Genomic DNA, 115,343 nt, shown 5'->3' with positions numbered 1-115,343 from the left:
GAACGCGAGGATGTCGCCCGTATAGCGGATCATCGCGCCCTTCCGGAAGCACTTGACGAAGACCTCGTACGCGCGCGCGCCGGGCTGGCCGTCGCGCGGCTTCAGCTCGACGCCGCCGACGAGGCCGAGATTGCGCACGTCGATCACGTGGCGCGCGTCCTTCAGCTTGTGGATCTCGCGCTCGAAGATCGGCCCGATCCGCGCGGCGCGCGTGAGGAGCCCTTCGCGCTCGTAGAGATCGATCGTCGCGACGGCCGCCGCGGCCGCGAGCGGGTGCCCCGAATACGTGTAACCGTGGAACAGCTCGATGCCGGCCGGCGCACCGTTCACGATCGCGTCGTGGATCGCGCCGCTCGCGGCCACCGCCCCCATCGGCACGGCCGCGTTGTTCGTGCCCTTCGCCATCGTCAGCAGGTCGGGCGTCACGCCGAAGAACTGCGACGCGAACGCCGCGCCGAGCCGCCCCCAGCCGGTGATCACTTCGTCGAAGATCAACAGGATGCCGTGCTTGTCGCACAACTCGCGCAGCCGTTCGAGATAGCCTTGCGGCGGAATCAGCACGCCCGTCGAGCCCGCGACCGGCTCGACGATCACCGCGGCGACCGTCGATGCGTCGTGCAGCGCGACGAGCCGCTCCAATTCGTCGGCCAGATGCGCGCCCCACGCGGGCTGCCCCTTCGAGAACGCCGCTTCCTTCAGGTTGAGCGTATGCGGCAGGTGATCGACGGACGGCAGCAGCGCGCCCGAATACGCCTTGCGGTTCGGCGCGATGCCGCCCACCGAAATGCCGCCGAAGCCGACGCCGTGGTAGCCGCGCTCGCGTCCGATGAAGCGCGTGCGCTGCCCTTCGCCGCGCGCGCGGTGATACGCGAGCGCGATCTTGAGCGCGGTATCGACCGCCTCCGATCCGGAGTTCGTGAAGAAGACGTGCTTCAGATCGCCGGGCGTATGGCGCGCGATGCGCGTCGCCGCCTCGAACGCCTTCGGGTGGCCCATCTGGAACGTCGGCGCGAAATCCATCTCCTCGGCCTGCGCCTTCACCGCCGCGACGATCTCGTCGCGCCCGTGTCCCGCGTTCACGCACCAGAGGCCCGCCGTGCCGTCGAGGATGCGGCGGCCATCGTGCGACGTGTAGTACATCCCCTTCGCCGCAACCAGGAGACGCGGCGCCTCCTTGAATTGCCGGTTCGCGGTGAACGGCATCCAGAACGCGGAAAGGTCGGGGGTCTGCGAAACGTGCTCGGCCATGGAGAACTCCTCGGAGATCGATCGAATGATGTTTGGAATACGTCGCGACGCGCGCTGACGAGCGCGCCGCTCGGGCGCCGCATCGAAGGGGAATCGCATTGAGAGTGTAAGCACGCGACTCGCGATGCACAACCATGCAGCATGCGCGTGCGCGGTGCTGCACCGCGACGGACCACGCGATGCGCGATCGCGAGCGTCGCAGGCACCGCGTCGCATCGTCGAAAGCCCCGCCGATGGGCGCGCGAACCCGAAAGGCGCAGCATCTGGCACATGCCTTGCGTATTCGGGTTCGCCGCGTGTCCGCTCCGGTGCGCGCCCACACTCCAACAGACAAGGGGAACTCGATGAAACGTCGCAGTCTTTTGAAGTTCGGATCGATGGCAGGCGTCATGGCGCTCGCGGGGCAAAGCCCCCTCTCGCGCGCGGCGGATTCGGGCAAAGGCCCGATCAAGGTCGGCATCCTGCATTCGCTGTCGGGCACGATGGCGATCTCCGAAACTTCGCTCAAGGACACCGCGCTGATGACGATCGCCGACATCAACAAGAGCGGCGGCGTGCTCGGGCGGCAGATCCAGCCCGTCGTCGTCGACCCCGCATCGAACTGGCCGCTCTTCGCCGAGAAGGCGCGCCAGTTGCTCACGCAGGACAAGGTCGCGTGCGTGTTCGGCTGCTGGACGTCGGTGTCGCGCAAATCGGTGCTGCCCGTGTTCGAGGAGCTGAACGGCCTGCTCTACTACCCGGTGCAGTACGAAGGCGAAGAGATGTCGCGCAACGTGTTCTACACGGGCGCCGCGCCAAACCAGCAGGCGATTCCGGCCGTCGAATACATGATGAGCGCGGAAGGCGGCGGCGCGAAGCGCTTCTTCCTGCTCGGCACCGATTACGTCTATCCGCGCACGACGAACAAGATCCTGCGCGCGTTCCTGAAATCGAAGGGCGTGAAGGACTCCGATATTCAGGAAGTCTACACACCGTTCGGACACAGCGATTATCAAACGATCGTCGCGAACATCAAGACCTTTGCGCAGGGCGGCAAGACGGCGGTGATCTCGACGATCAACGGCGATTCGAACGTGCCGTTCTACAAGGAGCTCGGCAACCAGGGGCTCAAGGCGACCGACGTGCCCGTCGTCGCGTTCTCGGTCGGCGAGGAAGAGCTGCGCGGGATCGACACGAAACCGCTCGTCGGGCATCTGGCCGCGTGGAATTACTTCATGTCGGTGAAGGGGCCGGCGAACACGAAGTTCAAGGAGCAGTTCGCCGCGTGGGTGAAGTCGCAGAACCTGCCGGGCGGCGCGAAGCGCGTGACCAACGATCCGATGGAAGCGACCTTCGTCGGCATCCATATGTGGAAGCAGGCAGTCGAGAAGGCGAAGAGCACCGACGTCGACAAGGTGCGCGTCGCGATGATCGGCCAGAGCGTCGCGGCGCCGTCGGGCTTCACGCTGACGATGGACGGCAACCACCACCTGCACAAGCCGGTGATGATCGGCGAGATCCGCGGCGACGGTCAGTTCAACGTCGTCTGGAAGACGAAGACGGCGATCCGCGCGCAACCGTGGAGTCCGTTCATCGCAGGCAACCAGGGCAAGCCCGATGTGGTCGGCTCGATTCCCGAGTTCCTGCGCCGCCGTCGCGCGGCGCTCGCCTGACGCCTCCGCAAGCGCCGCGCAAACGCGCGGCGCCGCCATCGCGCGCGGCCGCGCCGCGCGTTTTCTCTCCATTCGCGAGGACATACCGATGCCCACGCCTTTGAGCCGCACCGCCCGTGCGTTCGCGGCGCTCGCCGTCTGCGCGGCATTCGCGCTCGGCGCGCCCCGCGCGGCGTTCGCGGTCACGGCCGCCGACGTCGCCGCGCTCGCCGGCGACGATTTCGACGCGAAGACCGCCGCGATCGACCGTCTCGCCGCCGAGCGCGACACCGCCGCCGTCGCGCTCTTGAACGCGCTCGCGAACGGCGACGCGCTCGCGACCGACGCGGGACGCATCCTGATCCAGAGCGGCGACACCGCGCACGACGCGCTGACGAACGCGCCGGCGCAGGCGGGCGACGCGCAGCCCGTGATGCTCAACAACCTGCTGCGCACGAAGATCGCGAACGCGCTGTCCGGGCTCGACCTCGCGTCGTCCGATCTCGCGACGCGGCGCAACGCGATCGACGCGCTGCTGAAGCGCACCGATGCATCGCTGAAGCCGATGATCGACGCGGCGCGCGCGAAGGAAACCGACCCGACGCTCAAGCGCCGCCTCGATGCGCTGTGGGCGATCGCCGCGCTGCACGACGCCGATCCGGCGAAGCGCCTCGAAGCGGTGCAGCTCGTCGCCGCGCGCAACGATCTCGACATGATCGAGCAGTTGCGTCCGCTCGTCGCGAAAAACGCCGACGGCAGCTACGCGGAGCCCGATGCGCGCGTGCGCGACGCCGCGCGGCAAGGGCTCGACGCGCTGCACGCGATCCAGCGCCGCGGCGAGATCGCGGGCACGCTGTTCGCGGGGCTGTCGCTCGGCAGCGTGCTGTTGCTCGCCGCGCTCGGCCTCGCGATCACCTACGGTCTCATCGGCGTCATCAACATGGCGCACGGCGAATTCCTGATGATCGGCGCGTACGCGACCTACGTCGTGCAGACGCTCGTGCAGCGCTACGCGCCGGGCGCGTTCGACTGGTATCCGCTCGCCGCGGTTCCCGCGTCGTTTCTCGTGGCGGCCGCAGTCGGCATCGTGCTCGAGCGCACGGTGCTCAAGCACTTGTACGGCCGTCCGCTCGAGACGCTGCTCGCAACCTTCGGCGTGAGTCTCATCCTGATCCAGGCGACGCGGATGATCTTCGGCGCGCAGAACGTGCAGGTCGTGAATCCTTCGTGGATGAGCGGCGGCGTGACCGTGATGCAGAACCTGATCCTGCCGTACAACCGCCTCGCGATCCTCGCGTTCGCGCTCGCCGTGGTCGGCGTCGCGTGGGCGGTGCTGACGAAGACGCGCCTCGGCCTGTTCGTGCGCGCGGTCACGCAGAACCGCCGGATGGCCGCGTGCGTCGGCGTGAAGACGGCGCGCGTCGATTCGTATGCGTTCGCGTTCGGCGCGGGCATCGCAGGGCTCGGCGGCTGCGCGCTGTCGCAGATCGGCAATGTCGGCCCGGATCTCGGCCAGAACTACATCATCGATTCGTTCATGGCGGTCGTGCTCGGCGGCGTCGGGCAGATCGCGGGCACGGTGCTCGGCGGCTTCGGCCTCGGGCTCGTCAGCAAGGCGATCGAGCCGTTCTGGGGCGCCGTGCTCGCGAAGATCGCGGTGCTCGTGATGATCGTGCTGTTCATCCAGAAACGCCCGCAAGGGATGTTCGCCCTGAAGGGCCGCAGCGCGGAGGCGTGACATGACTTCGACGATCCACTCTCTTCCCGTCGCACAGGTCGCCGCCTCGGCCGTGCCGGCAACGCCCGCCGCGTCGCGCGTCGCGCTCGGCCTGCCGCCGCGCCCCACGCTGCTGTCGCGGCGCGCGTGGCTCGCGCTCGTCGCGCTGTGCATCGCGGTCGGCATCGGCGTGCCGCTCGCCGCGCTCGTCGCCCCCGAATCGAGCGCATTTCATCTGTCATCCTATGCAATGACGCTTGCGGGCAAGCTGATGTGCTACGCGATCGCGGCGCTCGCGCTCGATCTCGTCTGGGGCTACTGCGGCATTCTGAGCCTCGGGCACGGCCTCTTCTTCGCGCTCGGCGGCTATGCGATCGGCATGTACCTGATGCGCGCGATCGGCCGCGACGGCAAGTACGGCAGCGACCTGCCCGACTTCATGGTGTTCCTCGACTGGCACCAGCTGCCGTGGTACTGGAGCGGCACCGGGCATCTCGCATACGCGCTCGCGCTCGTCGTGCTCGTGCCCGCTGTCGTCGCGTGGGTGTTCGGCTTCTTCACGTTCCGCTCGCGCGTGAAAGGCGTGTATCTGTCGATCATCACGCAGGCGGCGACGTTCGCCGCGATGCTGCTCTTCTATCGCAACGAGACGGGCTTCGGCGGCAACAACGGCTTCACCGACTTCAAGCGCATCGCCGGCTTCGCGATCACGTCGCCCGGCACGCGCACGGTGCTGTTCCTGATGACCTTCGCGACGCTCGTCGCGTCGTTCGTCGCCGCGCGCGCGATCGTCACGAGCAAGCTCGGCCGCGTCGTCACCGCGATCCGCGACGGCGAGACGCGCATCATGTTCCTCGGCTACAGCCCGCTCGCGTACAAGCTGTTCGTGTGGGTCGTGTCGGCCGTGCTGTGCGGGATCGCGGGCGCGCTGTACGTGCCGCAGGTCGGCATCATCAACCCGAGCGAGATGTCGCCCGGCAACTCGATCGAGATGGCGATCTGGGTTGCGGTGGGCGGCCGCGGCACGCTGATCGGCCCGATCGTCGGCGCATTCGCCGTCAACGGCGCGAAGAGCGTGTTCACCGCGTACTTCGCCGAATACTGGCTGTTCTTCCTCGGCCTCATCTTCGTGCTCGTGCCGCTCGTGCTGCCGCGCGGCATCATGGGCCTCGTCGAAACCGTCATACGCAAGGGAACGCCACGATGAACGAGAACGCGATGATTCCCGATCTCGCGCAGCCGGACGGCGTCGATCTGCGCGCGGTCAGCGGCACGGCTCAGATGTCGCACGTCGTCGCGCCCGGCGCGATCGATACCTCGCACGGCACGATCCTCTATCTCGAGGATGTCGAAGTAAGCTTCGACGGCTTTCGTGCGCTGAAGAAGCTGTCGCTCGCGATCGACGCAGGCGAGCTGCGCTGCGTGATCGGTCCGAACGGCGCCGGCAAGACGACGATGATGGACGTGATCACCGGCAAGACGCGTCCCGACTCGGGCAAGGTGTTCCTCGGGCAAACGCTCGACCTTTCGCGAATGAGCGAGCCCGAGATCGCACGCACGGGCATCGGCCGCAAGTTCCAGAAGCCGACCGTGTTCGAGCAGCATCCGGTATGGGAGAACCTCGAGCTCGCGATGGCGACCGACAAGCGCTGGTTCGCGTCGCTGCGCGCGCGGCTCGATCGCGCGGCGCAAGCGCGGATCGAAGAGACGCTCGCGCTGATCCGGCTCGAAGACAGCGCGTACCGGCTCGCGGGCGAGCTGTCGCACGGACAGAAGCAGCGGCTCGAGATCGGCATGCTGCTGATGCAGCGCCCCGCGCTCCTGCTGCTCGACGAGCCCGCGGCCGGCATGACCGACCACGAGACGATGGCGCTCGCGGCGCTGCTGAACACGCTGCGCGGCACGTGCTCGATGATGGTCGTCGAGCACGACATGGAGTTCGTCGCGGCGCTCGCGGGCGACACGGGCCGCGTGACCGTGATGGCGGAAGGCGCGGTGCTCGCGCAAGGCACGCTCGATCACGTGAAGCGCGACGAAGCGGTGATCGAGTCTTATCTCGGACGATGATGCGATGCTGACGATCGAATCGCTGAACCAGTACTACGGCGGCAGCCACATCCTGCGCGACGTGAGCCTCGCCGCCGACGACGGCGAGCTGACCGTGCTGCTCGGACGCAACGGCGTCGGCAAGACAACGCTGTTGCGCTGCCTGATGGGCGTCGTGCCCACGAAGAGCGGCAACGTCGCTTGGCGCGGCAAGCCGCTCGGCGCGCTGCCGCCCTACGCGCGCGTCGCCGCGGGCCTCGCGTACGTGCCGCAGGGCCGCGACGTCTTTCCGCGACTCACGGTCGAAGAGAACCTGCTCGTCGGGGCGGCGAGCCGCAAGGCGCCGTCGAAAGTGCCCGACCGGATCTACGAGCTCTTCCCGGTGCTCAAGGACATGCGCGCGCGACGCGGCGGCGACTTGTCGGGCGGCCAGCAACAGCAGCTCGCGATCGGCCGCGCGCTGATGAGCGAGCCGCAGCTTCTGATCCTCGACGAGCCGACGGAAGGCATCCAGCCGTCGATCATCCAGGACATCGGCCGCACGCTGCGGCAGCTCGTCGACGAAACGAGAATGACGGTGCTGCTCGTCGAACAGTATTACGATTTCGCGCGCTCGATCGCCGATCGCTACTGGGTGATGAGCCGCGGCGAGATCGTCGCGGGCGGCGCGGGCAGCGAGATGGACGCGCATGGCGTGCGTGAGCTGATTGCGGTCTGAGCGGGGCGATTCGTATCGGACGACGTACTAAACGTACTAAACGTACTGAACGTTCCGCACGCGCCGGACGATATCCGCGAGCGGCCGGCGCGCGTCGAAGCCGCCCGCTCGCGCGCCGTCCCCCGCTCGCAGAAGCGAGCCGGTATCCTGTAGCATTAGCGCGCCCGCTTTTCCGATTCGACCGATGTCCGCCCACGAACCCCACGCTTCGCTCGTCCGCCCCGCCGCCAAGGCGTGGCACGCCCGGCTCGAACTCGGCTTCGAGCGGCAGCGGACGGGACGCACCGCGCTCGTCCATCGCCGGCACGTCGGGCCGCTGCGCGTGCAGCGCGCGCTCTATCCGGAAGGCGACGCGATCTGCCATGCGGTGATCGTCCATCCGCCGGGCGGCGTCGCGGGCGGCGACCGGCTCGAGATCGACGTGAAGCTCGCCGCCGATACGCACGCGGTGCTGACGACGCCCGGCGCGACGAAGTGGTACAAGTCGAACGGGCTCGACGCGCGGCAGCGAATCGACATCGACGTCGGCGCGCACGCGAAGCTCGATTGGCTGCCGCAGAACAATCTGTTCTTCGACGCCGCGCAGGCATCGCTCGAATTCGTGCTGAGGCTCGGCGACGGCGCGAGCGTGCTTGGCTGGGACGCGACGCAGCTCGGCCGCCAGGCGGCGGGCGAAGCGTGGTCGACGGGCGGCATCGCGTCGTTCTCGAAGATCGTCGGTCCGTCGGGGCGGCCGCTGTGGGTCGAGCGCGCGCGCCTCGATGCGGCCGATCCGCTGCGCGCCGCGCCGCAAGGGCTCGGCGGCTTTCCCGTCTACGGCACGCTCTGGGCGCTCGGCGCCGCATGCACCGACGCGCTCGCCGAATCGATCGCGCCCGCCCTGCCGTTCGACGATGCGCTGCGCGCTGGCGTCACCTGCGTCGCGCCCGGCGTGATGCTGATTCGCGCGCTCGCACATTCGATGGAGGCGCTGCAGCGGCTCTTCATCGCGCAATGGCTCGTGCTGCGCCCGATCGTCCACGGCGTCGATGCGATGCCGCTGCGCCTCTGGCAAACCTGAACGCCGCACGTTCCTGACGCACGCCTTTCAGAAAACGCGCCATTGCGGTGCGTGTCGCACCGCCGCGCAGCACGAACGCGCGCGGAAAACGCATGGCACGTGCCTTGCTCGCTCATTCCCGAAGGCTTCACCGCATGCGCACGTTCGCGGTGCTACAGTAACTTCGCGATCGCCGCGACGCGCGCCGCCCGAATATTACGTTTTCCAAAATGTTTCTTTCATGAAACTGACTCCCCGAGAAAAAGACAAGCTGTTGATCTTCACGGCGGCGCTCCTCGCCGAACGCCGCCGAGCCCGCGGGCTCAAGCTCAACTATCCGGAAACGGTCGCGTTCATCACGGCCGCGCTGATGGAAGCGGCGCGCGACGGCAAGACGGTCGCCGAAGTGATGCACTACGGCACGACGCTTCTGACGCGCGACGACGTGATGGAAGGCGTGCCCGAGATGATTCCCGACATCCAGATCGAAGCGACGTTTCCCGACGGCACGAAGCTCGTCACCGTCCACCACCCGATTCCGTGAAGGCGCGCCATGATTCACCGCCTGGTTCATTCCCTCCCGCATTCCGCCAACGGAAGCCGCGCCCTTCGCACGCTTTGCCGGGAGGGCGCATGATCCCCGGCGAATTCCTGACCGACGACGGCGAGCACGAGCTGAACGTCGGCCGCAAGACGATCGAGCTCGTCGTCGCGAACACGGGCGATCGCCCGGTGCAGGTCGGCTCGCACTATCACTTCCACGAAGTCAACGACGCGCTGTCGTTCGATCGCGCAGCCGCGCGCGGCTTTCGGCTAAACATCGCGGCCGGCACCGCGGTGCGCTTCGAGCCGGGCCAGGCGCGCACGGTCGAACTCGTCGAGCTCGCGGGCGCGCGCGTCGTCTACGGCTTCCAGGGCAAGGTGATGGGGCCGCTCTGAGCGCCCCGCCCCGACGCGACTCGCAGATACGCCCGCACGGGCATCCGAAGGATTCGACGACATGACATTACGTTTGAGCCGCCGCGCGTACGCGGAAATGTACGGGCCGACGACGGGCGACCGCATTCGCCTCGCGGACACCGAGCTGCTGATCGAAATCGAGCGCGACTATACGGTCTACGGAGAAGAAGTGAAGTTCGGCGGCGGCAAGGTGATCCGCGACGGCATGGGCCAGTCGCAGCTGCCCGCAGCCGACGTCGCGGATACCGTGATCACGAACGCGGTGATCCTCGATCACTGGGGGATCGTGAAGGCGGACATCGCGATCAAGCACGGCCGCATCGCGGCGATCGGCAAGGCGGGCAATCCGGACATCCAGCCGGGCGTCACGATCGCGATCGGTGCGGCGACCGAGATCATCGCCGGCGAAGGCTTGATCGTGACGGCAGGCGGCATCGACACGCACATCCATTTCATCAGCCCGCAGCAGATCGACGAGGCGCTCGCGTCCGGCGTGACGACGATGCTCGGCGGCGGCACGGGCCCCGCGACCGGCACCAACGCGACGACCTGCACGCCGGGGCCGTGGCACATGGAGCGGATGCTGCAGGCGGCCGATGGATGGCCGATCAATCTCGGCTTTCTCGGCAAGGGCAACGCGAGCCGGCCGCAGCCGCTCGTCGAGCAGATCGAGGCCGGCGCGATCGGCCTCAAGCTGCACGAAGACTGGGGCACGACACCCGCCGCGATCGACAACTGTCTCGCGGTCGCCGACGACACCGACACGCAGGTCGCGATCCACACCGATACGCTGAACGAAGGCGGCTTCGTCGAAGCGACGGTGGCCGCGTTCAAGGGCCGCACGATCCATACGTACCACACCGAAGGCGCGGGCGGCGGCCACGCACCCGACATCCTGAAGGTGTGCGGCGAGCCGAACGTGCTGCCATCGTCGACGAATCCGACGCGCCCTTACACGATCAACACGCTCGACGAACACCTCGACATGCTGATGGTGTGCCATCACCTCGATCCGTCGATCGCCGAGGATCTCGCATTCGCCGAATCGCGCATCCGCCGCGAGACGATCGCGGCCGAGGACATCCTGCACGATCTCGGCGCGCTGTCGATGCTGTCGTCCGATTCGCAGGCGATGGGCCGCGTCGGCGAAGTGATCATCCGCACGTGGCAGACCGCGCACAAGATGAAGGTGCAGCGCGGCGCGCTCGCCGAGGACAGCGCGCGCCACGACAACTTCCGTGCGAAGCGCTACGTCGCGAAATACACGATCAACCCGGCGCTCACGCACGGCATCGCACACGAAGTCGGGTCGGTCGAGCCGGGCAAGTGGGCGGACCTCGTGCTGTGGGAGCCCGCGTTCTTCGGGATCAAGCCCGCGATGATCATCAAGGGCGGCATGATCGCGGTCGCGCAGATGGGCGATCCGAACGCGTCGATTCCGACGCCGCAGCCCGTCCATTACCGTGAGATGTTCGCGACGCGCGGCGGCGCGCTCGCGCGCACGTCGCTCACGTTCGTATCGCAGCTCGCGCTCGACGCGGGCATCGGCGAACGCTACAGGCTCGCAAAGCGGCTCGTGCCGGTGCGCGGCTGCCGCACGGTGACGAAGCACGACATGGTTCACAACGCATGGCGTCCCGCGATCAGCGTCGATCCCGAGACCTACGACGTCGTCGCCGACGGCGCGCTGCTCACCTGCGAGCCCGCGGCCGTGCTGCCGATGGCGCAACGTTATTTCCTGTTCTGAAGTCCTGAAGAATCATCATGCGCACGATCGATAAACGCATCGCCCCGAACGTGAAGCTCGCCGCGCCGCTCATCGCGCGCGCGCCGACGCTCACGCTCGCCTACGACGCACGCTGCAAAAGCCGGCTCGCCGCGACGCTCGACACGGGCGAGGAAGTCGCGCTCGTGCTGCCGCGCGGCACGGTGCTCGCCGACGGCGACATGCTCGTCGCAGACGACGGCGCGCTCGTTCGCGTCGCCGCGGCTGCCGAAGCCGTGCTGCTCGTGCGCGCGCCCGACGCGCTCACGCTCACGCGCGCCGCGTATCACCTCGGCAACCGGCATACGCCGGTCGAGGTCGGCATGAACTACCTGAAGCTCGAATACGATCCCGTGCTCGCCGACATGCTGACACGGCTCGGCGCGGCGATCGAGCGCGCGAACGCGCCGTTCCATCCGGAGGCCGGCGCGTACGGCGGCGGACATCGGCACGGCCACGACGCGACGTTCGCCGAGGATTACGCGCTTGCGCAGCAAGTGTTCGACGAGCACCACGGCCACTCGCACTCGCACTCGCACTCGCACGATCACGATCACGATCACGATCACGATCACGATCACGATCACGATCACGATCATCAGCATGGTCCGTCCTGCTCGCACGGTCATGGCCATGGACACCGCTGAGCTCGTCGCGCTGCTGCATCTCGCGTCGCCGGCGCTGCCGATCGGCGCGTTCAGCTATTCGCAGGGACTCGAAGCCGCGCTCGACGCGCCGCTGATCCGCGACGCCGACGGCGCCCGCGACTGGATCGCGAGCGGCCTGACCGACGTGCTCGCACACGGCGAGCTGCCGTTCCTCGCGCATCAGCTCGCGCGCTGGCATGCGCACGACGCGACCGCGCTCGCCGACGCGAACGAAGAGTTCGTCGCGAGCCGCGAGTCGTCCGAGCTGCGCCGCGAAACCGAGCAGATGGGCTGGTCGCTCGCGCAGTTGTGCGCGTCGCTCGAATGGGGCGACGCCGCGCGCCGCGCGACGCTCGCATCGATCTCGCCGATCGCGCTGCCGACCGCGTTCGCGTTCGCCGCCGCCGCGCACGGCGCGACGCCCAATGCGACGCTCGCCGCGTACGCATTCGGCTGGGTCGAAAACCAGACGGCCGCCGCGATCAAGGCGGTGCCGCTCGGTCAGCTGGCCGGCCAGAAGATCATCGTCGCGCTGCGCGAGCCGATCCGCGCCGCGGTGCGCCGCGCGCTCGCGACGCCGCCCGACGCGATCAACACGTTCGCGCCGCAGCTCGGCATTCTGTCCGCGCGGCACGAGTCGCAGTATTCGCGTCTGTTCCGCTCGTAAGCATCCCCAAGCATTCCCGGACCTCGCAATGAACGCACCTCTCACCGCGGCGGCCCGCCGCACGAAGAAACTCCCGCCGCTGCGCGTCGGCATCGGCGGCCCCGTCGGCTCCGGCAAGACGACGCTCCTCGAAATGCTCTGCAAGGGCATGCGCGACCGCTACGACCTCGTCGCGATCACGAACGACATCTATACGAAGGAAGATCAGCGCCTCCTGACGATCGCGGGCGCGCTACCCGAGGAACGGATCATGGGCGTCGAGACGGGCGGCTGCCCGCACACGGCGATCCGCGAAGATGCGTCGATCAATCTCGAGGCGGTCGACCGGATGCTCTCGCGCTTCCCGGATGCGGACATCGTCTTCATCGAATCGGGCGGTGACAATCTCGCCGCGACGTTCAGCCCCGAGCTGTCGGACCTGACGATCTACGTGATCGACGTCGCGGGCGGCGAGAAGATTCCGCGCAAGGGCGGCCCGGGGATCACGAAATCGGACCTGCTCGTGATCAACAAGACGGATCTCGCGCCGCTCGTCGGCGCGAACCTCGACGTGATGGCGTCCGACACGAAGAAGATGCGCGGCGAGCGCCCGTACGTGATGTGCAACCTGAAAGCGCTCGACGGCGTCGCCGACGTGATCGCGTTCATCGAGAAGAAAGGATTGCTGACGGTTTGAGCGTTCCGCGTCGCGCGATCGCAAGGCGGCGAAACGCCGCTGTCGCGCGATGCGATGCGATGGCCGCGACAGCGGCAACGCCGCCATCGCACGGCATCGCACGGCGCTCAGTCGATCGACGTGCCCGCGTCGAGCCCACCTTCTTCGTCGCCGCCGTCGCTCGCCGCCGACACGACGCGCGGCGGCGGCAGCAGCGCATTCAGCACGTCGACCGTGCGCGCGGTCGCACCGCGATGCCGCGCGGCGAACGCGGCGCCCGCCGCGCCCATCGCGATGCGGCGCGCGTGATCGGCAAACAGCTCGTCGAGCGTGCGCGCGAGATCGGCCGGATCCTGCACCTGCGCGCACGCGCCCGCCGCGACCGCGTCGGCCGTGGCCTGCGTGAAGTTGAACACGTGCGGCCCGATCAGCACCGGCACGCCGACCGCGCACGCCTCGATCAGGTTCTGTCCGCCGAGCGGCAGCAGGCTGCCGCCGATGAACGCGACGTCGGCGGCCGCGTAGTACGCGCCCAGTTCGCCCATCGAATCGCCGAGCAGCACCGCGACGTCCGCCGGCAGCGCCGAAGCGGCCGGCCGGCCGGCCGCGGCCGCTGCCGCGTCGGCCGCCCATTCGGTGCGGCGCACGTGGCGCAGCCCGCGCCGCTCGACGAGCGCCGCGACTTCCGCAAAGCGCTGCGGATGGCGCGGCACGAGAACCAGCAGCGCGTCCGGCGTCTTCAGCGCGGCGAACGCATCGAGCACGAGCGCCTCTTCACCGTCGCGCGTGCTCGCCGCGACCCACACCGGCCGCTCGCCGATCGCCGCGCGCCACGCGCGTGCTCGCGCGGCGAGCTCGGGCGGCGTCGACATGTCGAACTTCAGATTGCCGAGCACCGCGACGTTGCGTGCGCCGAGCGACGTCAACCGCTCCGCGTCGGCCGGACTTTGCGCGAGCACCCGCGAAAGAGCGCCGAACACTTCGCGCGCGGCCGAGCCGAACTTCGCCGCGCGCCTGAACGAGCGCGCCGACATCCGCGCGTTCGTCAGCACGAGCGGCACGTCGGCTCGACGGCATTCGTCGATGAGCGTCGGCCATACTTCGGTCTCCATCACGAGTCCGAGCGACGGCCGCCATGCACGCAGGAAGCGTCGCACGACGTGCGGCAGATCGTACGGCAGATAGCAGCGCGACACGCGCTCGCCGAAGATCTGCTCGCCCGTCGCGCGGCCGCTCGGCGTCATGTGCGTGAGCAGGATGTGCACGTCGGGGCGCGCGCGCATCAATGCGTCGATGAGCGGCTGCGCGGCGCGCGTCTCGCCGACCGACACCGCGTGCACCCAGACGATCGGCGTCGGTTCGTCGACACCCCGCGCGCCCGCGCGGCCCGGTCCGAAGCCGAAGCGCTCGCCGATGTGCTCGCGATAGCCGCGCTCCTTGCGCGAGCGCCACAGGAGACGCAGCACCGCGAGCGGCGCGATCAGCCACCACAGCGCACGATAGATCGCTCTCAGCATCGCTCGGCGGCTCCGGCGATGAAAACGTCGCGCGCGCTCAAACGAGGGCCCTGCCCTGCAGGCGTTCGAGAATGCCGAGCGGCGCGCGCTCCGGTTGGACCATCGCGCCAACCGGCAGGAAAAAGGTCTGCTCAAGCATGAACTGGCCGGACATCACCGCGTGCGACGCCTGATCGGAGAAGCAGACCCACACGCTGCCGGACGGGAACGGCATCGTCTGCTGCGGGCTGTTCTTCTGATAGTCGAGATCGGCCTTCATGCCGTCGTGCAGGTTCAGCATCAGGTGATCGTATGCACTGCGACGCGTCTTCGTCACGTGCAGCAATTCGAGCAGCCAAGCGGCGCCCGGCAACTGCGGCTTGATGTGCGGCAGGAAGCGCTTCGCGACGTCCTCGAACGGCTCGCCGACGCGCCACACGCGCGGCACGCCCGCCGGATTCACGTTCGTGAACACGCGCAGGATCCGCTCGCCGTAGTTCGGCCGCGACGGAAACGCATCGACGTGCAGGCGGCTGTCGTCCTTGCGCCACGACGTCTGGCGCGTCTCGACCTGCATCAGGCGCAGGCTCGTCGGCGCGACGCGCAGCTTGCCGCGATACTCGGGAAAGAGCCCGTCGACGAGCGTGCCCGCCTGCTTCTGGAAGCGCGCGATCAGCGCGCGCACCGCCGATTGCGTGACGGCGTCGCCGACCACGCCGGCGGGCGCGCCGCCGTTCGGCGCGAGACTGATGTTCTTGCGTTTCGGATCGGCGAGCGCGGGATCGAGGAGCGCTTCCTCGCCGCCTTCGATCGCGAAGCGCAGATGCGGAAAGAACAGCACCTTGCCGTCCTCGAGGCCGCCGAGCAGTTGCTCGCGCGGCACGGACAGTTGTTGCCCGCTCCAGTCGGCGGACGCAATTTCGATGATCTGGGATTCGCTCATGATCGCCTGTCGGGATTACAAGAGGCCGAACGACGCGAGTGCGTCCTTCACCTGCGAAAGGGATGGCGGCGCGCCGGCAGTGCCGAGATTGACGACGTCGGGCGACCAGTAGCCGCCCGTGCGCCAGGCCGTCGCGAAATTGTACAGTTCGACCGTTGGACGCTTCAGCGCCGCCGCGATGTGGACGAGGCCCGTGTCGACGCCGACCGTCGCCGCCGCGCCGTCGATGAGGCCGACGATCGCGGGCAGCGGCAGCTTCGGCGGCACGATCGCCGCCGCGCCGAACGCCTTCGCGAGGCGCTCGCTCGTCGCGCGCTCGGCGTCGCTGCCCCATGGCAGCACGAGCGACGCGCCGCGCCGCACGAGCGCTTCGCCGAGGGCGATCCAGGCTTCGTCGGGCCATTGCTTGTCGGCGCGCGACGTCGCATGGACAAACACGACGTACGGCACCGGCAGGTTCAGTTCGAGCGACGCGAGCGCGCGCGACGCGCCGCGCGTGTCGAGGCCGAAGTCGATCGAATCGCCGGGCGTCGGCGCGGGATCGCCGAACGCGGCCGCGACGAGCTGCCGCGAACGCTCGACGACGTGCGTGCGCGGCGCGATCGGCACGCGCTTGTCATAGAAGAAGCGCACTGGCCATTCGTAGCCGGCGCCGTCGGTGCGGTTGCCGAGGCCGACGAGCGGCCCGCGCGCCCAGCTCGCGACCCACGCGGTCTTGATGAGCCCCTGGCAGTCGATCACGAGGTCGTAGCGCTCTTGCGCGAGGCGCCGCCGGAACGCGCGGATCTCGCGCCACGTCGCGGACGAGCCGGGCTGCCTGCGCCAGCGCCGCAGCGAGAACGGCAGCACGTTGCGCACGCCGTCGACGAGCCGCACGAGGTCGGCGAAGCCTTCCTCGACGAGCCAGTCGATCTGCGCATCGGGATGGCGCCGGTGAATGTCGGCGATCACCGGCATGTTATGCACGACGTCGCCGAGCGACGACACGCGCACGATCAGAATTTTTTGCACGCTGAAAGAGATGGCCGGCAGCCGCCGGCACTGGCCGAAAGGACGGATTTTATCGCGCCGGGCGGCCGGCACAGACAAAAAGCGGCGAACGCACGAATGCGTCGCCGCTTTTTCGACAGGGCTTGCGTCAGCGCAAGGCCGGCCATGCCGCCCGCGCGGCGCAACGCGCTGAAGTCAAGCTCAGAACGGCAGGTTCGCGTCCGGCTTCGCCGCCTTCAGCGCGCGCCGGAAATCGTCCTGGATCCGCGCGAGCGCCGCCTCGGTCGTCGCCTCGAAGCGCAGCACGACGACGGGTGTCGTATTCGACGAGCGCGCGAGGCCGAAGCCGTCCGGATATTCGACGCGCAGGCCGTCGATCGTCACGACCTCGTCGGCGCCGTCGAACTTCGCGTCGGCGCGCAGCTTGTCGATCAGCTTCACGTTCTCGCCTTCCTCGAGCTTCAGTTGCAGCTCGGGCGTCGACACCGCGTTCGGCAGGCCGTTCAGGAGCGCGCTCGGATCCGCGACGCGCGCGAGGATCTCGAGCAGGCGCGCGCCGGTGTAGAGACCGTCGTCGAAGCCGTACCAGCGATCCTTGAAGAACACGTGGCCGCTCATCTCGCCCGCGAGCGGCGCGCCCGTTTCGCGCAGCTTCGCCTTCACGAGCGAATGGCCCGTCTTCCACATCAGCGGCTCGCCGCCCTTCTCGCGCACCCAGTGCGCGAGATTGCGCGTGCACTTCACGTCGTAGATGATCTGCGCGCCCGGGTTGCGCGACAGCACTTCCTCGGCGAACAGCATCAGTTGGCGATCCGGATAGATGATCTGGCCGTCCTTCGTGACGACGCCGAGACGATCGCCGTCGCCGTCGAACGCGAAACCGATCTCGGCATCGGTTTCCTTCAGCTTCGCGATCACGTCCTGCAGGTTCTCCGGGTGCGCCGGGTCCGGATGGTGGTTCGGGAAGTTGCCGTCGATGTCGGTGAAGAGCTCGACGAGCTCGCAGCCGAGCGCCTTGAACAGGCGCGCGGCGAGCGGGCCCGCGACGCCGTTGCCCGCGTCGACGACGAGCTTCAGCGGCCGCGCGGGCTCGATGTCGCCGACGATGCGATCGACGTATTGATCGGCGACGTCGTATTGCTCATACGAACCGCTGCCGGTTTCGAAACGCGCGTCGACGATGCGCTGGTAGAGGGCCTGGATCTGGTCGCCGTAGATCGCGGCGCCGCGCAGCACCATCTTGAAGCCGTTGTAATCCGGCGGATTGTGGCTGCCCGTGACGACGATGCACGAATCGATCCGGCGCTCGCCGTTCGCGAGCGCGAGCGGCACGCTTGCCGCGAAATAGCCGACGGGCGTCGGCACCATGCCGACGTCGACGACGTCGACGCCCGACGCGCGCAGCCCTTCTGCGAGCGCGCCGACGAGCTCGGGGCCCGACAGCCGACCGTCGCGCGCGACGACGACCGCATCGCCGCCCTGCGCGCGCACTTCGCTGCCGAACGCGCGGCCGATCGCACGCGCGACGTCGGCGTCGAGCGTCTTGCCAATCACGCCCCGAATATCGTATGCCTTGAAGATGGATTGGGAGATCATCGATTCACTCTCTGTGTCGTCCATAAAAATTTTGGCCGCCTCAACGCGAATGCGTAAAAAATTGTCGCCCGAACCGACCGACGCGGGGCAATGCACGGCATTGCCGATGCCGGAAGCGAATCCGATCCAACTTATAATCGCTGGTTTCAGCTACGCCGATCGCGCCCATTTTAATGCCTGATTGCTTCATTGCAGCAAAACCGCTCCCGCGGACGGCCGGCCCGGTCATCTCGCGCACGTTTTCCTGCTGCGCGCCATGCTGAAATCCAGGCTTTCGAATCCCGACGTCGCCAAGGCCGTCGCGAACCTCGCGTGGCTCGGCGTCGAACGCGTCACGCAGATCGGCGTCGCGATCGTCGTGAGCGGCCTCCTCGCCCGCTACTTCGGCCCTGAAGCGTTCGGCAAATGGCAATACGCGAACACGCTCCTCCTCGTCCTCGCGCCGCTCACATGGGTCTGCGGCGCGGAGATCCTCGTGCCGACGATCGTCCAGCGCGCGGGCGCGCAACTGGGCGCCGTGCTCGGCAGCGCGTTCGCGCTGCGCTTCGCCGTGTCGGTCGCGGCGCTCGCGCTCACATGGGCGGCGATCGCCGCGGGCGCGTTCGATCCGCTCGTCGGCGCGATGCTGGCGGGGCTCGCCGTCACGCTCGTGCTGCGCGAGCCGTTCGTCGGCATCGTCAATGCGTGGCTGCAGAGCATGACGTACAGCAAGCCGCAATTGCTCGCGAGCCTCGCCGCCGCGCTCGCGAAGATGGCGCTCGTGTGGCTCCTCGTGCGCGCGGGCACCGCGCCCGCGCGCTTCGGCTGGCTGTGGGCGCTCGAAGCCGCGGCGATCGCGGCCGCGCTGATCTGGTATTACCGCAGCCGCAACGGCGGTGCGCTCGGCTGGCGCGTCGAGCGGCCGCTCGTGCGCGAATTCGCGACGACGGGCACCGTATTCTGGCTCGGCCTCGTCTGCATGTACCTGTTCCTGAAGCTCGACCGGCTGATGCTCGAGCGCTACGTGTCGTTCGCCGAGCTCGGCCGCTACGCGGCCGCGCAGCAGTTGAACGAGAACTGGATCACGCTCGCGCTGATGCTCGCGCAGACGATCGCGCCCGCGTTCGTCTACCGCGTGCAGGACGCGCTGCAGTTGCGCCGCAACGTGTGGCGCCTCATCGGCATGACGGCCGCGCTGATGATCGCGGGCGCGCTCGTGCTCGACCTGCTCGCGGGCTTCATCATCCGCCAGGTGTTCGGCCCCGGCTTCGAGACGTCGGTCGACGTGTTCCGCTGGGCGGTATGGCTGTCGGTGCCGGCCGGCATCGAGGCGATCGGCAATCTCGTCGTGCTCAAGTATCAGGCGAAGTTCGTCCTGCTCGCGAAATGGTCGATGGCGCTCGCGCTCGCCGCACTCGTCAACCTGATCGCGATTCCCGCGCTCGGCCTCTACGGTGCGCTCGCGGGCCTCGCCACCGGCTATCTCGCCGCCGCGTCGGTCAATTTCTATTACATCCGCCTGAAGCTGCGCCCATGACGCCCTCTTTCGCCACGCCCGGCGCCGCCCGCTCGCTCGACGATGTCGCGGTGCTGATTCCCGCGTACAACGCGCACGACGATCTGCTGCGCACGCTGATGTCGTTTCGCGAAGACGCGCCCGTGCGCGTGCTCGTCGTCGACGACGGCAGCACGCCGCCGATCGCCGCGCCCGAACTGCCGGGCCTCGCGATCGACGTGCTGCGGTTGCCGCGAAACGGCGGAATCGAGCGCGCGCTCGCGGCCGGCATCGACGCGCTCGCCGCGCGCGGCTTCCGCTTTGCTGCGCGCATCGACGCGGGCGACCTCGCCGCGCCCGGCCGGCTCGCGAAGCAGCGCGCGTATTTCGATGCGCATCCGGACGTCGCGGGCCTCGGCACGTGGACGCAGGTCGTGTCGCGCGACGGCCGCCCGCTCTTCATGCTGACGCCCGCCGCCGATCCGGCGACGCTGCGCCGCACGCGCTTCTTGCGCTCGCCGTTCGTGCATCCGTCGATGATGCTCGACGTCGCGGCGGTCAAGGCGGTCGGCAATTACCGGATCAAATATCGCGCGGCGGAAGACCTCGATCTTTTTTTACGGTTAATGGAACGCTACGATTGCGCGAATTTGCCGGAGCTCGGTTTGTATTACGAATTGAACGAGGGCGGCATCAGCGCGACGAAGCGGCGCCGGCAGATCGCGTCGACGCTCGCGCTGGCGCTGCATTACTTCAATCCGCTCAATCCTTACGATTGGCTCGGCGTCGCGAAGAATCTGCTTCATTTTGTAACGCCCTACTCGACGCTGCAGCGCGCGAAGCGCTTGCTGTTCGCGCCGCGCGGCGCGGCGTGACGCACCGCTTCCCGCCATTTTTGCCCGAGCGTCCGATTATTTTTTCCAGCCCGACATGAGTTCCGCTTCTGCCCCGCGCATCGTTCTCGTCTGCAATACTGCGTGGGCGATCTATACGTACCGGCAAGGCCTGATCCGCATGCTGATCGCGCGCGGCGCGCAGGTGACGGTGCTCGCGCCGCGCGACCGCACGGTCGAGCCGCTCGTGCGGATGGGCTGCCGCTACGCGGCGCTGCCCGTCGCATCGAAGGGCACGAGCCCGCGCGAAGACCTGCGCACGCTCGCCGCGCTCTATCGGCACTATCGGGAGATCAAGCCCGATCTCGTGTTCCATTACACGATCAAGCCGAACATCTACGGCTCGATCGCCGCGTGGCTCGCGCGCGCGCCGTCGATCGCGGTGACGACGGGCCTCGGCTACGTGTTCATCCGGAAGAGCCGCGCCGCGCAGGTCGCGAAGACGTTGTACCGCTTCGCGTTCCGCTTCCCGCGCGAAATCTGGTTCCTGAACCGCGACGACCTCGACACGTTCACGCACGAGCAGCTCCTCGCGCATCCGGAGCGCGCGCGCCTGCTGCACGGCGAAGGCGTCGACCTCGAGCAGTTCGCGCTCGCGCCGCTGCCCGAGCGCGATACGTTCACGTTCGTGCTGATCGGCCGCCTGCTGTGGGACAAGGGCGTGCGCGAGTACGTCGACGCGGCGCGCGCGCTGCGCACGCGCTACCCGCACGCGCGCTTCGCGCTGCTCGGCCCCGTCGGCGTCGACAACCCGAGCGCGATCCCGCCGGCCGACGTCGACGCGTGGGTGCGCGAAGGCGTGATCGACTATCTCGGCGAAGCGCACGACGTGCGGCCGCACATCGCCGATGCCGATTGCGTCGTGCTGCCGTCGTATCGCGAAGGCGTGCCGCGCACGCTGATGGAGGCGTCCGCGATGGGCCGCCCGATCGTCGCGACCGACGTGCCGGGCTGCCGCGACGTCGTCGCCGACGGCGTCACGGGCCTCCTGTGCGCGGCGCGCGACAGCGCGAGCCTCGCCGCGCGGCTCGCGCGGATGCTCGACATGAGCGCGGCCGAGCGCCGCGCGATGGGCGAGCGCGGCAGGCAGAAGGTCGCCGAGGAATTCGACGAAGCGAAGGTCGTCGAACGGTATCATCAGACCATTTCCGCCCTGACGGGCGTCACACTTTGACGGAGCAATCAGCAATGAGCACGAAGGGCACGATCCTCGTCACCGGCGGCGCAGGGTATATCGGTTCGCACACCGCCGTCGAGCTGCTCGAGCACGGCTACGACGTCGTGATCGCCGACAACCTCGTCAACAGCAAGCGCGAGGCGATCGCGCGGATCGAGAAAATCACCGGCAAGGCGCCGGCGTTCCATGAAGTCGACGTCTGCGACGCGCGCGCGCTCGCGCCGATCTTCGACGCCCATCCGATCACGGCCGCGATCCACTTCGCGGCGCTGAAGGCGGTCGGCGAATCGGTCGCGAAGCCCGTCGAGTATTACCACAACAACCTCGACAGCCTGCTGTCGCTGCTGCGCGTGATGCGCGACCGAAACGTGAAGCGGATCGTGTTCAGCTCGTCGGCGACCGTGTACGGCGTGCCCGAGCGCTCGCCGATCGACGAGACGTTCCCGCTGTCGGCGACCAACCCGTACGGCCAGACGAAGCTGATGGCCGAGCAGATCCTGCGCGACGTCGAGCTCGCCGATCCGGCCTGGCGCGTCGCGACGCTGCGCTACTTCAACCCGGTCGGCGCGCACGAGAGCGGCCTCATCGGCGAAGACCCGGCTGGCATCCCGAACAACCTGATGCCGTACGTCGCGCAGGTCGCGGTCGGCAAGCTCGAGAAGCTGCGCGTGTTCGGCAACGACTACCCGACGCCCGACGGCACCGGCGTGCGCGACTACATTCACGTCGTCGACCTCGCGCGCGGCCACATCGCGGCCCTCGACGCGCTTGAGCAGCGCGACGCGAGCCTCACCGTCAACCTCGGCACGGGCCGCGGCTACAGCGTCCTCGAAGTCGTGCGCGCATTCGAGAAGGCGTCCGGGCGGCCGGTGCCGTACGAGCTCGTCGCGCGGCGCCCGGGCGACGTCGCCGAGTGCTACGCGAACCCCGCCGCCGCAGCCGAGACCATCGGCTGGCAGGCCGAATACGACCTCGACCGGATGTGCGCGGACCACTGGCGCTGGCAGGAAAACAACCCGCGCGGTTTTGTATAATCCGCTGTCCAATTTCCGGGCACGTCCATGCTCAGCTTCGCCGTCGGCTTCATCGTCTCGCTTCTCGTCACGCTGCTCATCGTCCGCTATGCGCACCTGCACGAGAAATTCTCGATCGACAACGATCTTGCCGGCGTGCAGAAATTCCATGCGCGGCCGGTGCCCCGTGTGGGCGGCATCGGCATCCTGATCGGGCTCGTGGTCGCGACGGCGCTGCTGTCGCGCAGGTATCCGGCCATCGCGGGCAGCATCCTCGGGCTCGCCGCGTGCGGGCTGCCCGCATTCGCATCCGGCCTGATCGAAGATGTGACGAAGAAGGTCACGCCCGCCGTGCGGCTCGTCTGCACGATGGCGGCCGCGGCGCTCGCGTTCGTGCTGATGGGCATCGCGATCACGCGCATCAGCGTGCCGCCCCTCGATTTCCTGCTCGGCTACGCGGCGATCTCGGCCGCGGTCACGGTGCTCGCCGTCGCCGCGCTCGCGAACGCGGTCAACATCATCGACGGCTTCAACGGCCTCGCGTCGATGGTCGCGTTCATGATGTTCGCGTCGCTCGCGTATGTCGCGTTCCAGGTGGGCGATCCCGTCGTGATGTCCGGCTCGATCGTGATGATGGGCGCGATCATGGGCTTCTTCATCTGGAACTTCCCGGCGGGCCTCATCTTCCTCGGCGACGGCGGCGCGTACTTCATCGGCTTCATGCTCGCCGAGCTCGCGATTTCGCTCGTGATGCGGCATCGCGAAGTGTCCGCGTGGTATCCGGTGCTGCTCTTCATGTATCCGATCTTCGAGACCTGCTTCTCGATCTACCGGAAGAAGTTCGTGCGCGGCATGTCGCCCGGCATCCCGGACGGCGTGCACCTGCACATGCTCGTCTACAAGCGGCTGATGCGCTGGGCGGTCGGCACGCGCACAGCGCACGAGCTGACCCGCCGCAACTCGCTGACGTCGCCGTATCTGTGGCTGCTCTGCCTCGTCGCGGTGGTTCCCGCGACGCTCTTCTGGCAGCACACGATCCACCTGTTCGCATTCGTGATCGTGTTCGCGCTCACTTACGTGTGGCTCTATGTGAGCATCGTCAGGTTCAAGTCGCCGCGGTGGATGGTGATCCGCAAGCAGCAGCCGAAGCGGTGATGCGGGGCGGACAAAGCGGCAGGCTATCAGAAAGCGCGAGTCGAAATCGACTCGCGCTTTTTTTCGAGCAGCCCGTTTCGGGCGAGCGCGACGCTTTTCGACGAAGCGACGCCGGGAAGCCAATGGCTCCGGTCCGCATGCGCCGACAAACTCTGCAAGAGCCGTGGCTCGGCTTCCTTTCGCGAATCGCTTCAGCCGGCCCGATTGATGCCCGTGCGGCCGTATCGGACCGGCTATCGGGCCCGCCGTCGAACTTGCGACTGGACTTGCAATCGGACTTGCCGAACGAGCAGCGTCGCATGGCCAGCGGATTCGATCCGGCGAATCCGGGCCGGGCGCGTCTTCGCCTGACTCGCGCACGCTCGCATGGGCGGGCTTCGCGCGCCGCCCAGCGCTTCAGCGTCCGGCCTCGCGCCCGATGCCCGCGACAACCCCGTTGCCGGTCGGCACGCTCTGCAGCGTCGGGCCGACGGCCGGCTGATACTCAGGCACCCAGCGCCGCAGATCGCGCCGCACTTCGTCGTCGCTCAACACGCGGTGCTGCATCAGCCACGGCAGCAGTTCGTCGAGCAGATGATCCGGCACCTCGCGCGCCTTCGCGGTGCGCAGCTTCGGATGAGGCGTGCGGGTGGTCGTCTCGTCGTCGGCGAGCAGTTCCTCGTAGAGCTTCTCGCCCGGACGCAACCCGCTGAACTCGATGCGGATCTGGTCCTCGGTGAAGCCGTACAGGCGAATCAAGTCGCGCGCAAGATCGACGATCTTCACCGGCTCGCCCATGTCGAGGATGAAGATCTCGCCGCCCTGCCCCATGCTCGACGCCTGCAGCACGAGCTGCGACGCCTCGGGGATCGTCATGAAGAAACGCGTGATCTCCGGGTGCGTGACCGTCACCGGGCCGCCCTTCGCGATCTGCTGCTGGAACTTCGGAATCACGCTTCCCGCGCTGCCGAGCACGTTGCCGAAGCGCACCGTCTCGAACTGCGTGCGCGCGCTCGTCTGCTGCAGCGCCTGACAGGCCATCTCGGCGAGGCGCTTGCTCGCGCCCATCACGTTCGTCGGATTCACGGCCTTGTCGGTCGAGATCAGCACGAAATGCTTGACGTCGTGGCGAATCGCCGCGCACGCGACGCGATAGGTGCCGAGCACGTTGTTGCGCAGCGCCTGCCACGCATTGAGCTCCTCCATCAGGGGCACGTGCTTGTATGCCGCTGCATGGAACACGATGTGCGGCGCGTAGCGCGACATCACCTGATCGAGCAGCAGCGAATCCTTCGCATCGCCGATGATCGGCACGACGGGCAGATCTGGGAAGCGCTCGCGCAGCTCTTCCGTCAAGCGATACATCGCGTATTCGGACAGATCGAACGCGATCAGCTGCGCGGGCTCGAACTTCAGGATCTGACGGCACAGCTCCGAGCCGATCGAGCCGCCCGCGCCCGTCACCATCACGACGCGGCCGCGCAGCAGCGCTTCGACGTGCGGCGTGTCGATCGTGACGGCCTCGCGGCCGAGCAGATCTTCGAGGTCGATCTGACGGATCTGCGACAGGAAGCCCTGGCCCGGCATCAGCGCGGTCAGTGACGGCAGCACCATCGCCTTGACGCCGGCGCGCACGCAGAGCGTGGCGACGCGGCGCTGCGCTTCGACCGAAGCGGACGGGATCGCGATGATCGCGTATTCGGCCTTCGCGGTCTCGGCCCAGTGCGCGACTTCGCTAATGGGGCCGAGCACCTTGTAGCCGTAGACTTCGCGCCCGTGCTTCGCGGGATCGTCGTCGAGCAGGCCGGCGAGACGCCATTCGCCGGAGCGCGACAGCTCGCGCGCGAGGCTCGCGCCCGCAGAACCCGCACCGAGCACGAGGACCGGCTTACCCTGGCCCACGAGTCCGCCGTACAGGTAAAACTCCTTCGTCGTGCGATAAAGCGCACGGGCACCACCCATTGCCAGGAACAACAGCATCGGCGTCAGCACGAGCACCGAACGCGGGATGATCGGCGCAGGTTGCAACATGACGGCACCGATCATCACAATCAAGCTGCCGAATATGACCGCTTTGGAAATCCGTACCAAGTCGGGCAAACTCGCGAACACCCAAAGGCCACGATAGAGCCCAAACACATGAAACATCACCCCATACACAGGGATGATCCAGGCGAGCGCGATTAGTCCACCGGACAGGAACTCTCCCGGAACGGAACCATTGAATCTGACAAGATAAGCAATCAGCCATGCGCCGCAAACTGCCGTCAAGTCGAACAAGAATGCGCTTAGCGACAGCCACGATGCTTTTGGTCTAATCATAAGTGGCAAACCTCGTATAGCTATTTTGTTTTCGCTGCGGATACGTGATGCCATCGGAGATCAATCGCGGCACCGACAATCGCCAGTACGCCGTACCACAGGCAGAATACGGCCCATTGCTTGCATGTCGATCGGCCCAACGCCCACAGTGCCGCGGCGATACCGGCGCACATGATGACGTATGCACACTCCGCCATACGCGCGTGTCCGACGCCCGAACGAATCACCCGCTGATAGTAATGCTCGCGATGCGCTTGCCAAAACTTCTCACCTCGTAACAAACGTCTCAGTAATGTTACGGATGCGTCACATATAAAGGGAGCAAACACCATGGCCGGAAACCAGATCGGCCATGCACCCGTGCGCCACCCCCAGTAGCCGAACGCGCCCGCGAGGAAACCGACGGAAATAGATCCGGCATCGCCGAGAAAGAGTTTCGCCGGGTGAAAGTTCAACCACAGGAACCCCCCTGCCGCTCCCGCGATCGCTGCGGATGCGAGCGCAAGTCCCGGTGACGAATTCGGCGCCAGAAACGCCGCGGCTGAATAAGCGCCGAAACCGAACAGAGTCATGCCACCCGCCAGTCCGTCCGCGCCATCCATGAAATTATAGAGATTGATGAGCCATAACATCAGAAAAGCAACGAGCGTCAGCCACCACCACGGCGCCAAAGCCGGATACGCGAGCATCAATGTCGCCACAGCCAAGAGATGTCCAGCGAATCGCACGCGCGCCGACAAGCCTCGGCGATCGTCGACTTGAGACATGGTTGCGAGTCCCAATGTGAGCAAGGCGATCACCCAAAGTTCGGGGGTGAAGAGCATCATGGCCGCAACCGACACCGGCACGACCCCCCATCCGCCGACGCGCGGCGTCGGACGAACATGAAGCGAACGGTCATTGGGGACGTCGGTCGCCAAGCGCCACGCAAGACCGGTCGCCAGCAAACCACGCAAGATCGCAGCGCACACCGCCGCTGCGCACAGGAAAATTCCGATGGCGCCCAGCCACGGAGAAACCAAACCATTCAGCATGACGGAATTCTACTCGGGAGAACAAGTGGTTCGATACCATCGAGCGGTCGCACACAAACCTTCACGTGTAGAAAATGGGGGGCGCCAGTCGAGCGTGCGACGTATCAGCGATGCATCTACGCGAAGACTGCCGGTCAGCCGCTCGATTTGCGGCGTGCGTCCCATCACGCGCCCCAACAGGTACAGCGCTCGCGTTGGCACTGGAAAGAGTCGTGCTGGCTTGTTCAACTGCTCGCCAATAACTTTCAGCAGATCCGTTACCGTCGGTGCGTCGTCGTCGGCCACATGAAAGGTGCAATTGGCTGCTCTCGGATCGTCCACGCAGCATGTCAGCACATCGGCGAGATTACCAACGTACAAGAGGCTGCGCCGCGCGCTGATCATTCCAAGCGGCAGTGGAACGCCACGCGCAACTACACGCATGAGACTCAAGAAATTCGCCCGCACGCCCGGCCCATAGACGAGTGGTGGACGGATGATCACAATCTCCATTCCGGACGCTCGCCCGAGCTGTCGCAGCGCCTCTTCCGCTTTCCACTTCGAACGCCCATAGGCATCTTCGGGGCGCGGCTCGGCGTCTTCGGTCAACGGCACGCCGCCGTCGCGTTCCGCCACCGCCTTGATGCTACTCACGAACACGAAGCGGCGCGCGCCCAGCTGACGAGCAGCACGTGCGATCCGCAATGTTCCAGTCACGTTGGTCGCGTCGAAAGCTGCCTGTGGATCGCGCACGCCATTTCGCATGACATGTACACGGGCAGCTAGGTGGACGACGCAGTCGATCACCTCGCCCGACCGAAATGCATTGTCATCGAGACCGACGAAATCGGCGCGATCGTCAACCCATTCCACTACGCCATGAACGCAACCGCCCGCCCGTCTGACGAGTCCTGTCACGTGATGTCCGCGATTCAGAAGGGACTCACACGCCGCACGCCCCACAAAACCGTTCGCGCCAGTCACGAGAATTCGACTCACCACCATCTCCAGCCGAAACGATTAAAGAACTTAAATGCCGACGCGACAAACAAGCGGACGTGCAACCATCCCTTACGAGCCGCCCCTCCGCCGTAATGCACGATGCGCACGTCGGGAACATAGGCGACGCGCGTCACGTCGTGCGCGCGCAAGCTGAGATCATAGTCCTCGAAATAAAGGAAGTAGCGCGCATCGAAGCCAGCAAGCGATTTGAGCACGTCCGTTCGAAACAACATGAAACAACCGCTGACGATCGGCGGTTCCCAAACGACGTCCCGCTCGTTGATCCGATCACGCATCTCATACCGCGCAAGACGCGCGCCGAATGGCTTTCGCAAACGAACCGGCAGGAAACCGCGCACAAAAAGATCGAGGACAGTCGGAACACGTCGACAAAGATATTGAATGTGCCCGTCCTCGCCTGCAATGAAAGGGGACAACAAGCCGAGAGCGGGATGACGGTCGAAGAAGTCAAGCGAACACGCCAGCGCATCGTTATCGAGATCGATATCCGGATTCAGGATGAGGTGATACCCGCTGTCGATCTGATCGATTGCAAGATTGTGCCCGCATCCATAGCCGACATTGCCGTGTCCTGACAGGACTGCGCTGCCGATGCCGTAATCGCGCAGCAAATCTGACGCCGGAGAGAGATCATGTGCGCCGTCGTTGTTCACGAGGTAGACGAAGATCGGCAATGCTGGCCACCGGCTGCGAAGTCTGACGACGGCAACGCACAGACTGTACGCGGTCCGCATCAACACTGTCATGTCCGGCCGGTACACGACGATCGATATGGTCAATCCCCGCCCAAATCCGGGCTGCAACGTGGAGACAGTCATTTCAGAATCAGGAAAACTCGCCCCTTGCCAATTGGCAGGCGAGTCATGCATCGAAAATGCAAGTTTGATGAAAAGTCGCGAAACGAGCAAGCCGGCTCACGCTCGACAAGCGCCCTCTACGCACCCAGTCCAGTGGCAAGAAATCTCGTAAGCGCTCGTCAGAACATCGCACGAGCCCGCTCACGATTGATTACACGCCATACGCCCGCACCGGATGCCGACACAAATTCCAAAACCGTTACAGTTGTTACAATCCGAAAATTTCATTATGAAAAATTACAAAACGCCATCATCTCTCCAACCGCGCTACACTACGAAAACGATTAGCTTCAACACCATCGGGCGCCGCCCGCCGTAAGGACTGGACGCTATGGTCGCCATGTCTCGGCGGCGCAGTTAAGTGGATTAGGCTTGCACGTCACTCGTTCAGCATGCCCAACTCCGGAACGTCATGTCGCTCGACAGGGCCGCGTCGAGCGGCGCGCTTCCGAGCGGACATGTCTGCGGTGTCGGTTGGAATTTGCGCCATCCCGACTTTTACGAAGCAAGCTGCCTCCGGCTGCGCCGTTCGCCCAAAGCGCTCCCTGCGCCGGAGATCGAATCCCATCCCCATATCCCTCTAGATAGTCAGCAACATAATGTTCATCCTGTTCGGCTCGCCGAGATCGGGCACCACCCTCTTCAAAGAATCCCTCAATCTCCACAGTGCGATATTCATTCCGAATCAAACCACGTTCATCGGCCCGGTCGCTCACGTCATCGGCTGCATCAGCGATTGGCCGGCCGCGCGCAAAATCATCGCCGAGATCATTATCTCGACCGATGACTACCGCGAAGTGCTTGAACCGTACATCTCGGTTCAGGAAGTCGAAGCCGTGCTTGCGCAAGCCGAACCGACGCTCGCGGGCGTCCTGTCAGCGATCTACGGCCGCATCGCAAGCAACACGGGCAAACACGTCTGCGGCGACAAGACCCCGGACGACCTGCTGTCCATCCGTAAGCTCGAACAGGTCGGCCTGCTCAACTCAAATCTCAAGTTCATCCACATCGTCCGCGACGTTCGCGGCGCGATGGCATCGCTGAGAAATGTGACGTGGGCCCCTCAGGGGATCGACGAGTACTTCCCCCGCCTCTGGAACTACACCAACCTGCATCTTTTCAAAGCGATGCAGGGGCGAACGAACTATCTGCTCGTTCGCTACGAAGACCTCGTGTCCGATCCGCGCATCGCACTGTCTTGCACTACGTTTTTCCTCGGCCTGCCGTTCGAGGAAAACATGCTCGACAATACGCAACGAGCGCCTGTGTTGCGCAACGATCAGAGCCATTTGAACCTGTCGCAGCCCTTCCTCAAGGAACGGGCGCAGTCCTGGCAAAACGAACTCCCGCCAGAGATCAACCGCCATTGCGTCACCACGGCGGCCGAGGCAATGGCAGCATTCGGCTACCTCTGAGCGTGCGCGTTGGCAAGGCCACGGCACCAACGCGCCCTCGCCTTGCTGCGCCACCAATGACACCGTTTACGCTCACGAGCCGACGGCATCGATCACGCTCCAATCGTCAACCAATCACCGTCGATCCAAAGGCTTCCGCGTGACGCGGGTCGATGGCGTATTCGTAGAATGCCGCCCGTGTCGGAAAGGCGGGCAGCGTCGTCTGAAAGAAGCACAGCAGTTCCGTCATGCCCTTGTTGTCGAGAAAACGCTTGAACGCGGCCAAATCCGCCGCGCCCAACTCGGTGGAAAAGAGCCTCGGACCGGACATTGCCAATGCTTGGGCAATCACGGCCGCAATTTCGATCCGTACTTTGCTCAGATCTTCCTTGATCGTATTGCGCTCGTGCACTCGGTAGACAATATGCTCATGATCGCCATCGACACACACTGAACTGTGTGCAAACGCAAACATCAGGAAATCGAGATCATGGCAGTACCGCAACGGCTGGAAACCACCCGCAGCTTGCCACAGCGCACGGTCGAACACCATGTTCGACGTCGTCGCGACAAAATTCTCGTTCAGGAGCGCCAGTTGAACAAGCTTAGTGTCGTCGAGGAACTGCTGCGCCCGCCTCAGCCAATCGATCGCGGCGCCGCTATGCTGCCTAACGCCGTTGTCATCCATGATGCTGACTCGCCCCGCAATGAGACCGACGCCGGGTTGCTCGCGCACGATCGCTCTGCAACGCGCGAGTTTGGTAGGTACAAAAACGTCGTCGGAGTTGAGAACGGCGACAAAGTCACCGCGGCTCAAGCCAATCGCGCGATTGATCGTGTTATGCGCTCCAGCGTTGTCTTGTCGATACGCCTTCGCCTTTGGAATCTTCGACAGCACGCGCTGCGCGATGTCAAAGCCGTTGTCGGACGAACCGTCGTCGATCAGAATGATCTCGTCGGCCTGCGACGTCTGCGACAGCACGCTATCCAGCGCGCTTTCGATGTAACGGGCATGATTGTAGAGAGGGATCACGACCGAGATGGTGGCGGCCTCTACTGCTCCCGCAGAGGTCGCACGACAGAATCGGAAAATCGACATATTCGTCAATCAGTATATGCTGACCGGTCGCAAGCGGCCGGTGCTTCGTTCATTGAATATCGGTATCGAAGAACGGGAAGTAGCGCGATCGGTAGTGCAAATCTCTCGTTCGTTCCTTGATGAAGCGCGCGGGATTTCCGCCGACGATCGTATAAGGCGCCACGTCACGCGTCACGACCGCCCCCGCACCGACAACCGCCCCTTCGCCGATGTGTACGCCGGGACAAATGATCGCGCGCGCGCCGATCCACGCGTGATCCTCGATCACCACCGGTTTGCATAGACACACGAAATCCGGATTCTGCGGATCGTGCGTCAAGGTCTGGATCAACGTGTAGTGTGAAATGTTGACGTTGTTCCCGATCGTCAGCGGCACGCGGCCGTCGAGATACGTGTAGCGGTTGACGACGGTGTTGTCGCCGATCGAGATGTGATAGCCGGTAACGAAGCATCCCATCGCAATGCTCGAATCCCGGCCGATCCGCACCTGGCAGAATCGCCGCAAAAACCAATGCCGGATGCGATACGGCATGTAGTTCATGAAGAGGTGATTGCCGAGATAAAAACACACTGCCGGCTTGAAACGCCAGCGGACGAAACGGCAGAACGACTTCAACGAATGGATCATGTGCCCCCTCTCACGCCGCTCAGCGATTCGCGGCCTTCACTGCGCCCTCGATGATTTCCTCGTACCGCTTGACGATATTCGCGAAATCGAATCGCTCATAGATCTTGCAACGACCAAGCATGCCGCGCTTTTGCCACACGTCGGCATTCGATGCCATCTCGTCCATCGCATCGGCAAGGCGCGGAGCGATCGCATACTGCCGAGGCACATAGGCAAGTTCATCCAGCAGTTTCGAGTTCAGGTTCGGCGTATCGCCGTATTCGTTTGGAATCAGTATGCCAACATCGCCGTTCTCGATCACTTCCGCCGACGCGCCGGTGTCGGTCAGGATCATCGGCTTTTGATAGAACATCGCCTCGTTCATTGCGATGCTCCACCCTTCGATGAACGACGGCAGAAGAAAAGCATCCGCCATTCGATGCACGTCCTCGACATCGGGGAAATAACCCGGCATCAGAATATGCTGCTCGAGTCCATGTTCGACAAGATACTGGCGCAGCGCGTCAACGTGCGGCGGGAAGATAACATTGCCAACGCACAGTATCTTTACGTCCTGTCGGCGCGTCAGCAAATGGCGCATCGCGTCCGCCATCACGTAGTGTCCCTTGTGCAAATTATAGGACGCAACGTTCGCGAAGACGTAATCCGTGTCGGCGAGACCTAGCTGCGCGCGTGTCAGCTTTGCCGGTTTCCTCTCCCTCGATTCGTGCTCCGAAAGGATCAACCCGTTCGGCACGGTCACGACCTTGCTCTCCGATACGCCGAGCTTCTGCACCGCGTAACGCGTCGCATTTTTCGAGACCGACACGTAGCGATCCACGTACCGGTCGTTGCTCGCGAACGACTGCGCCTGCGCGTCCGAAAAGAACGCGTAAACATTGTGGATGAACGTGATGTTCGGAATGCCGAGCCGCGCGAACAGCGGATAACCGGTATCCGAGAAGTGCGACATCGAGACATCTGCGGTCAATTCACGGAGCACGCGCTCGTACGCCGCAAGCGTGTTCGAAGACGGCAGACCGACCACCGTCAAACCCGCGTCGCGCGCAACAGCGCCGAGATGCCCAACCTTGCCCGGCGTGACGATCGTTACGTCGAATCGGTTTCTATCGAATGCGATCGCCGAGTCGAGCACCACTTTCTCAAGACCGCCTTTATCGAACGACGCCAATTCGATCACGACGCCGAGTCGGCCGTCCGAACGCGGGCGACGCTGCGGCGGCTTACGAAACATTGAAAGCAAGGAGCGCAACATGAATTTGAATGAAGTCCAGTGATTTCGTCAGTGAATATCGAACGCGTTCGACCGGAGTTTGCGGGAGCCCGCCTTGACTCCGATGGAGTCGAGCAAACCCGACAACAGGTTCGCGACGCTCTCCACGGAATACTCGGCGGCAGCCGCCACAAAGCCGGCATCGGCGACATGCTGCCAAAGCTGGCGATCTTCGTGCAGTTTCACGATCGCATCGGCGATCTCCTCCGCGCCGTCGCCCTCGAGCACCTGCTCGCCAGCGACGAGCCCCATCCCCTCGCTCGCCACCTTGCTCAGTACGCACGGTAGCCCGTGCAATAGACTGGACACAACCTTGCCTTTGATTCCTGCACCGAAACGCAGCGGCGCGACTGAAACTCGCGCGGCGTCCATCACTTCTCCAAGGTTCTCCACGAAACCGACGATCGTCACGCCGGCGACAGGGTTATCGAGCGTGCGCACTTCATCTGTCGTACCGCTACCCACGATGCGCAATTCCGCATCCGGCAAACGCCGGCGCACGAGCGGCCAAATGTCCTTTACCAGGAACTTCACGGCATCGACGTTGGGACGGTGAGCAAAACCGCCGACAAACAGCACGCCCGAGCGCTCGTCGAACGAACGGGTCGACCGAGTAGGCAAGCGCGGAATCGGAATTCGATGTACGTTCGCGTCCGGCACGATGTCTCTGAGGATGTCGCCCTCGAGGCGGCTGACGACGATTGTCGCGTCGGCCTCGGACACCGCCTGAATCTCCGCTCGCCGCAACAGCAGCGCCTCTTCGAGAGCCTCCGGCGAACGCTCGAGAATCGCCGCTCGCTCTTCCCGCAGATAATGCAAGTCGACTGTGCCGAACACGATCTTGATACCCGGCACATCATGGCGAAGCGGCTCGATCACGTGTCGCGCGACAATGATGCGCTGTGCGATCACAACCGCGGCGCCCTTCGCTTCTTCTGTCACGAGACGATTGAGCGACGGAAGATCGGTAGCATATTGCACGCGCACGCCCCAGCGCCGAAGCGCGTCCGCATAGCTTTCGACTGGCGTCTGCTCGAAGGCGGCGATGAAACTTACGTCGAATCCGAACTCGCGGAAGATGCGCATGTACCAGTACGCGTCGACCGATCCGGAGTCTTGATCGGGCTTCGGCACGAACGCATCGACGATCACGATCTTCGGGCGATGCGACAGCGGCAGCACGTCACCGAACGCCCGATCAGCGCGGAACAATTTTTCGTAACGCTGCCGAAGCGACCAGCGTTGATGCGCATCATCCCATGTAGAACTGACGGGAACGTCGGCGCACTCGTCCGGACCATGTGCGGTAAACCGCGCGAACGGCTGCAGATACGTATTCGCACCGCGCTTGGCGAGTTCGAGCGCAATCAACACAAGACCAGTTGAAACCGGCGGCACGTGATCGAACGCGCTTGCGATATCGTCCCAGATGCGCTTGCGGATTGCGATGATCCCGGGGCTCGCCGCCTTCACCGGAACGACGGTGCGAATCAACGGGTTGTCCGCCGCCAAGCCGACGCCGAACGGCTTCATCCGAGCGCTCGCATCGACAACGGCGCCTGCCGCCCGCACCTGCCCGTGCCTGTTGAGCACGAGCCCAGTCACGGCCGCCGCATCGGGAAAGCGCGCGAAGACCTCGTCAATCGCCTCAAGCCAACCGGGATGTGCAGCAAGATCTTCCGAAATCAACACGACAAATGCCTCGTCCGGCGACGCGATGAACTCGGCCAGCGTGGCGAGCGACATCCCCGCCTCCACGATCGCAAGTGCGCGGACCCCACTGTCGGCCACGAGCCGCGCGTCTGCCGGACCGGCCAGCAATACCTGGAACGGAACCGACGTCGTATGCTGACTCAACGCAGCGAGACAGTGGTCGAGCGCCTTGCCGCGACCGGTCGATTGAACGACCACGATCGCGCGCGGTACGGCAGATTGCTCGAATCGACGCAGCGTGCTCGCCGATACGGCGGTGGATATGACGGCCTCGGCGACACGGCCTCCCGGAACAGCATCCGAACGTGCCGAAGCTTGCCGCTGGCGAGCCGTGCGCAGACGCCGCGCAGCAAAACGCAACGGTTTCGTGACGCGCCAAGAGGCCGAGCGGAAAATCATGTCGGCTTGTTGGCGCAGATCTTCGTTCTCACGCAGCAGCGCCGCTATCGAAGGCTCGATCGCGGGTTCAGCCGCCGGCCCTGCAGCAAACGCGTGCAGCGAACCAACCCCACCCGCGTTCGCGCGCTTCACATACCCCGCCATTTCGTCGACTTGCGACAGCAGCTGCCTCGACACTTCTTTCTGCTCAGCGAGCGCATTCAGCACTTCCCGAACGGGCATTGCGTCGGCAGGCTGCGCGGCGATAACCGCCCGAGGCACATTCCCCCCCCCCCTCAGGCGGCCCAGTTCGCTCGTGAGCTTCGCGATCTGCGCGTTGCACTCGATGATGACTTCATTAAGTCTCACGGTTTCGACCGTTAGACGACCGATTTCCGCATCGCGCTTTAGCACCTCTTCGGTCAGTCTGACAGTGTCGGCCACCAGACGGCCGATTTCGTCAGCACGGCTCATCGTCTCGGTCGTCAAGCGCACGATCTCGGCGCCTTGAGCGCCGATCTGATCGTTGCGGGCGTTGTCGTAACGGCCGAATGACACGCCGCCGTCCAGGAGATCGTCGTCCGGCTCCGGAATCGGGCCGTCGGATGCGATCGCGATGAAATAGACCGGATCCACGACGCCGAGCGTCGAACGGTATTCGCCGATCGAAGTTTCCGACCAGCAATGGATCTCGCGTGCGCCCACCCTCCCTTCTCGCTGCAGCACGGAACCCGCGATCGGCTTCTGCTCGAAGAGAACGAAATGCATGAATCCACTCTTCAACCATTCGACGAACTCGTCGCGATCGAGTTCGCGTACGTGATATTCGTTCGGCGGCGCACCCGACGGCGAATAGATCGGTCGATTGGGTGTCGAAATTATCATCAGACCATTGGGTTTCAGCACGCGACGGGCCTCGCGCATGAAAGCCTCGTGCTCACGGAAATGCTCTAGCGTCTCGAACGAATTGAGTATGTCGACCGAAGCATCCGGCAGCGGGATGCTTGTCGCGCTACCGTATTCGAATCGCAAATTGGCCTGGTCGCCATACCTGACGCGTGCGTTCTGTACGGCTCGCGCGTCGATATCGACGCCGATCACGGACTTCGCAGCTTGCGCGAGCAGTGCCGACCCATAGCCCTCCCCGGACGCGATGTCGAGCACATCCTTGCCCGCGCAGAGCCCCGTCGAGAAGAGATAGCGATGATAGTGCTCGTATTGAATCGGGCCGCCCACCCCAGGCAGATAACGCTCACCGGTAAACTCGTGGCCGTTTTCTGCACCTTTGAATCGAAACCTTCGGGCTTGCATTGTCATGTTGAAAAATCCTGCTCTACTAACTGGCGTAGCCTGGATGAACTGATCTCATTATTTGCTCCGCCGTCCTCCGCTGGTAGCGGCGACAATCACGCGACGCGATCGGATCCGCCCGTCACTACGATGCCGGCGAAACTTCGACGTGCACCATCGGCACACCGACGAGCGCGTGCCTGACCCTCGACGTATGCACGTCGAGCGGCAGCGCATCATGAATCCAATGGAGTTGGATGTGATCGTATTGCGTGCCTTCCGCCACGGCCACATTGATCGAGAAACGCCCTACGGGCAAGACGGGCATCAAGAACGAAAACTCCGCGCAAAGCGTAGTGTCCCCGTCACAGCGAACCGGCCTGTCTGCGTAACTCGCGTAGGTATTATCTCCGATCAGTTCCTGCCCCCGCTCATTCTTCAGAAAGAAGCCAACGATGGGCGACACGAGTGCATCGTCCACCTTGATGGCGACGCGCAACGTCACGGCCTCGCCACCGACGATCCACTCGAGCCGCCGCTTCTCGCCATCGACGAACGAGACGTCGACAATCTGCGCGCCGCCGGAGCCGAACGCCCGTGCATGGTGATCGAATGGCAGCACCTGAATGTCATTGCGCAGCGGCGATGCATTAATGATGTCTCGACGCTGGTCGTGCGCAGCGGGCACCTGCTTCGGCTCGACACGCTGCGCACCGCTGGCAGTCCGCGCACTCGACGCCCCATGTCGCGCCTCCAAGTACGCAGTACAGACTTCAGCAGGGTCGCCCTCGGCAACGATTCGTCCGCTATCGATCCAGATTACCTTCGAGCACAGTTTCTTGATCGTCGACGTATCATGGCTGACGAACAGAATGGTTCCGTGCTTCTTGAAGACATGAAGAAACCGGTAACACTTCTGATTGAAGAAGGCGTCGCCCACGGCAAGCGCCTCGTCGATGATCAGGATGTCCGCATCGACGTGTGCAATCACTGCGAACGCCAGGCGCACGAACATGCCACTCGAATAGGTCTTGACCGGTTGATCGATGAAGTCGCCAATGTCGGCGAACGCCACGATCGAATCGTAGCGCTCGTCAATCTGCTGACGCGACAGCCCGTACAACTGCGCGTTCAGATAGATGTTCTCGCGGCCCGTGTATTCGACGTCGAAGCCGGAGCCGAGTTCGAGGAGCGCAGCCACCTTTCCGCGAACCACGATGTCTCCTGCCGTCGGTGCCAGCGTCCCGCACACGATCTGCAAAAGCGTGCTCTTGCCCGAGCCATTGCGACCGATGATGCCGACCGTCTCGCCTGCGGCCACGGAAAAGCTCACGTCGCGCAGTGCCCAAAACATGTTTGAAAGCGTGTCCGCACGGCGATGTGCCGCACTGCGCGCGGCCGCATTCGGCGCGAACCTGGCTGCGGCTCCAAGCACACTTCTTTTCAGCCGATCGGCAGGCCGTTCGTATGACGCGAACCCCTTGCTGATCTGGATAGCTTCGATTGCTATGTTTTCAGGCATGTAAACTGTTGGTCCCGAGGCGGCTTCGCGCGTCGCAATGCGAACCGAGTGCGACATGCTCGCCCGCGAAAGGTGACGCTTCGGCCGTGGGAAACGACGCCGATGGCAAATAGGCCGTGATTCTACCTCGTTTCTCCATTTCACAATATGGGAAATTCTGCGTAGGCCTCGTTCGCTGCTCGCGGCTACGCGCCGGGCATCCAAATCCCACGGGCTACTGCGACTGTGACATTGCCACGTCGGTGCACGATCCGGCCCCTCCGGCATGCGCAACCGATTTCAGCATTTACACTTCGACACAAACAGTGTCGAAGCCCCGCCCGATCAACTGCAAATCCAGTGTGAGATAATTGCGCGTGCCGAGTGAGCCCTCGCCCCGCAACGCCGCCTCGAGATAGTCAACACAGATGCCGGCGCCCTTGCTCCATGCCCGCGAAGTTGCGACCAGCCGTCGCGCCGATCGCTTAAATGCCCGATATCCTTTGTCATTTCCGCTGAGATAGCCAATCGAATCTATGCAAAGCTTTAGCGTTTCGCCGCGATACCTCGCCGCATCGCTGGTGAAGAACCGGCGTCTGATGTTCGATCTTGCACGGCGCGACGCCGTCGGACGCTACAAAGGATCGTTCCTCGGCATACTCTGGTCGTTGCTCACGCCGATCATGATGCTAAGCGTCTATACATTCGTGTTCAGCGAGGTCTTCAAGTCGCGCTGGAGCGATTCCGCGCACAGCGCGTCGAAAGGCGAGTTCGCAGTCGTACTATTCGCCGGCATGATCATGTTCAACCTGTTCTCGGAATGCATCAACCGTGCGCCATCGCAGATCCTGTCGAATACGAACTTCGTCAAGAAAATCGTGTTTCCGCTCGAAGTCCTGCCATGTGTGACTCTACTGTCAGCTTTGTTCCACCTCTGCGTCAGCGTGCTCATTCTCCTCGTTGCCGAATGGTTCATCGTTGGCACCGTACCCACAACCGCCTTGCTGTTTCCAATCGTCCTCGCCCCCCTTTGCGTCTTCATCATGGGCGTGAGCTGGATGCTTGCCGCGACGGGGGTCTATTTGCGCGACATCGGCCAAACGGTCGGCATCGCCATCACGGCGCTGATGTTCCTGTCACCGGTTTTCTTTCCGGTTTCCTCTCTGCCGGAGCGGTTTCGAGGATTCGTCTATTTAAATCCCATGACGTTCCCGATCGAGCAAAGTCGCGATGTGCTCGTCTGGGGTCGCATGATCGACTGGAATCACTGGATTTCCTATTCGGTGATGGCGGCAATCATCGCCTGGATCGGATTCGCCTGGTTCCAAAAAACCCGCAGGGGCTTTGCAGATGTCATCTGAAGTCGTCATCCGCGCTACTTCGCTGAGCAAGGGTTTCGAGTCGTACAACAAGCCGGCCGATCGCCTGAAGCGAAGCGTCTACGGATTGCTGGGCGGCATCGCGCCGCTAGCCACGCTAAGGCGCAGGCTGCTCACGCACGCACGATCTTGCGTTCGCATGTTCTGGGCACTCAAGGACGTCGACTTCGAGATCGCCCGTGGCGAAACGGTTGGGATCATCGGACGCAACGGCTCCGGCAAGAGTACTCTGCTACAGATCGTGTGCGGAACGCTCGCGCCAACGACAGGCGACGTGCGCACGAATGGTCGCATTGCCGCGTTGCTGGAACTCGGCTCCGGCTTCGACGCCGAATATACTGGCCGCGAGAATATCTACATCAACGGCCAGCTTCACGGGTTGACGCGTGAGCAGATCGACGCCCGCGTCGAAGACATCATCGCGTTCGCCGACATCGGACACTTCATCGATCAACCGGTCAAGATTTATTCGAGCGGCATGTTCGTGCGCCTCGCGTTCGCGGTGATCGCGCACGTCGACGCCGACATTCTCGTCGTCGACGAAGCGTTGGCGGTCGGCGATGCCTTCTTCACCCAGAAGTGCATGCGCTTTCTGCGGCGTTTCCAGCAAACCGGAACGGTACTCTTCGTAAGTCACGACGCGTCCGCGATCCGCGGGTTGTGCGACCGCGTCATTTGGCTCGATCGCGGTCAGATACTTGAATCGGGTAGCGCCAAGGCAGTATGCACTCACTACTTCGAGGCGTTCTACAAGCAGCAGCAAGGCGAAGGCGTCACATGGCAGCATGACGAGAAAGTGAGCGCGAAGGCGTCGGTTGATCAGGCCGAGCGCGACTCGGACATCGCGACGGCGGATCAACGGCTGCTTTTTCCGTTGCGCAAAACAGTCCCTGTCCCGCAAAACACAGGGATATGCATCGATCCGCATACGCTTCCCATCCACCGCACTCGCGAGCTTATCGAATCGGCACACCTGACCAACGAAAACGGCGCGCCTATCGCGTGGGTAATCGGCAGCGAGCACGTCGTGCTTCGTATCCTCGTACGACGCCCCAACTGCGGCTCAACGCCCACCATTGCGTTTTTTGTCAAAGATAGGCTCGGCGAACCGCTTTTCGGCGACGACACTTCGTTCGCACAGGTTGCGGACGAGGCTGACGCACACGCGAGCCCCGCGATCATGGCCGAGTTTCGGTTCGACATGCCGATTCTGCCTCCTGGCGAATACGCATTCTCCGTTTTCTGCACGACCTGCAAAAACGGGCCAATCGAAGTCGCCGATTGCATTCACGACGCTTTGATCGTGAAGTCCGAAGCGTCCCGCGTGGCGACCGGCCTCATCGGCGTACCGATGAGCCGCATCGATCTCTACGTTCGCGAGTCCGCTGGGGAAATTTGAGCGGCGCGGCCGCGAAGCGCTCCGTCCAACTCGACTTGCGTATGCAGCCCAACATACATGACATCCGGCCAACCTTCCAATCTCCAGGCCACCGCGCCAACTCATAGCGATACGCTTGCGGGCGCTGAGCACGAGCCAGAACGAAGCAATGCAATTCAACGCATCGCCGAACTCGAGCACGAACTCGTCACCCTTCGCGCGGACCTCGTGCGCCACCTGTCGGCGGAAAGCAAACGCGAGCAATTGGAACGCGAATTGGCTACGCTGCGCCAATCCGTATCCTGGCGCATCACCGCACCATTGAGGCAGATCGCGGCCGTCGCGCGAATCGTGCGCATCGTCAGCGAGACAATTCAGCGGCAAGCAAACGTTCAGGGCAATTATGCGGGCGCGTTCATGTACTACGGCAAAGCGCTTCGCCGCGAAGGCCTTGGTGGCTTTTTCGCTCGCCTTCGACGTTTGCGCGGCGGCATGGGATTTGCTGACGCCCCGCCGTCCGACGCTGTCTATCACGCATGGATCGACAAATACGACACGCTCGGTGATGCGCAGCGCCTGAAAGCACAGATGCTGATGCAGGCCTTCAAGCGCAAACCGGTGATTTCGATCGTCGTGCCGACATACAACAGCGACCCGTCGCTGCTGGACGCGATGATCCGGTCGGTGCGCACACAAATCTATCCGCACTGGGAACTTTGCCTTGCCGACGACGCGTCGACAAGTGACGCGCCTGGTCGGATCATCCGCCAGCACCAAGCCGAAGATGTGCGAATCAAGGCCGTGTTCCGCGAAACGAACGGCCATATCTCTGAAGCCAGCAACAGTGCGCTGACGCTTGCGACAGGCGAGTACATTGCGCTGCTCGATCACGATGACATCCTGCCCGCCCATGCGCTGTTCGTCGTCGCCCAATACATGAATCGCCACCCCGACGCACGCATGTTCTATAGCGACGAGGATAAGCTCACCGAGGACGGCAAGCGGACGATGCCGTATTTCAAGAGCGATTGGAATCCGGCGATGTTCGCGACGCAGAACATGTTCTCACACCTCGGCGTCATTGAGACGGCGCTGGTCAAAGCCGCAGGCGGCTTTCGCCCGGGCTTCGAGGGCAGCCAGGATTACGACCTGGCGTGGCGATGTGTCGAAATCGCCGGGCACGCCACGGTGGTCCATATTCCGCATGTGCTCTATCACTGGCGGATCACGCCGAGCAGTACCGCCGGGACCCGTGACGCAAAACCCTACGCAGCGCAAGCGGCGCTTCGCGCCGTCGACGAGCATCTGAAGCGGACCAGCATTGCGGCCACGGTCGAACAGCCATTCGATTCGCTCGGCATCCTGCGTATTCGCTATACGATTCCAAGCCCAGCGCCACGAGTTTCGATCGTCATTCCGACTCGGGATGGCGTCGCCCTCGTGCGGCAGTGCATTGACAGCGTCCTGCAAAAAACGCTCTACCCCAACTATGAGATCATTGTTGTCGATAACGGCAGTTTCGAAAACGAAACGCTCGCGTACTTCGCCGAAATCGGACAGCGGCCGAACGTCCGGATTCTGCGCGACGATTCACCATTCAACTTTTCCGCGTTGAACAATCGCGCGGCGGCCGTGTCGACCGGTGCCTATCTCTGCCTGCTGAACAACGATACCGAGGTTATCTCGCCCGATTGGCTTGATGAGATGGTGGGCCTCGCGTCACAGCCTGGCAACGGCGCGGTCGGCGCTGCGCTCTGGTATCCGAACGACGTGCTCCAGCACGGCGGTGTTCTGCTCGGCCTCGGCGGCATCGCTGGTCATATGCATCACATGTTGAGGCGTGGGCATCTCGGATATTTCAATCGTGCAGTGACGATGCAGAATCTGTCTGCGGTCACCGCCGCCTGCCTCGTGATTCGAAAGTCTGTATTCGACGAAGTCGGCGGGATGAACGAGGAACTCGCCGTCGCATTTAATGATGTCGACTTCTGCTTGCGGGTTCGCGAAGCAGGTTACGCAAACGTGTGGACGCCTTACGCCGAGCTCTATCACCACGAATCGGCGACGCGCGGCTCTGACATGGCGCCGGAGAAGTACGCACGCTTTGCAAGGGAAGTCGACTGGATGGAGCAACGCTGGGGGGCCGCGCTCGAACGCGATCCTGCCTACAACCCGAATCTATCGCTAGGCACTGACGTTTTACCCTTCACGCTCGCCGATCCGCCGCGCGTGCGCATGTTCGACTGAACTGCGTCGGTCAGTCGATTCTCGAGAAAATCAATGGGCGCGGTATGCTCCGAGTCGGCCGCGCCAACCGTCAACAATGCCGCGCCATGCCATCTTCAGGTGTGCTTTCCTATCGGTGGGAAAAAAGCAGTAAACCAGCAGACGGACCGGCAACTTGACGAGTTCCGTCGTCTTCCACGTCAGCGGCATCGACGCCCGCTTGACTAATGCGACCACGTTGCGGAACTGGTAATAGTGCCGCAACGGTCCGTGCATCGGATAGGCGCGGCCCAGCACGCGAACCGGCTCACCGCCGAGTTCATGAGTCATCCGAAGCCATGGCACTCCGACGACCCGATACCCCTTTTGCTTGGCTCGCACGCACCATTCGAGATCGACGAAATCAATGAATAGTGCTTCGTCCATCACGCCAATGTCCGACCAGCAAGCAAGATTGATGCAAGAGCCCGACGTGATGAGAAAGTCGACATCAATGGGCACGTCGCCGACGGGCGGAATACGCTTGAGCTTGCCCCACCCGAAGCGAACGAACGGCGCGACGCCGCGCAACCGGCGATCCTCGTAAGCCGGACCGGCAAGCGCCACCTGCAGACCCGTAGCATTCGTGCCCATCAAGACGCGCGGCAACTCCGAGAGCAGGTTCATCGGCGGATCGCTGTCCTGGTCGAAAAGAATAGCTATCTCGAAACCGCCGCGAATCAGTGCGCCGACACCTCGGTTCAGCGCGGCTGCAATGCCCAGATTCTCGCCGTTCGCCACGTACTCGATCGACTCGGACAAGCCAATTGCATCGCGCTCCCGGGCGACGGGCGTATTGTCGACGACCACACAATGCATCGCGTTAGCAAGACGATTGGCCCTCGCAATGCATACTTCGTCGGGGTGAAAAAAAACGATCACCGCACCAGTACGCGGCCAATCACCGACAGCGTCGCTCAATCCGTTTCCAGGCATAGTCGCAGCGCGTCGCGCCAATCTGGTGCAGACACGCCAAAAGTCTCGGCCAACCTTTGATTCGAAAGCTGGGAATTGAGCGGCCGCACCGCCGGCGTTGGGTAGGACGACGACAGAATCGCACGCACAATCGGCTTATTCATCAAATCGGAAAATGCGAAGATCGCCTCGGCAAACGCATGCCAGGACGTCACGCCTCCCGCCGTAAGGTGATATACGCCGGAACGTTCTCCCCACCAATCGACTTGCTGGGCACCTGTTACTACCGATTGTGCGAGCACATGTGCGGTCAACTCCGCGATCGTGCGCGACCATGTCGGCGCGCCAAACTGGTCGGCCACGACGCTCAACTCCTCGCGCTCCGCCCCGAGTCGCAGCATCGTGAGCAGAAAATTCCGACCGCGGGTTCCATACACCCAGCTTGTGCGGAAAATCAAGTGATGACAGCCGGAAGCCACGACGGCCTGCTCGCCGGCCAGTTTGCCCTTGCCGTAAACATTCTGCGGATTGACGCGATCATCCTCGACGTAGGCACCCACCTTCGTGCCATCGAATACATAATCGGTCGAGTAATGGACGAGCGCGGCGCCGAGACGCTTCGCTTCCTCGGCCAACAAGCCGGGGACCTCTGCATTCAGGCGCATTGCCGCAGCCACGTCTGCTTCCGCCTTGTCGACCGCAGTGTAAGCCGCCGGATTCACGATCCAGTCAGGTGCAACGTCCCTCACGACCCGACGCGTCGCGTCCAGATCCGACAAGTCGAGTTCGCACCGATCAAACGCGACGACTCGACCCAGGCCTTGCAAACTACGAGCTAGTTCGTGACCGACCTGCCCGTTGATTCCCGTCAGCAGAATCACCCGCTCGCGTACCGTCATGCCCACCTCATGCGTAATGTTCGGCGTCGACAAAACGCTTGCCCGCCGCATCCTTCGCCGCAAGCAGCGGCTCGAAATCGATCGGCCATTCGATCCCGATCGCCGGATCGTTCCACACGATGCTCCGCTCGAATTCGGGATACCAGTAATCGTTCGTCTTGTAGAGGAACTGCGCAGCCTCCGACAGCACGACGAAGCCGTGCGCGAAACCGGGCGGCACCCACAACTGCCGATGGTTGTCGCTCGACAGCACGACGCCCACCCATTTGCCGAAATTCGGCGAGCTCTTGCGGATGTCGACCGCGACATCGAACACTTCGCCTTCGACCACGCGCACGAGCTTGCCCTGCGCATGCTGGATCTGATAGTGCAGCCCGCGCAGCACGCCCCTCGCCGAGCGCGAATGATTGTCCTGGACGAACTCGACGCCCGCCTCCACCTGCTCGGCGAATTCCCGCGCGTTGAAGCTTTCGAAGAAGAAGCCCCGCGCGTCGCCGAACACCTTCGGCTCGATAATCTTGACTTCAGGCAGCGCCGTCGGCGTTACTTGGATGGCCATGCGACTTGATCCGTGAGAATGTGTTTCAGATATTGTCCGTAGCCGTTCTTCGCGAGCGGCTGCGCGAGCTTCAGCACCTGCTCCGCGTCGATCCACTGCCGGCGGTACGCGATCTCCTCGGGACACGCGACGACGAGCCCCTGGCGCTTTTGCAGCGTCGCGATGAACGTCGCCGCTTCGATCAGCGAATCGTGCGTGCCCGTATCGAGCCACGCATAACCGCGCCCCATGATTTCGACGTTGAGCGCGCCCGCGGCGAGATAGCGGGAATTCACGTCGGTGATCTCCAGCTCGCCGCGCGCGGACGGCTTGATGTCCGCCGCGATGTCGCACACCTGGTCGTCGTAGAAGTACAGCCCCGTCACCGCGTAGTTCGAACGCGGCTTCGCGGGCTTCTCCTCGATCGACAGCGCGCGGAAATCGCGGTCGAACTCGACGACGCCGTAGCGCTCCGGATCGTGCACGTGGTAGGCGAACACCGTCGCGCCTGATTCGTGCTCCGACGCACGCTCGAGCTGCTTCGCGAGATCGTGGCCGTAGAAGATGTTGTCGCCGAGAATCAGCGTCGACGGATCGTTGCCGACGAATTCTCGGCCGATGATGAACGCCTGCGCGAGCCCGTCCGGCGACGGCTGCACCGCATAGCGGATGCTCATCCCCCACTGGCTGCCGTCGCCCAGCATCGCCTCGAAGCGCGGTGTGTCCTGCGGCGTCGAGATGATCAGCACGTCGCGGATGCCCGCCACCATCAACGTAGACAGCGGGTAGTAGATCATCGGCTTGTCGTAGACCGGCAGCAGTTGCTTCGACACGGCGTGCGTGATCGGATACAGCCGCGTGCCGGAACCGCCGGCGAGAATTATGCCCTTGCGCGCCATCGATTCAACCTTTACGCGCGTTGCGCGTAGTTCGTTTCGACCCACTTGCGGTAGTCGCCCGACGCCACCTCGTCGACCCACTCCTGATTGTCGAGGTACCAGCGCACGGTTTTCCCGAGGCCAGTCTCGAACGTCTCGGCCGGCTTCCAGCCCAGTTCGCGCTCAAGCTTGCGCGCGTCGATCGCATAGCGGCGATCGTGGCCCGGGCGATCGGTCACGTACGTGATCTGATCGCGGTACGAACCCGCCGCCTTCGGCCGCGCTTCGTCGAGCAGATCGCACAGCGTATGCACGACGTCCAGGTTCTTCTTCTCGTTCCAGCCGCCGACGTTGTACGTCTCGCCCGGCACGCCCCGCGCGAGCACCTCGCGAATCGCGCTGCAGTGATCGCCGACATACAGCCAGTCGCGCACGTTCTGTCCGTCGCCGTAGACGGGCAACGGCTTGCCGGCAAGCGCATTCGCGATCATCAGCGGAATCAGCTTCTCGGGGAATTGATACGGACCGTAGTTGTTCGAGCAGTTCGTCGTCAGCACCGGCAGCCCGTACGTATGGTAATACGCGCGCACGAGATGATCGGAGCCCGCCTTCGTCGCCGAGTACGGGCTGTTCGGCGCGTACGGCGTCGTCTCGGAGAACTGCGGATCGGTCGCCGACAGCGAGCCGAACACTTCGTCCGTCGACACGTGCAGGAAGCGGAACGCGGCCTTCACGTCGGCGTCGAGCGCGCTCCAGTACTGGCGCGCGGCCTCGAGCAGCGTGAAGGTGCCGACCACGTTCGTCTGCACGAAATCGGCCGGACCGTGAATCGAGCGGTCGACGTGGCTTTCGGCTGCGAAGTGCAGGATCGCGCGCGGCTTGTGTTGCGCCAACAGCGCGTCGATTGCGGCGCGATCGCAGATGTCGACGCGCGCGAACACGTGCTTCGGATTCCCCTGCAACGACTTCAGCGTGCCGAGGTTGCCCGCGTACGTCAGCTTGTCGACGTTCAGCACCGCCTCGTCGGATTGAGCCAGCCAGTCAAGCACGAAGTTGGCGCCGATGAAACCGGCGCCGCCCGTTACCAAAATCATGGGATTCCTTTGCTGAAATTGGGAGTCGGTCAAACAACCGGCGTGATGTCAGCATGGCCGGCATGTTCCGGAGAATGCCGTTGGTCGCTCGAGTCTCGCCGCCGGTTGTGGCCGCATGGCTCGATCGAACCATGCGCCCAAGTCGGCAGCGCACAGCTACTGCCCCACAAGGCCGCAATTATACGGGCAAGGAAGTGAAAATACATCCCTCTAACATCTTGAAACAGCTCGGGAAGTTTACTCGCGGCACGATATTTTCGAGAACGTTTCTACCGCAGCGATCGCCGGCAGATTGAATTTTCTCCGTCGCCAATCGACTCGGATCGATGTCGTTTCTTGTGATACCGTGGACCCGATTTCGTCACGAATGCAAAGGAATGACAAATTTATCCAGCAGCCCGCCCCTTGCCTTCGGCGACCTCCAAGGCTGCCACGCCGCCTACCGGCAGCTCTTCGACAAGCTCTCTCCGGCAGCCGACACCCCACTCTGGTTTGCAGGCGACCTCGTCAACCGCGGGCCCGCGTCGCTCGCGACGCTGCGCGAAGTCGCCGCGCTCGGCGAGCGCGCGATCGCCGTGCTCGGCAATCACGATCTGCATCTGCTGTCGGTCGCGGCCGGCATCCGCACGCTGAAGCCGAGCGACACGATCGGCGAGATCCTCGATGCGCCCGACGCCGACGACCTGGTCGAATGGGTGCGCCACCGGCCGTTCGCGCACTTCGAGCGCGGCATGCTGATGGTGCATGCGGGCGTGCTGCCGCAATGGGACGCGACGCTCGCGCTCGAGCTCGCCGACGAGCTGCAGCGCGCGCTGCGCGCGCCGAACTGGCACGACACGCTGCGCAATCTGTACGGCAACGACCCCAATTGCTGGAGTCCGAATCTAAAGAAGGCAGACCGGCTGCGGGTCGCCTTCAATGCATTCACGCGCATCCGCTTCTGCACGCCCGACGGCGCGATGGAGTTTCGGGCGAACGGCGGCCCCGCGTCCGCGCCCGCCGGCTATCTGCCGTGGTTCGACGTGCCGGGACGGAAAACCGCCGACGTCACGATCGTGTTCGGCCACTGGGCCGCATTGGGACTGATGCTGCGCGACAACCTGGTCGCGCTGGATTCGGGTTGCGTGTGGGGCAATCGGCTGTCGGCCGTGCGGCTCGCCGACGACCCGGCCGCGCGCCAGGTCACGCAAGTCGCGTGCGAGCGCTGCGGTGCAGCGGACGAATAGCCGGCCTGGCAGCGCCGCCGCGTCGCCGCGCGACCGACGGATAACGCCGCGCGGCGACCGCGGTCGATGCGCTTACCCTTCGCGGCGCGGCATCGTGTCGACACCGACCTCCGGGTCGGCCGTGCCTTCAGGCTCGCCGGCCGGCTCGGCGGGCGCCGGGTACGCGGCCGCCGCGAGCCGCGCGAGATCCGAGTCGAGCGGCCGCTCGACGGCGCGCTGCATCTGCGCGAGCGCGTCCGCGACCGCGGCGCGCGCGAGCGCGGCCGTCTCGCGCCGGTCGCCCGCCGCAACGATCGGCGCGCATACGAATAGATGCGCGGTGAGCGGCCCGCCGTTCAACACCCTATCGAGCGACTGGCCGAGCGACAGATCACCGACATACGCGGGCGCGACCGACTGGCGACCGCGCGCGTCCTCGTACATCAGGCAGATCGGCTGCACCGCGCAGCCCGCCGACACCACCGCCTGGAACATGTTCGAATGGAACGGCAGCAGCCCGAGACCATCCGACGTCGTGCCTTCCGGAAACACGCACATCAGCTCGCCCTGGCCGAGGCGATCGGACAGCTCGTGCATGATCCGCTTCGCCTCGCTGCGCTTCTCGCGCTGGATGAACACGGTCCCCAGGCGCTCGGCGAGCCAGCCGACAACGGGCCACGCACGCACCTCGGCCTTCGACACGAACGGCGTCGGACGCCATGCGTTGATCACGTAGATGTCGAGCCACGACACGTGGTTGCCGACGACGAGCGCGCTCGCATCGAGTCGCGCCGCGTCGTTGTGCACGACGAGCCGCATCCCGCAAAGCTGAAGCATCTTCACGGTCCAGCGCCGCGTGATCTCCTGGCGGCGCTCCGGGGTCGCGCGCTTGAAGCGCAGCGCGATGATCGCCATCCCGCTAAGCAGATGCAGGACGAGGCGCGCCTTGCGTAGGGGTCTCATGATGTGGCTCGCGTCAGCGGCGCTCGAACGCGACCTGGCCCGCGACGAGCGTCGCGCATACCTGTGCGGGCAGCTCGTAGCCGAGGAACGGCGTGTTGTGGCCCTGGCTCTTCAGCGCACGCGGCTCGACGCGCCAGTGCGCGTTCGGATCGAACACGCACAGGTCGGCCGGCGCGCCTTCGTCGACGCGGCCGGCGGGCAGCTTCAGCACGCCTGCGGGCGCCGAGCTGATTTTCGCGAGTGCGCGCACAAGCGGCACGCCTGCCTCCTGTGCCCACTTCACGGTCAGCGACAGCAACAACTCGAGCCCCGTCGAGCCCGGCGTCGCCTCGGCGAACGGCAGCAGCTTCTCGTCGTCGTCGACGGGCGTGTGATCCGAGCAGATCGCGTCGATCGTGCCGTCGGCGAGCGCGGCGCGGATCGCTTCGCGGTCGCGCTCGGTGCGCAGCGGCGGATCGAGGCGGAACTGCGCGTCGAAGTAGCCGATGTCGACGTCGATCAGATGCAGGTGGTTCGCGCCGACGTCGCAGGTCACGGGCAGGCCCTCGGCCTTCGCCGCGCGCACGAGCGCGACGCCCGCCGCCGATGACAGCCGCGCGACGTGCACGCGCGAGCCCGTCACACGCATCAGCTCGAAGAGCGTGTGCAGCGCGATCGTCTCGGCCGCGACCGGCACGCCCGACAGGCCGAGCCGCGACGCGACGGGCCCGCTCGCCGCGACCCCGCCCTTCGCGAGGAACGCGTCGACGGGCCGAAGCCACACGGTGTAGCCGTAGGTGCTTGCGTACTGCAGCGCGCGCAGCAGCATCTGCGTGTCGGAGACAGGCACGTCCGCCTGCGTGAAGCCGATGCAGCCCGCCTCGGTCAGCTCGACCATCTCGGTGATGACGCTCCCCTTCAGCCCGACCGTCAGCGCGCCGAGCGGATACACGTGCGCCTGATGCAGGTTGTGCGCGCGGAACTTCAGCATCTCGACGAGGCCCGGCTCGTCGAGCACGGGATCGGTGTCGGGCGGGCAAACGAGGCTCGTCACGCCGCCCGCGACCGCCGCGGCCATTTCCGATTCGAGCGTCGCCTTGTACTCGTAGCCCGGCTCGCGCAACCGCACCGACAAGTCGACGAAGCCCGGCGCGACGATCATCCCCGTCGCGTCGATCGTCTTCGCCGCGTTGAAATCGGCCGGCGCCGTGCCGATCGCGGCCACCTTGCCGGCCGCGACGAACACGTCGGCCTGCCGTTCCGTACCGGCCGCCGGATCGATGAGCGTGCCGCCTTTGATATGAATCTTCATGCGCTGTCTGTTGATGCGTTGAATGCGTTGATTTCGTCGAGTTCGATGCGCGCGCGGGACACCCACGCGCGCCGCGCACCGCGCACGTCAGTCGTTCGTGCCCGCGACGATTCCCATCACGGCCATCCGCACCGCGATGCCGAACGTCACCTGGTTCAGGATCACCGATTGCGGGCCGTCGGCCACCTGCGAGTCGATCTCGACGCCGCGGTTCATCGGCCCCGGGTGCATCACGATCGCGTCGGGCGCGGCGAGCGCGAGGCGCTCGGGCGTCAAGCCCCAGCTCTTGAAATATTCCTGCGCGGACGGCAGGAGCGCGCCGCTCATCCGCTCGTTTTGCAGACGCAGCATGATGATCACGTCGACGTCCTTCAGGCCTTCGTCAAGATTGTGGAACACGCGCACGCCCATCTGCTCGAGCCCGCCCGGCAGCAGCGTGCGCGGGCCGATCGCGCGCACTTCCGGCACGCCGAGCGTCGTCAGCGCATGGATGTCCGAGCGTGCGACGCGCGAATGCAGGATGTCGCCGACGATCGCGACGCGCAGCTTCGTGAAGTCGCGCTTGTAGTGGCGGATCGTGTACATGTCGAGGAGGCCCTGCGTCGGATGCGCATGACGGCCGTCGCCCGCGTTGATCACGTGCACGTGCGGCGCGCAGTGCTCGGCGATCAGGTACGGCGCGCCGCTCGACGCGTGGCGCACGACGAAGAGGTCGGCATGCATCGCCGACAGGTTGTTGATCGTGTCGAGCAGCGACTCGCCCTTGCTCGTCGACGATGCGTTGATGTTCAGGTTGATCACGTCGGCGGACAGCCGCTTCGCGGCGATCTCGAACGTGGTGCGCGTGCGCGTCGAGTTCTCGAAGAACAGATTGAACACCGACTTGCCGCGCAGAAGCGGCACCTTCTTCACTTCGCGGTCGGTCACGCTGACGAACTGCTCGGCGGTGTCGAGGATCTGGTTGACGATCGCGCGGGGCAACCCCTCGATCGACAGCAGATGCTTGAGCTCGCCGTTCTTCGTGAGCTGCGGGTTGCCCTTCAGGAAGCCGTAGCGAAAGCGCTCGGCGGGCGCGGCCGCGGCGGGATTGCCGGTGTGGCCGGAGGTGTCGGTCGTCATGATGTGCGTGATTCCAACGTGTTGCCAAACGGCGCCCGGATGCGCGATGCGCGCGGGCGCGGAATGCGTCGCGCGCGTCAGCCGGCGCGCGCCTCGGTGCGAAGTGTGAATCGTCCCGCGTCCGTGCGCTCGAGCACGAGCGTCGCGTCGGCGTCGACGCCGAGCGTGCCGCCAACGAAGCGCGCCCCGACCGGCAGCTCGCGCCCGCCTCGATCGGCGAGCACCGCGAGCTCGACGGCGGCGGGCCGCCCGTAGTCGTACAGCTCGTTGAGCGCCGCGCGCACCGTGCGTCCGGTGTACAGCACGTCGTCGACGAGGACGATGCGCCGCCCTTCGACTTCGAACGGCAGCGACGTCGGGCTCGCCTGGCTGTGCAGCCCCTTCTTTGCGTAATCGTCGCGATGCAGCGCGACGTTGACGACGCCGAAGTCCGGCGCGTTCAGGTCGCGCGCGAGGCGCTCGGCGAGCCACGCGCCGCCGCTGTGGATGCCGGCCAGCACGGGGCCGCCGGATTCGGCGAACGCGGTTTCGCCATAGGCGCCGCGAATCTGGTCGAGCAGGACGCGGTAAAGCGCCTCGGCGTCAATTGAACTCATGATGATCGGGCCGTTCGTCGAGGTATTGTTGAAGGATGATGCGGGCGGCTTCGGCATCGACACGATCCGCGCCGCTGCCCCGCGCGCGCAGATCCGCGCGTGCTTCGACCGACGAGTAGCGCTCGTCGACCCAGCTCACCGGCAGGTTGAAGCGGCCGTTCAGCTGATTGCCGAAGCGCTTCGCCTGCTGCGTCATTTCGTGCGGCGCGCCGTCCGGATGAAGCGGCAGGCCGACGACGAGCGCATCCGGCTTCCATTCGGCGATCAGCTCGCCGACCGCCTTGAAGCGGTGCTCGCGATTCAGATTGGGAACGATGACGAGCGCGCGGGCCGTGCGGGTCAGCAGATTGCCGACGGCCACGCCGATGCGCTTCTCGCCGTAGTCGAACGCCAGGAGCGTCGCGTCGCGCGAAAGCGCCGCGCTCATGCGTGTCCTGCCTCGCCCGAAAGCATCGACGAACTCACGCCGAGCAGCCCGAGCGCCGCTTCGAAGCGCTCTTCGGCGGGCGTGTCGAACACGATCCGCGGATCGGCGGCGACCGTGAGCCAGCCGTTCTTCGAAATCTCTTCCTCGAGCTGCCCCGCGCCCCAGCCGGCATGGCCGAGCGTCAGCAGGAAACGCCTCGGGCCCGCGCCCGTCGCGACCGCCTCGAGCACGTCTTTCGACGTCGTCATCTCGAGCCCGCCTTCGACCGTCATCGACGAGTTGTACGAACTGCCCTCGACAGGCTCGTGCAGCACGAAGCCGCGCTCGGTCTGCACCGGGCCGCCGAAGTAAACGGGGATGTGCAGGAGCGGCTCGATCTCGAGCTTCAGATCGATGCGGTTGAACAGCGACTCGAGATCGATGTCGGTCGGGCGATTGATGACGAGGCCGAGCGCGCCGCGCTCGCTGTGATCGCAAAGATAGACCACCGTTCCTGAAAACGTCGGATCCGCCATGTTCGGCATGGCGATCAGGAACTGGTTGGTAAGGTTGATGCGATCGGAACTCTTTGACATGGTTTGAATTTTAGCAAAGACCTCGCGACGTGACGGACGCCGCTTCTCGCGGCCTCGCACGCCGCGCGGGTCGACACGACATATCACTCACTCTATCACGCGTTCGGGGCCAATCGGCACGCGGGCCGCGCGCGATTACGCCACATCGGCCGAAAGCAAGAAGCCGGCCTTGCCTATCGCCCCGCCGCGCGTCGCATCATGCCTTCCGCACCGCGCCCGACAACGCATCCGCGAGCGCCGCACACGCGTCCGACAAGTCGGGCGGCGCCATACCTGCTGCAATCTTGTGCAACGTCGCGCGCAATGCTTCGGTGGCCTGCCGGCATGCCGACGCGCCCGCTTCGTCCGTCGTGCCGAGATGCGCACGGCGACGCCATGCGAGCCCGAGCGCGTCGGCAAGCAGCGCCGTGTGTCCGAGCCCGAGCGCACACGCGGCCGAGCCGACGCGATACGCGGCCTCCGCCGCCTGCAACGCGGCACCCGCGTCAGCCGTGCGCATGTCGAGCGCCAGCTCGGTCATCGACGCATCGGCCGTCTGCAGAAAATCTTCATACGCGTGACCGTTGACGGTGACGACGCCGAGCTCGCGCGTCGGCGCGGCCCGTACTGCGTCAGCCTCGGCGCGCGCGGCGTCGGCCTCCCACAATGCCTCGGACGCCTGCGTGCCCGCGACGTGCCACGCGACGGTCAGCCCGTAGTCGTGCAGCAGCTCGACGTCGGTCACGTCCTCCGCCGCCGCGCCGTACAGCGCGTAGTCGCGCCAGAAGAGCGCGAGCGCCTCCCGGACGAGCGCGGCAGGCGCGATGCGCAATCCGCGCGCCTGCTCGCCGAGCAGCAGATTGCAGCGCGCGAGAAAACGCTTGAGTTCGACGCCGCCGCGCACGCGCAGCACCCGCATGCACGCGCCGGCGAGCCGCCAATAGTCATACGGAAACGGGCCGGCGAGTTCGGCCGCGCAGTCGGCAAGTCCGTCGAGCGCCGCGTCGGTCGCCGCCTCCGATGCACGCAACGCGCCGAGAAGCGCTTGCTCGTAGCGCGCGCGCAGATGCGCGAGCGCATGCGGCGACAGCGCATACAGCGTGGCGGGCGGCACCGGCCGGCCGGCGAGCGCGAGCGCATCGTGCGGCGTGTCCGCGCGCAAATCGCTCGCCGCCTGCGCGTACAGCGCACGGTAATGCTCGAACAGGAGCGGCGAGCAGGCGAGCTCGCGCAGATTGTGACGCTCGAGCGCGCCGCGGAAATCCCGCAGCGCGGCCTCGAACGCAATCGGCTGCAATTCCGTCGCCGCAAGCGGCGCGGCGTGAGCAAGCGCAACGACAAAGCGTTGCGCGGCGAGCCAGCCCGCCTCCTGCAACGCCGCCGCAGCGCCGGCAAGCGGCTCGGCCGAATCGGCTCGCCGCTCGAACGCCTGCTGCGCGGCGCGCAGCGCCGCCTCGGCCGCAGGCACCGCGCCGCCTCGCGGATTGGGCAAAGCGTCGAGGACCGGGACCGTCGCGATTTCAGAGATAATAGGCACGAGCGTCAGCACCAGAAACGAAGCCGCGCCGCAAGCGGCGCCTCAACCCGTCGATGCTGCCGCGCCGACGCCACCGGTTCGCTCGATGCCGAACCGCCGACGCGAGACGGTCAGATCTGGACCATCTCGAAATCTTCCTTGCGCGCGCCGCACTCGGGGCATGTCCAGTTGATGGGAACGTCTTCCCAGCGTGTGCCCGGGGCGATGCCCTCCTCCGGCAACCCAGCTTCTTCGTCGTAAATCCAACCGCAGATCAGGCACATCCAGCTTTTATATTCCATCTTAAGCCGCGTAAAGGAAAGTCCGTTGATTTGAGAGCCATGATGGTACCGTGTCGGCGCCGGACTGCCTAGCAATCGGCCTCTAGTTGCGTTTGCGCGCTGCGGCGCGATAAAAAAACGCTTCGGGCAAACGGAATCCGCCGCATAATTGACTGCGCGGGCGCACCCGGCTGGTGCATCTCGCCAACTGGCTTTACCGTTTTTCCTCTTTCCCCATTTCCATGTCCAGCAACACCCCTCCGATCGTCCTCACTTTCGGCCTGTCCGATCCGACGGGCGGCTCCGGCCTGCAAGCCGACCTGATGACTCTGGCGAGCATGGGCTGCCACGGCGTGTCCGTGCTGACGGGCTACACCGTGCGCGACTCCGCCGCCTGCGACGAAGTCACCGGCCTCGATCCGGATACCGTCGCCGCACAGGCGCGCATGCTGCTCGAAGACATGCCCGTCGCCGCGTTCAAGATCGGCGCCGCGACGCGGGCGGAAGTCGTGAGCGCGATCGCCGAAGTGGTCGCCGATTACGACGGCGTGCCGCTCGTCCTCGCGCCGGACTTCACGCTCGACGACGAGCATGTGCTCGCCGCCGACGACCTGCGCGAATCGATCGCCGATCTGCTCGCGCCGCAGACGACGCTCCTCGTCGCGGACCACGCGACGCTCATCGCGCTCGCGCAGCCGGACGGCGACGCCGAAGCGCCGAACCTCGACGCCGCACTGTCGCACCTGCTCAGCCAGGGCTGCGAAACCATCCTGGCGACCGAAACCGGCTCGCACCGCCTCGTCAATTCGCTGTACAGCGAGGAAGGCCAGATCCGCCAAGATTTATGGGAACGCACGCCGCATCGGTTGATGGGCATCACCGACACGCTCGGCGCGGCGATCGCCGCTCTGCTCGCGAACGGCCAGGAACCACCCGAGGCGGTACGCGAAGCGCAGGAATATCTGTATCAGGCAGCCCGCGACGCGTTTCGGCCCGGGATGGGCGCATATTTGCCGGATCGCTTCTTCTGGGCACGCAGCAATGAAGACGACGCGCCTCCGCCGACGCTGCCGCAGTCGGGCTCGCCCGCCCGGCGGTAAGCCGCTTCATTGCCGCCCACCGCCCGGCGCAATCGCGCTGCCCACCGACGTTCCGGACGGATTTCAGTCGTGATCGCCGATTCGTCCGGAACGTTCAACAATAGCGGCGACTGGCAACACGACTTGCGTCGCGCAGCCGCCGGATGCCAATGACGGCGGCCGATGCCGCGTTCGATCGCCGTTCGGCTTGCCTCGGCTCCAAACGAAAACACCCGCATCGCTGCGGGTGTTTTCGTTTGGGAGAACGCGCGTCGCCGCGCGTCCTTCGATGCAATCGGCGCTACGCCAATTACATGTCCATGCCCATGCCGCCCATGCCGCCCGGCATGCCGCCCGGCATCGGAGCGTCTTCCTTCGGCAGTTCGGCGACGGCTGCGTCCGTCGTCAGCAGCAGGCCGGCGACCGACGCTGCGTTTTGCAGTGCGGTGCGCGTGACCTTGGTCGGGTCGACCACTCCGGCTTCCACCAGGTCGCCGTACTCGCCCGTTGCCGCGTTGTAGCCATAGTTGCCCGAACCCGCAGCAACTGCCGCCACCACGACGCTTGCTTCTTCGCCGCCGTTCGTGACGATCTGACGCAGCGGCTCTTCCATCGCGCGCAGCACGATCTTGATACCGGCGTTCTGATCGGCGTTGATGCCCGTCAGGCCAGCAATCGCGGTGCGTGCGCGGATCAGCGCGACGCCGCCGCCCGCCACGATGCCTTCTTCAACGGCAGCGCGCGTAGCGTGCAGTGCGTCTTCGACACGTGCCTTCTTTTCCTTCATTTCGACTTCGGTCGCAGCACCGACCTTGATCACTGCCACGCCGCCCGCCAGCTTGGCCACGCGCTCTTGCAGCTTCTCACGGTCGTAGTCCGACGTCGCTTCTTCGATCTGCGCACGAACCTGCTTCACGCGGGCTTCGATGCTCGCGGCTTCGCCTGCGCCGTCGATGATCGTCGTGTTTTCCTTGCCCACTTCGATGCGCTTCGCCTGACCCAGCTCGGCCAGCGTTGCCTTCTCGAGCGTCAGGCCCGTTTCCTCGGCGATCACCTGGCCGCCCGTCAGGATCGCGATGTCTTCCAGCATCGCCTTGCGACGATCGCCGAAGCCAGGCGCCTTGACCGCAACGGTCTTCAGGATGCCGCGGATGTTGTTCACGACCAGCGTGGCGAGCGCTTCGCCTTCGATGTCTTCGGCGATGATCAGCAGCGGACGGCCAGCCTTCGCGACTTGCTCGAGCACCGGCAGCAGATCACGGATGTTCGACACTTTCTTGTCGTGCAGCAGCACGAACGGGTTGTCGAGGACGGCGACTTGCTTGTCCGGGTTGTTGATGAAGTACGGCGACAGGTAGCCGCGGTCGAATTGCATGCCTTCGACGACGTCCAGTTCGTCGGCGAGCGACTTGCCGTCTTCGACGGTGATCACGCCTTCCTTGCCGACCTTGTCCATCGCTTCAGCGATGCGATCGCCGATCGACGAATCGCTGTTCGCCGAGATCGAGCCGACCTGTGCGATTTCCTTGTTCGTCGTGCAGGGCTTGCTGATCTTCTTCAGCTCTTCGACAGCCGCTGCGACTGCCTTGTCGATGCCGCGCTTCAGGTCCATCGGGTTCATGCCCGACGCGACGTACTTCATGCCTTCGCGCACGATCGATTGCGCGAGGACGGTTGCCGTCGTCGTGCCGTCGCCTGCGTTGTCGCTCGTCTTGGAAGCGACTTCCTTGACCATTTGCGCGCCCATGTTCTGGAGCTTGTCCTTCAGCTCGATTTCCTTCGCGACCGACACACCGTCCTTCGTGACCGTCGGGCCGCCGAAGCTGCGTTCGAGCACGACGTTGCGGCCCTTCGGACCCAGCGTGACCTTCACTGCGTTGGCGAGAATGTTCACGCCTTCGACCATCTTCGCGCGGGCGATATCGCCGAATACGACGTCTTTAGCTGCCATCTTCTAACTCCTTGAAATCTCTGAGAATGTGATCCGTTGGCGAACGCTTACTGAGCGTTGACCACGGCCATGATGTCTTCTTCGCGCATCACGAGCAGTTCCTGGCCGTCGACCTTGACGGTTTGGCCCGCATACTTGCCGAACAGAACACGATCGCCGACCTTCACGTCGAGAGCGATCGGAGCGCCCTTGTCATCGCGCTTGCCCGGACCGATGGCCAGAACTTCACCTTGATCCGGCTTCTCAGCGGCTGCGTCGGGAATGACGATACCCGAGGCGGTCTTGGTTTCCTGATCCAGGCGCTTGACGATCACGCGATCGTGCAACGGACGAAGGTTCATATTCACTCCTCTCTTGATTGAGACTGAAGAACGCTGAGGGAAACTGCCGGACGGCTCGCCGGCCGGCAGGAATTGTTAGCACTCTCGTGCAGCGAGTGCTAATTATATGGACGGGTTTTGACAAATTCAAGAAGAGGAATCGTCAGCGATACAGCAAAATTTCGGCGCGGGGAAATCCGGGAAAAACGGCCGGGATGCGCCGTCGGATCGCGCAACAATCTCAATCGAAACAATCACTTGAAACGAAATCGGTCGATGCGGCGGAATGCGGCGCGAGCCGCCGCGCGCATTGTCGGAGCGGATCCGAGGCGGGTTTGCCCCGTTGACTCGATCGGCGCCAAACATACGATCATCGCATACATAATCCTTACGTCCAAGCCGATCCGCCTGCCCGACCCGCGGCCCACGAACGCCGCCGGACGGACGCCGGCGCACCGCAGCCCTCGCCTAGCCCTCGCCCGGCCCGTGGCTCGGACGACAAGTCCGACTCCGAAACGACAAGACGGCATGACGTCGCCGCCATGCCGCCCTGGTTCGTCTTCCGACCGATTACTTCCGGCTAGTGGCTATAGGCACGTCCCGTAGCATCGCCGGGACGCGCCGCGCCGCATTACTTCGGCAGCGCGCCGGCGAGCGTCGCGATCGCCGACGTGACCGGAGCGAGCGAGTTCGACGCCGGAGCAGCCGACTTCGACGACGAGACCGTCAGGTTCGGCAGCGACGCCACCACCGCACCGACCGACGAGCCCACCGAGTTGACGACCGTGCTCGCAGCGGCAGCGCCCGTCGACAGCAACGAGCCGGTTGCGGCCGTCGTGCTGCCGAACGCGTTGCTGCCCGACGTCAACATCTTCCCGGCCGAGGTTGCGCCCGAACCCATCAGCGCGGAGCCGACGCTTCCGAGTTGCGAGCCCGCTGCGACGCCAGTGCCAGCCGCTCCCGTCAGCGCACCTGCGACGCCGCCGACGGCTGCAGCCGGATTGCTGCCCGCGACGGTCGCGATTGTGCCTGCGGCGTTGTTCGCTGCGCTCGTCAACGCGCCAGCCGGATTGCTGACGGGCAACGCGCCCACGAGACTGCCGACCGCGCCCGTCACCGGATTGCCGTTCGCCACGCGCGCGAGCGTGCCCGCGACGTTGTTCACGGCACCCGTCAATGCGCCCGTCGGGTTGGCGACAGGCAGCGCGTTCGTCAGGCTGCTCACGACGCTCGTGATCGGCGCGATCGGATTGCCGCCGATCGCGTTCGCGAGCGTGCCGGCCACGTTGTTCACGACACCCGGCAGCGGATTGTTGCTCGCGGCGCCCGCGAGCGTGCCGGCCACGTTGTTCACGACACCCGGCAGCGGATTGTTGCTCGCGGCGCCCGCGAGCGCGCCGGCCACGTTGCTGCCCGCGCCCGCCAGCGCGCCCGTCACGTTGCTGGCGGCACCCGCCAATGCACCCGTGACATTGCTCGCCGCGCCCGCCAATGCGCCGGCCGAGTTGCTCAGCGCGGCAGGCAGCGTGTTGCTCAGGCCGCCGACCGCGCCTGCGAGCGGGTTGTTGCTCGCCAGATTCGTCAGCGTGCCCACGGCGTTGTTCTCAACGCCGGGAAGCGGGTTGCTCGTCACCGCGTTTTGCAGCGTGCCCACCGCGTTATTCAGCGCCCCCGGCAACGGGTTGTTACTCGCCAGATTCGTCAACGTACCCACGGCGTTGTTCGCGACGCCCGGCAGCGGATTGTTCGCCACCGTGCTTTGCAGCGTGCCCACCGCGTTATTCAGCGCCCCCGGCAGCGGGTTGTTGCTCGCCAGATTCGTCAGCGTGCCCACGGCGTTGTTCGCGACGCCGGGAAGCGGGTTGCTCGTCACCGCGTTTTGCAGCGTGCCCACCGCGTTATTCAGCGCCCCCGGCAGCGGGTTGTTGCTCGCCAGATTCGTCAGCGTGCCCACGGCGTTGTTCGCGACGCCCGGCAGCGGGTTGTTCGCCACCGTGCTTTGCAGCGTGCCCACCGCGTTATTCAGCGCCCCCGGCAGCGGGTTGTTGCTCGCCAGATTCGTCAGCGTGCCCACGGCGTTGTTCGCGACGCCGGACAGCGGGTTGTTCGCCACCGTGCTTTGCAACGTGCCCACCGCGCTATTCAGCGCCCCCGGCAACGGGTTGTTGCTCGCCAGATTCGTCAGCGTACCCACGGCGTTGTTTGCGACGCCCGGCAGCGGGTTGTTGCTCGCCAGATTCACCAGCGTACCGACCGCATTGTTCACGACACCTTGAACGGGGTTATGACTTACTGCGTTCACGAGCGTGCCTGCCAAGTTGGCGAGTGCGCCAGCGCCAACTGACGCGTCAGCCGAGCCGAGCGCGCTAGCGCGGATCACTCCCTGCTGCGAACCGCCGGCAAGCCCCAATGCAGCGCTACCCGAGCCAGCGCCGCCAAGATTTCCAACCGAAGCAGAGACCGGAAGGGCGTTCAGCTCACCTGCGACGGCCGGCATCGCTGCCGCGACCCCGAACGCGACTGCTGCGGACAGTGCAATGCTCGTCAACTTGAAGCTTTGTTTCATATGTGACCTCGTGTGGATAGGTACTGCCGTCATTTCGGCGCGGAGGTCATCGCACGGAGCGTGCCAGCGTGCGCGCCGGATCGATCGCGCACCCTTTTTTCAAGAAAGTAAATCCACAACGAATTTAATTGCTCGATACGTCGCGCGAGCGGCATAGTTGACGCCTGCCCTTTCCGTCGTTACGCGTGCCGTAACGTAACATCACACTCCATTCCGTTACATTTTTCATCAAAATATTTCCTTATTCTTCACATACACAAACTCCATAAAAATCCAATGAAAAATCAATAAAAAATTCTATTGATTGACCTGTGAAAATCTGCACTCCGCTCGTCCACGCGAGCCGTGGGCAGACAAACCGAAGTGGCCGGCAATCATCGCCTCGCCGCGCAGATCGCCTAGAGATAGGATAGCCGGACGCAGCGGACGACGAACAGCGTATTCATACACGTTCTCACAAGGAGAACCGCGCATCCGCGTGCGTGAGCATCTTTCCACTTTTCCCATGCAACCCCGCTCTCCCCGCGGATCCTGATGTCGACGGGCATGTCCGAAAGCATGGCGGCGTCCGCGCGCCGGTATATCCTCTGGCATCCGATCGACGACAGCCTTCATTACCTTTCACATTGAAATAATAATTCCACATGACAGATAAAATATTCCGCGTAAATTTTATGAAAATTCATGTTCAAATGAACAACAAATGACGATTTGGTATTTCCCTTCATCGTGAGCCAGCGCATGAAAGATCGAACGAATTCGACGCCGTTCACGAAACGGACATCTTCATCGACGCCTAGCATCGCGCATCGCCCGGCGATCCGACGGCGCGATTGAAAATGACGAAGAAGGAGAAGGCTCGCATTGCCGGCCGCGAGGAAGCACGCGCGACATGCCCGGCGGGCATCGCTCGTCTCGCGGGTATTTGAAGAGGAAGGTTTGCCTGCCGAGAAGCAGCGTTGCACATGTCCGCGGTCATGACAGCGAACACAAGACGAACACCGCGCGAACATCGCCGGCCATGCGATGCAGACGGAACCAACGATTTGCGAATCGACCTCGGCGCATTCGCGCTCGACCGATCCGTCTGCATCGATACGCTACGCGGTCTTTCTCGCGGCGGCTGCGCGTTTCTTCGACTGCGTCGATGCGTCGCACGCCGACGCGTCGCGAGTCGTCTCGGCGGAGTCGACGCCCGATTGATGCGTCCGATACGCATCGCCCCATTCCCGCAAGCTGATCAACACGGGAGCGAGCGTCTTGCCGAACGGCGTCAATTCGTACTCGACCTTCGGCGGCACCTGCGGATAGACGTGGCGCGCGACGATCCCGTCCGCCTCGAGTTCGCGCAACTGCAGCGTCAGCATCCGCTGCGTCGTGTTCGGCATCAGCCGCGTGAGCTCCATGAAACGCTTCTTCTCCCGCAACAAATGAAACAGGATCACCGGCTTCCACAATCCGCCGATGACGGAAAGGGTCACCTCGACGGAGCATCCGCTCTTGCTGTCGAAACGTTTCGGTCGCATCGCCGCCTACCTACATAATTAATAGTACCGGCCTTAATTGTACGTTCTTGCATCGAACGAGGTACGTCCGGACAATTCGTCCGTCTGCCGTCCGCTCGTCGGCCGGACGCGGCCCGCTTCGCTCAGTGCGGTCCACGTGCACTCGCGTGCGACACGCGCAACGACGCACCGCGCGCCGGTCCTTGGTCGGCCACTCACGAACACATCGATCGCGCGCCGCGCTTCGAGCGCTCACCATTCACAGGAGTCGAATCAATGAAAGCCATCATGCTGCGCCAGCCCGCAGGCCTCGAACAGCTCGAACGCGTGACGCTCGCCGATCCCGGCGCGCCCGCCGCGGGCGAGATCCGCGTACGCGTTCATGCAAGCTCGCTCAACTATCACGATCTCGGCGTCGTCACGGGCAGGATGAGCGCCGCCGACAAACGCATTCCGATGTCGGACGGCGCGGGCGTCGTCGAAGCGATCGGCGAAGGCGTCACGGAATACGCGGTCGGCGACGCGGTCGTGTCGACCTTCTTCCCGCAATGGCTCGACGGCGGCCCGACCACGGCGGACTTCGCGACGGTGCCGGGCGACGGCGTCGACGGCTACGCGCGCGAATCGGTCGTGCGGCCCGCGCATTGGTTCACGCACGCGCCGAAGGACTACACGCATGCGGAAGCCGCGACGCTGACGACAGCCGGCCTCACCGCATGGCGCGCGCTCGTCGTCGACGGCAACCTCAAGGCCGGCGACAGCGTGCTCGTGCTCGGCACGGGCGGCGTGTCGATCTTCGCGCTGCAGTTCGCAAAACGAATGGGCGCGACCGTGATCGTCACGTCGTCGTCGGACGAGAAGCTGGAACGCGCCCGCGCGCTCGGCGCCGACCACGTCGTCAACTATCGCCGCGACGCGAATTGGGCCGCGAAGGTCCTCGAGCAGACGAACGGACGCGGCGTCGATCACGTGATCGAAGTGGGCGGCCCGGATACGTTGCCGCACTCGATTCAGGCGTGCCGGATCGGCGGCCATATCGCGCTGATCGGCGTGCTGACGGGCATCGCCGGGCCGGTGCCGACCGTCACGCTGATGACGCGCCAACAGAATCTGCAAGGTCTCATCGTCGGCAGCCGCCGGCACCAGATCGACATGGTGCGCGCGATCGATTCGACCGGCATCAAGCCAGTGATCGATCGCACGTTCGCGCTCGACGAGATCGCCGACGCGTTCCGCCATCAGGCTGCGGGCAAGCACTTCGGCAAGATCTGCCTGTCGATCTGAGCCGATCGGCGCGAGCCGGCTGCCGAGCCGGCCCGGCGCTCAGCGCATCGACCTGCGTTTCGTGTGAATGATCGGATTGCGCCGCGACGTGAAACTCATCGACGCGGCCAGCCGCCCCAGCACGGCCTCGCCGGCGCCGCCGATCTCACTGCGCGCGGGCGATGCGAGGATCATGTCGAGCCATGCGTTCAACGCGCCTCCATGAAAGCGCCCGGCCATCGCAGCCACGACGTCGGGCGCCGCAATCATCACACCCGCGAGCAGGTAATACGCCCAGAAGCTTCCGGCGCCCGTCAGCCGATCGAGCCGGCAGACGGCGAGCGCGGCGCACAGCCCTTCCGCCGACGCGAGATCCCGACGCTCACGCCGAATCGCGGCCGCGATGCCGTTGTGCTCGCCGCCGTATGCGGCGAGCGTGATCGGCGCATTCGTCGCGAGCGTCGCCGAAAACATCGCGAGCGCGGCCATGACGTCGATGTGCTTTTCGTCCGCTAGCCACACACATCCGATCGCCCGGTCGATGACGCGGCCCGCCGCCGGTCCGTCGCAGCGAACCAGACCGCGCATCGCGTCTTCCGCGACGTCGCCGTCCGCCGCGAGCGCGTGCCCGATGCCGAGCTCGATCGATTCGAGCGCGGCCCAGCCGACTTCCGGATCGTCGAAGCCGCACGCGTTCGCCATGCCATACGCCCCGTCGAACACGGCTTTCGAACCAGGTAGATAACGATCGACGATCGCGAGCAGCCGTTTCGTCGGCGTCCGCGCGAACGGGCCGTCTGTGGCGGCGCGCGCCGTGTCGGCGGATGCGCCGTCGCCTTGCAGCGCCGCGAGCAGTTCGCTCAGGAGATCGGCGTCCGCCGTCGGGCCGCGCCGTGCGCTTGCATTCGATCGCGCGAGCGTGGTGTTGTACGCGGCGGTCGCGATGTGCGCTTCGCGGCTCGCCGCCGCCGCGGACGCAAGACGCTCCGCGTGATCGAGGAGATGCCGAAGCCATGCTGCCGTGCGCAAGCTGCCGAGCGACAGGCCTTGGGCGTCGACACGATGATTATGATTGTCAGGCATGGGTCATCCGAGAAATAGCGATGCGGATCGTGTCCGCACTTGGGCGACGGCAACTGTCGCTGCGCGTCGCACGCGAGCCGCCCTCGCCCATGCGTCGAAGGCCCGACTCCGCGCGGCGCACCGATGCGCGAACGCGTCGCCCCTTTTATTTTTGACGACGACCGGCCCACTTTCGTCCCGCTGTCGATCGGGCTCCGAAACGTCCGCACGACGGCCGCCCCGCCTTCGCGCTCGTCTCGCGCGCCTCGCGCGCAACCTTCGCACGCATCGCACGGCGCGCACCGCGGCCCCACGCGCTTGCCCCTCAGCGCGATCGCAGTGCTCGCCGGGCCGCGCATCCCGGCACCATGGCATGCGCGGCTGCCCTGACGTCAGGCGAACTTCCAGTCACTCGTCGTCTTGCGAACGCGGCGGCTCCTGGCGGCCACGTTCACGCGATACACGCGCAGCGGCTCATGATCGACGAGCCGCCGCACGGCAAAAACGTGACGAACGCGAATTACTGGACGCGGAACTTCGGCGACGTCACGACCGTCCCCGTCACCTTGCAGTCCGGCGCCAGCACGGCGTTGCTGAAGGTGATCGACGAATTCACGTCGTTCCACGACGTCACCACCTTGCTCGGACCGCACTGGCCGAGCAGCGTCACGTTGACCTGCGCGTTGTTGATCGTCAGTTGAGTCGCGCTGTCGGCCTGGCCGGTCCATGGGTTCAGGCCGCTCGCGCTGCCCTTGATGAGGCCGCACAGGCTGTTGCTGCCGGCAAACGTCGTCGACGTGATGTTGACGACGCCCGCCGACGTGATCGTGCCGTTGAACGTCGCGACGCAGTTCGCGGTGATCGATCCCTTGGACAGCAGCGTTTCGTTGGGAGACGACGTCGCCGAGAACGGCTCGCCGTTCGGATTCATCGGCTGGCCGTCGACGCGGGTTACGGTGACGGCGAGCGCTGGCGTAGCTGCGGCCGCTGCGAATGCCAACGCGACAACGAACGGAACAAATTTACGGTTACGCATGAGTCTGCCTCACTTGACGAATGGCGGCTTGCCGCCGGTAGCGTGACGTCGCGGCCGATCGATCTCGCCCGCTCGGTCACAGGAAGCCCGGGCGCCGACGCCGCGCGCCCGTGGCTCAGAACTTGTAAGAGATCCCGACGAACGTGATGAGCGGATCGGCCTTCAGCTTCGTGCGCGTCGTCGCGAGCGTCGTGCCGTCGGCAGCCTTGATGACGAGCGACGAGTACGTCTTGAGCGGCATGTACGACAGCGTCGCCGTCAGCGCCCAGCGCTTGGCGAACGCATAGCTCGCGCCGATGTTGTAGACCGGCGTGAACGACGACGACGCCTTCCCCTCGACCGACGTCGGCCCCGGCTTGCCGGCGCCCGCTGCGAGCACGCTGCCGAGGTTGTCGTTGACGTCCTTCGCGAAATTGCCGTTGAGCTCGATGTTCGAGAACCAGCTATATGCGATGCCGATGCCGACGAACGGCCGGAACTTCGCCGTCGGCGAATTGAAGTAGTAGTTCAGGATGATCGTCGGACTCCACTGCCGCGCGTTTTTCACGGCAGGCTGATTCGCCGGATTGCCGAGATCGACGCTGCCGAGCGAGCCCGACGGACCAGGCGGCTTGATGACGCCGTGGCCCGTCAGCGCGAACTCCGGCGGAATCCCGAGCACGGACGTCACCGCGATGTGGTCGGTGAAGAAGTACGTGAACGTGAGGCCCACCGTGTCCGCGTTGTTGACCGTCAGGCTCGTGCCCGGCGACGTGAACGAGCCGGGCAGCCGCAGCGGGCCGTTGATCGGCGAATTGACGACGTTGGTGGTGAGGCCGTTGCTCGAATCCTGCGGCATCACGTGGAGCCAGCCGAGCGTCGCGACCGTGTCGCCCGCCTGCTGCGCGAAAGCGCCCGTCGATGCACCTGCAACGATGCACGCGGCAATCAGCTTCTTCATGAAGTCTCCTGATACTCCGATCGGGCGACGCGGGCCCGCGGGCCGCGCATCGCCGTGTGTCTCCTGTTCCGCGCGACGCTCACTGCACGAACGCGCCCACCGTGAAGTACGGGTTGTTGACGTCGCTCATGTCGAGGAAACCGAATACGCCGCCCGTGAAGATGAACTTGCCGGTGGACGGTCCCGACGCCGCATTCGTCTGGACCGTCGTGACGACGCCCGGCACGGCCTGCGTGTAGTCGAGATTGAGCGCGCGCGTGAGCGCGACCTGCGACGCATGGAACGGATCGAGCAGCGTCGCCTGCGTGCCGACGAGCGCAGTCGCGCGATAATCGAACAGGCTGTCGACGCCCGTGTATTCGCCGTCCTGCGAACCCAAGGCGATCGCCTGCTGCGGACTCAGCATCGAGATCCCGGATTCGTCGTCCGCGACGGGCGCGCCTTGCGTCAGATCGGAATTCGCCGCGCCGGTGCGAATGAAGATGGGCACCAGCTGGTTGCGCAGCTTGCCGACGATCAGAATGCCCTTGCCCGCCTTCGTCGGGTCCAGCGACGGCAGCGTCGCCGGGATCTGCGGCTGATAGTTGAGCGACTCGAACACCGGTGCATCGGCGCGCAGCGTCAGCTTCTGATTGGCGGTCGCGCTCGACGCGAGCGGCTGCCCGCCGTTCTTCCTGCCGAAGTTGTCGGTCTCGACGTACGTACCGTCCGCATTGATCGTGACCTTCGCGTCGACCGCCGCTTGCATGAAGTTCTGCGACGGCACCTGGTGATAGCCGAGCTGGTTGTAGTTGCCCGCGATCTTCGAAAGATCGGTCTCCTGATCGGAGAAGCTGATGAACGGATAGTACGGGAACGTCGTCTTCGGAATCCGGCCGACGCCGATCACGCCGTCGAACTCGATCGTCGCGCCGGGAATCGCGCCGCCCAGCACGCCCTCGCCGAGAAACACGCGCGCCGGGCGGTTCGGATCGAGGCTCGCGTTGTTCAGCCGGAACGTGCACTGGTTGAGCTTCTCGGTCGGAAGACCCGTCTCGTCCGTCAGCGTCCCGGTCACGACGTTGTTGGGCGGCGTATCGCGCGTCGGCTGCACGGTGCCCGCCGCCGCCGGCACCGGCGACGCGAGATATGTGACCTGAAACGTCATCTTCGTCGTGTCGAGCTGCACACGAACGAGCTCACCGGAGCCGGAGCCCCCCGTAAACACGGTGCTGTAATCGATGGTCTTCGGACAGAGCCGAACGACGGGCGCGGGCGGCGGATCATCGCCGCCGCCGCAGGCGGTCAGGACGGAAGCCGATACGGCAGCGGCCAGCGATTTTCTCCAATACATAGGAATCCTCGATATCGTGAAGTCTGCGGCGGCGCGCTGCGCGCCGCCGCGATGTCATCCGTTACTGAACGAACGCGCCGACCGTGAAGAACGGGTTGTACTGGCTGTTGTTGACGACCATCCCGTACACGTTGCCGACCTTGATGAGCCAGCCGTAGTCGCCTTTCCTGAAGATCGCGACCGTACCCGCGCTGCCTTGCGCATTGAAGTCGCGCGTCGCCGTCACCTTGATCTTGCCGGGCGTCGCCTGCGTGTAGTCGAGCGAGAACTGCGAGCTCACCGAAGACGTCATCGGATCCAGGAATGCCGCGGTCGCGCCCTGGAACAGCGTCGACGTATAGTTCGCCGCGAGCGTCGACACGGCCGAGCCGTCCGTGCAGTTGCCGGCGGACGGGTAGAAGAACCCGTCGTGATACGTGCCGGGCAGTTCCGGATGAGGCACAGTGTTGTCGAATGCCGGGCCGCTGTTGGCGGGCGCGTTCGAAGTGCCGCTGAAGCTCACGACGCCGCACGCAACTGCGCTCGTCGCGCCGATGTAGCCGCCTTGCAGCGAATTCGCGGCTATCGCCGTAACGGGCGCGAGCACCGAGATGCCGATTTCCGCGTCCGCTACCGATCCGAGCGGATTGCTCGCGTCGACGTTCGCGTAGCCGACACGAATGACGACGGGCACGAGTTGGCCGTTGAGCTTGCCGACGATCATCACGCCTTGCGCCTGGCTCGGCGTCAGGATCACGAGCGGCTGGCCCTGCCCCGCGGACGGATACGGCTGACTCGGTTGCGGATGACTCACGAACACGTTGTCGGGCGAGCCGTCCGCGTTCGTCCGCAGCGTCCAGGGTGTGCCGGTCGTGCGGCACGAGTAGTCGCTGCCCGGCGTGATCGTGCACGAACCGTCCGCATTGAGCGTCTGGGTCCAGTTCACGACGTCCGGCTGCCAGCCTTGCGGCGCAGCCGTCTGGAACGACGTGCCCGTCGGCTGCAGGTGCACGCCGACCTCGTTGTAGACGCCGGCCACTTTCGCGAAGTCCGTTTCGGTGTCCGTAAAGCCGATGAACGGATAGAAATCGAAGGCGCGCGACGGCACCGTGCCGATCGTCAAGCCCGGAAACAGTTCCAGGCCGGAGAACGCGATCGTCGCACCGGGAATCCCGCCGCCCACGACGCCCATGCCGACGAACAGCATCGGCGGATCGGCGCGATTGATCGTCACCGAGTACGCGCCATCGCTCGTCGCGCCATTGTCGAGCACGAACGCGCAACGGTTCTGCTCGGCGGTCGGCAGACCGGTCGCGTTGTGGAACGTGCCGTTGATCGTGAGGCCGGCGCGCGTGTTGTTGATCTGCCCCGCGGACGTCGGCACCGACGACGCGATGAATTGCATCTGATAGGTCTTCTTCGTCGTATCGAACTTGACCTTCACGTATTCGCCGCTGCCCGAACCGCCCGTGTACGTCGTCGAGTAATCGAGGGCATCGGGGCACAGCTTCGTCACCGTGGGCGGCGTCGTGCTCGGTCCGCTCGGCGGGCACGAGCTGCCCGAACATTGCCCGACCTGAATCGGGCCGGGATCGTCCCCGCCGCCGCAGCCAGCGAAGAATGGCATCGCGACAACCACACACGACAGCACGGTCGCGCGAAGATTAGGAATACAAAGCATCACCCCTCCTTTTTGGTCCAACCCGGTCTCGTCCGACGTGGCCTCATCGCTCGCCGGCTGGTTGGTATCTCGGCGTCTCCGACAGGCGACGCGGCGATTCTGGACGCTTGGCCGCGAGCATGCGGTCAATGCGAATTCGGCTCACAGGATTCGATGCGCGCGCCGATTCGCGGCGCGGCATGATAATGCGGCGCGCTCAAGCGAAAATTGAATGAAAATCGACGGCTAATTAGCGATGCGATGGCGCAGGAAAGCAATGCGCGTGACGACTGCCCGTACGGGAATTTGAAAAAACGGCTGCTCCGCTGACCCCTCGTATGTGCGCATCATCCTCGGTCTCCGTAAGTACGCTCGTAGTTATCGTGCTGCTTTATTTGCCATGACTATGATCCGATGAATGGAGTATGTAAACCGACACATGGTTCCAAACATCCGAGCCTGATCAAACCTCGACCGTTCAGTGCTCTCAACGTTGTTTCAAACGTCATACCAGGCAATGTCAAATTCCGATCGAACAGCTTTCGCGTCGCTTTCTCTCAAGTATGATGAATGACGCGGCGCACCAAAGCAACCCTTTCCTTGCTTTTCGCTCGTTTCGCACGGCAGAGGAAACAATGGCAATGATTCGATTCGCTTGAAAAAGCGTCAGTCGAGAATAAAAAATCACATCGCGCCAGCATTTATTTTCTCGATATTGCGCGATGCCGATTTCTCCCGATTGAACGCTCGCGATCGGTCAAGCGCTCACGTTACCCTGCCGGGCGTCGTAGGCCGTCCGCGCATCGAGCACGGCATCGAAGTGCGTTTCCGCCCACACGATGATCGGCGAGATCGAACGCGCGAGCGTATGTCCGAGCGGCGTGAGTGCATATTCGACCGACACCGGCACCGTCGCGTAGACGGTGCGCGCAACGAGCCCGTCCCGCTCGAGCCGCTTGAGCGTTTGCGACAACACTTTCTGCGACAGGCCCTCGACATGCCGCAGCAGCGCATTGAAACGCAGCGGCTCATGCGAAAGCAGCGCCAGGATCAGGACGGTCCATTTGTCCGCGATGCGATCGAGCACGAGCCGCGTCGGACATTCCGACGCGTACACGTTGCCCTTGCGCGGCACGTCGAGAAGCGAAGGTTTCCTCTCGGTAATCTGCTCACCTTTTGGTGCGTTCTTCCCCATCGTTGCCATCCAGTCTATAGTTTCTTCTGGTAACCACCTGTATTGCAGATACTAGCACCGTTTGCGCGGCGGTCCATTTCCGTGTCGCCGTGCGCGTCGACGCGCGACATCCATGCTCCGAAGGAACCGGTAATATCGCCGTTCGCGCGTCGATCCGTCGATTCGTTTTACTAACTTTCAAAGCGAGGTGACGCACCCAGATACCGGCCCGACGATACCGTCCTGCCTCGACGACGCCGCATCGCTTGCTCGGGCGTCGCATTTACAACACCAAGACTCTCAGGGAATCCTTCATGTTCTTACGCTCTCTCGTGGCGCTCGCCGCCGCAGCCGCCTCGATGTTCGGCGCGAGCCTCGCTCATGCGGCAGGCGCCGGCGCGCCGCTTCAGATCGACGTCTACAACCCCGGCGAAAAGAGCCTTTTCCCGGTCTCGTCAGAGATCGTCACCGGCAAGACCGGCACGATCCTCATCGACGCGCAGTTCCAGCGCAACGACGCCGAGGCGCTCGTCAACAAAATCAAGGCGACCGGCAAGCCGCTCAAGCTCGTCTACGTGAGCCACAGCGATCCGGACTATTACTTCGGACTCGACACGATCAAGGCTGCCTTCCCGGACGCGAAGATCGTCGCGACGCCGCAGACGGTCGCCGCGATCCGGGCGAACAAGGACGACAAGCTCGCGTACTGGGGGCCGATCCTGAAGGACAATGCGCCGCGTTCGCTCGTCGTGCCGCAACCGCTCAAAGGCGACAAGCTGACGCTCGACGGCCACGAGCTGCGCATCGTCGGCCTCGACGGCCCGTCGCCCGATCGCACGTTCGTGTCGATCCCGTCCGCGCACGCGATCGTCGGCGGCATTCCGGTCGCAGCGAACATCCATGTGTGGATCGCCGATACGCAGACGCCGGAATCGCGCCGCAACTGGATCAAGACACTCGACCGGATCGCGGCGCTTCATCCGAAGCGCGTCGTGCCCGGCCACTACCTCGCTAATCCGGACGGCAGCGAGCCATACACGCCCGCATCGGTGAAGTTCACGCGCGACTACCTGGTCGCGTTCGAAACGGAAGCTGCGAAAGCGAGAAATTCCGCAGAACTGATCGCCGCGATGAAGGCGCGTTATCCGAACCTCGCCGACGCGTCGTCGCTCGAGATGAGTGCGAAGGTCATCAAGGGCGAGATGCAGTGGCCCGTCGTCGGCACGGCGTCCGCATTCCCGGCCGCGGGCAAGAAGGCGCTCGTGCAGTTCGGCGACATCGGCTTTCGCCTCGACTTCAGGGACGACCACACGATGACGTTCGTCGGCACGTCCGGCCAGTACCAAGGCGCGACCGACACCGTCGAATACAAGGCGACGCAGATCCGGCCGCAGGTGTTCATGGTCTACTGGCACGAGCCGAAGAGCGGCGACAACGTCGTGCACGTCGAGGATTTCGAGAACGGCGTCGTCCATACGAACATCGCGCATCGCAACGGTGAGTTTCAGCACCTGAAGGGAACGATCCGCATCGAAGACGCGAAATAACGCAGCGCGTCGAATGCGCCGCGCCGGAGCGGCGCTTCGTCCTGCCGGCGCATCGCATCGGACGGGCAAGGCGCGTGCATTCCGGCGCGACGTCGCGAGAGCGTTGCGTGCGGCGATCGCACGCGGCTCGTCGCCGAAGACGCCGACGACGCCGGCGGCCGCATCGTCGGCACCGTGCAGATGATCGCGCGCTTGCCGGAAAACCAGCCGCATCGCGCGGACGTCGCGAAGATGCTCGCGCATCGCGCTGCGCGGCGACGCGGTATCGCGCAGCGCTTGCTCACCGTGCTCGACAATGTCGCGCGCGGCCGGCAAGACCCTCCTCGTGCTCGACACCGTGACGGGCGGCGACGCGCAGCGGCTTTATCAGCGCGCGGGATGGCAGCGCGTCGGCGTCGTCCCGCAGTACGCGCTGATGCCGCACGGCGCGCCGTGCGCGACGACGTTCGTCTACAAGCAGGTCTGAGCCTCGGCGCGCGGCGTCTCTCCGGCGCACGAACTGCGCGTACCGCGCCGGCCGCCGCATGCCGGCGCTCGGCCCCATCTTTCGATTGCCCGGCGGCTCCGCCGTGCTTTAAGCTCGCTGCTTCGGGCGTTTCGTCTGCAGATTGAGCCACATGTTGCGCATGCCGTATGTCGAAATGCGCACAACGTCGGCGCACCGCCGTCGAAACGCGCGCCGCCCGATTCGCCCTGGACGCATTGCCGACGAGTCGATCCGGCGTTTCCACGACGAGCGACATTCCATGACGGTCAGCCCCACTCTCGCCTTCATCGTCACCTGCCTCGGCTTCGGCTTCATCCCGGGCCCGGCGCTGTTGCAAACGGTTTCGCTGACGCTGCAGCACGGCCGACGCGCGGGCGTGCTGTCGGCGCTCGGCATCCATCTCGGCGCGTTCTTCCAGATCTGCGCCGTGGCGATCGGCGCGGTCGTCGTGCTCGACACGTCGCCGTGGCTCTATCACGCGCTGCGCGTCGCGGGCGGCGCGTATCTGATCTGGCTCGGCATCCAGCGCATCCGCACGCGGCCCGACGGCAGCGACGCACCGTCCGCCGTGCCGAAGAACGTGATCTCGTCGAGCGCGCTCATCGAGGCGTCGAACCCGAAGTCGGCGCTGTTCTATCTGTCGTTCCTGCTGCAGTTCGTCGATCCGTCCGCGTCGCTCGACGTCGGCTGGCAGCTCTTCCTGCTCGGCGCATGCGCAAACCTGCTGTTCTCGCTCGCCGACCTGATCTGCATCGCGCTCGCGCATCCGCTACGCAAGAACGCGGCGCCGGGCGGCGCGGCGATGACCGTCGGGCGCTATCTCGCGGGCGCGCTCTTCGTCGCGCTCGGCGTCGTCGCGATCGTCGAGCATTGACGCAGGGTCGAGCGAGCGAGCGATCGTCTCGTCTCGTCTCGCATCGTCGCGAACATCGGGACGCCGCGCCTCGGGTTCTCCGCACATGCGCCCGCCCTCGGCGATTTCTTCATGCCGTCAGGCAGCCGCGCCTTCCACCTGCATGCCCGGCGACGAGCGTGCGGCACCCGACAGTGTCGCCACCGCGCGGCGTACAAAAATAGACAGCAATAAGCAATACATATGTAATTATTCGCTGCGACGATCGCATCCCGGCCGGCATCCGCCGCGCGGGGCGCGCGTCACCTGCTCGGGCGCGCGGACGCGAACCGCCCGCCGCCGACTAATCCCCTTTCCCCTTGGCTTGGTTTCGTTTCACAGGATCGACGACATGTTCTTCAAGCGCTCGTTCGCTTTCTCCCCCGTCGCACTCGCGTGCGCCGCCACGCTCGCGCTTGCCGCCTGCGGCGGCGACGACCCCGACTACACGCAGCCGATCTCGGCAAAGGTGCAGGTGGTCGGCCATCGCGGCGCGAGCGCGCTGCGTCCCGAGCACACGCTCGCGTCGTACCGGAAGGCGATCGAGGACGGCGCGGACGTGATCGAGCCCGACCTCGTGTCGACGCGCGACGGCGTGCTCATCGCGCGTCACGAGAACGAGATCTCGGGCACGACGAACGTGTCGGCGCTGCCGCAGTTCGCGAGCCGCAAGACGACGAAAACGATCGACGGCGCGCAGCTCACCGGCTGGTTCACCGAGGACTTCACGCTCGCCGAGCTGAAGACGCTGCGCGCGCGCGAGCGCATCCCGCAGTACCGTCTGGCGAACACCGCGTACGACGATCAGTTCGAGATCCCGACGTTCGACGAGATCGTCGCGCTCGCGAAGCAGATGTCCGCGCAGGTCGGCCGCACGATCCACATCTATCCGGAGACGAAGCATCCGACCTACTTCCAGTCGATCGGCCTGCCGCTCGAGGCCCGCCTCGTCGACGCGCTGCGCAAGGACGCGTACACCGCGCGCGACGCGACCGTCTATATCCAGTCGTTCGAAGTCGCGAACCTGAAGGCGATCCGCAACCGGATCGGATCGAGCCAGCCGAACTGGAAGCTCGTGCAACTGATGGACGAGCCGAAGCAGCGTCCGTACGACTTCGTGAAGGCGGGCGACACGCGCACGTACGGCGATCTGTCGACGCGGCGCGGCATGCGCGAGATCGCGGCATATGCGAACGCGGTCGGGCCGTACAAGACGTCGATCATTCCGGTCGGCAGCGACGGCGCGCTGCAGCAGCCGACTCAATACGTGCGCTATGCGCACGAGGCGGGGCTGCTCGTGCATCCGTATACGTTCCGGCCGGAGAACAACTTCCTGCCGGCATCGCTGAAGGACGGCGGCGCGCCGAGCGCGCGCAACACGGCGGGTTCGGTGCGCGAGATCCAGGCGTACCTGCGCGCGGGCATCGACGGCTTCTTCACCGACGATCCCGCAGTCGGCCGCACGGCCGTCGATACGTTCCGCCGGTGAGCATCCGCGTGCGGGCCGCGCGAGTCGCCACGGCCCGCACGCCGACGAGAAGCCGCCTGTCAGCAACCGGCAGGAAGACGCGTCACGGCGCGCTTACAATGCTGCCTCCCACCCTTCGGAGGCATCGCCCATGACTCATGGCCTGCACGGCCCGAAGCGCTGGTATGCGCTCGTCGTCCTCTGCCTGGGCGTGCTGATGATCGTGCTCGACTCGACGATCGTCAACGTCGCGCTGCCGTCGATCGGCGCGGACCTGCACTTCTCCGAAACCGCGCTCGTCTGGATCGTGAACGCCTACATGCTGACGTTCGGCGGCTGCCTGCTGTTGGGCGGCCGGCTCGGCGACCTGTACGGCCATCGCCGGATGTTCCTCGCCGGCTTGACGCTCTTCACGCTCGCGTCGCTCGCGTGCGGGCTCGCGCAGACGCAGGCCGTGCTGATCGCCGCGCGCGCGGTGCAGGGACTCGGCGGCGCGGTCGTGTCGGCCGTCGCGCTGTCGCTCATCATGAATCTCTTCACCGAGCCGGGCGAACGCGCGAAGGCGATGGGCGTCTACGGCTTCGTCTGCGCGGGCGGCGGCAGCCTCGGCGTGCTGCTCGGCGGCCTCCTCACGAGCACGCTCAGCTGGCACTGGATCTTCCTCGTCAATCTGCCGATCGGCGTCGCCGTCCATGCGCTGTCCGCCGCGCTGCTGCCGAAGGTGCGCGCGCCGACGCCCGACGCGCGGCTCGACGTCGCCGGCGCCTTCACCGTCACGGCTTCGCTGATGCTTGCCGTCTATGGCGTCGTCAACGGCAACGAGGCCGGCTGGCTGTCGATGCAGACGATCTCGCTCCTTGGCGGCGCGGCCGCGCTCTTCGCGGCGTTCGTCGCGATCGAGGCGCGCGTCGCGCATCCGTTGATGCCGCTTTCGCTCGTCGCGAAGCGCAATGTCGCGGTCGCGAACGCGATCGGCGTGCTGTGGGCGGCCGCGATGTTCGCATGGTTCTTCCTGTCCGCGCTCTACATGCAGCGCGTGCTCGGCTACGGACCGCTCGAGGTCGGCCTCGCGTTCCTGCCCGCGAACCTCATCATGGCCGCGTTCTCCCTTGGCCTGTCCGCGAAGATCGTGATGCGCTTCGGCATCCGCGGCCCGATCGCCGCCGGGCTCCTCGTCGCCGCGCTCGGCCTCGCGCTGTTCGCGCGCGCACCCGCCGGCGGCGGCTTCGTCGCGCACGTGCTGCCCGGCATGGCGCTGTTGGGCGTCGGCGCGGGCGTCGCGTTCAATCCGGTGCTGCTCGCCGCGATGAGCGACGTCGCGCCGAGCGATTCGGGGCTTGCGTCGGGCATCGTCAACACGTCGTTCATGATGGGCGGCGCGCTCGGCCTCGCGGTGCTCGCGAGCCTTGCATCCGCACGCACCGACGCGCTCGTCGCGGCGCACGCGCCGCTGACGATCGCGCTCAACGGCGGCTATCACGTCGCGTTCGCGTGCGGCGCGGTGTTCGCCGCGGCGGCCGCGGGCTTCGGCATCGCGCTGCGCATCCGTGCGCAGCCGAACGCCGGAGCCGAACCGCACGGCGCCGTGCATTGAGCGGCGCAGACGCGCGACCGGCATCGCCCGCGCGCGTCGCTCTCGACAACCCGCGCGGCCGCGCGTTGCGCCGCGCACGTTCGCCGCCGACTCGAGCAACCGTGCGATACCGTCGCGTCGCTCGCGGCTCGCGATCCGGCGCCGGCCGCATCACCCGGCGGCGGCACGCGTCCGCCGCCCCTCTTCCCACCCGTTCGCGCATCGCGCGCTTGGCCGTTGCGGCCGCTCGCGGTTGCCCGACGCCCCGCGTCGAGTCCTTCCCGATCTTTTTGTGCTTTTCCGCATCGATCCGCGAGTTTTGCGACAATGGCAGACTTACTTCGCGCTGTTGCTTTCAAACGCCTAACGCCCTCCGCCGATGCCGTTGCTTCATATCGATCCGCTGTATTCCCTGTCCGGCCTCTTCGTCGGTTTTCTCGTCGGCTTGACGGGCGTAGGCGGCGGCTCGCTGATGACGCCGATCCTCGTCCTCCTGTTCAACGTCCATCCGGCGACCGCTGTCGGCACCGATCTGCTGTACGCGGCGCTCACGAAGGCGACCGGCACGTTCGTGCACGGGCTCAAGGGCACGGTCGAATGGCGGATCACCGGGCGCCTGGCGGCAGGCAGCGTGCCCGCCGCCGCAGTCACGCTGTGGTTCCTGCATTCGCACGGCATGCATTCGCAGGAAACGAGCCGGATGATCCAGTTCGTGCTCGGCGCCGCGCTGCTGCTCACGTCGCTGTCGCTGCTGTTCCGCCCGCAGCTCGCCGCGTTCGCCGCGCGGCGCACGCGCGCGCTCCCGCCGAGCCCGGCGCGCACGCTCGCCGCGACCGTGCTCACGGGCGCCGTGCTCGGCGTGCTCGTGTCGCTGACGTCGGTCGGCGCGGGCGCGATCGGCGTGACGGTCCTGCTGCTGCTGTACCCGACGCTCTCGACGACCCGCATCGTCGGCTCCGACATCGCACACGCGGTTCCGCTCACGCTCGTCGCGGGCGTCGGACACTGGATGCTCGGTTCGGTCGACTGGTCGATACTGGTGTCGCTGCTGATCGGCTCGGTGCCCGGCATCGTCGTCGGCAGCCATCTGTCGGCGCGCGCGCCCGAAGGGCTGCTGCGCCGGATTCTCGCGACGACGCTCGTCGCGGTCGGCGCGAAGCTCGTGCTGTCCTGATCGCATCGCGCGCGCCGAACGCACGTTTCGCGCGCCGCATTCGCCCTCGTCCCCGCCACGCTCCGACGCGGCCCGCCACCCGCCGGGCGACCGCCCCAAAAAAACGCCTCGCGAGCGCATTGCACCCGCGAGGCGAAGATCGCCGCGAAGCCGCCGTTCGCGACACCCGGGCCCGCCGCCGTCGAGCGACGACGGCAGGCGGCCCGGCGGGAACAAGCTAGCCCCGCATTACTGCCCCTGCTGTTGCTTCTGTTGCTTCATCTGCAGCGCCTTCTGCTGGCGCAGCAGCACGCGTTGCAGCGCCGTGCGATCCGCGAGGACACCGTCGTAGAACGTGGCGAGATCCGACTTCATCGCGATCCGCGAGTGATCGTTCAGATAGATCATGTGGCCGGACGGATAGTTCTTCACGGTCAGGTTCGCCGCCTTGAGCGACGGATCGAGCGGCATCTGCTGCAGCGTGAGCTCGGTCTGGTGGAACGGCGTCACCGCGTCGAAGTAGCCGTTCGCCGACAGCACCTTGAGGTCCGGGTTCAGGCTCATCGTCGCCGCGAGGTCGCCCGCCGTATACAGCGTATTGCCGCCGCCGCGATTCGCGCCCGTCGGATCCGTGTGGCTGAAGTCCCAGTTGTTGAACACCTGGTCGTTCAGATCGACGAACGACGACGTCGACACGTACTTCAGGTCGTTGTTGATGTAGTCGTTCCACAGCACCGTGTACGCGCCGCCGATGTTGCTGATCGACGGATCGTTGCTGCCCGAGTTCGGCAGGATGTACGGCGCGATGCCCTTGCCCGTGTAGTTCGCGCGTCCGTCGTACTGGCCGATCTGGATGCCCGGCACGAGCGTCAGGAAGAACGTGTACGGCGGGTTGTCGTCCGACGACGGCACGTTGCCGAGCGCGGCCGGATTGCCGAACGTCTGGATCAGCGAGACGGCATCGGTACCGATGTACGCGCCCATCTGCTGCGCGGCCGCGAGGTTCAGGTTCAGCCGCACGTTGACGAAGCCGCCGTCCTGCGGATTCGGCGCCTGCGCGAGCGGCGTGAGCACGTTGTCCGCGTAGCTGCGCGCCTGCACCATGTACGCGTCGAGATCGGTCGGTTTCGGGCTGACGGTCGTCTTGTTCCAGTAGAACGCATCGGCCGCGAGCGTCGGGAAGATGCCGATCGCGCTCACCGCGTTCGCATAGTCGAGGATCGACGACTGCAGCGTGACCCCGTTGAGCTCGATGCCGTCCTCATGCAGCACCCACGACGTGACCGCGCTGCGCACCGTGCCGTACGACTCGCCGAACAGGAACTTCGGCGAGTTCCAGCGCGCGTACTTCGTCAGGTAGCGCTGGATGAAGCGGTCGATCGAGTGCGCGTCCTGGTCGACGCTCCAGAAGTCCTTGTTCTTCGCCGGTGCGATCGCGGCCGAATAGCCGGTGCCGACCGGGTTGATGAACACGAGGTCCGAGCGGTCGAGGAGGCTCTCCGGGTTATCGCGCAGCCGATACGGCGCGGGCGGCGTGAAGTTCGGGAACGACGACTGCAAGCGCTTCGGCCCGAACGAGCCGAGCAGCAGGTAGACCGACGACGAGCCCGGGCCGCCGTTGTAGAAGAACGTGACGGGGCGCGGCTTCTTCGGATCGGGATTGTCGAGCGTGTACGCGACGTAGAACATCTTCGCATTCGGCTTCGACGTGATCGGGTCGATCGTCACGAGGTGGCCGGCCGTCGCCGTGTAGGTGAGGATCTGGTCGCCGATCTTCACCTGCCGGTGCACGACCGATGCGCCTTCCGTCGCATCCGTCACCGCGTCGTTCGGGCCGGTGCCATAGACGTCGTTGTCGAGGTACGGCTGATCCGGCGGCAGCGCGGCGTTGCTCGTCGCGTCGGTGGCAGTCGTGGCGTTCGCGGACGTCGCCGTGTTCGCGACGTTCGCGGCCGCGAGCGACGGGCTGCCGCCACCTCCGTCATCGCCGCCGCAAGCGGCGACAAGCAGTGCGGCAAGGGCGGCAGCGGCGACCGGCCGTGCCGCCCTGCCCAACCTGAGCGCGAAACCGTCTTTCAAGGACTTCTGTATCTTCATTATTGCCCTCTCGAATAGAACGATAAATTCCGCCGATTGAAACGGATGATTTCATCGACGCTCCGCACCAGGAATGCGACCGTTATGCGACGCGCACCCCGAGCATTTTCGCCATGTGCAGCATTAGCACATGGCATTATTTACCTGCCCGAATTTCCGGCTTGACGCACTGGAATAAATTCCAGAATAAAATCGGCGATCGAGATGCCGATCGCGCGGGACGCCCCCTGCGCTCCGAGTAGACAAGCCCGCCCCCGCGCGCAGCCAGGCTGCCGCACGCATTATTTTTTCGAAGAAAACAATCCTCATTCGATTTTCGATTAATCATCGGCCGGTCATCCCGGTCGATTTCTCGAAGACCAAAAATGATTTTGAAAGGATTATTTAACGAATCAGCAATATATTAGTCACATGTAATTTTTAAAAATATGAGCAAATACCGGCGCATATTAGAAGCGCCCGACTGCAACGTAAAGTAAGAATTTGTTACAGAGAAATCCGGGAATGGCGCCAATGCGGCGAATACGTATCGGCCAATGAAAACGGCCGGCCGCACGTGCGTGCGGGCCGGCCGTCGCGACAGAAAACGTGCGTCGCGCGTCAGAGCGGCACGTCGATCACCCCCGCGTTCACCGTGATCGCGTTCGTGCCCGGCGACTGGACGATCGGCGGCAGATTCGCCGTCGTCAGCGCGGGCGCGGCGCCCGGCGCGCCGCCGCGCGGCGCCGTGCGGATCACCTGCGACGGCGGCAGCGGCGCGCCGTTCTTCAGGTGGTCCCACATCAGGTTGAGCGCCTGTTCGTCATAGTAGTGAACAGGCACGAAGCGCGTGTCGAAGCCGGGCACCGGCAGGAACGCATCGAAGTGCTGGCCGTTCGTCACTTCGTAGAACGACAGCTGGCTCGCGCCGCCCTCGGTCGCGCTGTTCTGCGCGACGTACGCGCGCGACGCGTGATTGACCGGCACGAGCGCGTCGCTGCGGCCATGCACGATGATCGCCGGCTTGTGCTGCAGGTTCGCGTTCACGCGCACCGCATCGACGTTCGCCGCGATGCCGAGCTGGCTCGCGGTCCATAGCTGGCGCAGGCACAGCGCGCCCGCAAAGCTCGCGTCCGGCGTCGCGAGCCGGTGGTCGACGCCGCCCGCGACGCCGTTGAACACGAGGTTGATCCCGTTCGTCGGCGGCACCCCGTTGCCCGCGCCGAACAGGTTCGTCATCGGCGACGTGGCGGGCGCGGCGACGGCGCCCGTCGCCGGGTTCGTCGTCGCGAAGCTGAAGTTGCACAGGTTGTCGCTGACGCGCGATCGCGTGTAGGCGTTCGCGTACGTGACCGCAATCGCCGGGATCGCCTGCGAATCCCACATCGGCGCCTGCAGCAGGTCGGAATCGGCGAGATACCCGGCCGCGTGCAGTCGCGCAAGCGCGTCGCTCGCCTGGCTCTGCGTGTCCGCGCCCGAGACGAGCCCGGCCGCCGCGAGCGTCGCGCAGCGCTGGACCCGGATCGATTGCGTGACGCTCGTCGGCAGCGCGCTGAGGTACGGCGCGCCCGTCGCGGCGCTCGCCGCCGCCGCGCACGGCTGCAGCAGGTTCGCGAGCGTCGCGTAATCGGCGAGCGGCCGGCCGAACGACGGCACGGGCGCGCCGCCCTGCTCGACCGTCACGCCAGGCGTCAATCGCACGTTGATCTGCGGCTCGCCGACGACGACCGCGGTGATCCAGCCGCGCGTGTCCTGCTCGGCCGCCGCAAGCGCCGAACCGCCGCCGTTGCTGACCGAGGCGGCGATCGTCGTGATGTCGCCCGGCCGATAGCGGATGCCGTGGCGCGTGCCGTCGACGACGGGGCCGAACTGCTCGTTCAGCGCCCAGTACGCGAACTCGACCGCCTGCAACGTCACGCGTCCCCAATCCTGCTCGGGATTCTGCTGCGAATGCGCGTGCTTGTACGCGTAGCGGTTCGCAAATGCGCTGTTGAACGCGGCGAGCGTGCTGCTCGATTCGCTCGCGGTGAAGAGGCTCGCGCTGCCGGCGCTCGATGCGCTCGCAAGCGTGCCGTCAATCAGCGTGACGAGGCCCGTGCCGATCTCGTGCGCGCCGTTGCCGCCGCCCTTGTCGTTGTACGCGACCGCGCAGCCGCGCTTCAGGCCCCACTCGCCCGCCGCGGCGATCGCGCCGTACACCCCGCGCGAGCCCGACGCCGTCGCCGTCACGATGCACGGATTCGCCGGATCGAAGCTCGCCGGCACCTGCACGAGCAGCGTGACGTTCTTGCGGCCGCTGCCGTCGTCGGAATACGCGAGATATTCGGTGCCGGGAATCTTGCCTTCGCCGAGCGTGTCATTGCCGGCGAGGTCGACGTTCGGCCCCCAGAAGCGCCCGTAGCCGCCGTTCGCCGTGATGTCGACGAGCGCGCGATAGTTCGAGTAGATCGCAAGACGCCGCAGCTCCGCCGCGCTCGGCTGCGCCGGATTCGCGAAGCCGGGCCGCGTGTCGCCGCCCAAGCCTGTCTTGCCGAGTCCAGCCGTCAGCAGATCGTCGCTGACGCCGTCGTAAGCCGTCGTGCGCACGCTGCCCGAAACGAAGTCGGGCAGCACGTTCACCTGCGCGTTGTCGTTGCCGTGGCATGCGCCAAGCAGCACGCTGCCGAAGAACGCGAGCGCCAGCATCGACGCACGCTTCGATCCGCCCCTGATCGTCGTCATCATCGCCCCCAGTCTGCTTGGTTGGTTCGAATCGCTCGATCGTCGAGCCGCGCGCGCCGAGCCCGAGCCCGGCCGGCGCGCGCGGCGGGCGGCGTCGCTGCGCCGCCCGTCCATCGCCTCACTGCGGCTGCACGGACAGCTTGTTGTTGACCGACGCGACGCCCGACACGCCCTTCGCGGCGTCGACCGCCTTGTCGATCTGCGACGCGTCCGGCACTGATCCCTCGAGCGTCACGACGCCGCCCTTCGCACGCACCGTGACGTTCGACACGTTCACGCCGTTCACCTTCGAGATCGCCTTGCGCACCGCGTAGCCGAGCTTGCGGTTCGACTGGCGCGCGGTCTTCGCGGCGGCCTTCGACGCGTTCGGCGTGGCGGCAGGCGCGTTCGCGTCGGTCGACTCGGTCGCCGCGCCGCTCGCCTGCGCGAATGCGTTGCCGCAGACGAGCGCCGCGACGATCATGCCTCCGACTGCCTTCGTTACGATCGATTTCATGCGTTCTCCTGATTCTGGTGGTTTCGACGGGAACCGCGACTGCGGGCAATGCTCGGTCCGAATCGGACCGCGATGCGTCGTCGCGCGGCGCCGCATCGCGGCTGCGCGAGATGATGCGGGAAAAGCGCCGGCCGGGAATCGAGCCGGATGCGAGCCGGATGCGAACCGGCGCGGCGGGCCGGAACCGAACCCACCGCGCGCCGGGCTGCGTCGCCGCGCCGGAAAGACGTGCGGCGGCCGGCGCGGCCGTTGCGGCGGATGCAGCCGCGCCGGCCAGCACCCGCGCGTTTGCGTTCGCCAGCTGAACGCAAACGCGCGACGGCCCTGCACAATGTAATCCACAGTCCGCGCGCGCGCCAAGTTCTCGTGCTGCGGCGCGGCGCACCGCACTGCCGCAGCAGCGCCGAACTCGGGTACCATCGCCGCGAACAGCCCCCCGCCGTCAGTCTCATGAAGCCAGCCCAACCTCGCCGTCACCGGCCGCACCGCATCGTCGCCCGCTTCGTCGCGGTGTCGTGGCGCGATCTCGCGATGTCGATCGGGCCGACCGTCGTGCTGTCGATCGCCGCGATCTGGCTCGCGATCGCGCTGATCCAGCCCGCGCCGCCGACGTCGCTGACGATCTCGGCGGGCCCGCCCGGCAGCACGAACTGGCGCGCCGCGCAGCGGTACAAGCAGATTCTCGCGAAGAACGGCGTGACGCTCGACGTGCTCGAATCCGAGGGCTCGGCCGAAAACCTCGCGCGGCTGTCGGATCCGGCGCAAAAAGTCGACGTCGGCTTCGTCCAGAGCGGCATCGAGCAGAAGGCGAAGCAGGAGAATCTCGTCTCGCTCGGCAGCGTCGGCTACGTGCCGCTCGCGATCCTCTATCGCGGGCCCAGGATCGAGCGGCTGTCGCAGCTCAAGGGCAAGCGGCTCGCGCTCGGCGCCGAGGGCGCGGGCGCGCACGAACTCGGCCTCGCGCTCCTCAAGATGAACGGCATCGCGCCGGGCGGCGCGACCGGGCTGCTGCCGCTCTCCGGCGAAGACGCGGCGCGCGCGCTCATCGAAGGCAAGATCGACGCCGCGTTCCTGTCCGGCGACTCGACGCAGATTCCCGTGATGGCGAAGCTGTTTCGTTCGCCCGGCGTGCATTTCTATTCGTTTACGCAAGCCGAGGCGTACACGCGGCGCTTCCCGTACCTGACCGACATCACGCTGCCGATGGGCGTCTACGATCCGGGCACGAACCTGCCGCCGTCGGACATCCACACGCTGTCGCCGACCGTCGAGCTGATCGCGCGCGACACGCTGCACCCCGCGCTGTCCGACCTCCTCGTCGAGGCCGCGCGCGAAGTGCACGGCCGCGCGACGATCCTGCAGCGCGCGGGCGAGTTTCCGTCGCCCGTCACGCACAGCAGCTTCATGCTGTCCGACGACGCCGCGCGCTACTACAAGTCCGGCAAGACGTTCCTGTACCGGAAGCTGCCGTTCTGGGTCGCGAGCCTCGTCGACCGGCTGCTCTTCATCGTCGTGCCGCTCATCGTCGTGCTGATTCCGGGGCTGCGGCTCGTGCCGTCGCTGTACGGCTGGCGCGTGCGCTCGCGGATCTACCGCTGGTACGGCGCGCTCATCGCGCTCGAGCGCAGCGCGCTCGGCGAGCACACCGCGCAAGAGCGCGTCGTGCTGCTCGACAAGCTCGACGACGTCGAGGAATCGGTCAACCGGATGAAGATGCCGCTCGCCTACGCGGGCCAGTTCTACGTGCTGCGCGAGCACATCGGCTTCGTCCGCGAGCGGCTGCTCGCGCGCGAACACGATATGTCGTCGCCCGCCGCGGCGAATGCGCACGCGACGCCGAAACCCGCCGACGCGCTGCCCGCCGGCCCGTCCACCTCGGGCGACGCTTGAGCCGAAAATCCGTCGCGGCGGCTGCATTTGCCCGCGCCGCCGCGTAACATTCAATCACGAGGCCGCGCGTCGCGTCCTTTTCCTCAGGAGACACTCCATGACCGTCGGCCTCGACGCCTCCCAGCCGATATGGTTCTACGACTTCCTGTCGCCGTTCTCGTATCTGCTGCTGGAGCAGCACGACAAGTGGCCCAGCATCGCGTTCGCGCTCGCGCCGGTGGCCCTCGCCGATCTGCATCGCCACTGGGGCCACCGCCCCGCCTCCGACGTGCCCACGAAGCGCGTCTTCACCTATCGGCACGCGCTCTTTCGCGCGGAGCAGCTCGGCATCCCGTTCAAGATGCCGCCCGCGCATCCGTTCGATTCGACGCGCCTGCTGCTGCTCGCGATCGCGCTCGACTCGGACGTCCAGGCGATTCACGAGATCTTCCGCTTCGTCTGGCGCGAGGGCCGCGATCCGTCGGCGCCCGACAACTTCGCCGAACTGTGCGGCCGCGTCGGCATCGCGCACGACGACGAGCGGCTCACGTCGGACGAAACCGTCTCGCAGCTACGCCGCAACACCGACGATGCGATCGCCCTCGGCGTATTCGGCGTGCCGACCTTCTGGCTGAACCACCAGCTCTTCTGGGGCGAGGACGCACTGCCGATGGTGCTTTATTGCGCGCGCACGCCGAGCTGGCTCGAATCGAGCGAAGTGAGGCGAATCAGCGCGCTGCCGTCCGGACTCGCATGACATCGCCCGCCTTTGCGCGCCGCGGGCGCGCGATGCGCCGCGCCCGCGCCTGACGCCGCCTTCCCCGCTGCAGATGCAATCGAATCAAGACAGCACCGCGTCGCTCGACATCCGGCTCGTGCGCGTGCTTCGCACGCTGCTCGTCGAGCGCAGCGTGACGCAAGCGGCGCTGCGCCTGAACCAGACCCAGCCCGCGATCAGCGCCGCGCTGCGCAAGCTGCGCGACGCGCTCGGCGACCCGCTCCTCGTGCGCGGCAAGACGGGCATGGTGCCGACCGAGTACGGCGCATCGCTCCTCGATGCCGCCGAGCGCGCGCTGCGCGACGTCGACTTCGTCGCGACGCCGCACGGGCCGTTCGATCCCGACACCGCGCGCCGCACGTTCCGGATCGCCGCGCCCGATTATCTGAACGACTTCTTCATGCCGACGCTGATCGCGCGCTTTCGCGCGGCGGCGCCGCACGCGCGGCTCGAGATCGATTCGCTCAATCCGTCGCTCGATCACGCGGCCGCGCTCGATTCGGGCGCGCTCGATCTCGTGATCGGCAACTGGCCGAAGCCCGACCCGCGCTTCGCGCGCGCGGACCTGTTCTCGGACACCGTGGTCTGCCTGATGCGGCGCGATCATCCGCTCGCGCACGCGCCGCTCACGCGCGACGCCTACGCGAACGCCGCGCATCTCGCACCCGCGCCGTACATCGGCGCACGGCACAACGCGATCGAGATCGGCCTCGCGCGCGCGGGGATCGCGCGGCACGTCGTCGCGACGCTGCCGTACTTCGGGCTCGTGCCGCAGGTGCTGCTGCAATCGGATCTGATCTTCACGACGACGCGCCGCTTCGCGATCCACTACGCGCGGTTGCTGCCGCTCGTCGTCGCCGAGGCGCCCGTGCCGTTTCCGCGCATCCGCTGCTATCAGCTCCGGCATCCGGCACCCGATCGGCCGACCGACGTCGATTGGCTGAGCGCGTTGATGGCCGATGTGTCGGCGCAGCTGACGGTGCGCGGAAGGCCGCGGTAGGCAGTAGGCGGTTGCGGTTGCGGTTGCGGTTGCGGTTGCGGTTGCGGTTGCCGGCTGCACGCCGCGTTGCGTTCGTTCGTCGACGCACGCATCGAACTACTGGAATTCAAACGAGCGGCGGCATCGCACCGTTGCGATGCGCGGATCGCGCGCACGCGGCATACCCGTCGACGGCCGTATCACTCACTGTCGATCGCGCTGCCCGAGTCGCCGGCGCGCAGCGCCGCTCAATGCCGCCGCATCAGCGCGATGAAGAACGCGCCGCCGAGCGCCGCGGTGACGATCCCGATCGGCAGATCCTCGGGCGCGACGAGCGTGCGCGCGGCGACGTCGGCCCAGACGAGCAGCGCCGCGCCGCTCAGCCCCGCGACGGGCAACAGCCGCCCGTGCTCCGCGCCGACGAGACGCCGGCACAGATGCGGCGTCACGAGCCCGACGAAGCCGATCGCGCCGCTCACCGCGACCATCGCGCCCGTCGCGAACGATGCGATCACGAACACTTCGCGGCGCATCCGCGCGACGGGCACGCCGAGCGAGACCGCGGCGACGTCGCCCGACATCAGCGCGTTCAATTCGCGGCGACGCGCAACCAGCAGCAGCGCCGCGAGCGCCGCGCAGCACGCGGGCACGCCGAGCAGATCCCAGCGCGCGAGCCCGACGCCGCCCAGCATCCAGAACAGCACCGACGAAGCGGCGCGCGGATCGCCGAGATACAGCAGCAGGTTCGCGACCGCCGTCATCGCGAACGACACCGCGACGCCCGCGAGCAGCAATCGATCCGATTCGAGCCGGCCGCGCCGGTACGCGAGCGCGATCACGAGCGCGGTTGCGACGAGCGCGCCCGCGAACGCCGCGAACGACAGCGTGAGCGGCCCGAACGCGGCGCCGAAGCCGAGCGTCGCCGCGACCGCGCCGAGCATCGCGCCCGAGCTCACGCCGAGCAGATGCGGATCGGCGAGCCGGTTCGCGGTCGCTGCCTGCAGCGCGACGCCGACCATCGCGAGCGTCGCGCCGACGAGCGCTGCGAGCAGCGCGCGCGGCAGCCGGATCTGCCAGACGATGCTGTCCTCGGCGATCGATGCGCGGTGCAATGCGAGCGCGTCGATGCGCAGCATGTCGGCGACGTGCGCCGCGACGATCGCGACGACGCGCGCGGGCGCGATCGGGGTCGCGCCGAGCGCGGTCGCGGCGACGACCGAGATCGCGACGAGCGCCGCGAGCGCGGGCAACACGAGCCACGCGCGCAAGCGCCGGCCGTTCGCAACGGTCGAGGCTTCGACGATCGTCGCGTCGCTCATCGCGCGGCCTTCGCGAACGCGTCCGGATGCAGGCCGCGCGCGATCGTCTCGACGGCCGCCGCGTTCTCGACGCCGGGCGTCGCCGCATCGTACGGAATCACGATGAAGCGGCGCGCACGGATCGCATCGACCTGCGCGAGCGCGGGCTGGCTCAGCAGGAACTGCTTCTTCTGCTCGGCCGTCACCGCCGAATACTCGACGATCACGATCGCCTGCGGATTGCGCGCGACGACGCTCTCCCAGCCGACCTGCGTCCAGCTGCGCGGCACGTCGTCCATCACGTTGCGGCCGCCCGCCGCCGCGATCAGCGCGTTCGGCATCGCGAGCGCGCCGGCCGTCAGCGGCTTGTCGGTGCCGCTGTCGTAGACGAACACGCGCGGCGGCGTCTTTCCGACCGTCGCGCGCGCGAGCGTGCGACGCACCGTGTCGATGCGCGCGCGCATCGCGTCGACGACCTGCGCCGCGCGCGCGTCGACGCCGAAGATCCGGCCGAGGTTCGTCAAGTCGCGATAGACATCGTCGAACGACGCGGGCGGGCGCCGCATCGCGACCGAACACGATTCGGTCAGCACGTACGTTCGGATGCCGAAGCGTTCGAGCGACGCGGGCGTGACGGGGCCGCCCGGGTTCATTCCGTAGCCCCAGCCGGCGAAATAGAAATCAGCGCGCGCGTCGACGAGCGTTTCGAGCGACGGATAGTGCGTCGCAAGCTCGGGCACGCCCGCGAGCGCCGCGCGCAGCCGCGCGTTGCCGGTCTTCCAGCCGGCGATGCCGGTGTATCCCGCCATCCGGTCCGTGAGGCCGAGCGCGACCATCATCTCGGTCAGGTTCACGTCGTTGCTCACCGCGCGCGCGGGCGCGCGCTCGAACGTGACGTCGCGATCGCAGCTGCGCACCGTCACCGGATACGCGACGGCATCGTTCATCGCCGCCGCCGCGAGCGACAGCGTGCAGACGACGCGCGCGAGCGTCGCGGCGCGCAAGGCGGTTCGTCGTTTCAACATCGTTCGGCATCCTCCGGATAGATCAGCGTGACGCGCGGCCGTCCCGATACCGGGTGCGCGTCGACGATCGCATCAACGCCGAACACGTCGGCGAGGCGCGCGCGCGTGAGCACGTCGGCGGGCGCGCCGCTCGCGACGATGCGGCCGTCGGCCAGCACGTGCAGCCGGTCGCAGTACGCGGCGGCGAGGTTCAGATCGTGGATCGTGGCAAGCGTCGTCACGCGCAGCGCGCGCACGCGCGCGAGCAATTCGAGCTGATGGCGCACGTCGAGGTGATTCGTCGGCTCGTCGAGCAGCAGCAGCGCCGGCCGCTGGACGAGCGCACGCGCGAGCAGCGCGCGTTGCTTCTCGCCGCCCGACAGCGACGCGAAGCGCCGCTCGCGCCGCGTCCACAGATCGACGTCGCGCAGCGCGGCCTCGACGATGCGCGCGTCGTCCGCGGTGTCCGCATCGAACAGGCGCTTGTGCGGCGTGCGGCCCATCCGCGCGACTTCTTCGACCGTCAGACCGAAATCGTCGGGCGCCTCCTGCTGCAGCACCGCGATCCGCTGCGCGCTCCAGCGCGGCGACGCGCGCCACACGTCCCGCGCGTCGAGCGTCACCGCGCCCGCTTGCGGCCGCGCGAAGCGAAACGCACATCGCATCACGCTCGTCTTGCCGCTGCCGTTCGGACCGATGAGGCCCGCGAGCTCGCCCGCGCGCACCGTCAGCGACAGACCGCGCAACACGGCGGGCGCGCCCGCCGGCGACCAGCACAGGTGTTCGATGTCGAGTGTCGCGGACATGGGCGGGCCTTTTCGATGATCGTGCGAATGCGGCGACGCGCTAGAAGCGCAGCGTCGCGACGAGCTCGGCCGAACGCGACGGCCCGAGCAGCCATTGCGCGCCGCCGTTCGACGTCGACGCCGCATACGTGCGGTTCGCGAGATTGCGCGCGTAGAGCGCGATCTCGACGTCGCGCGTCGCCTGCCACGCGAGCGACGCGTCGAACACCGTGTACGACGGCACCGGCACGAGGTTCGCGTCGTCGCCGTAGCGGCGTCCGACGTAGCGCATGCCCGCATGCGCCTGCCAGCCGGGCGCGAATGCCCAGCCGATCCACAGGTTCGCGGTCTGCTGCGGGATGTCGTGCGGCACGTTGCCCGCGCGTTGCTCGACCGCACCGCCGACGCGCTGGCTGAAGTCGTCGTAGCGCGCGCGCAGCAGCGCCGCGTTCGCATCGATCGTCACGCCGCCGGGCAGCCGCACGCCGCCCGCGAGCTCGATCCCGCGCGACGACTGACGGCCGACCTGCTGCGCGCGCGCCGGATTCAGCGGATCGGTGCTGACGAGGCCGCGCTTGACGATGTCGTAGACGGCGAGCGTCCAGTACGCGCGGCCTTCCCACATCTCATGCTTGACGCCCGCTTCCCATTGGCGGCCCGTCGCGAGCGTGTAGTCCGCCTGCGACGACGACAGCGTGACGAGCGAGCCGACGCCCTCCGCGCCCGTCGTGTACTGCGCGTAGGCGGTGAAGGCCGGCGTGATCTCGTAGACGAGCCCGCTGCGCCAGCCCGTGTGCGCGAAGGTCTTGTCGAACGCGTCGCCCGCGATCAGATCGTCGCGATGAAACGAAAGATAGTCGTAGCGCAGCCCGCTCACCCACGCGAGCCGCGGCAGCACTTCGAGCCGGTTCTCGACGAACACCGCCGCCTGGCGCGTGCGCGTGCGAAAGCGCGGCGACGTCGGATCGGGGCTCGCGAACGCGCCCGGATCGAAGCCGAACGCATTGACGGTCGACTCGCCGCGATACGGCGCGTTGTTCGCGCCGTCGAACGCGATCTGGTTGAACTCGGTGCCGATCACGAGCCGGTTCGCGCGGCCGAACACGCGCGAGTCGATGCGCGCCGCGAGCCGCTCGCCGAACTGCCGCTCGCGATGGAAGATCTCGAGATAGTCGCTGCGCGTCACGGTGTGCGCCGCCGCGTCGAGCGCGTACGATTCCGCGTCGCGCCAGTGGCGGCGCGTCGCGAGATAGTAGAGCTGGCCGTCGAGCGTCACGCCGTTGCCGACGCGATACGTCGCGGCGAGCCGCGTCCACGTATCGTGATAGGCGATCGTCGCGTCGCCGACGTTGTAGTTGCGCTCGCGCAGCGCGGGATCGAGCACGCCGTTCGTCACCGGCACGCCGAAATAGGTCGCCGGCTTCTGGCGGCCGTAGTCGTAATCGAGCGTGATCGAAAGACGCGGATCGACATCGAGCTTCAGCGCGCCGCCGACGGCCGTTGCGTGCGCGTCGCCGCGGTCGACGAAGCCGCGCGTGCGCTCGTCGCTCAGATGGAAGCGATAGGAAAGATGCGGCCCGAGCGCGCCCGTCGTGTCGAACGCGACGCGCTGTTCGCCTTGCGTGCCGATGCCCGCCTGCAGCGTCGTCGACCGCTCGCGGCGCGGACGCTTCGGCACGACGTCGACGACGCCGCCGATCGCCCCTTCGCCATATAGCACCGACGCGGGGCCGCGCAGCACCTCGATGCGCTCCGCCGACCACGTCGAGAACGGAAATGTCACCGTGCCCGCGCCCGGATAGAGGCGCACGCCGTCGACGAGCGTCGTCACCGATTCTTGGCCGGCAAAGCCGCGCACGCTGAGCGCGGTGCCGCCATTGCCGGGCGCCGCGGCCGTGCTGAAGCCCGTCGCGCGCGTGACGGCGTCGACGATCGTGCGGTCGCCGCGCGCGGCGATCTGCTCGGACGTGATCACCTCGACGCTCGCGGGCGTGTCCAGGCTCGCGAGCCCGAGGCGCGAGCCGGCCGCGAGCGGCGTGGACAGCGGCGGCGGCGCGTGCGGCGCGTCGCTCGTCACATGCACGGTCGGCAATTCGTGATGGCTATCGCGCGCGGGGTCGACGGAATCCGCATCCGCGGCGAGCGCGCCGGACGCCGTCATCGCGCAGGCGAGCGCCGTCACGCAGCGCTCGACGGTCGTACGGCGCTCGGCGGGACGCAGGGAAGCCGCGCGTGCGGCGTTTGCGATATGTGCGGCGTGCGAAGCGTGCGCGGCGGTCGTTGCGGGCATCCGGCCGAACGCGCGTCGGCGCAGCGGCGCATGTCGGGTCCGGCTCATCGGCGGATCGCCTCGTCCGTCGCAAATATCGATGCGCTCATCGCGCGCCCCGCTGTCGTCGGCGCCCCGCAGCCCCGAATGCGTCCCGCCTGCTTCGCTGTGTTCACTGCTCGTCGACTCCCGCAACCTTGATTGGCATCGCGCGGGCGGCTGGACGTCGTGCAGTCGGCAGGAACCGCGATCCCGCCTGCATCGGCGTCGCGCACGCGCGGCTGTGCGCAGGCGACGACGGACACCGTCGCATGAGCGCGACGGCTTACGGCTCACCTACACGAAGGGAACGATGATATAACATATCATCCTACCTTTGCACGGCCGATTGACGCCAAAGCCTGGGATCGGTGCAATGCCGATCGGGCATGAGCGGCCGATGGATGTGGAGCGCGACGGACGTTTGCGCTTCGGCAAGCGTGCGCTCACGCCGCGCAGAAGGTCTCCTGCAGATGCGTCCAGCGCACCGCGCCCGTCTGCGGATCGCGTTCGAACACAGCGGTCGAGCGGCGCGCCGGCAGCGTGCCCGTCGCGTCCGTCTGATACTCGCAGTAGCTGACGACGCCGAGCGCCGAGTCCGCAGCGAGCGCGCGCATCTCCGCGAACGTGATCTTCAAGCCAGGCTTGCGGCCGTGGAGCCGCGCGAACAGCGCATGCATGGCGGCGTGATCGTAGACGTTGCCGTCGGTACCGATCATCGTGAAGCGCGGCGCGAAGCGCGCCATCAGCGCGTCGAGCGCGGCGGGCCCGGACACGTCGCCCGAGAGCCAGTCGCCGATCGCGTCGCAGCCGGCAACGATCTCGTCGAAATACGGTTGATGCGCTTGCATGAGTCTTCCTCGCTAAGGCGCGGCACGTGACGCGCGGACCCGGGAGTGTACGTGATGCGCGCCGCGTGTCCATTCGGGCAGTGCGCGGCCGGGTGCCTTCGGGGTTTGCGAGGGTCGTTCGCAGCGTGCGACGCTCGGCTCGTACCTATCGCGATATCACGGCCGGCGCACGATCTCGCTGCCGCATGAGGCTCGGTTTCGCGATTCGCAGCGCACGCCCGTTAATGGCGTGAACAGGCCCTAGCCGGCTCGAGGAATCTTACGAGCGTCGTCGGCCGAAGCAGCCAGCACTTGACCTGCGGCGCTCGGCTCGCCCACGTTGCGGCCAGCGCATGCCCCCGCCGCCGCACGAAGCGCAGCGTCGCGACCGACGACGCAAACGCAACGCGTCAGTGCGCCGGAATCGGATCGAGGCCCGTCTTGCGGATGTCGCCGGCCGACGCGGGCGACGCCAGATAATCGAGCAGCGCGCGCGCCTCGCGCGGATGCTTCGCGCCGGCCGGCATTCCGCCCGCAAACCGCGTGACCGATTGCAGCGACTCCGGAATCTTGCCGACGAACGTCACGCCCTGCACCGGCAGCAACTCGCTCACCTGCTGGAAGCCGAGCGCATACGTGCCGTCGGCGACCTTCGACGCGACCGGAATGCGCGGCACCATCGTCGCCTTCGGCTTGACCTCGACTTCGACGCCGAGCCGCTTGAACAGCGTGTTCTGGATATAGACGCCGCTCGCGCTGTCCGAGTACGCGACCGATTTCGCGTGCAGCAGCGCGGCCTTCAGCGCGCCGGGCGTGCCGATGTCGGGCACCGGCTCGCCCGCGCGCACGACCGCGCCGATCCGCGAATCGGCAAGCTCGACGCGCGAGCCCGGATCGACCTTGCCTTCGCGGATCAGCGCGTCGAGCGCGTAGCCGACCATGATCACGACGTCGGCCGGCTCGCCGCGCGCGAGCCGGTTCGGGATCGCCTCGGGCGTCGCGCCCATCGACGGCCCATACACGATGTCGAGCGTGTTGCCCGTCGACGCCTCGAACTTCGGCGCGAGCAATTGGTACGCGGCCGTGAAGCCGCCGGAATTCATCACGTGCAGCTCGGTTGCGTGCGCTTGCGCGAGCGCGGCGGCCGCGCTCAGCAGCGCGGCGCCGAGATGCTTCGTCAGGGCATGTCTCATCGTTGTCGTCGTTTTCGATCGGTCGTCGGGAAGGAAGCGCCGATCATCTTCGCGGAAACCGGCTCCGTTGAGAAGCGCAGGTTTGTACGGATTGGTTAGCTTCGAGGCGGCTCGCGGCTCGCCGCTCGCCATTGCGCCGCTTCATCGCGCAACCGACCATCGCGCATTCACGCATCGGCGCAACCGCCCCGCATCACGCCCCCGCCCGCACCGCCCGCACCGCGCGCAAAATCGACTCGCCCGTCGCGGGCGCGGCGAGCGGCGGATCGATCGCATGATCGCCGACCGCCGCAATCGCGTCGCGGATCGCGAAGAACACCGAGAACGGCAGCAACAACGGCGGCTCGCCGACCGCCTTCGACCGATGAATGCTGTCCTCCGCATTACGGTTGTCGAACAGCTTCACGCGGAAATCCGGCGGGCAGTCGTTGACGGTCGGGATCTTGTACGTCGACGGCGCGTGCGTCATCAGCTCGCCGCCGTCGTTCCACCACAGCTCTTCGGTCGTCAGCCAGCCCATCCCCTGGATGAACGCGCCCTCGACCTGCCCGATGTCGATCGCCGGATTCAGCGACGCGCCGACATCGTGCAGCGCATCGGCGCGCAGCACGCGCATCTCGCCCGTCAGCGTGTCGACGACGACTTCCGACACCGCCGCGCCATACGCGTAGTAGAAGAACGGCCGCCCGCGCAGCGTCGCCTGATCCCAGTGCAGCTTCGGCGTCGCGTAGAAGCCGTCCGACCATAGCTGCACGCGCGCGCGATACGCGTGCGCGACGACTTCCGCAAACGGCACGACGGCGTCGCCGACGCGCACTTCGTCGTGCGCGAAGCGCACGTCGGCCGCGCTCGCCGCACCGTTGCCGAAGCGCTCGGCCGCGAACGCGGCGAGCCGCTCGCGCAACTGCCGCGCGGCGTCCTGCGCGGCCTTGCCGTTCAGATCGGAGCCCGTCGACGCCGCGGTCGCCGACGTGTTCGCGACCTTGCTCGTGTCGGTCGCCGTCGCGCGGATTCGCCCGAAGCCGACGCCGAGCTCGTGCGCGACGACCTGCGCGACCTTCGTGTTGAGCCCCTGGCCCATCTCGGTGCCGCCGTGGTTCACGAGGATCGAGCCGTCGGTATAGATGTGGACGAGCGCGCCCGCCTGATTGAAATGCGTGACGTTGAACGCGATGCCGAACTTCACCGGCGTGAGCGCGATGCCCTTCTTCAGCACCGGGCTCGACGCGTTGAACGCGCGCGTCGCCGCGCGGCGCGCGCGGTATTCGCTCGTCGCCTCGAGCTCGGCGATCAGCTCGTGCAGCACGTTGTCCTCGACCGTCTGCCCGTACGGCGTCACGTTGCGCTCCGTCTTGCCGTACAGATTCGCGCGGCGCACGTCGAGCGGATCGCGGCCGAGCGAGCGCGCGACGCTGTCGATGATGTACTCGATCGCGAACGCGCCCTGCGGGCCGCCGAAGCCGCGGAACGCGGTGTTCGACTGCGTGTTCGTCTTTCCGCAGCGACCGACGATCGACACGTCGGGCAGCCAGTACGCGTTGTCGAAATGGCACACCGCGCGCGTCATCACGGGCCCCGACAGATCGGCGGAGAAGCCGCAGCGCGACGTCATGTCGACCGAGACGCCTTCGATCACGCCCGCGTCGTCGAAGCCGACGTCGTAGCGGTAATGGAAGTCGTGCCGCTTGCCGGTGATCATCATGTCGTCGTCGCGATCGGGACGCAGCTTCACCGGGCATTGCAGCTTCCACGCGGCGAGCGCCGCGCAGCACGCGAACAGGCCCGATTGCGATTCCTTGCCGCCGAAGCCGCCGCCCATCCGCCGGCATTCGACGAGCACGTCATGCGACGCGAGCCCGAGCACGCGCGCGACGAGATGCTGCATCTCGCTCGGGTGCTGCGTCGAGCTGTAGACGTGCATCGCGCCGTCTTCCTTCGGCACCGCGTAAGCGATCTGCCCTTCGAGATAGAACTGCTCCTGGCCGCCCAACGTCAGCTCGCCCGCGCAGCGATGCGCGGCGCGCGCGATCTGCGCGGCCGCGTCGCCGCGCGCGAGCTTCATCGGCGGGATCACGTACGAGCCGGCCGCGCGCGCGGCCTGCGCGCTCAGGACCGCCGGCAGCGCGTCGTATTCGATCTGCGCGCGGCGTGCGGCCGCGCGCGCCGCGTCGTGCGACGTCGCGACGACGACGAACATCGGCTGCCCGACGTACTGGACGACGCCGTCGGCAAGCACCGGATCGTCGTGAACGATCGGCCCGCAATCGTTGACGCCCGGAATGTCGGCGGCGGTCAGCACGGCGACGACGCCCGCCGCCGCGCGCACCGCGTCGAGCCGCATCGACACGATCTTCGCGTGCGGCTTCGCGGAGAGGCCGAGCGCCGCGTGCAGCGTGCCCGCGACGAGCGGAATGTCGTCGGTGTAGGTCGCGCGCCCGCTCACGTGCAGATGCGCGGATTCGTGCGGACGCGACACGCGGACTTGCTTGAACGCGTCGCGCTCGGCGTCGGCGGCGATGCTCAGGAAAGGTTCGGCTTGCTGATTCATGATGCGATGCTCCGCTTCGCGTCGATCGGTCAGGAGGCGGCCCGCTCGGCGGCGACTTCGCGCACGTTCACTGCCGCGGCGGGCAGCGGATCGTGCGGGCGGGTCTCCAGCCAGAAGCGGTACAACAGGTTCTTCGCGGTCTCGATCCGGTACGCGCTCGACGCGCGCATGTCGGTGAGCGGCGCGTAGTCGTTCTCGAGCGCGCGCATTGCCGCGAGCGCGGCGGCTTCGTCCCAGACGGCGTCGGCAAGCACGGCCTCCGCGTGCGGCGCGCGCTTCGGCGTCGCGGCCATCCCGCCGAACGCGATGCGCGGCGCGCGGATCGACTCGCCGTCCACGACGCACGCAAATGCCGCGCAGACGGCCGAGATGTCGGAGTCGAAGCGCTTCGACAGCTTGTACGTGCGGAATCGCAGGTTCGCGCGCGCACCGGCGCGCTTCGGCACCTTCAATGCAACGACGAGCTCGTGCTCGGCCATGTCCTTCTTCTGATAGCCGAGATACAGATCCTCGAGCGGCAGCTCGCGCGTCGCGTCGCCGCCGCGCAGCACGACGCGCGCGCCGAGCGCGATGAGGCCGGGCATCGAATCGCCGATCGGCGAGCCGTTCGCGACGTTGCCGCCCATCGTCCCCGCGTTGCGGATCGGCAGCGACGCGAAGCGCTTCCACATCTCGGTCAGCTCCGGATAGTGCGCGGCGAGCCCCGCATACGCGGCCTCGACCGTCGCGCCCGCGCCGATCTCGATCCAGTCGTCGTCCTCGGCGATCCGGCGCAACTCGGCCACCTGGCCGACGTAGAGCACGTCGCCCAAATCCCGGAGCTGCTTCGTCACCCACAGGCCGACGTCGGTGCTGCCCGCGAGCACGCGCGCCGACGGCTTGTCGGCCTTCAGCCGCGCAAGCGCGTCGAGCGTGCGCGGCGCGTCGAACGAGCGGCCCGCGTGCTCGTAGTGAAACGTGTCGTCGCGGCGCAGCGACGCGAGCGTGCGCGCGAGCGCGGCGACGTCGACGGGAGCCTTCGGCGGCGGCGCGTCGAGCATCCGCACCGCCGCGTCGACGATCGGCCGGTAGCCGGTGCAGCGGCACAGGTTGCCCGTCAGCGCGTCGGCGATCTCGGCGCGCGGCGGCGTCGTCCGGTCGGCGCACGGCGCGTCGTGCCCGTGCTTCTCGTACAGCGCCCACATCGACATCGCGAAGCCCGGCGTGCAGAAGCCGCACTGCGAGCCGTGGCATTCGACGAGCGCGTCCTGCGCCGGATGCAGCGTGCCGTCCGGCTGGCGCAGGTCCTCGACCGTGAAAAGCGCGCGGCCGTCGAGCGTCGGCAAGAACTGGATGCACGCGTTGACCGCCTTGAAATCGACGCCACCCGCGTCGTTCAGTTCGCCGACGACGACCGTGCAAGCGCCGCAGTCGCCTTCCGCGCAGCCTTCCTTCGTACCGGTGCAATGCGCGTCCTCGCGCAGATACTGGAGCACCGTGCGAGTGACGTTCGCGCCGCCGACTTCGCGGATCGCCTGGCGATGATAGAAACGGATCGGCTCACTCATGTTGCGTCGTTCTCGAAAATGGGGACATGCTGGGACGATGGCGGCGCGCGCAGCGCCGAACCGGCGCGCAGACGGCCGCCGCGGCCGTCGTCGTCACAATTCGCACGCTATCACCGTCAAATTCCGGAACCCATAGCCGACCGCGCATGCGGTTTATATCGCCGCGACGATATGCCGCTTTGCGCACCGCTTAACTAAGCAGTACCTGCAAGAAAACCGGTTCCATGTAAAAATTCGGCTTTCGCATCAAATGGATGCGCATCTTCGTTCCGTCCCCCAATGCCCGCCGATTCCGCCCCTTCCCCGCGCAGCGCGTCCGTCACGACGCTGCAGATCGTCTCCGTCGTATCGTTCACGTTCGTCTGCTACCTGACCATCGGACTGCCGCTCGCGGTGCTGCCGGGCTTCGTGCATGACGAGCTCGGCTTTTCCGCGATCGTCGCGGGCGCGGCGATCAGCGTGCAGTATTTCGCGACGCTCGCGTCGCGGCCGCTCGCCGGTCGCTGCGCGGACACGCTCGGCCCGAAGCGCACCGTGCTGCGCGGGCTCGCCGCGTGCGGCGCGAGCGGCGCGCTGCTGCTTTCGGCGTTCGCGTTCGCGCGCTGGCCGGCCGCGAGCATCGTGCTGCTCGTTGCGAGCCGGCTCGTGCTCGGCGTCGGCGAGAGCCTCGTCGGCACGGGCGCGATCCTGTGGGGGATCGGCCGCGTCGGCACCGCGCACAACGCACGCGTGATCTCGTGGAACGGCATCGCGACGTACGGCGCGCTCGCGATCGGCGCGCCCGTCGGCGTCGCGATCTCGCATGCGCTGATTCCCGCCGTGCTCGGCGTGCTCGTGATCGCGCTCGCCGGCGGCGGCTACTATCTCGCGCGGCTGATCGCGCCCGTGCCGCTCGTGCACGGCGAACGGATGTCGTATGCAAGCGTGCTCACCCGCGTGCTGCCGCACGGCCTCGGCCTTGCGCTCGGCTCGGCCGGCTTCGGCTCGATCGCGACCTTCATCACGCTCTACTACGCCGAACGCCACTGGCCGAACGCGGCGCTGTCGCTGACCGTGTTCGGCACGCTCTTCATCGGCGCGCGCCTGTTGTTCGCGAACATGATCAAGACGCACGGCGGATTCCGCGTCGCGATCGTGTCGTTCGCGTTCGAATGCGCGGGCCTCCTGATGCTGTGGCTCGCGCCCGTGCCGCACGTCGCGCTCGTGGGCGCGGCGCTGACGGGCTTCGGCTTCGCGCTGATCTTCCCCGCGCTCGGCGTCGAGGCGGTCGCGCTCGTGCCGCCCGCGAGCCGCGGCGCGGCGCTATCCGCATATTCGGTGTTCCTCGATCTGTCGCTCGGCATCACGGGGCCGCTCGCCGGCTACGTCGCCGGCGCGTTCGGCTATCCGCAGGTGTTCCTGTGCGCGGCCGTCGCGGCGGCGGCGGGCGTCGCGCTGTCGACGGTGCTGTATCAGCGGCAGGCGCGCCTGTCCGGCAGCGGCGCAGCCGCCTAGCGGTCCGAATACCACTTCTCGCGAATGTTCCGCGTATCGCTCGGCCGCGCGCCGCACGCGTGGATCGCGGAGCAGCGCCTCGCGCGAGCGCGCACGCTGCTGCGCACGACTTCGCTGCCGCTCGCGCAGATCGCCGCGCAGTGCGGCTACGCGAACGCCGCCCACCTCAGCCACCGCTTCCGCGACACGCAAGGCGCGACGCCGGGCGCATACCGGCGAGCGATGCAGGCCGCCTAGGCGGCCCGCGCATTTCCGCTTACGTCACTCGCCGCGCCCCGACAGCGCCTGCTCGAGCGCCGCGACGCCCGCCGGCAGATCGACGGGCACCTTCAGATCGACCATCGTGCGGCCGAACGCGTGCAGCGTGCGGAACAGGTTGTGCTCGCGGCACTGCTCGCCCATCTGGCCGATCCGCACGATCGGCAGGCCGAACGAGCCCGAGATCTCGACCTGATACTGCTTCGAGATGTGCCCGCAGATGAGCCCCGGCGTGAGACCTTCCGGCACCGCGATGCCGACGACCGAGTTCAGCCGGCACGACTGGGGCGCGTAGAACTCGAGCCCCATCCCCGTGACCCCCGCCTGCAGCGCGAGCGAGCAGCGCAGATGGCGCGCGTAGCGGTTCTCGAGCGTCTCCGCGCAGACGAGCCGCAGCGCCTCGTGCAGCGCGAGCACGCCGGACACGGGCGCCGTGTAGTGGTAGCCGGCGTTGTGCCAGAAGTGCTCGGCGAGCGCCATGTCGAGGCACCAGTGCGTGTTCGGCTCGGGGCGGCTCTTCATCCGCTCCCACGCGGCGTCGGAGAACGCGATCAGCGACACGCCCGGAATCGACGACAGCCCCTTCTGCCCGCCCGTGATCACGGCGTCGATGCCCCACGCGTCCATGTCGAGCGGCATCGTCGACAGCGTGCAGACCGCGTCGACGACGACGAGCGCGCCCGCCGTCTTGGCGATCGCCGCGATTTCCTTCAGATGGCGGTTCCAGACGGTGTTCGACGTCTCGCCGTGGACGATCGTGACGATCTCCGGGCGCTCGCGCGCAATCGCGTCGGCGATTTCGCCGAGGCTCGCGACCGAGCGGTCGGGCACGTCGATCGTCGCGACGTCCGCGCCGACGCGCATCGCCATCTCGGCCATCCGCGCGCTGAAAAAGCCGTTCTTGATCGACAGCACCTTGGCGCCGCGCCACGCGAGATTCGAGATCGCCATCTCCATCGCGGCGGAGCCGGGGCCCGCGACGCCCAACACCCACTTCGTGCGCGTCTGGAACACGTAGCGCCCCATTTCCTTCACCTGCTCGATGATCTTCGCCATCGTCGCGCCCAGGTGGTTGATCACGATCGTGTTCGCCTTCGCGACCGCGGCCGGGATCGGCACGGGGCCGGCGCCCATCATGAGGAGCGGTTCTTCGGGCAGGATCGCGTCGAGCGGAACGACGACGGGACAGGGAATCGGCGAGTGATCGGTCGTGGACATGGGCTAGGCGGAACAACGGGTTGAGAATGCGGTAATCGATCGATCATTCCGCGAACCGTTGCAATGCGCAAGTGTTTTGATCGACGCGAGCTTCGGACGCATACGCGGCAGCCAAGCGGCGCAACGACGCGGCCCCACTGCTCGGCACCGCCGCCGGCGGGCGGCCGAACGTCGCGCCCGATCGCCCGATCGCCGGACCGCCCGATCGCCGGACCGCCACGCGGCGAGGCGCGGCGAGGCGAGCACCCGGCCTGTCAACTTCGACAGGCCACCTCCTGCGACGAATCCGGGCTTGACGCCCACCGCCCGCCCGGCATTCATCCGACCGTCCGTGCTTTTTTCGCGTGACAGCCTCGGAAAAATCCCGCCGCTCCCGCTCGAATAGGCCAAATCGGCATCAAAACTCCCCCCTGCTAAATCGAAAAATCATTCTTTGCAACCCGAATCGTCAAATTTCCCGAAAAAGCTTGCATTAGCCATTCGATGCAATGCAGCAAATTTATTTGTTCCGCACCGGAAAAGAACTGGTGACGGCATTGCAATTCACGAACAAAAATCGCCAAAAAAATACACCGTCGGCATCCTGCGCGCGGCGCTCCGCACTGCGAACCAGCGGAGTCCCGGATTGGAAACGGTACCGCGTCAGCCGCTCCGAGCGGCGGCCTCGCCAGGATTAAAACCATCGCAATCTTCGAATATCGCCCGCGCAATTCTCGGAATCGGTTCACGCCCCATAAATCAGGTTCGACGACGCCGCCAGCCGATTTATTACATTCGGGATGAAATAATTATTTAGTTGACTGATGCAGTCAGCTTATTGAACAATTTGCCCAGCCTTCGATGATTTGACATTTAAGACAAGCCCTGTGCTGATCCGACAGCCTGCGGCTCGCCACGATCGAAGGTGTAAAACACAACATAATCATTTAATGGGCCAACGAAAGCTATGAACCAAATCCAGACCATGCGTGTTTTCGTATGTGTTGCAGAACTGCAGAGCTTCCGGCGGGCGGCGCGCAAGCTCGGCGTATCGAATGCGCTCGTCACGCGTTCGATCGCGATGCTCGAAACACATCTGAACACGCGTCTCATCCATCGCACGACGCGCAATCTGTCGCTAACGGAAGCGGGCATCCGCTATCTCGACGGCTGTCGGGCGCTGCTCGAGGAGTTCGATCAGCTCGAGGCGTCCGTCGAGCGGGCGGTTCACGAGCCCGTCGGCACACTGCGCGTCGCCGTGTCCGGGTTGCTGTCGCCCGGCCGGGTCACTCCCCTCGTCGACAGCTACCGTCGTCAGTACCCGAAGGTGCGCGTGCAGCTGACGCTGACCGAGGGTCCGCTCGACGTGATCGAAGCCGGCTATGACGCGGGCCTCGTCACGGGCGGCCGTCTCGACGGCAATCCGGCGCTGATCGGCCATCCGCTGGTGCCGAACACGCTCGCGCTGTGCGCCGCGCCTTCGTACATCGAACGGCACGGCGCGCCGCATCGTCCCGACGATCTCGTCCGCCATTCGTGCATCGCGCTGCCGGCCGACCAGCACTCGTCGACCTGGCGCTTCGTCGATCCGGACCACTTCACGCACGTCGTGTCGCTGCAGCCCGTCTACACGGTCAACAGCGCGTCGATGGTGCGCGCGGCGACGCTCGCCGGCACCGGCATCTCGGTGCTGCCGGAAAGCTACATCGCCGACGCGCTCGAAAGCGGCGAGCTCGTGCGGATCCTCGGCGACTACCGGATCGACGATCCCGACACGCAGTTGTCGATCGTCTATCCGAACCGCCAGTTCCTGCCGGCGCGCACCCGCAGCTTCGTCGAGCACGCGCTGTACCACCTCGGCGGCCAGAAGACCGAGACGAACGGCCACTACTTCATGCGCGAGGCCGGCACGGCCAAGCGTCCCGATGTCGTCGCCGGGCTCCAGTGACGCCCGACTGAAGTAAACTGATGCGCACCTTTACCGGAGGCAAAGCGTGCGCATCATTCTTTTCAGCAGCCGGCAGTACGACCACGACTCGTTCGACGCCGCCAATCAATCGTTCGGCTACCGGCTGCATTTCCAGCCTTCCCATCTCGATGCGGAGACGGCGGTCCTCGCGCGCGGCTACGAGGTCGTGTGTCCGTTCGTCAACGACACGCTCGACGCGACCGTGCTCGCGGCGCTCGCCGCGGGCGGCACGCGCGTCGTCGCGCTGCGCTCGGCGGGCTTCAACCACGTCGACCTCGCGGCGGCCGCCCGGCTCGGGCTCACCGTCGTGCGCGTGCCCGCGTACTCGCCGCACGCGGTCGCCGAGCACGCAGTCGCGCTGATCCTCGCGCTCAACCGACGCCTGCCGCGCGCCGTCGCGCGCACCCGCGAAGGCGATTTCTCGCTGAACGGGCTGCTCGGCTTCGATCTGTTCGGCAAGACGGTCGGCGTGGTCGGTACGGGCCTCATCGGCAGCGTGTTCGCGCGGATCATGGCGGGCTTCGGGATGCGCGTGCTCGCACATTCGCTGCCGCCGCACGACGATGCGCTGATCGCGCTCGGCGTGCGCTACGTGACGCTCGACGAGCTGCTCGCGGAATCGGACATCGTGAGCCTGCACTGCCCGCTGATGCCGGCCACCCATCATATGATCGACGCCGACGCGCTCGCGCGGATGAAGCCGGGCGCGATGCTGATCAACACGAGCCGCGGCGGACTCGTCGACACGCAGGCGCTGATCGACGCGCTGAAGACGGGCCAGCTCGGGCACCTCGGGCTCGACGTCTACGAGGAGGAAAGCGGACTCTTCTTCGAAGACCATTCCGACCGCCCGCTGCAGGACGACGTGCTCGCGCGGCTGCTGACGTTCCCGAACGTGATCGTCACGTCGCACCAGGCATTCTTCACGCGCGAGGCCCTCGCGGAAATCGCGCATACGACGCTGTCGAACATCCGCGCGTGGCAGGACGGCGCGCCGCAGAACGTTGTCGACGCTGCACGGCAGGGGTGACGACGAGCGCAGCCGAGCCTCATCAAGTCGGCTGAACCCCTTATTGGCGCGTCGCGCGAGTCTGCTATCGTTGCGGCGATTCGCCTCCACCCGCCTTGCCAGTCCATCATGCGTTTCGACGAACCCGCGATCGCCGCCGTCTATCGGGCGATCTTCGAGCGGCGCGACATGCGCCATTTCACGTCCGCCCCGGTCGATCCCGCCGTGCTCGCCCGCCTGCTGCGCGCCGCGCATCACGCGCCGAGCGTCGGCTTCATGCAGCCGTGGCGCTTCATCCGCGTGACCGATCCCGCGCTGCGCGAACGCATCCACGGGCTCGTCGACGCGGAGCGCCGCGCGACCGCCGATGCGCTCGGCGAGCGCCACGATGAATTCATGCGGCTGAAGGTCGAAGGCGTGCGCGAATGCGGCGAGCTCCTCGTCGTCGCGCTCGCCGACGGACGCGAGCGGCACGTCTTCGGCCGCCGCACGCTGCCGGAGATGGACCTCGCGTCGGCCGCGTGCGCGATCCAGAACATGTGGCTCGCCGCTCGCGCCGAAGGGCTCGGGATGGGCTGGGTGTCGCTCTTCGACGTCGGCGCGCTCCGCCGGCTGCTCGCGATGCCCGACGGCGCGAAGCCGATCGCCGTGCTGTGCCTCGGCCACGTCGACGCGTTCTACGCAAAGCCGATGCTCGAAGAGGAACGCTGGGCCGCGCGGATACCGCTCGACGAATGCCTGTACGAAAACGCGTGGGACGCCGCGCCGATGCCCGCGCGCAACACCTGATCAGGCCCCGAACACGGGGGTTTTCCCTGAGATAAAATCGCGGCTGTCCCGTGCGCTTCCATCAGCGCGCCGCATCCCGCGGCGCCGGAGGCGGCGGCCCTCCCGCGAGCCCCCGATGCCACTGCCCCTGTTCGCCCTTGCCGTTGCCGCATTTGGTATCGGTACCACCGAGTTCGTCATCATGGGCCTCCTGCCGAACGTCGCGCGCGATCTCGGCGTGTCGATTCCGGCGGCGGGCATGCTCGTGTCCGGCTATGCGCTCGGTGTCACGATCGGCGCGCCGATCCTCGCCGTCGTCACCGCGAAGATGCCGCGCAAGGCGGCGCTCCTCGCGCTCATCGGCGTGTTCATCGTCGGCAATCTCTTTTGCGCGGTCGCACCCGGCTACGCGTCGCTGATGATCGCGCGCGTCGTCACCGCGTTCTGCCACGGCGCGTTCTTCGGGATCGGCTCGGTCGTCGCGAGCAGCCTCGTCGCGCCGAACAAGCGCGCGCAGGCGATCGCGCTGATGTTCACGGGCCTCACGCTCGCGAACGTGCTCGGCGTGCCGCTCGGCACCGCGCTCGGGCAGGCGTTCGGCTGGCGCGCGACGTTCTGGGCCGTCACCGGCATCGGCGCGCTCGCGGCGGCGGCGCTCGCCGTCTGCGTGCCGAAGCGCCTCGAGATGCCCGCGGCGGGCATCGCGCGCGAGTTCAGCGTGCTGCGCAATCCACAGGTGCTGATGGTGCTCGGCATCAGCGTGCTCGCGTCGGCGAGCCTCTTCACCGTGTTCACGTACATCACGCCGATCCTCGAAGACGTGACGCGCTTCACGCCTCACGACGTCACGCTCGTGCTGCTGCTCTTCGGCCTCGGCCTGACGGTCGGCGGCACGGTGGGCGGCAAGCTCGCCGACTGGCGGCGGATGCCGTCGCTCGTTGCGACGCTCGCCGCGATCGGCGTCGTGCTCGCCGCGTTCGCGGGCACGATGCACGCGCCGTTGCCTGCGCTCGCGACGATCTTCGTATGGGGCGTGCTCGCGTTCGCGATCGTGCCGCCGCTGCAGATCCTGATCGTCGATCGCGCGAGCCACGCGCCGAATCTCGCGTCGACGCTCAACCAGGGCGCGTTCAATCTCGGCAACGCGCTCGGCGCCTGGTTGGGCGGCGCCGCGATCCACGCGGGCGTGCCGCTCGCGAAGCTGCCATGGGCGGGCGCCGCGCTCGCGGCGGCGGCGCTCGCGCTGACGTTGTGGTCGGCGTCGCTTGAACGGCGCGCGATCGCGGGGCCCGCCGAATGCGCGTAACGCCGGCGGCGACGTTTCGTTCGCCGCGCGCGCCGGACGCCGCCGTTCCTGCAGCGCACGCGCCGTCCTCGCGCATGCCCGACCGACGCGTCGACTCCGCGGGACCGCGCGACACGCGTCGCGATGGAGCGATTCCGCCCGCCGGTGTAGCATCACGGCCGTTATGAAGACGATCCTCACCCGCGATTTCCTCGCGCTCATTCTCAGCGTCGCCGTGGTCGGCCTGGGCACGGGCGCCACGCTCCCCCTCACCGCGCTCGCGCTCACCGAAGCGGGCCACGGCACCGACATCGTCGGCATGCTGACCGCCGCGCAGGCGGGCGGCGGCCTCGTCGTCGTGCCGTTCGTGTCGGCGATCACGAAGCGTCTCGGCGCGCGGCAGGTCATCGTCGCATCGGTGCTCGTGCTCGCCGCGGCGACCGCACTGATGCAGTTCACGTCGAGCCTCGTCGTCTGGGGCGTGCTGCGCGTCGTCTGCGGCGCGGCGCTGATGCTGCTCTTCACGATCGGCGAGGCGTGGGTCAACCAGCTCGCCGACGACGCGACGCGCGGCCGCGTCGTCGCGATCTACGCGACCCACTTCACGCTGTTCCAGATGGCGGGCCCCGTGCTCGTCAGCCAGATCGCCGGGATGACGAACGCGCGCTTCGCGCTGAGCGGCGCGCTCTTCCTGCTCGCGCTGCCGTCGCTCGCGTCGATCCGGAAGACGCCCGTCGGCGACGAGCCGCATCACGAAGCGCACGATCGCTGGACGCGCGTGATGCCGAAGATGCCCGCGCTCATCGTCGGCACCGCGTTCTTCGCGCTGTTCGACACGCTCGCGCTGTCGCTGTTGCCGCTCTTCGCGATGGAGCGCGGCGTCGCGAGCGATACGGCCGTGCTGCTCGCGGCGATCCTGCTGTTCGGCGACACCGCGATGCAATTCCCGATCGGCTGGCTCGCCGACAAGCTCGGCCGCGAGCGCGTGCACATCGGCGCGGGCTGCGTCGTGCTCGCGCTGCTGCCGCTCTTGCCCGCCGTCGTCGCGACGCCGTGGCTCTGCTGGCCGCTCCTCTTCGTGCTCGGCGCGGCGGCGGGCAGCGTCTACACGCTGTCGCTCGTTGCATGCGGGCAGCGCTTTCGCGGCTCGGCGCTCGTGACGGCGAGCGCGCTCGTGTCGGCGTCGTGGAGCGCGGCGAGCTTCGGCGGGCCGCTCGTCGCGGGCGCGCTGATGAAGCAGTTGGGCGGCGATGCGCTGATCGGCGTGCTGATCGCATCGGCGCTCGCGTTCCTCGTCGCCGCACTGTGGGAGCGGCGGGCGTTGCCGATGCACGCGGCCCGGCTGGAGCGCTGACGCGAAAAAGTGATTGCGCCTCGGTCGAATCGCCGGTGCGCGAGGAGCGCGAGGGCATGCGTCGCGCGGGATTGCGCGAAAGCGTGCGTGACGCCGGACTTCGTACTCCCGGTTCCGGACTTGGGACTTGGGACGCGGGACGCGGGACGCGGGACGCGGGACGCGAGACGCGAGACGCGAGACGCGGGACGCGGGACGCGGGACGCGAGACGCGAGACGCGAGACGCGAGACGCGAGACGCGAGACGCGGCAATAGGATAGCGCAAACCCGTCGCGACTCGACTGCCCCGCGCCAAAAGCGCGCCGACGCGCCGAAACGACAAAGGCGCCTGCGGCATCGAAGCCGCAAGCGCCCGATTCGACCACCCGCACCGCCCGCCGCTCGGCATCGATCGCCGAGCGGCGCGGGAATCGCCCTTCTCTACCGCATCATCCCTTCAACGCCGGCAGGATCTTCCCGACGCACGCGCCGAAGCCGACGCGATACCCATCGCCGTCGCACCAGCCGGCAAGCGTCAGCTCGTCACCGTCTTCGATGAACGCGCGCGTGCCGCCGCTCGCGAGCGCGATCGGCTCCTTGCCGTTCCACGTCAGCTCGAGCAGGCTGCCGAACGAATCCCGCGTCGGCCCGCTGATCGTGCCCGAGCCCATCAGATCGCCGACCCGCGTGTTGCACCCCGACACCGTGTGATGCGCGAGCTGCTGCGCCATCGTCCAGTACATGTATTTGAAGTTCGTGCGCGAGATCGCCGTCGCGTCCGCCGCGCCGTCCGGCTTCAGGCGCACTTCGAGTTCGACGTCGAACGCGTGCTTGCCGCCATGGCGCAGATACGCGAGCGGCTCCGGCTCCTGCTTCGGCTGCTCGGTGCGGAACGGTTCGAGCGCGTCGAGCGTGACGATCCACGGCGAGATCGACGTCGCGAACGTCTTCGCGTTGAACGGCCCGAGCGGCACGTATTCCCATTGCTGGATGTCGCGCGCGCTCCAGTCATTCAGGAGCACCATTCCGAAGATGTGCGACTCCGCGTCCTCGCACGCGATCGGCTCGCCGAGCGCATTGCCGCGGCCGACGACGAAGCCCGTCTCCAGCTCGATGTCGAGCTTGCGGCACGCGCCGAACACCGGGCGATCGCCGTCCGGCAGCTTCAGTTGCCCATTCGGCCGGCGCACCGGCGTACCGCTCACGACGACCGACGACGCGCGGCCGTTGTAGCCGATCGGCATCTCGGACCAGTTCGGCAACAGCGCATTCTTCGGATCGCGAAACATCGAGCCGACGTTCGTCGCGTGCTCCTTCGACGAGTAGAAATCGGTGTAGCCGGGAATGTCGATGGGCAGATGCAGCGTCGCGTCGCGCTGCGCGACGAGCACGCGCGCGCGCAGCACGGCGTCGTCGCGCAACCGCGCATCGCCGCGCTCGAAGAGCGCGCTCAACTGGATGCGCACGCTGCGCCACGCGTCGCGGCCGAGCGCGATGAAGTCGTTCAGCGATGGCCGCTCGAACACGGCCGCTCCGCCCTGCACCGTCAGCAGGCCCACGCGTGCGAGCTCGGCGAGATCGACGATCGCATCGCCGAGCGCGACGCCCGCACGCCGCGCCGGATGGCGCGCATCGCCGAAGATGCCGAACGGCAGGTTCTGGATCGGGAAATCGCACGCGGCGTCGTTCGCCGCGTCGAGCCAGCTCTTGCGGGAAGGATCGAGGGTCGCGCGCAGCGCGTCGGGGATAGCGCTCATCGTTGCTCCGGGTTGAAGTGTTTTTCGAGGCCTTGCCAGCATTCGAAGTAGTTCGCCTGCAATTGCGCCGTGTCGAGCGCGAAGCGCGTCGGACGGATCAGCGCGCGGGTCTCGAACATGAACGCCATCGTGTCGCCGACCTTGCTCGGCCCCGACGTATCGATCGACGAAGCCTTCTCGAACGTGTCCGCATCCGGCCCGTGGCCCGACATGCAGTTGTGCAGGCTCGCGCCGCCCGGCAAGAAGCCTTCCGCCTTCGCGTCGTAGACGCCGTGCACGAGGCCCATGAACTCGCTCGCGACGTTGCGATGGAACCACGGCGGGCGGAACGTGTCCTCGGCCGCGAGCCAGCGCGGCGGGAAGATCACGAAGTCGATCGCGTCGACGCCCGGCGTATCGCTTTGCGACTGCAGCACGAGGAAGATCGACGGATCCGGATGGTCGTAGCTGATCGAGCCGATCGTGTTGAAATGACGCAGATCGTACTTGTACGGCGCGTAGTTGCCGTGCCACGCGACGACGTCGAACGGCGAATGATCGATGTCCGCGCGCCAGAGCCGGCCGTTTAGCTTCGCGACGAGCTCGAACGCGCCTTCGCGGTCTTCGTACGACGCGTTCGGCGTCAGGAAATCGCGCGGATTCGCAAGCCCGTTCGAGCCGATCGGCCCGAGATCCGGCAGCCGCAGCAGCGCGCCGAAGTTCTCGCAGAGATAGCCGCGCGCGTGCCCGTCCGGCAGCGCGACCGAGAAGCGCACGCCGCGCGGGATCACCGCGATCTCGAACGGCTCGACGTCGAGCCGGCCGAGCTCCGTCATGATGAAGAGCCGCCCTTCCTGCGGGACGATCAAGAGCTCGCCGTCCGCGCTGTAGAAGAAGCGCTCGCGCATCGAGCGGTTCGCCGCGTACAGATGAATCGCGCAGCCGCTCATCGCGGCGGCCGAGCCGTTGCCCGCCATCGTCACCCAGCCGTCGACGAAATCGGTCGGCTGCGCGGGCATCGGCAGCGGGTCCCAGCGCAACTGGTTCGGCGGCGTCGGCGGCACGTCGTCCGAATCGCCGAAGTCGGCAACGATCCGACGCTCGCCGGACACGAGCTCGAACGGCCGATGCACGGCGGCCGGCCGGATCCGGTACAGCCACGACCGGCGGTTGTGGCCGCGCGGCGCGGTGAACGCGGTGCCGGACAGTTGCTCCGCATAGAGCCCATACGGTGCGCGCTGCGGCGAGTTGCGCGCGTGCGGCAGCGCGCCCGGCAGCGCCTCGGTCGCGAATTCGTTCGCGAAGCCGCTCTGGTAGCCCGCTTCGCCCGGTTTCGAAAAATCCAGTGTCATGATTGTCGTTCTCTCCATTCAAGCGACGTTCGGCGCGGCCGCGCCGCGCCGCCGCGTCACGCTCGCGAGGCCGATCACGAAGACGGCCGAGCACAGCACCGGCACGGCCGCCGCGTGAAACAGCGCATCGTTCGACCAGCCGAGCGCGATCCGCTGCCCGCCGACGAGCGGCCCGAGCACGGAGCCGGCGCGGCCCACGCCGAGGCTCCAGCCAATGCCCGTCGAGCGCAGCGACGTCGGGTAATAATGGCCCGCGAGCGCGTTGACCGCGGGCTGTCCGCCGACGATGCAAAAGCCGCCGACGAACACGGCTGCGAGCAGCCAGGGAAACGCATGCGCGACCGAGCCGGTCAGGCCGACGGCGATCGCCGCGCATGCGAAGCACGCGAACAGCGCGCACGCGAAGCCGTGCCGTTCGATGAACCAACCGAGCGACAGCGTGCCGATCACGCCGCCCGTCTGCAGCACCGTGCCGCCGACGACGGCCGTGCCGCTCGCGTAGCGCGCGTCGCGCATCACGCTCGGCGCGACGCAGCCCATCGCCTGCGCATCGAAGGCGCCGATCACGAGACACAGCCCGCGGCGCGCGAGCAGCATCACGTGAAACGCGGGCCGATGCAATTCGTCGAGCTCGCGTGCGGCGGCGGGCGCGGTCATTGCGGCGCCGACGCGCCGGGCGCGCCGTCGAGCGTCATCGCGCCGCTGCGCGCGAGCGCCATCGCTTCGCGCAGCACGTCGAGATCGCCGACCTGGTTCGCGAGCAGCAGGATCAGCTTCGCGTTGACGAGTTGGCTCTCGCTGTCGGGCAAGTCGCGGTGCATGTCGATCAGCGCCTCGTAGAACGCGTCCGGATCGGACAGACGCAAGCGAGTGTCGAGGTGCATCGGGTGTCTCCTGGTCTCTGTCGATATGTGTTGCTCACGCGTTGCAGATCGCGCGCGCGAGCGCCGCGCGCACCGCGCTCGCGTCCGCCGTGCGCAAGCGCGCGCAGACGTGCTGGTCCGGACGCAGCAGGTAGAACGTGCCGGGACGCGCGTCGTAGCGCTGCGCGGCGAGCCCTTCGCTGTCCTCGATCACGTCGACGCCCGCCACCGCGCGCGCTTCGCCCTTCGGCACGACGAGCACGGGCGCGACGGGCAGCGCGTGGCCGCGCGTCGCGTCGACGAGCGCGGGCGCATCGCCGATCGAGCCGAACAGGACGCCGGCGAAGCCGTCCTTCAGATGCCGCAGCAGCCAGCCGGGCTCGCCGTTCGCGAGCACGGGCGCATCGAGCGCGACCGCACCCGGAACCGGCGCGCGTTCGAACGCGTCGCCCGCGCGATCGGGCGTATTGAGCGGCGAGTCGGCGAGCACCGCCGGCACCGACAGCCGGCCGCTGTTGACGAGCTTGCGCGCGAACTCGCAATCGCGCGCAAGCTTGAGCGTCGCGTCGCGGAACACGCGCGAGATCGGGCTCTTCGGCGTGATGAAATCGGTCGAGCGCGTCGAGTTGCGGATGTTCTCGTCGGCCGCGAATTCGCGCTCGCTGGCGTACGTGTCGAGCAGACGATCGGGCGCCTGGCCGTCGAGCACGAGCTTCAGCTTCCATGCGAGGTTGTCGGTGTCCTGCACGCCGCTGTTCGCGCCGCGCGCGCCGAACGGCGACACGCCGTGCGCCGAGTCGCCCGCGAACAGCACGCGGCCGTGCCGGAAGCTGTCCATCCGCTGGCAGCGGAACGTGTAGACGCTCACCCATTCGAGCTCGAACTCGACGTTGGGCCCGAGCAGCGCGCGCACGCGCGAAATCACACGCTCCGGCGCTTTCTCGGCGACGGGATCGGCGTCCCAGCCGAGCTGGAAATCGATGCGCCACATGTCGTCCGGCTGACGGTGCAGCAGCACCGACTGATTGCGATGGAACGGCGGATCGAACCAGAACCAGCGCTCGGCCGGAAACGGCGCCTTCATCTTCACGTCGGCGATCAGGAAGCGGTCCTTGAACGTGCGGCCGCGGCTGTCGAGGCCCATCATCGCGCGCAGCGGGCTCTTCGAGCCGTCGGCCGCGATCACGTAGCGCGCGCGCAGCATGTACGGCCCTTCCGGCGTGTCGATTTCGAGCTCCGCATGGTCGGGCGTCTGGCGGATTCCCGTCACGCGGTTCTTCCAGCGCAGATCGAGATTCGGCAGCTCGAACGCGCGCTCGGCCAGATAGCCTTCGACGTAGTACTGCTGCAAATTGACGAACGCCGGCAGCGCGTACCCGGCCTCCGGCAGCAGGTCGAACGCGTAGATCAGCTCGTCTTGCAGGAACACCTTGCCGACGTGCCAGCTCACGCCCTTCTGCGCCACCCGCTCGCCGCAGCCGAGGCGATCGAAGATCTCGAGCGTGCGCTTGGCGAAGCAGATCGCGCGCGAGCCGGTCGACAGCGTGTCGTCGTCGTCGAGCACCACGACGGGCACGCCCTGCTGCGCGAGATCGATCGCCGCCGCGAGCCCGACGGGCCCCGCGCCGACGACAACCGCCGGATGCGGCTCGCCGGCGTCGGCGCCGGCGGCGCGCGGACGATAATCGAACTTGAGCGTCTGATAATCGATGGTCATGATCGCCGCCCGCCGTGCTCAGCCTTCCAGGGTTTGCCACATGTCCTTGTCGCGCTCGGCCGTCCAGATCCGCGGATCCGGATATTGCGTGGCCTCGTCGAACGCGCGCGTCACGTCGAACGGCATGCAGTGGTCGAAGATCACCCACTCGCCGAACTTCGGCTTCAGCTCCGCATACGTTTCCTTGTAGATCGCGTTCAGATCCTTGCCCGCCGCCGCGCCGGACTTCACCTTCGCGTACAGCTCGCTCACGAACGCGCGCGTGCCCGCGAGGCCATCCGCGACTGCCTGCGGCGTCTTCAGCGCCGCGCCGCGGCCCGGCACGAGCTTCTCCGGCTTGAGCGCCGCGATCGCGTCGAGCGTGTGCGGCCAGTCCTGGAAATACGCATCGCCCGCATACGGCGTCGCGCCGTATTCGACGAGGTCGCCCGACAGCAGCACCCTCTCCTGCGGCAGCCACACGACCGTGTCGCCCTTCGTGTGGCCGCGGCCAAGCTGCATGATCTTCACTTCGAGCTTGCCGAGCCAAAGCGTCATCTCGCCCTTGAACGTGAGCGTCGGCCACGTGAGGCCCGGCACCGACTCGACCGAGCGGAACAGGCGCGGAAAGCGCTCGATCTCGCTCTTCATGTCGGCCGCGCCGCGCTCGACGATCAGGTCGCGCGTGTCCTGGCTCGCGATCACGTGATCGGCGCCGTACGCGGACGCGCCCAGCACCCGCACCGCGTGGTAGTGCGTGAGCAGCACGTACTTGATCGGCTTGTCGGTGACTTCGCGGATCCGGCGGATCACGTCCTCGGCCATCACGGGCGTCGCCTGCGTGTCGGCGACGAGCACCGCGTCGTCGCCGACGATGATCCCCGTGTTCGGATCGCCTTCCGCCGTATAGGCGTACGCGTGCTCGGACAGGCGTTCGAACGTCACCTTCTTCTCGGTCAGGTCCGCCTGCGATGCAAATTTCTTGTCACCCGCCATCTGTCGCTCCTTGCTCCGTATTGAGGGATGCGCCGCTTTCGTCGGACAAGCGGCGCGTCTGACTGCTTGATCTACGTCAACGTCATGATTTACGAATAGTAAAACGAATTACGATTAGTGAAATTAACGTATACCCTAGGCGCCGGCGCGGAGCCGATATCGATATGAGCAACTCGCGCAGCCAATCGCGCCCGGCGCTGCTACTATCGTTCATATACGGCGGCCGTTTCGGCCACATCTCTTCCATCCGGAGTCCATGGTTCCGCCCACCATTCCCGAACTCGTCGCCCGTGCGGGCAAGCTGCCGTTCCTGTGCGAGCACCTCGCGCTCGACGACGGCGCGCAAAGCGCGTACGCGCACCTGCGCG

96 protein-coding genes and 2 pseudogenes (2 of these 98 only partly in view) are annotated in these 115,343 nt (G+C 66.3%); 43 read left to right on the top strand and 55 right to left on the bottom strand.

All coding sequences use genetic code 11. The features are described 5' to 3' along the window. Positions 1–1,248: the 5' portion of an aspartate aminotransferase family protein gene (locus WS62_RS08225; protein WP_066569958.1), read on the bottom strand. It extends 81 nt beyond the left edge of the window; only the first 1,248 of its 1,329 coding nucleotides appear in the window; it begins with the start codon at positions 1,246–1,248; its stop codon lies off the left edge, out of view. A 344-nt stretch (positions 1,249–1,592) separates the two neighbouring features. On the opposite strand from WS62_RS08225, the gene urtA reads away from it, so the two are divergent. The 12 genes from urtA (at position 1,593) to ureG (ending at position 13,114) form a co-directional block, all read left to right on the top strand. Beyond that, positions 1,593–2,900: an urea ABC transporter substrate-binding protein gene (gene urtA / locus WS62_RS08220; protein WP_059470338.1), complete on the top strand. Its 1,308-nt coding sequence runs from the start codon at positions 1,593–1,595 to the stop codon at positions 2,898–2,900. Positions 2,901–2,988: 88 nt separating this feature from the next. After that, the gene (gene urtB, locus WS62_RS08215) at positions 2,989–4,617 is read left to right on the top strand and encodes an urea ABC transporter permease subunit UrtB (protein ID WP_066570023.1); all 1,629 of its coding nucleotides are present in this window, start codon (positions 2,989–2,991) and stop codon (positions 4,615–4,617) included. Between the two features lies 1 nt (position 4,618). Then, a complete protein-coding gene (gene urtC / locus WS62_RS08210; RefSeq protein WP_066569956.1) occupies positions 4,619–5,803 on the top strand; it encodes an urea ABC transporter permease subunit UrtC in 1,185 nt (394 codons plus the stop codon). Beyond that, positions 5,800–6,663, top strand: a complete 864-nt coding sequence (urtD, locus tag WS62_RS08205) for an urea ABC transporter ATP-binding protein UrtD (RefSeq protein WP_059597602.1) — start codon at positions 5,800–5,802, stop codon at positions 6,661–6,663. Before urtC ends, urtD begins: the two co-directional genes overlap by 4 nt. A 4-nt stretch (positions 6,664–6,667) precedes the next feature. Then, the gene (urtE, locus tag WS62_RS08200) at positions 6,668–7,360 is read left to right on the top strand and encodes an urea ABC transporter ATP-binding subunit UrtE (RefSeq protein ID WP_066569954.1); all 693 of its coding nucleotides are present in this window, start codon (positions 6,668–6,670) and stop codon (positions 7,358–7,360) included. Positions 7,361–7,544: 184 nt separating this feature from the next. After that, on the top strand, positions 7,545–8,420 hold the full coding sequence (locus WS62_RS08195; protein WP_066569951.1) for an urease accessory protein UreD: 876 nt from the start codon (positions 7,545–7,547) through the stop codon (positions 8,418–8,420). Between the two features lie 220 nt (positions 8,421–8,640). Then, entirely contained in the window at positions 8,641–8,943 is a 303-nt protein-coding gene (gene ureA, locus WS62_RS08190; RefSeq protein WP_066569949.1) for an urease subunit gamma, read from the top strand. A gap of 89 nt (positions 8,944–9,032) precedes the next feature. After that, positions 9,033–9,338: an urease subunit beta gene (locus WS62_RS08185; RefSeq protein ID WP_066569947.1), complete on the top strand. Its 306-nt coding sequence runs from the start codon at positions 9,033–9,035 to the stop codon at positions 9,336–9,338. Between the two features lie 61 nt (positions 9,339–9,399). Then, positions 9,400–11,106: an urease subunit alpha gene (ureC, locus tag WS62_RS08180; protein WP_066569945.1), complete on the top strand. Its 1,707-nt coding sequence runs from the start codon at positions 9,400–9,402 to the stop codon at positions 11,104–11,106. Between the two features lie 17 nt (positions 11,107–11,123). Continuing rightward, positions 11,124–11,771 (top strand): urease accessory protein UreE, encoded by a 648-nt coding sequence (ureE, locus tag WS62_RS08175; RefSeq protein WP_066569941.1) that lies wholly within the window; start codon positions 11,124–11,126, stop codon positions 11,769–11,771. Continuing rightward, positions 11,758–12,438, top strand: a complete 681-nt coding sequence (locus tag WS62_RS08170; RefSeq protein WP_066569938.1) for an urease accessory protein UreF — start codon at positions 11,758–11,760, stop codon at positions 12,436–12,438. The genes ureE and WS62_RS08170 overlap by 14 nt, the downstream gene beginning before the upstream one ends. 28 nt (positions 12,439–12,466) lie before the next feature. Further along, a complete protein-coding gene (ureG, locus tag WS62_RS08165) occupies positions 12,467–13,114 on the top strand; it encodes an urease accessory protein UreG (protein WP_010105841.1) in 648 nt (215 codons plus the stop codon). Between the two features lie 107 nt (positions 13,115–13,221). On the opposite strand, the gene waaA is transcribed toward ureG, so the two are convergent. The 4 genes from waaA to WS62_RS08145 form a co-directional block, all read right to left on the bottom strand. Continuing rightward, positions 13,222–14,610 carry a lipid IV(A) 3-deoxy-D-manno-octulosonic acid transferase gene (waaA, locus tag WS62_RS08160; RefSeq protein WP_066569935.1) on the bottom strand — a complete coding sequence of 463 codons (1,389 nt, stop codon included), beginning with the start codon at positions 14,608–14,610 and terminating at the stop codon, positions 13,222–13,224. A gap of 37 nt (positions 14,611–14,647) precedes the next feature. After that, complete coding sequence (locus WS62_RS08155; RefSeq protein WP_066569932.1) at positions 14,648–15,532, bottom strand: Kdo hydroxylase family protein; 885 nt, start codon at positions 15,530–15,532, stop codon at positions 14,648–14,650. A gap of 15 nt (positions 15,533–15,547) precedes the next feature. Beyond that, complete coding sequence (waaC, locus tag WS62_RS08150) at positions 15,548–16,615, bottom strand: lipopolysaccharide heptosyltransferase I (protein ID WP_197422785.1); 1,068 nt, start codon at positions 16,613–16,615, stop codon at positions 15,548–15,550. Between the two features lie 108 nt (positions 16,616–16,723). Next, a complete protein-coding gene (locus WS62_RS08145) occupies positions 16,724–18,142 on the bottom strand; it encodes a phosphomannomutase/phosphoglucomutase (protein WP_082720793.1) in 1,419 nt (472 codons plus the stop codon). Between the two features lie 157 nt (positions 18,143–18,299). On the opposite strand from WS62_RS08145, the gene WS62_RS08140 reads away from it, so the two are divergent. The 5 genes from WS62_RS08140 to WS62_RS08120 are packed head-to-tail and all read left to right on the top strand — an operon-like array spanning position 18,300 to position 23,830. After that, positions 18,300–19,634, top strand: a complete 1,335-nt coding sequence (locus tag WS62_RS08140; protein WP_197422784.1) for a lipopolysaccharide biosynthesis protein — start codon at positions 18,300–18,302, stop codon at positions 19,632–19,634. Continuing rightward, positions 19,631–20,467, top strand: a complete 837-nt coding sequence (locus WS62_RS08135; RefSeq protein ID WP_066569930.1) for a glycosyltransferase — start codon at positions 19,631–19,633, stop codon at positions 20,465–20,467. The genes WS62_RS08140 and WS62_RS08135 overlap by 4 nt, the downstream gene beginning before the upstream one ends. A gap of 55 nt (positions 20,468–20,522) precedes the next feature. After that, positions 20,523–21,659, top strand: a complete 1,137-nt coding sequence (locus tag WS62_RS08130; protein WP_066569927.1) for a glycosyltransferase family 4 protein — start codon at positions 20,523–20,525, stop codon at positions 21,657–21,659. A gap of 14 nt (positions 21,660–21,673) precedes the next feature. After that, entirely contained in the window at positions 21,674–22,696 is a 1,023-nt protein-coding gene (galE, locus tag WS62_RS08125; protein WP_066569924.1) for a UDP-glucose 4-epimerase GalE, read from the top strand. Between the two features lie 27 nt (positions 22,697–22,723). After that, the gene (locus WS62_RS08120; RefSeq protein WP_066569922.1) at positions 22,724–23,830 is read left to right on the top strand and encodes an MraY family glycosyltransferase; all 1,107 of its coding nucleotides are present in this window, start codon (positions 22,724–22,726) and stop codon (positions 23,828–23,830) included. Between the two features lie 396 nt (positions 23,831–24,226). Here WS62_RS08120 and WS62_RS08115 read toward each other — a convergent pair whose 3' ends face one another. From WS62_RS08115 to WS62_RS08100, 4 genes are read right to left on the bottom strand one after another with little or no spacing between them, the layout of a single operon-like run. Then, positions 24,227–26,131, bottom strand: a complete 1,905-nt coding sequence (locus WS62_RS08115; protein ID WP_066569919.1) for a polysaccharide biosynthesis protein — start codon at positions 26,129–26,131, stop codon at positions 24,227–24,229. A gap of 20 nt (positions 26,132–26,151) precedes the next feature. After that, the gene (locus WS62_RS08110) at positions 26,152–27,165 is read right to left on the bottom strand and encodes an MraY family glycosyltransferase (protein ID WP_066569911.1); all 1,014 of its coding nucleotides are present in this window, start codon (positions 27,163–27,165) and stop codon (positions 26,152–26,154) included. A gap of 9 nt (positions 27,166–27,174) precedes the next feature. Beyond that, positions 27,175–28,143, bottom strand: coding sequence for a UDP-glucose 4-epimerase family protein (locus WS62_RS32935; protein ID WP_082720795.1), 969 nt, complete (start codon positions 28,141–28,143; stop codon positions 27,175–27,177). Further along, the gene (locus WS62_RS08100) at positions 28,140–28,985 is read right to left on the bottom strand and encodes a glycosyl transferase (RefSeq protein ID WP_066569904.1); all 846 of its coding nucleotides are present in this window, start codon (positions 28,983–28,985) and stop codon (positions 28,140–28,142) included. Before WS62_RS08100 ends, WS62_RS32935 begins: the two co-directional genes overlap by 4 nt. A 638-nt stretch (positions 28,986–29,623) precedes the next feature. Here WS62_RS08100 and WS62_RS08090 point away from each other — a divergent pair. Continuing rightward, entirely contained in the window at positions 29,624–30,439 is an 816-nt protein-coding gene (locus WS62_RS08090) for a sulfotransferase family protein (protein WP_066569899.1), read from the top strand. Positions 30,440–30,545: 106 nt separating this feature from the next. Here the strand turns inward: WS62_RS08090 and WS62_RS08085 are convergent, their stop codons facing one another. From WS62_RS08085 to WS62_RS08065, 5 genes are all read right to left on the bottom strand, one after another. Then, positions 30,546–31,517, bottom strand: coding sequence for a glycosyltransferase family 2 protein (locus WS62_RS08085; protein ID WP_066569893.1), 972 nt, complete (start codon positions 31,515–31,517; stop codon positions 30,546–30,548). A 49-nt stretch (positions 31,518–31,566) separates the two neighbouring features. Then, positions 31,567–32,145 carry an acyltransferase gene (locus tag WS62_RS08080; protein ID WP_006025513.1) on the bottom strand — a complete coding sequence of 193 codons (579 nt, stop codon included), beginning with the start codon at positions 32,143–32,145 and terminating at the stop codon, positions 31,567–31,569. Between the two features lie 19 nt (positions 32,146–32,164). Next, positions 32,165–33,400: a glycosyltransferase family 4 protein gene (locus WS62_RS08075; protein ID WP_066569888.1), complete on the bottom strand. Its 1,236-nt coding sequence runs from the start codon at positions 33,398–33,400 to the stop codon at positions 32,165–32,167. A 27-nt stretch (positions 33,401–33,427) separates the two neighbouring features. After that, on the bottom strand, positions 33,428–36,826 hold the full coding sequence (locus WS62_RS08070) for a glycosyltransferase (RefSeq protein ID WP_066569883.1): 3,399 nt from the start codon (positions 36,824–36,826) through the stop codon (positions 33,428–33,430). A 118-nt stretch (positions 36,827–36,944) separates the two neighbouring features. Then, positions 36,945–38,321: an ABC transporter ATP-binding protein gene (locus WS62_RS08065; RefSeq protein ID WP_066569871.1), complete on the bottom strand. Its 1,377-nt coding sequence runs from the start codon at positions 38,319–38,321 to the stop codon at positions 36,945–36,947. A 515-nt stretch (positions 38,322–38,836) separates the two neighbouring features. Between WS62_RS08065 and WS62_RS08060 the strand changes: the two genes are divergently transcribed. From WS62_RS08060 to WS62_RS08050, 3 genes are read left to right on the top strand one after another with little or no spacing between them, the layout of a single operon-like run. After that, the gene (locus tag WS62_RS08060) at positions 38,837–39,661 is read left to right on the top strand and encodes an ABC transporter permease (protein ID WP_059583580.1); all 825 of its coding nucleotides are present in this window, start codon (positions 38,837–38,839) and stop codon (positions 39,659–39,661) included. Further along, positions 39,651–41,078 (top strand): ABC transporter ATP-binding protein, encoded by a 1,428-nt coding sequence (locus WS62_RS08055; RefSeq protein ID WP_059583578.1) that lies wholly within the window; start codon positions 39,651–39,653, stop codon positions 41,076–41,078. The genes WS62_RS08060 and WS62_RS08055 overlap by 11 nt, the downstream gene beginning before the upstream one ends. A 57-nt stretch (positions 41,079–41,135) precedes the next feature. Continuing rightward, positions 41,136–43,304: a glycosyltransferase family 2 protein gene (locus WS62_RS08050; protein ID WP_442855069.1), complete on the top strand. Its 2,169-nt coding sequence runs from the start codon at positions 41,136–41,138 to the stop codon at positions 43,302–43,304. Between the two features lie 30 nt (positions 43,305–43,334). Here WS62_RS08050 and WS62_RS08045 read toward each other — a convergent pair whose 3' ends face one another. From WS62_RS08045 to rfbB, 5 genes are read right to left on the bottom strand one after another with little or no spacing between them, the layout of a single operon-like run. Further along, complete coding sequence (locus WS62_RS08045) at positions 43,335–44,243, bottom strand: glycosyltransferase family 2 protein (protein WP_231748226.1); 909 nt, start codon at positions 44,241–44,243, stop codon at positions 43,335–43,337. Further along, on the bottom strand, positions 44,240–45,136 hold the full coding sequence (gene rfbD / locus WS62_RS08040) for a dTDP-4-dehydrorhamnose reductase (RefSeq protein ID WP_066569867.1): 897 nt from the start codon (positions 45,134–45,136) through the stop codon (positions 44,240–44,242). Before rfbD ends, WS62_RS08045 begins: the two co-directional genes overlap by 4 nt. 7 nt (positions 45,137–45,143) lie before the next feature. Continuing rightward, positions 45,144–45,695, bottom strand: a complete 552-nt coding sequence (gene rfbC, locus WS62_RS08035) for a dTDP-4-dehydrorhamnose 3,5-epimerase (protein ID WP_066569864.1) — start codon at positions 45,693–45,695, stop codon at positions 45,144–45,146. Beyond that, positions 45,680–46,573: a glucose-1-phosphate thymidylyltransferase RfbA gene (gene rfbA / locus WS62_RS08030; protein WP_066569863.1), complete on the bottom strand. Its 894-nt coding sequence runs from the start codon at positions 46,571–46,573 to the stop codon at positions 45,680–45,682. The genes rfbC and rfbA overlap by 16 nt, the downstream gene beginning before the upstream one ends. 11 nt (positions 46,574–46,584) lie before the next feature. After that, on the bottom strand, positions 46,585–47,646 hold the full coding sequence (gene rfbB / locus WS62_RS08025; RefSeq protein ID WP_066569862.1) for a dTDP-glucose 4,6-dehydratase: 1,062 nt from the start codon (positions 47,644–47,646) through the stop codon (positions 46,585–46,587). 377 nt (positions 47,647–48,023) lie between these two features. Here rfbB and WS62_RS08020 point away from each other — a divergent pair, with 377 nt between their 5' ends. After that, on the top strand, positions 48,024–48,872 hold the full coding sequence (locus WS62_RS08020) for a symmetrical bis(5'-nucleosyl)-tetraphosphatase (RefSeq protein ID WP_066487008.1): 849 nt from the start codon (positions 48,024–48,026) through the stop codon (positions 48,870–48,872). Between the two features lie 72 nt (positions 48,873–48,944). On the opposite strand, the gene WS62_RS08015 is transcribed toward WS62_RS08020, so the two are convergent. From WS62_RS08015 to WS62_RS07980, 8 genes are all read right to left on the bottom strand, one after another. Next, positions 48,945–49,814 carry a lysophospholipid acyltransferase family protein gene (locus WS62_RS08015; RefSeq protein ID WP_066569860.1) on the bottom strand — a complete coding sequence of 290 codons (870 nt, stop codon included), beginning with the start codon at positions 49,812–49,814 and terminating at the stop codon, positions 48,945–48,947. 13 nt (positions 49,815–49,827) lie between these two features. Further along, positions 49,828–51,105 (bottom strand): dihydroorotase, encoded by a 1,278-nt coding sequence (locus WS62_RS08010; RefSeq protein WP_066569857.1) that lies wholly within the window; start codon positions 51,103–51,105, stop codon positions 49,828–49,830. A gap of 87 nt (positions 51,106–51,192) precedes the next feature. Next, entirely contained in the window at positions 51,193–52,224 is a 1,032-nt protein-coding gene (locus WS62_RS08005; RefSeq protein WP_066569849.1) for an aspartate carbamoyltransferase catalytic subunit, read from the bottom strand. 77 nt (positions 52,225–52,301) lie between these two features. Further along, positions 52,302–52,820, bottom strand: a complete 519-nt coding sequence (pyrR, locus tag WS62_RS08000; protein ID WP_066569845.1) for a bifunctional pyr operon transcriptional regulator/uracil phosphoribosyltransferase PyrR — start codon at positions 52,818–52,820, stop codon at positions 52,302–52,304. Next, a complete protein-coding gene (gene ruvX, locus WS62_RS07995; RefSeq protein ID WP_066569840.1) occupies positions 52,807–53,247 on the bottom strand; it encodes a Holliday junction resolvase RuvX in 441 nt (146 codons plus the stop codon). Before ruvX ends, pyrR begins: the two co-directional genes overlap by 14 nt. Further along, entirely contained in the window at positions 53,244–53,822 is a 579-nt protein-coding gene (locus tag WS62_RS07990) for a YqgE/AlgH family protein (protein WP_066569835.1), read from the bottom strand. The genes ruvX and WS62_RS07990 overlap by 4 nt, the downstream gene beginning before the upstream one ends. 196 nt (positions 53,823–54,018) lie before the next feature. Then, positions 54,019–55,269, bottom strand: a complete 1,251-nt coding sequence (locus tag WS62_RS07985) for a hypothetical protein (protein WP_197422788.1) — start codon at positions 55,267–55,269, stop codon at positions 54,019–54,021. Between the two features lie 179 nt (positions 55,270–55,448). Then, positions 55,449–55,619: a rubredoxin gene (locus tag WS62_RS07980; RefSeq protein ID WP_004186709.1), complete on the bottom strand. Its 171-nt coding sequence runs from the start codon at positions 55,617–55,619 to the stop codon at positions 55,449–55,451. A gap of 221 nt (positions 55,620–55,840) precedes the next feature. Here WS62_RS07980 and WS62_RS07975 point away from each other — a divergent pair, with 221 nt between their 5' ends. Beyond that, positions 55,841–56,698, top strand: coding sequence for a hydroxymethylpyrimidine/phosphomethylpyrimidine kinase family protein (locus tag WS62_RS07975; RefSeq protein WP_066569828.1), 858 nt, complete (start codon positions 55,841–55,843; stop codon positions 56,696–56,698). A 289-nt stretch (positions 56,699–56,987) separates the two neighbouring features. On the opposite strand, the gene groL is transcribed toward WS62_RS07975, so the two are convergent. The 4 genes from groL to WS62_RS07955 all read right to left on the bottom strand — a co-directional run bounded on the left by groL (position 56,988) and on the right by WS62_RS07955 (position 63,040). Then, entirely contained in the window at positions 56,988–58,628 is a 1,641-nt protein-coding gene (gene groL / locus WS62_RS07970) for a chaperonin GroEL (protein ID WP_066487023.1), read from the bottom strand. Positions 58,629–58,675: 47 nt separating this feature from the next. Continuing rightward, a complete protein-coding gene (gene groES / locus WS62_RS07965) occupies positions 58,676–58,969 on the bottom strand; it encodes a co-chaperone GroES (protein ID WP_009889537.1) in 294 nt (97 codons plus the stop codon). Positions 58,970–59,579: 610 nt separating this feature from the next. Beyond that, positions 59,580–61,514, bottom strand: a complete 1,935-nt coding sequence (locus tag WS62_RS07960) for a beta strand repeat-containing protein (protein ID WP_156440905.1) — start codon at positions 61,512–61,514, stop codon at positions 59,580–59,582. 1,100 nt (positions 61,515–62,614) lie between these two features. After that, entirely contained in the window at positions 62,615–63,040 is a 426-nt protein-coding gene (locus WS62_RS07955; protein ID WP_066569820.1) for a winged helix-turn-helix transcriptional regulator, read from the bottom strand. 255 nt (positions 63,041–63,295) lie between these two features. Between WS62_RS07955 and WS62_RS07950 the strand changes: the two genes are divergently transcribed. After that, complete coding sequence (locus tag WS62_RS07950) at positions 63,296–64,303, top strand: zinc-dependent alcohol dehydrogenase family protein (protein WP_066569818.1); 1,008 nt, start codon at positions 63,296–63,298, stop codon at positions 64,301–64,303. Positions 64,304–64,342: 39 nt separating this feature from the next. Here WS62_RS07950 and WS62_RS07945 read toward each other — a convergent pair whose 3' ends face one another. The 6 genes from WS62_RS07945 to WS62_RS07920 all read right to left on the bottom strand — a co-directional run bounded on the left by WS62_RS07945 (position 64,343) and on the right by WS62_RS07920 (position 71,496). Further along, a complete protein-coding gene (locus WS62_RS07945) occupies positions 64,343–65,365 on the bottom strand; it encodes a hypothetical protein (protein WP_066569816.1) in 1,023 nt (340 codons plus the stop codon). 499 nt (positions 65,366–65,864) lie between these two features. Further along, entirely contained in the window at positions 65,865–66,380 is a 516-nt protein-coding gene (locus tag WS62_RS07940) for an activator protein (RefSeq protein WP_066569815.1), read from the bottom strand. 115 nt (positions 66,381–66,495) lie between these two features. Next, complete coding sequence (locus WS62_RS07935; protein ID WP_066569810.1) at positions 66,496–67,320, bottom strand: OmpW/AlkL family protein; 825 nt, start codon at positions 67,318–67,320, stop codon at positions 66,496–66,498. A 79-nt stretch (positions 67,321–67,399) separates the two neighbouring features. Continuing rightward, entirely contained in the window at positions 67,400–68,653 is a 1,254-nt protein-coding gene (locus tag WS62_RS07930; protein WP_066569803.1) for a DUF2957 domain-containing protein, read from the bottom strand. Positions 68,654–68,714: 61 nt separating this feature from the next. Continuing rightward, complete coding sequence (locus WS62_RS07925; protein WP_066569800.1) at positions 68,715–70,313, bottom strand: DUF2957 domain-containing protein; 1,599 nt, start codon at positions 70,311–70,313, stop codon at positions 68,715–68,717. Between the two features lie 736 nt (positions 70,314–71,049). Continuing rightward, positions 71,050–71,496, bottom strand: coding sequence for a winged helix-turn-helix transcriptional regulator (locus WS62_RS07920; protein ID WP_082720790.1), 447 nt, complete (start codon positions 71,494–71,496; stop codon positions 71,050–71,052). A 284-nt stretch (positions 71,497–71,780) separates the two neighbouring features. On the opposite strand from WS62_RS07920, the gene WS62_RS07915 reads away from it, so the two are divergent. From WS62_RS07915 to WS62_RS07890, 6 genes and pseudogenes are all read left to right on the top strand, one after another. Continuing rightward, positions 71,781–73,013, top strand: coding sequence for a MoaF-related domain-containing protein (locus tag WS62_RS07915; RefSeq protein WP_082720789.1), 1,233 nt, complete (start codon positions 71,781–71,783; stop codon positions 73,011–73,013). Between the two features lie 67 nt (positions 73,014–73,080). Continuing rightward, positions 73,081–73,479: pseudogene (locus tag WS62_RS07910) on the top strand (GNAT family N-acetyltransferase); the annotation flags it as partial. A 280-nt stretch (positions 73,480–73,759) separates the two neighbouring features. Then, positions 73,760–74,374, top strand: a complete 615-nt coding sequence (locus WS62_RS07905; protein WP_066570009.1) for a LysE family translocator — start codon at positions 73,760–73,762, stop codon at positions 74,372–74,374. Between the two features lie 370 nt (positions 74,375–74,744). Beyond that, on the top strand, positions 74,745–75,881 hold the full coding sequence (locus WS62_RS07900) for a glycerophosphodiester phosphodiesterase (RefSeq protein WP_066569795.1): 1,137 nt from the start codon (positions 74,745–74,747) through the stop codon (positions 75,879–75,881). A 130-nt stretch (positions 75,882–76,011) separates the two neighbouring features. Then, positions 76,012–77,454: a DHA2 family efflux MFS transporter permease subunit gene (locus WS62_RS07895; protein WP_066569793.1), complete on the top strand. Its 1,443-nt coding sequence runs from the start codon at positions 76,012–76,014 to the stop codon at positions 77,452–77,454. 358 nt (positions 77,455–77,812) lie between these two features. After that, positions 77,813–78,607 (top strand): sulfite exporter TauE/SafE family protein, encoded by a 795-nt coding sequence (locus tag WS62_RS07890; protein ID WP_066487053.1) that lies wholly within the window; start codon positions 77,813–77,815, stop codon positions 78,605–78,607. 228 nt (positions 78,608–78,835) lie between these two features. On the opposite strand, the gene WS62_RS07885 is transcribed toward WS62_RS07890, so the two are convergent. From WS62_RS07885 to WS62_RS07875, 3 genes are all read right to left on the bottom strand, one after another. Then, positions 78,836–80,683 carry a S10 family peptidase gene (locus WS62_RS07885; RefSeq protein ID WP_066569791.1) on the bottom strand — a complete coding sequence of 616 codons (1,848 nt, stop codon included), beginning with the start codon at positions 80,681–80,683 and terminating at the stop codon, positions 78,836–78,838. 600 nt (positions 80,684–81,283) lie between these two features. Beyond that, on the bottom strand, positions 81,284–83,383 hold the full coding sequence (locus tag WS62_RS07880; RefSeq protein ID WP_066570007.1) for a D-(-)-3-hydroxybutyrate oligomer hydrolase: 2,100 nt from the start codon (positions 83,381–83,383) through the stop codon (positions 81,284–81,286). Between the two features lie 118 nt (positions 83,384–83,501). Next, positions 83,502–83,879, bottom strand: coding sequence for a BON domain-containing protein (locus WS62_RS07875; RefSeq protein ID WP_066487057.1), 378 nt, complete (start codon positions 83,877–83,879; stop codon positions 83,502–83,504). A 450-nt stretch (positions 83,880–84,329) separates the two neighbouring features. On the opposite strand from WS62_RS07875, the gene WS62_RS07865 reads away from it, so the two are divergent. The 3 genes from WS62_RS07865 to WS62_RS07855 all read left to right on the top strand — a co-directional run bounded on the left by WS62_RS07865 (position 84,330) and on the right by WS62_RS07855 (position 87,526). Next, a complete protein-coding gene (locus WS62_RS07865; RefSeq protein ID WP_066569787.1) occupies positions 84,330–85,769 on the top strand; it encodes a TAXI family TRAP transporter solute-binding subunit in 1,440 nt (479 codons plus the stop codon). A gap of 97 nt (positions 85,770–85,866) precedes the next feature. Then, positions 85,867–86,505 (top strand): 2-hydroxychromene-2-carboxylate isomerase, encoded by a 639-nt coding sequence (locus WS62_RS07860; protein ID WP_066569785.1) that lies wholly within the window; start codon positions 85,867–85,869, stop codon positions 86,503–86,505. Positions 86,506–86,578: 73 nt separating this feature from the next. Continuing rightward, positions 86,579–87,526 (top strand): LysR family transcriptional regulator, encoded by a 948-nt coding sequence (locus WS62_RS07855; RefSeq protein ID WP_066569784.1) that lies wholly within the window; start codon positions 86,579–86,581, stop codon positions 87,524–87,526. A gap of 227 nt (positions 87,527–87,753) precedes the next feature. Here the strand turns inward: WS62_RS07855 and WS62_RS07850 are convergent, their stop codons facing one another. The 8 genes from WS62_RS07850 to xdhA form a co-directional block, all read right to left on the bottom strand. Next, positions 87,754–88,824, bottom strand: a complete 1,071-nt coding sequence (locus tag WS62_RS07850) for a FecCD family ABC transporter permease (RefSeq protein WP_066569777.1) — start codon at positions 88,822–88,824, stop codon at positions 87,754–87,756. Further along, positions 88,821–89,828 (bottom strand): ABC transporter substrate-binding protein, encoded by a 1,008-nt coding sequence (locus tag WS62_RS07845; protein ID WP_066569770.1) that lies wholly within the window; start codon positions 89,826–89,828, stop codon positions 88,821–88,823. The genes WS62_RS07850 and WS62_RS07845 overlap by 4 nt, the downstream gene beginning before the upstream one ends. After that, positions 89,822–90,613, bottom strand: coding sequence for an ABC transporter ATP-binding protein (locus WS62_RS07840; protein WP_066569767.1), 792 nt, complete (start codon positions 90,611–90,613; stop codon positions 89,822–89,824). The genes WS62_RS07845 and WS62_RS07840 overlap by 7 nt, the downstream gene beginning before the upstream one ends. A gap of 40 nt (positions 90,614–90,653) precedes the next feature. Further along, entirely contained in the window at positions 90,654–92,930 is a 2,277-nt protein-coding gene (locus tag WS62_RS07835) for a TonB-dependent receptor (RefSeq protein ID WP_066569765.1), read from the bottom strand. Positions 92,931–93,346: 416 nt separating this feature from the next. Beyond that, entirely contained in the window at positions 93,347–93,751 is a 405-nt protein-coding gene (locus tag WS62_RS07830) for a nuclear transport factor 2 family protein (RefSeq protein WP_066569763.1), read from the bottom strand. Positions 93,752–94,140: 389 nt separating this feature from the next. Further along, positions 94,141–94,923 carry a substrate-binding domain-containing protein gene (locus tag WS62_RS07825; RefSeq protein WP_066569760.1) on the bottom strand — a complete coding sequence of 261 codons (783 nt, stop codon included), beginning with the start codon at positions 94,921–94,923 and terminating at the stop codon, positions 94,141–94,143. 193 nt (positions 94,924–95,116) lie between these two features. After that, positions 95,117–97,471, bottom strand: coding sequence for a xanthine dehydrogenase molybdopterin binding subunit (gene xdhB, locus WS62_RS07820; RefSeq protein WP_066569759.1), 2,355 nt, complete (start codon positions 97,469–97,471; stop codon positions 95,117–95,119). Between the two features lie 29 nt (positions 97,472–97,500). After that, complete coding sequence (xdhA, locus tag WS62_RS07815) at positions 97,501–99,018, bottom strand: xanthine dehydrogenase small subunit (RefSeq protein WP_066569758.1); 1,518 nt, start codon at positions 99,016–99,018, stop codon at positions 97,501–97,503. On the opposite strand from xdhA, the gene WS62_RS38775 reads away from it, so the two are divergent. The 3 genes and pseudogenes from WS62_RS38775 to WS62_RS07805 form a co-directional block, all read left to right on the top strand. Continuing rightward, positions 98,992–99,216 carry a hypothetical protein gene (locus WS62_RS38775; protein WP_082720794.1) on the top strand — a complete coding sequence of 75 codons (225 nt, stop codon included), beginning with the start codon at positions 98,992–98,994 and terminating at the stop codon, positions 99,214–99,216. The two genes, xdhA and WS62_RS38775, sit on opposite strands and share 27 nt — an antisense overlap. A gap of 81 nt (positions 99,217–99,297) precedes the next feature. Then, positions 99,298–100,512: an MFS transporter gene (locus tag WS62_RS07810; RefSeq protein WP_066569752.1), complete on the top strand. Its 1,215-nt coding sequence runs from the start codon at positions 99,298–99,300 to the stop codon at positions 100,510–100,512. A 3-nt stretch (positions 100,513–100,515) separates the two neighbouring features. After that, positions 100,516–100,749: pseudogene (locus tag WS62_RS07805) on the top strand (helix-turn-helix domain-containing protein); the annotation flags it as partial. 24 nt (positions 100,750–100,773) lie between these two features. On the opposite strand, the gene WS62_RS07800 reads toward WS62_RS07805, so the two are convergent. After that, a complete protein-coding gene (locus WS62_RS07800) occupies positions 100,774–101,988 on the bottom strand; it encodes a pyridoxal-phosphate-dependent aminotransferase family protein (RefSeq protein ID WP_066569749.1) in 1,215 nt (404 codons plus the stop codon). A gap of 433 nt (positions 101,989–102,421) precedes the next feature. On the opposite strand from WS62_RS07800, the gene WS62_RS36090 reads away from it, so the two are divergent. The 6 genes from WS62_RS36090 (at position 102,422) to WS62_RS07775 (ending at position 108,352) form a co-directional block, all read left to right on the top strand. After that, on the top strand, positions 102,422–102,784 hold the full coding sequence (locus WS62_RS36090; protein ID WP_156440904.1) for a hypothetical protein: 363 nt from the start codon (positions 102,422–102,424) through the stop codon (positions 102,782–102,784). A 150-nt stretch (positions 102,785–102,934) separates the two neighbouring features. After that, positions 102,935–103,915, top strand: a complete 981-nt coding sequence (locus tag WS62_RS07795; protein WP_066487098.1) for a LysR family transcriptional regulator — start codon at positions 102,935–102,937, stop codon at positions 103,913–103,915. Between the two features lie 46 nt (positions 103,916–103,961). Then, positions 103,962–104,966: a 2-hydroxyacid dehydrogenase gene (locus tag WS62_RS07790; protein WP_066569746.1), complete on the top strand. Its 1,005-nt coding sequence runs from the start codon at positions 103,962–103,964 to the stop codon at positions 104,964–104,966. Positions 104,967–105,074: 108 nt separating this feature from the next. After that, positions 105,075–105,734 carry a 5,6-dimethylbenzimidazole synthase gene (gene bluB / locus WS62_RS07785; RefSeq protein ID WP_066569743.1) on the top strand — a complete coding sequence of 220 codons (660 nt, stop codon included), beginning with the start codon at positions 105,075–105,077 and terminating at the stop codon, positions 105,732–105,734. Positions 105,735–105,849: 115 nt separating this feature from the next. Continuing rightward, positions 105,850–107,019, top strand: coding sequence for an MFS transporter (locus tag WS62_RS07780; protein WP_066569740.1), 1,170 nt, complete (start codon positions 105,850–105,852; stop codon positions 107,017–107,019). Positions 107,020–107,182: 163 nt separating this feature from the next. After that, complete coding sequence (locus WS62_RS07775) at positions 107,183–108,352, top strand: MFS transporter (RefSeq protein ID WP_066487106.1); 1,170 nt, start codon at positions 107,183–107,185, stop codon at positions 108,350–108,352. A 429-nt stretch (positions 108,353–108,781) separates the two neighbouring features. Here WS62_RS07775 and fahA read toward each other — a convergent pair whose 3' ends face one another. Genes fahA through WS62_RS07745 form a run of 6 tightly spaced genes read right to left on the bottom strand, consistent with a single transcriptional unit; the run spans position 108,782 to position 114,975 of the window. Continuing rightward, the gene (gene fahA, locus WS62_RS07770) at positions 108,782–110,089 is read right to left on the bottom strand and encodes a fumarylacetoacetase (protein WP_066569737.1); all 1,308 of its coding nucleotides are present in this window, start codon (positions 110,087–110,089) and stop codon (positions 108,782–108,784) included. After that, entirely contained in the window at positions 110,086–111,420 is a 1,335-nt protein-coding gene (gene hmgA / locus WS62_RS07765) for a homogentisate 1,2-dioxygenase (protein WP_066569736.1), read from the bottom strand. Before hmgA ends, fahA begins: the two co-directional genes overlap by 4 nt. An 18-nt stretch (positions 111,421–111,438) precedes the next feature. Next, entirely contained in the window at positions 111,439–112,017 is a 579-nt protein-coding gene (locus WS62_RS07760; protein WP_269435263.1) for an MFS transporter, read from the bottom strand. 56 nt (positions 112,018–112,073) lie between these two features. Further along, positions 112,074–112,304 (bottom strand): DUF2783 domain-containing protein, encoded by a 231-nt coding sequence (locus tag WS62_RS07755; RefSeq protein WP_066569733.1) that lies wholly within the window; start codon positions 112,302–112,304, stop codon positions 112,074–112,076. Between the two features lie 34 nt (positions 112,305–112,338). After that, the gene (locus tag WS62_RS07750) at positions 112,339–114,000 is read right to left on the bottom strand and encodes an FAD-dependent oxidoreductase (RefSeq protein WP_066569728.1); all 1,662 of its coding nucleotides are present in this window, start codon (positions 113,998–114,000) and stop codon (positions 112,339–112,341) included. Between the two features lie 18 nt (positions 114,001–114,018). Then, a complete protein-coding gene (locus tag WS62_RS07745) occupies positions 114,019–114,975 on the bottom strand; it encodes an MBL fold metallo-hydrolase (RefSeq protein WP_066569716.1) in 957 nt (318 codons plus the stop codon). 256 nt (positions 114,976–115,231) lie between these two features. Here WS62_RS07745 and WS62_RS07740 point away from each other — a divergent pair, with 256 nt between their 5' ends. Continuing rightward, positions 115,232–115,343 carry the beginning of an EAL domain-containing protein gene (locus WS62_RS07740; protein ID WP_066569714.1) on the top strand. 695 nt of this gene lie beyond the right edge of the window, so the window shows 112 of its 807 coding nt (coding positions 1–112); it begins with the start codon at positions 115,232–115,234; the stop codon falls past the right edge of the window.

The sequence above is a fragment of the Burkholderia sp. ABCPW 14 genome (genome assembly GCF_001523835.1).
Lineage (GTDB): Bacteria > Pseudomonadota > Gammaproteobacteria > Burkholderiales > Burkholderiaceae > Burkholderia > Burkholderia mayonis.
The sequence above is the reverse complement of the archived record's forward strand: the minus strand, read 5'-3'. Positions and strand labels throughout refer to the sequence as shown.

Coding starts and splice junctions, on each gene's coding strand:
- WS62_RS08085 (WP_066569893.1), bottom strand. CDS start 31,517: ATGTCGATTTTCCGATTCTGTCGTGCGACCTCTGCGGGAGCAGTAGAG.
- WS62_RS07900 (WP_066569795.1), top strand. CDS start 74,745: ATGTTCTTCAAGCGCTCGTTCGCTTTCTCCCCCGTCGCACTCGCGTGC.
- WS62_RS07905 (WP_066570009.1), top strand. CDS start 73,760: ATGACGGTCAGCCCCACTCTCGCCTTCATCGTCACCTGCCTCGGCTTC.
- rfbA (WP_066569863.1), bottom strand. CDS start 46,573: ATGGCGCGCAAGGGCATAATTCTCGCCGGCGGTTCCGGCACGCGGCTG.
- WS62_RS08100 (WP_066569904.1), bottom strand. CDS start 28,985: ATGACTGTCTCCACGTTGCAGCCCGGATTTGGGCGGGGATTGACCATA.
- WS62_RS07810 (WP_066569752.1), top strand. CDS start 99,298: ATGCCCGCCGATTCCGCCCCTTCCCCGCGCAGCGCGTCCGTCACGACG.
- WS62_RS08120 (WP_066569922.1), top strand. CDS start 22,724: ATGCTCAGCTTCGCCGTCGGCTTCATCGTCTCGCTTCTCGTCACGCTG.
- WS62_RS07915 (WP_082720789.1), top strand. CDS start 71,781: ATGTTCTTACGCTCTCTCGTGGCGCTCGCCGCCGCAGCCGCCTCGATG.
- groL (WP_066487023.1), bottom strand. CDS start 58,628: ATGGCAGCTAAAGACGTCGTATTCGGCGATATCGCCCGCGCGAAGATG.
- WS62_RS08005 (WP_066569849.1), bottom strand. CDS start 52,224: ATGACGACCGACACCTCCGGCCACACCGGCAATCCCGCCGCGGCCGCG.
- WS62_RS07935 (WP_066569810.1), bottom strand. CDS start 67,320: ATGAAGAAGCTGATTGCCGCGTGCATCGTTGCAGGTGCATCGACGGGC.
- WS62_RS07895 (WP_066569793.1), top strand. CDS start 76,012: ATGACTCATGGCCTGCACGGCCCGAAGCGCTGGTATGCGCTCGTCGTC.
- fahA (WP_066569737.1), bottom strand. CDS start 110,089: ATGAGCGCTATCCCCGACGCGCTGCGCGCGACCCTCGATCCTTCCCGC.
- urtC (WP_066569956.1), top strand. CDS start 4,619: ATGACTTCGACGATCCACTCTCTTCCCGTCGCACAGGTCGCCGCCTCG.
- WS62_RS07975 (WP_066569828.1), top strand. CDS start 55,841: ATGTCCAGCAACACCCCTCCGATCGTCCTCACTTTCGGCCTGTCCGAT.
- ureA (WP_066569949.1), top strand. CDS start 8,641: ATGAAACTGACTCCCCGAGAAAAAGACAAGCTGTTGATCTTCACGGCG.
- WS62_RS08020 (WP_066487008.1), top strand. CDS start 48,024: ATGACAAATTTATCCAGCAGCCCGCCCCTTGCCTTCGGCGACCTCCAA.
- WS62_RS08090 (WP_066569899.1), top strand. CDS start 29,624: ATGTTCATCCTGTTCGGCTCGCCGAGATCGGGCACCACCCTCTTCAAA.
- WS62_RS07780 (WP_066569740.1), top strand. CDS start 105,850: ATGCCACTGCCCCTGTTCGCCCTTGCCGTTGCCGCATTTGGTATCGGT.
- WS62_RS07940 (WP_066569815.1), bottom strand. CDS start 66,380: ATGCGTAACCGTAAATTTGTTCCGTTCGTTGTCGCGTTGGCATTCGCA.
- WS62_RS07755 (WP_066569733.1), bottom strand. CDS start 112,304: ATGCACCTCGACACTCGCTTGCGTCTGTCCGATCCGGACGCGTTCTAC.
- WS62_RS07990 (WP_066569835.1), bottom strand. CDS start 53,822: ATGTCAAAGAGTTCCGATCGCATCAACCTTACCAACCAGTTCCTGATC.
- WS62_RS08170 (WP_066569938.1), top strand. CDS start 11,758: ATGGACACCGCTGAGCTCGTCGCGCTGCTGCATCTCGCGTCGCCGGCG.
- groES (WP_009889537.1), bottom strand. CDS start 58,969: ATGAACCTTCGTCCGTTGCACGATCGCGTGATCGTCAAGCGCCTGGAT.
- WS62_RS07775 (WP_066487106.1), top strand. CDS start 107,183: ATGAAGACGATCCTCACCCGCGATTTCCTCGCGCTCATTCTCAGCGTC.
- waaA (WP_066569935.1), bottom strand. CDS start 14,610: ATGCTGAGAGCGATCTATCGTGCGCTGTGGTGGCTGATCGCGCCGCTC.
- hmgA (WP_066569736.1), bottom strand. CDS start 111,420: ATGACACTGGATTTTTCGAAACCGGGCGAAGCGGGCTACCAGAGCGGC.
- WS62_RS07760 (WP_269435263.1), bottom strand. CDS start 112,017: ATGCTGCTCGCGCGCCGCGGGCTGTGTCTCGTGATCGGCGCCTTCGAT.
- urtB (WP_066570023.1), top strand. CDS start 2,989: ATGCCCACGCCTTTGAGCCGCACCGCCCGTGCGTTCGCGGCGCTCGCC.
- WS62_RS08065 (WP_066569871.1), bottom strand. CDS start 38,321: ATGCCTGAAAACATAGCAATCGAAGCTATCCAGATCAGCAAGGGGTTC.
- WS62_RS08055 (WP_059583578.1), top strand. CDS start 39,651: ATGTCATCTGAAGTCGTCATCCGCGCTACTTCGCTGAGCAAGGGTTTC.
- urtE (WP_066569954.1), top strand. CDS start 6,668: ATGCTGACGATCGAATCGCTGAACCAGTACTACGGCGGCAGCCACATC.
- WS62_RS08075 (WP_066569888.1), bottom strand. CDS start 33,400: ATGTTGCGCTCCTTGCTTTCAATGTTTCGTAAGCCGCCGCAGCGTCGC.
- pyrR (WP_066569845.1), bottom strand. CDS start 52,820: ATGAGTTCAATTGACGCCGAGGCGCTTTACCGCGTCCTGCTCGACCAG.
- WS62_RS08185 (WP_066569947.1), top strand. CDS start 9,033: ATGATCCCCGGCGAATTCCTGACCGACGACGGCGAGCACGAGCTGAAC.
- WS62_RS38775 (WP_082720794.1), top strand. CDS start 98,992: ATGATAGAAACGGATCGGCTCACTCATGTTGCGTCGTTCTCGAAAATG.
- WS62_RS07885 (WP_066569791.1), bottom strand. CDS start 80,683: ATGAAGATACAGAAGTCCTTGAAAGACGGTTTCGCGCTCAGGTTGGGC.
- WS62_RS08135 (WP_066569930.1), top strand. CDS start 19,631: ATGACGCCCTCTTTCGCCACGCCCGGCGCCGCCCGCTCGCTCGACGAT.
- galE (WP_066569924.1), top strand. CDS start 21,674: ATGAGCACGAAGGGCACGATCCTCGTCACCGGCGGCGCAGGGTATATC.
- WS62_RS07880 (WP_066570007.1), bottom strand. CDS start 83,383: ATGACGACGATCAGGGGCGGATCGAAGCGTGCGTCGATGCTGGCGCTC.
- WS62_RS08155 (WP_066569932.1), bottom strand. CDS start 15,532: ATGAGCGAATCCCAGATCATCGAAATTGCGTCCGCCGACTGGAGCGGG.
- WS62_RS07825 (WP_066569760.1), bottom strand. CDS start 94,923: ATGAGACATGCCCTGACGAAGCATCTCGGCGCCGCGCTGCTGAGCGCG.
- ureE (WP_066569941.1), top strand. CDS start 11,124: ATGCGCACGATCGATAAACGCATCGCCCCGAACGTGAAGCTCGCCGCG.
- WS62_RS07795 (WP_066487098.1), top strand. CDS start 102,935: ATGAACCAAATCCAGACCATGCGTGTTTTCGTATGTGTTGCAGAACTG.
- WS62_RS07835 (WP_066569765.1), bottom strand. CDS start 92,930: ATGAGCCGGACCCGACATGCGCCGCTGCGCCGACGCGCGTTCGGCCGG.
- WS62_RS07845 (WP_066569770.1), bottom strand. CDS start 89,828: ATGTTGAAACGACGAACCGCCTTGCGCGCCGCGACGCTCGCGCGCGTC.
- WS62_RS08080 (WP_006025513.1), bottom strand. CDS start 32,145: ATGATCCATTCGTTGAAGTCGTTCTGCCGTTTCGTCCGCTGGCGTTTC.
- bluB (WP_066569743.1), top strand. CDS start 105,075: ATGCGTTTCGACGAACCCGCGATCGCCGCCGTCTATCGGGCGATCTTC.
- WS62_RS08195 (WP_066569951.1), top strand. CDS start 7,545: ATGTCCGCCCACGAACCCCACGCTTCGCTCGTCCGCCCCGCCGCCAAG.
- rfbB (WP_066569862.1), bottom strand. CDS start 47,646: ATGATTTTGGTAACGGGCGGCGCCGGTTTCATCGGCGCCAACTTCGTG.
- xdhB (WP_066569759.1), bottom strand. CDS start 97,471: ATGAATCAGCAAGCCGAACCTTTCCTGAGCATCGCCGCCGACGCCGAG.
- WS62_RS08115 (WP_066569919.1), bottom strand. CDS start 26,131: ATGATTAGACCAAAAGCATCGTGGCTGTCGCTAAGCGCATTCTTGTTC.
- WS62_RS07800 (WP_066569749.1), bottom strand. CDS start 101,988: ATGTCCACGACCGATCACTCGCCGATTCCCTGTCCCGTCGTCGTTCCG.
- WS62_RS07890 (WP_066487053.1), top strand. CDS start 77,813: ATGCCGTTGCTTCATATCGATCCGCTGTATTCCCTGTCCGGCCTCTTC.
- WS62_RS07980 (WP_004186709.1), bottom strand. CDS start 55,619: ATGGAATATAAAAGCTGGATGTGCCTGATCTGCGGTTGGATTTACGAC.
- urtD (WP_059597602.1), top strand. CDS start 5,800: ATGAACGAGAACGCGATGATTCCCGATCTCGCGCAGCCGGACGGCGTC.
- WS62_RS07930 (WP_066569803.1), bottom strand. CDS start 68,653: ATGTATTGGAGAAAATCGCTGGCCGCTGCCGTATCGGCTTCCGTCCTG.
- WS62_RS07860 (WP_066569785.1), top strand. CDS start 85,867: ATGACCGTCGGCCTCGACGCCTCCCAGCCGATATGGTTCTACGACTTC.
- rfbD (WP_066569867.1), bottom strand. CDS start 45,136: ATGACGGTACGCGAGCGGGTGATTCTGCTGACGGGAATCAACGGGCAG.
- WS62_RS07750 (WP_066569728.1), bottom strand. CDS start 114,000: ATGACCATCGATTATCAGACGCTCAAGTTCGATTATCGTCCGCGCGCC.
- WS62_RS08130 (WP_066569927.1), top strand. CDS start 20,523: ATGAGTTCCGCTTCTGCCCCGCGCATCGTTCTCGTCTGCAATACTGCG.
- WS62_RS08070 (WP_066569883.1), bottom strand. CDS start 36,826: ATGACAATGCAAGCCCGAAGGTTTCGATTCAAAGGTGCAGAAAACGGC.
- WS62_RS08145 (WP_082720793.1), bottom strand. CDS start 18,142: ATGGACGACACAGAGAGTGAATCGATGATCTCCCAATCCATCTTCAAG.
- WS62_RS07955 (WP_066569820.1), bottom strand. CDS start 63,040: ATGCGACCGAAACGTTTCGACAGCAAGAGCGGATGCTCCGTCGAGGTG.
- WS62_RS07960 (WP_156440905.1), bottom strand. CDS start 61,514: ATGAAACAAAGCTTCAAGTTGACGAGCATTGCACTGTCCGCAGCAGTC.
- WS62_RS07830 (WP_066569763.1), bottom strand. CDS start 93,751: ATGCAAGCGCATCAACCGTATTTCGACGAGATCGTTGCCGGCTGCGAC.
- WS62_RS07945 (WP_066569816.1), bottom strand. CDS start 65,365: ATGCCTGACAATCATAATCATCGTGTCGACGCCCAAGGCCTGTCGCTC.
- WS62_RS07925 (WP_066569800.1), bottom strand. CDS start 70,313: ATGCTTTGTATTCCTAATCTTCGCGCGACCGTGCTGTCGTGTGTGGTT.
- ruvX (WP_066569840.1), bottom strand. CDS start 53,247: ATGAGCGCGGCGCTTTCGCGCGACGCGACGCTCCTGGCGTTCGACTAC.
- urtA (WP_059470338.1), top strand. CDS start 1,593: ATGAAACGTCGCAGTCTTTTGAAGTTCGGATCGATGGCAGGCGTCATG.
- xdhA (WP_066569758.1), bottom strand. CDS start 99,018: ATGAGTGAGCCGATCCGTTTCTATCATCGCCAGGCGATCCGCGAAGTC.
- WS62_RS07875 (WP_066487057.1), bottom strand. CDS start 83,879: ATGAAATCGATCGTAACGAAGGCAGTCGGAGGCATGATCGTCGCGGCG.
- WS62_RS08060 (WP_059583580.1), top strand. CDS start 38,837: ATGCAAAGCTTTAGCGTTTCGCCGCGATACCTCGCCGCATCGCTGGTG.
- WS62_RS07745 (WP_066569716.1), bottom strand. CDS start 114,975: ATGGCGGGTGACAAGAAATTTGCATCGCAGGCGGACCTGACCGAGAAG.
- WS62_RS08110 (WP_066569911.1), bottom strand. CDS start 27,165: ATGCTGAATGGTTTGGTTTCTCCGTGGCTGGGCGCCATCGGAATTTTC.
- WS62_RS07920 (WP_082720790.1), bottom strand. CDS start 71,496: ATGGCAACGATGGGGAAGAACGCACCAAAAGGTGAGCAGATTACCGAG.
- WS62_RS07850 (WP_066569777.1), bottom strand. CDS start 88,824: ATGAGCGACGCGACGATCGTCGAAGCCTCGACCGTTGCGAACGGCCGG.
- WS62_RS07840 (WP_066569767.1), bottom strand. CDS start 90,613: ATGTCCGCGACACTCGACATCGAACACCTGTGCTGGTCGCCGGCGGGC.
- WS62_RS08050 (WP_442855069.1), top strand. CDS start 41,136: ATGACATCCGGCCAACCTTCCAATCTCCAGGCCACCGCGCCAACTCAT.
- WS62_RS07950 (WP_066569818.1), top strand. CDS start 63,296: ATGAAAGCCATCATGCTGCGCCAGCCCGCAGGCCTCGAACAGCTCGAA.
- ureG (WP_010105841.1), top strand. CDS start 12,467: ATGAACGCACCTCTCACCGCGGCGGCCCGCCGCACGAAGAAACTCCCG.
- WS62_RS07855 (WP_066569784.1), top strand. CDS start 86,579: ATGCAATCGAATCAAGACAGCACCGCGTCGCTCGACATCCGGCTCGTG.
- WS62_RS07865 (WP_066569787.1), top strand. CDS start 84,330: ATGAAGCCAGCCCAACCTCGCCGTCACCGGCCGCACCGCATCGTCGCC.
- WS62_RS08010 (WP_066569857.1), bottom strand. CDS start 51,105: ATGAAGATTCATATCAAAGGCGGCACGCTCATCGATCCGGCGGCCGGT.
- ureC (WP_066569945.1), top strand. CDS start 9,400: ATGACATTACGTTTGAGCCGCCGCGCGTACGCGGAAATGTACGGGCCG.
- WS62_RS08015 (WP_066569860.1), bottom strand. CDS start 49,814: ATGAGACCCCTACGCAAGGCGCGCCTCGTCCTGCATCTGCTTAGCGGG.
- rfbC (WP_066569864.1), bottom strand. CDS start 45,695: ATGGCCATCCAAGTAACGCCGACGGCGCTGCCTGAAGTCAAGATTATC.